The sequence below is a fragment of the Streptomyces hyaluromycini genome (assembly GCF_002217755.1).
Classification (GTDB): domain Bacteria; phylum Actinomycetota; class Actinomycetes; order Streptomycetales; family Streptomycetaceae; genus Streptomyces; species Streptomyces hyaluromycini.
The window spans coordinates 340,935-422,945 of the sequence record NZ_BCFL01000025.1; the positions used below are offsets into that span (position 1 = coordinate 340,935).

The 82,011-nt window shown below is 68.8% G+C and carries 50 protein-coding genes and 3 pseudogenes (1 of these 53 cut by a window edge); 29 read left to right on the forward strand and 24 right to left on the reverse strand.

Annotated features, from left to right (window positions below; genetic code table 11):
- Positions 1-596, forward strand: partial view of an FAD-dependent oxidoreductase gene (locus SSP29_RS33950; protein WP_089104709.1) — the end only. The gene continues 790 nt to the left of window position 1, outside the view; the window shows 596 of its 1,386 coding nt (coding positions 791-1,386); its start codon lies beyond the left edge, outside the window; the stop codon is at positions 594-596.
- A gap of 77 nt (positions 597-673) precedes the next feature.
- On the opposite strand, the gene SSP29_RS33955 is transcribed toward SSP29_RS33950, so the two are convergent.
- Positions 674-982: a hypothetical protein gene (locus SSP29_RS33955; protein WP_089104710.1), complete on the reverse strand. Its 309-nt coding sequence runs from the start codon at positions 980-982 to the stop codon at positions 674-676.
- Positions 983-1,103: 121 nt separating this feature from the next.
- Here SSP29_RS33955 and SSP29_RS33960 point away from each other — a divergent pair, with 121 nt between their 5' ends.
- A complete protein-coding gene (locus SSP29_RS33960; protein ID WP_089104711.1) occupies positions 1,104-1,928 on the forward strand; it encodes a rhomboid family intramembrane serine protease in 825 nt (274 codons plus the stop codon).
- 9 nt (positions 1,929-1,937) lie between these two features.
- Here SSP29_RS33960 and hemE read toward each other — a convergent pair whose 3' ends face one another.
- Positions 1,938-3,005, reverse strand: coding sequence for a uroporphyrinogen decarboxylase (hemE, locus tag SSP29_RS33965; RefSeq protein ID WP_089104712.1), 1,068 nt, complete (start codon positions 3,003-3,005; stop codon positions 1,938-1,940).
- Positions 3,006-3,125: 120 nt separating this feature from the next.
- Here hemE and SSP29_RS33970 point away from each other — a divergent pair, with 120 nt between their 5' ends.
- The 3 genes from SSP29_RS33970 to SSP29_RS33980 all read left to right on the forward strand — a co-directional run bounded on the left by SSP29_RS33970 (position 3,126) and on the right by SSP29_RS33980 (position 6,356).
- Positions 3,126-3,803, forward strand: coding sequence for a DUF3000 domain-containing protein (locus tag SSP29_RS33970; RefSeq protein WP_089104713.1), 678 nt, complete (start codon positions 3,126-3,128; stop codon positions 3,801-3,803).
- 325 nt (positions 3,804-4,128) lie between these two features.
- Positions 4,129-4,788 carry a helix-turn-helix transcriptional regulator gene (locus SSP29_RS33975; RefSeq protein ID WP_089104714.1) on the forward strand — a complete coding sequence of 220 codons (660 nt, stop codon included), beginning with the start codon at positions 4,129-4,131 and terminating at the stop codon, positions 4,786-4,788.
- Positions 4,789-5,075: 287 nt separating this feature from the next.
- Entirely contained in the window at positions 5,076-6,356 is a 1,281-nt protein-coding gene (locus SSP29_RS33980) for a ribonuclease D (protein ID WP_089104715.1), read from the forward strand.
- Between the two features lie 33 nt (positions 6,357-6,389).
- Here SSP29_RS33980 and SSP29_RS33985 read toward each other — a convergent pair whose 3' ends face one another.
- Entirely contained in the window at positions 6,390-7,142 is a 753-nt protein-coding gene (locus SSP29_RS33985) for a TetR family transcriptional regulator (RefSeq protein WP_089104716.1), read from the reverse strand.
- A gap of 827 nt (positions 7,143-7,969) precedes the next feature.
- Here SSP29_RS33985 and SSP29_RS52620 point away from each other — a divergent pair.
- From SSP29_RS52620 to SSP29_RS34000, 3 genes are all read left to right on the forward strand, one after another.
- Positions 7,970-8,983, forward strand: a complete 1,014-nt coding sequence (locus SSP29_RS52620) for a hypothetical protein (RefSeq protein ID WP_089104717.1) — start codon at positions 7,970-7,972, stop codon at positions 8,981-8,983.
- A gap of 416 nt (positions 8,984-9,399) precedes the next feature.
- Positions 9,400-10,617: a thiolase family protein gene (locus SSP29_RS33995; RefSeq protein WP_089104718.1), complete on the forward strand. Its 1,218-nt coding sequence runs from the start codon at positions 9,400-9,402 to the stop codon at positions 10,615-10,617.
- Positions 10,614-12,743, forward strand: a complete 2,130-nt coding sequence (locus SSP29_RS34000) for a 3-hydroxyacyl-CoA dehydrogenase NAD-binding domain-containing protein (protein ID WP_089104719.1) — start codon at positions 10,614-10,616, stop codon at positions 12,741-12,743. The genes SSP29_RS33995 and SSP29_RS34000 overlap by 4 nt, the downstream gene beginning before the upstream one ends.
- Positions 12,744-12,821: 78 nt before the next feature.
- Here SSP29_RS34000 and SSP29_RS34005 read toward each other — a convergent pair whose 3' ends face one another.
- Positions 12,822-13,838, reverse strand: a complete 1,017-nt coding sequence (locus tag SSP29_RS34005; protein WP_089104720.1) for a DUF8189 domain-containing protein — start codon at positions 13,836-13,838, stop codon at positions 12,822-12,824.
- 64 nt (positions 13,839-13,902) lie between these two features.
- Here SSP29_RS34005 and SSP29_RS34010 point away from each other — a divergent pair, with 64 nt between their 5' ends.
- Positions 13,903-14,274, forward strand: a complete 372-nt coding sequence (locus SSP29_RS34010; protein WP_089104721.1) for a PIN domain-containing protein — start codon at positions 13,903-13,905, stop codon at positions 14,272-14,274.
- A 118-nt stretch (positions 14,275-14,392) separates the two neighbouring features.
- Here SSP29_RS34010 and SSP29_RS34015 read toward each other — a convergent pair whose 3' ends face one another.
- The 10 genes from SSP29_RS34015 to ngcE all read right to left on the reverse strand — a co-directional run bounded on the left by SSP29_RS34015 (position 14,393) and on the right by ngcE (position 28,392).
- On the reverse strand, positions 14,393-15,841 hold the full coding sequence (locus SSP29_RS34015; RefSeq protein WP_089104722.1) for an ArnT family glycosyltransferase: 1,449 nt from the start codon (positions 15,839-15,841) through the stop codon (positions 14,393-14,395).
- 72 nt (positions 15,842-15,913) lie between these two features.
- The gene (locus SSP29_RS34020; RefSeq protein WP_089104723.1) at positions 15,914-17,410 is read right to left on the reverse strand and encodes an amino acid permease; all 1,497 of its coding nucleotides are present in this window, start codon (positions 17,408-17,410) and stop codon (positions 15,914-15,916) included.
- Positions 17,411-17,633: 223 nt separating this feature from the next.
- Positions 17,634-19,550 carry a 1-deoxy-D-xylulose-5-phosphate synthase gene (gene dxs, locus SSP29_RS34025; RefSeq protein ID WP_089104724.1) on the reverse strand — a complete coding sequence of 639 codons (1,917 nt, stop codon included), beginning with the start codon at positions 19,548-19,550 and terminating at the stop codon, positions 17,634-17,636.
- Positions 19,551-19,834: 284 nt separating this feature from the next.
- A complete protein-coding gene (locus SSP29_RS34030) occupies positions 19,835-21,190 on the reverse strand; it encodes a sugar ABC transporter permease (RefSeq protein ID WP_089104725.1) in 1,356 nt (451 codons plus the stop codon).
- Positions 21,187-21,978 (reverse strand): ATP-binding cassette domain-containing protein, encoded by a 792-nt coding sequence (locus tag SSP29_RS34035; RefSeq protein WP_089104778.1) that lies wholly within the window; start codon positions 21,976-21,978, stop codon positions 21,187-21,189. The genes SSP29_RS34030 and SSP29_RS34035 overlap by 4 nt, the downstream gene beginning before the upstream one ends.
- A gap of 328 nt (positions 21,979-22,306) precedes the next feature.
- Positions 22,307-23,398 carry a sugar ABC transporter substrate-binding protein gene (locus SSP29_RS34040; protein WP_089104726.1) on the reverse strand — a complete coding sequence of 364 codons (1,092 nt, stop codon included), beginning with the start codon at positions 23,396-23,398 and terminating at the stop codon, positions 22,307-22,309.
- Positions 23,399-23,532: 134 nt separating this feature from the next.
- A complete protein-coding gene (locus SSP29_RS34045; protein WP_089104727.1) occupies positions 23,533-24,732 on the reverse strand; it encodes an ROK family transcriptional regulator in 1,200 nt (399 codons plus the stop codon).
- Between the two features lie 349 nt (positions 24,733-25,081).
- A complete protein-coding gene (locus tag SSP29_RS34050) occupies positions 25,082-25,981 on the reverse strand; it encodes a carbohydrate ABC transporter permease (protein WP_089104728.1) in 900 nt (299 codons plus the stop codon).
- Positions 25,982-25,985: 4 nt separating this feature from the next.
- Positions 25,986-26,912, reverse strand: coding sequence for a carbohydrate ABC transporter permease (locus SSP29_RS34055; RefSeq protein WP_089104729.1), 927 nt, complete (start codon positions 26,910-26,912; stop codon positions 25,986-25,988).
- 28 nt (positions 26,913-26,940) lie between these two features.
- The gene (gene ngcE, locus SSP29_RS34060) at positions 26,941-28,392 is read right to left on the reverse strand and encodes an N-acetylglucosamine/diacetylchitobiose ABC transporter substrate-binding protein (RefSeq protein WP_089104730.1); all 1,452 of its coding nucleotides are present in this window, start codon (positions 28,390-28,392) and stop codon (positions 26,941-26,943) included.
- Between the two features lie 423 nt (positions 28,393-28,815).
- Between ngcE and SSP29_RS34065 the strand changes: the two genes are divergently transcribed.
- Entirely contained in the window at positions 28,816-32,559 is a 3,744-nt protein-coding gene (locus SSP29_RS34065; protein WP_089104779.1) for a GH92 family glycosyl hydrolase, read from the forward strand.
- A gap of 58 nt (positions 32,560-32,617) precedes the next feature.
- Here the strand turns inward: SSP29_RS34065 and SSP29_RS34070 are convergent, their stop codons facing one another.
- From SSP29_RS34070 to SSP29_RS34080, 3 genes are all read right to left on the reverse strand, one after another.
- Entirely contained in the window at positions 32,618-33,022 is a 405-nt protein-coding gene (locus tag SSP29_RS34070; protein WP_089104780.1) for a hypothetical protein, read from the reverse strand.
- A gap of 245 nt (positions 33,023-33,267) precedes the next feature.
- Positions 33,268-36,576: a GH92 family glycosyl hydrolase gene (locus SSP29_RS34075; RefSeq protein ID WP_089104731.1), complete on the reverse strand. Its 3,309-nt coding sequence runs from the start codon at positions 36,574-36,576 to the stop codon at positions 33,268-33,270.
- Between the two features lie 363 nt (positions 36,577-36,939).
- Positions 36,940-38,025 (reverse strand): lytic polysaccharide monooxygenase auxiliary activity family 9 protein, encoded by a 1,086-nt coding sequence (locus SSP29_RS34080; protein ID WP_089104781.1) that lies wholly within the window; start codon positions 38,023-38,025, stop codon positions 36,940-36,942.
- Positions 38,026-38,266: 241 nt separating this feature from the next.
- Here SSP29_RS34080 and SSP29_RS34085 point away from each other — a divergent pair, with 241 nt between their 5' ends.
- Positions 38,267-38,815 (forward strand): hypothetical protein, encoded by a 549-nt coding sequence (locus SSP29_RS34085; protein ID WP_089104732.1) that lies wholly within the window; start codon positions 38,267-38,269, stop codon positions 38,813-38,815.
- Positions 38,816-38,983: 168 nt separating this feature from the next.
- Positions 38,984-41,251, forward strand: coding sequence for an NEW3 domain-containing protein (locus tag SSP29_RS34090; RefSeq protein ID WP_245883352.1), 2,268 nt, complete (start codon positions 38,984-38,986; stop codon positions 41,249-41,251).
- Positions 41,252-41,282: 31 nt separating this feature from the next.
- On the opposite strand, the gene SSP29_RS34095 is transcribed toward SSP29_RS34090, so the two are convergent.
- Together SSP29_RS34095 and SSP29_RS34100 are read right to left on the reverse strand one after the other, a co-directional pair.
- On the reverse strand, positions 41,283-42,794 hold the full coding sequence (locus SSP29_RS34095) for a HAMP domain-containing sensor histidine kinase (RefSeq protein WP_089104734.1): 1,512 nt from the start codon (positions 42,792-42,794) through the stop codon (positions 41,283-41,285).
- Positions 42,791-43,516 carry a response regulator transcription factor gene (locus SSP29_RS34100; protein ID WP_089104735.1) on the reverse strand — a complete coding sequence of 242 codons (726 nt, stop codon included), beginning with the start codon at positions 43,514-43,516 and terminating at the stop codon, positions 42,791-42,793. Before SSP29_RS34100 ends, SSP29_RS34095 begins: the two co-directional genes overlap by 4 nt.
- Positions 43,517-43,806: 290 nt before the next feature.
- Between SSP29_RS34100 and SSP29_RS34105 the strand changes: the two genes are divergently transcribed.
- The 4 genes and pseudogenes from SSP29_RS34105 (at position 43,807) to SSP29_RS61005 (ending at position 50,335) form a co-directional block, all read left to right on the forward strand.
- Positions 43,807-47,490 (forward strand): S8 family serine peptidase, encoded by a 3,684-nt coding sequence (locus tag SSP29_RS34105; protein WP_089104736.1) that lies wholly within the window; start codon positions 43,807-43,809, stop codon positions 47,488-47,490.
- Positions 47,491-47,547: 57 nt separating this feature from the next.
- Entirely contained in the window at positions 47,548-48,549 is a 1,002-nt protein-coding gene (locus tag SSP29_RS34110) for a response regulator transcription factor (protein WP_089104737.1), read from the forward strand.
- A 449-nt stretch (positions 48,550-48,998) separates the two neighbouring features.
- A pseudogene (locus tag SSP29_RS61610) lies at positions 48,999-49,370 on the forward strand (helix-turn-helix domain-containing protein); the annotation flags it as partial.
- A 329-nt stretch (positions 49,371-49,699) separates the two neighbouring features.
- Positions 49,700-50,335, forward strand: coding sequence for a muconolactone Delta-isomerase family protein (locus SSP29_RS61005; RefSeq protein WP_275539776.1), 636 nt, complete (start codon positions 49,700-49,702; stop codon positions 50,333-50,335).
- Between the two features lie 364 nt (positions 50,336-50,699).
- Here SSP29_RS61005 and SSP29_RS34130 read toward each other — a convergent pair whose 3' ends face one another.
- The 5 genes from SSP29_RS34130 to hisD all read right to left on the reverse strand — a co-directional run bounded on the left by SSP29_RS34130 (position 50,700) and on the right by hisD (position 61,752).
- Entirely contained in the window at positions 50,700-51,317 is a 618-nt protein-coding gene (locus SSP29_RS34130) for a TetR/AcrR family transcriptional regulator (protein WP_089104738.1), read from the reverse strand.
- Positions 51,318-51,526: 209 nt separating this feature from the next.
- Positions 51,527-51,760: an MbtH family protein gene (locus tag SSP29_RS34135; RefSeq protein WP_145968980.1), complete on the reverse strand. Its 234-nt coding sequence runs from the start codon at positions 51,758-51,760 to the stop codon at positions 51,527-51,529.
- A gap of 4 nt (positions 51,761-51,764) precedes the next feature.
- Complete coding sequence (locus tag SSP29_RS34140; protein ID WP_245883356.1) at positions 51,765-55,724, reverse strand: non-ribosomal peptide synthetase; 3,960 nt, start codon at positions 55,722-55,724, stop codon at positions 51,765-51,767.
- Positions 55,721-60,346: a non-ribosomal peptide synthetase gene (locus SSP29_RS34145; protein WP_089104740.1), complete on the reverse strand. Its 4,626-nt coding sequence runs from the start codon at positions 60,344-60,346 to the stop codon at positions 55,721-55,723. The genes SSP29_RS34140 and SSP29_RS34145 overlap by 4 nt, the downstream gene beginning before the upstream one ends.
- A 77-nt stretch (positions 60,347-60,423) precedes the next feature.
- A complete protein-coding gene (gene hisD, locus SSP29_RS34150; RefSeq protein WP_089104741.1) occupies positions 60,424-61,752 on the reverse strand; it encodes a histidinol dehydrogenase in 1,329 nt (442 codons plus the stop codon).
- A 331-nt stretch (positions 61,753-62,083) separates the two neighbouring features.
- Between hisD and SSP29_RS34155 the strand changes: the two genes are divergently transcribed.
- The 13 genes and pseudogenes from SSP29_RS34155 to SSP29_RS34215 form a co-directional block, all read left to right on the forward strand.
- Positions 62,084-63,325 carry an MFS transporter gene (locus SSP29_RS34155; RefSeq protein ID WP_145968981.1) on the forward strand — a complete coding sequence of 414 codons (1,242 nt, stop codon included), beginning with the start codon at positions 62,084-62,086 and terminating at the stop codon, positions 63,323-63,325.
- A gap of 89 nt (positions 63,326-63,414) precedes the next feature.
- A complete protein-coding gene (locus SSP29_RS34160; RefSeq protein WP_089104743.1) occupies positions 63,415-66,618 on the forward strand; it encodes a non-ribosomal peptide synthetase in 3,204 nt (1,067 codons plus the stop codon).
- A gap of 30 nt (positions 66,619-66,648) precedes the next feature.
- Positions 66,649-68,556, forward strand: coding sequence for a non-ribosomal peptide synthetase (locus SSP29_RS34165; RefSeq protein ID WP_089104744.1), 1,908 nt, complete (start codon positions 66,649-66,651; stop codon positions 68,554-68,556).
- A gap of 41 nt (positions 68,557-68,597) precedes the next feature.
- Entirely contained in the window at positions 68,598-71,579 is a 2,982-nt protein-coding gene (locus tag SSP29_RS34170; protein ID WP_218036940.1) for a type I polyketide synthase, read from the forward strand.
- A gap of 132 nt (positions 71,580-71,711) precedes the next feature.
- The gene (locus tag SSP29_RS34175) at positions 71,712-72,737 is read left to right on the forward strand and encodes an ABC transporter substrate-binding protein (RefSeq protein ID WP_089104746.1); all 1,026 of its coding nucleotides are present in this window, start codon (positions 71,712-71,714) and stop codon (positions 72,735-72,737) included.
- Positions 72,738-72,854: 117 nt separating this feature from the next.
- Entirely contained in the window at positions 72,855-73,586 is a 732-nt protein-coding gene (locus SSP29_RS34180; protein WP_218036941.1) for an ABC transporter permease, read from the forward strand.
- A 54-nt stretch (positions 73,587-73,640) separates the two neighbouring features.
- Positions 73,641-74,375 (forward strand): ABC transporter ATP-binding protein, encoded by a 735-nt coding sequence (locus SSP29_RS34185; protein WP_245883358.1) that lies wholly within the window; start codon positions 73,641-73,643, stop codon positions 74,373-74,375.
- A gap of 21 nt (positions 74,376-74,396) precedes the next feature.
- Positions 74,397-75,482 (forward strand): phosphotriesterase family protein, encoded by a 1,086-nt coding sequence (locus SSP29_RS34190; RefSeq protein WP_089104749.1) that lies wholly within the window; start codon positions 74,397-74,399, stop codon positions 75,480-75,482.
- A gap of 4 nt (positions 75,483-75,486) precedes the next feature.
- On the forward strand, positions 75,487-78,534 hold the full coding sequence (locus SSP29_RS34195; protein WP_150135440.1) for a non-ribosomal peptide synthetase: 3,048 nt from the start codon (positions 75,487-75,489) through the stop codon (positions 78,532-78,534).
- Positions 78,535-78,817: 283 nt separating this feature from the next.
- Positions 78,818-78,973, forward strand: a pseudogene (locus SSP29_RS34200) (IS256 family transposase); the annotation flags it as partial.
- A gap of 209 nt (positions 78,974-79,182) precedes the next feature.
- Positions 79,183-80,040, forward strand: a complete 858-nt coding sequence (locus SSP29_RS61360) for a transposase (RefSeq protein ID WP_368669273.1) — start codon at positions 79,183-79,185, stop codon at positions 80,038-80,040.
- A complete protein-coding gene (locus SSP29_RS34210) occupies positions 79,922-80,971 on the forward strand; it encodes an integrase core domain-containing protein (RefSeq protein ID WP_368669274.1) in 1,050 nt (349 codons plus the stop codon). Before SSP29_RS61360 ends, SSP29_RS34210 begins: the two co-directional genes overlap by 119 nt.
- A 370-nt stretch (positions 80,972-81,341) precedes the next feature.
- Positions 81,342-82,011: pseudogene (locus SSP29_RS34215) on the forward strand (lysyl oxidase family protein); the annotation flags it as partial.

An 82,011-nucleotide genomic window follows, 5' to 3' on the forward strand; every position in this document is an offset into this window, starting at 1 on the left:
CGGGCCTGCCCGTCGGCGGACACGGCGGCCTGCTCACCGACCTCGCGATGCGGGTGCGCGGGCACGAGGACATCTGGGCGGGCGGCGACTGCGTGGAGGTCCTGAACCTGGTCTCGGGCCAGGAGCAGTACATCCCGCTGGGCACCCACGCCAACAAACACGGCCAGGTCATCGGCACCAACGTGGGCGGCGGTTACGCCACCTTCCCGGGTGTCGTCGGTACGGCGGTGAGCAAGGTCTGCGACCTGGAGATCGCGCGCACCGGCCTGCGCGAGAAGGACGCCCTGCGGGTGGGCCTGCAGTTCGAGACGGTCACCATCGAGTCCACGAGCCGCGCCGGCTACTACCCCGGCGCCAGCCCCATGACGGTCAAGATGCTCGCGGAACGCCGGACGGGCCGCCTGCTCGGCGTCCAGATCGTCGGGCGGGAGGGTGCGGGCAAGCGGGTCGACATCGCGGCCGTGGCCCTGACGGCCAACATGACGGCGGAACAGATGACGGCCCTGGACCTGGGCTACGCGCCACCGTTCTCACCGGTATGGGACCCCGTACTGGTCGCGGCAAGGAAGGCGGCAGCAAAGGTGCGAGCCTTCTAAGGGGCGCCAGGGTCACCAACCCAGGGGCGCGGGGAACTGCGCGACCAGCCCCCACGCACCTGCACCCCGCAACGCTCCTAAGCCGTCCCGCTGATCCGCGGCAGCGAAGTGACCCCCGCCCCTCCCGGCGCAGCCGCAGCCGCAGCCGCGGGCTGCTCCGCTCCCGGCCTGGCATGCGCAGCAACCGGCCGCGTCGACCGCAGCCGGTTGCTGACCGCCTCGTCCAGCGTCACCGGCCGCTGCATCTGCGCGGCAAGCCGCCCCGCCTCCTGGCCGAGCCGTGCCACGTCCTCCCAGGGCAGCCGCACGACAAGGGAGATCTCGGCCTCGCCGTCGGGCATGGCCTGCATGGGAGGGAACGCCTGAGAAGTAACCCGCTCGTTCATCGCCTGTTCCTCACGTCGCCTGAACCTCACGTCGGTCGCAAGGACATACGCACGCGCGCGTGACGACGTTCACCGGGACTCCCCGCGCATCGAGCGCCCCCGCTCTGGGCACTAGTCAGCTGTGGTCATCCCCGTTCATGACGTGAACCCGGTGCGTCGCACGCCGTACGTGACGTACGCGCTGATCGCCGCGAACGTGCTCGTCTTCCTGTTCACTCCCGGCATAGCCGGCTCCGTCGCCGGCGGCAGCGATCTGGCGCAGCTGTGTCATCTGCAGGCCTTCATGGACCACTACGCGGCGGTCCCCAAAGAGCTGATCCACCATCAGATGCCGCAGGTGGTCCCGACCGGCCAGGTGGGCATCGGCCGGAGCGGTCCCGGCTGTGTCGTCGGCCCGCCCGGCTACGACAAGTCGCCGGCGCTGTCGGTCTTCACGGCGATGTTCCTGCACGGCAGCTGGCTGCACCTGCTGGGCAACATGCTGTTCCTGCTGATCTTCGGCAACAACGTCGAGGACCGGATGGGCCACATCCGTTTCTTCCTCTTCTACGTGTTCTGCGGCTACGCGGCCGGCTACGGCTTCGCGCTCCTCAACGCCTCGTCGGGCGACCCGCTGATCGGCGCGTCCGGCGCGATCGCCGGTGTCCTGGGCGCCTATCTGGTCCTCTACCCGACGGCCAGGGTCTGGGTGCTGGTGCCGTTCCTGGTCTTCCTGCCGCTGCGGCTGCCGGCCTGGCTCGTGCTGGGCTTCTGGTTCGTGCTCCAGGCCGTGTACTCGTCCGGCGAGGGCGTCTCCGACGCCGGGACCGTGGCGTACGCCGCGCACATCGTCGGCTTCCTGGTGGGCATGGTGCTCGCCTGGCCGCTCAAGCCGGGCACGCCCCCGCCGCCGGAACCGCGCGGCCTGCTGTTCGGCAGGCGGGCCCGGCCCCGGCACAGCTGGTAGCGGGGCGGGTCAGCGCGCCGTCTCGGTGTGGACGAACTCGGCGAGCCGGGTCAGCGCGTCCGGGTCGGTGGACGGCATCACGCCGTGGCCCAGGTTGAAGACGTGGCCTTCGAGACCGGCGGCCGCGTCGAGCACCTCGCGGGCCTTGGTCTCCACCACGTCCTTGCCGGCGAACAGCACGGTCGGGTCGAGGTTGCCCTGGAGCGCCTTGCCGGGGCCGATCCGGCGGGCGGCCTCGTCCAGCGGGACCCGGTAGTCGACGCCGACGACGTCCGCGCCGGCCTCGCCCATGAGCTTCAGCAGTTCGCCGGTGCCGACCCCGAAGTGGATGCGCGGAACGCCGTAACCGGCGACGGCCTCGAAGATCTTCGCGGAAGCGGGCAGCACCGAGCGGCGGTAGTCGGCGGGGGCCAGCGCCCCGGCCCAGGAGTCGAAGAGCTGGACGGCGGAGGCGCCGGCCTCGATCTGCACCTTGAGGAACGTCGCCGTGATGTCGGCGAGACGGTCGATCAGGTCGGCCCAGAGCTCCGGGGCGCCGTACATCATCGCCTTGGCGTTCTCGTAGGTGCGCGAGGGGCCGCCCTCGACGAGGTAGCTCGCGAGGGTGAACGGGGCGCCGGCGAAGCCGATCAGCGGGGTCGGGCCGAGCTCGGCGGTGAGCAGGCCGATCGCCTCGGTGACGTAGGAGACGTCCTCGGGGGTGAGGTCCCGGAGCTGGGCGAGGTCGGCGCGGGTGCGGATCGGGTGCGCGATGACCGGGCCGACGCCGGGCTTGATGTCGAGGTCGACGCCGATGGCCTTGAGCGGGACGACGATGTCGCTGAAGTAGATCGCCGCGTCCACGTTGTGCCGGCGGACGGGCTGGAGTGTGATCTCGGTGACCAGCTCGGGCCGCGTGCACGACTCCAGCATCGGGATGCCCTCGCGCACCTTGTGGTACTCCGGCAGCGAGCGGCCGGCCTGGCGCATGAACCACACGGGGGTGTGCGGCACGGGTTCACGCCTGCACGCCTTCAGGAAGGCGCTGTCGTACGTCGCTGTCGGCTGCTGGCCCGTGGGGCTTCCGTTCGCACTCACGACGGCAAGTCTCGCACGCCCCCGAAGCCGTCGTGGCCGCACCCTGCGCGGCACCTCGGGTGGGGCCTTAGGTGGTGTCTCTCCCTGCGCGAAGGCGTCGTTCCCCTTACTCTTCCCCGCATGGCTGCGGCTCAGGGACGACTGTCGGACGGCGCTGGCGGGATGGGCGAGGGGAAGGACACCGAGGAGGACGAAGGACATACCGGGAGTACCGCGCCGCCGGCCTTCCGGGCCGCGGTCGACGCGCTGCGCGGTGCCCGGCTGCGGCCGCAGGTCGAGGTGGAGCCGACACCCGCCCCGCAGCGTCTCGCCCCGTTCGCGTACGCCGTGGAGGCGGCGGTCGTCGACGGCGACCAGGATCTCGCCGACGGGCGTCTCGTGCTGCTGCACGACCCGGCCGGGCACGACGCCTGGCGCGGCACGTTCCGGCTGGTCACACTGGTGCGCGCGGAGCTGGAGCCGGAGATGGCGGCCGATCCGCTGCTGCCGGAGGTCTGCTGGGCGTGGCTGACCGGCGCCCTCCAGGCGCGCGGCCTTGTGTACGGCGAGCCGAGCGGGACCGTGACGCGCGCCAGTTCGCACTACTTCGGCGGGCTGTCCGCGCGCCCCGCCGCCTCGCAGATCGAGATCCGGGCCTCCTGGACGCCCCGGGAGGGCCGCACCGGCATCCCGGACACCGCGGCCCATCTGGCCTCCTGGTGCGACCTGTTGGCGCAGGTGGCCGGCCTGCCGCCGGCCGCCCCCGGCGACGCCTCCGTGGTCACGCTGCCGCAGCGCCGCGATCCGCAGGCGCGCTGAACCCTCACCGTCGGTGACCGGAGACCCGTCCACCCGGGTCCCGTCGACTCACCCCTGTCCACCCGAGTCCCGTCGACTCACCCTTCATTGACCATCTCTTTGTCGATACGGCCACTTTCTGTCCCGTACGACAACGGCCCGAACCGATTCGATCTTCGGATGATCGATCGCGTGTCCGAATTGCACGTATTGTTACTCACCAGATCGTGATCATTCTCTAAAGGCGGACGGGTTTGGTGCCGAAGACGACTGTGACCTTGAAAGCACGGTTCGTCCCGGCTTCTTCCCCACAAGCCGGCCCCCGTCCCCCACCCCAGGAGGCCTGGTGTCCGTTCTCCTCGAGCAGCCCGCAAGCCTGGTCGCCTACCGCCCGAACAAGCCCACCGCCATGGTGGTCGTGGCCGACCCGCGCGTCCGCTCCACCGTCACCCGCCACCTGTGGGCGCTCGGCGTGCGCGATGTCATCGAAGCCTCGTCCATCGCGGAGGCTCGTCCCCGCATCGGCAACCCCCGCGACATCTGCGTCGCCGACGTCCACCTCCCCGACGGCTCCGGCCTGACCCTCCTGTCCGAGACCCGCGCGGCGGGCTGGCCCAACGGCCTGGCCCTGTCCGCCGCCGACGACATCGGCGCCGTGCGCAACGCCCTGGCCGGCGGCGTCAAGGGCTACGTCGTCACCGGCACCCGCACCAACATCGGGCTCCCCACCCGACCCGGTGCCGCCCCCATCGGCGCCGCCTCCCGTATGCACCGCCGCCCCCCGGGTGCCCCGAGCCACCCGGGCGGCTACCGCGAGCTCTCCGGCCGCGAGGTCGAGGTGCTCCGACTGGTCGCGGAGGGCCAGTCGAACAAGGCGATCGGCGTCTCGATGGGACTGTCCGCCCTCACCGTCAAGAGCCACCTCGCCCGCATCGCCCGCAAGCTCGGCACGGGCGACCGCGCCGGAATGGTCGCCGTCGCCCTGCGCACCGGCATCATCCACTGACCGGCCGATCACCGGCCACCAGCCACCAGCCACCGATGGCCGATCACCCGTCAACGATCACCGATGGCCGCTCACCGACCGTCGGCCGCACTGATCGTCGGTCACCGACCGGTCGTACGTTCACCGACGTGACCGGACCGGCCGCTGGTCCGTCGTCACGTCGTAACCCGCTGTCCCCCGTTCGTGGAGCTGATCTTTCACCGGCCTGACTGGTTTACGACCCTCCGGCGCCCGTCGACGGAACGTTCCGTCGACGGGCGCCGTCCACACACAGATACCCTTGACATGTGACCGACGCCCAAGACACCGCAGCAGACAGTTCACTGCGCACCACCGGGGGCACCCCTCCGGACGACGCCGGATCTTCTGTGGCGGAGGCGCCGATCCCCTTGCTGGAGCCCCGTGAGGGCATTCCGCCGGTGGTCGTGGACGAGGCCGCGCTGGCCCGGGTGATCGCCGCCTTCGCCGCCGGCTCCGGCCCCGTCGCCGTCGACGCCGAGCGCGCCTCCGGTTACCGCTACGGCCAGCGCGCCTACCTTGTCCAGCTACGCCGCGAGGGCGCCGGCACCGCGCTGATCGACCCCGTCGCCTGCCCCGACCTGTCGGGCCTCGGCGAGGCACTGGCCGGCGTCGAGTGGGTGCTGCACGCGGCCACCCAGGACCTGCCCTGCCTGCGCGAGATAGGCATGACGCCCAGCAGCCTCTTCGACACCGAGCTGGCCGGGCGGCTCGCCGGGTTCCCCCGGGTCGGGCTGGGCGCGATGGTCGAGGGCGTGCTCGGCTTCGTGCTCGAAAAGGGCCACTCCGCCGTCGACTGGTCGACCCGGCCGCTGCCCGAGCCCTGGCTGCGGTACGCGGCGCTGGACGTCGAGCTGCTCGTCGACCTGCGGGACGCGCTTGAGAAGGAGCTGGACCGGCAGGGGAAGCTGGAGTGGGCGCGGCAGGAGTTCGACGCGATCGCGTCGGCGCCGCCCGCCGAGCCGAGAAAGGACCCCTGGCGCCGGACGTCGGGGATGCACAAGGTGCGCCGGCGCCGGCAGCTCGGGGTGGTGCGGGAGCTGTGGGAGACCCGGGACCGGATCGCGCAGAAGCGGGACGTGTCGCCGGGCAAGGTGCTCAGTGACACGGCGATCGTGGAGGCGGCGCTGGCGTTGCCGCCCAATGTGCACGCCCTCGCGGGGCTGAACGGCTACGGCCACCGGATGGGGCGGCGGCAGCTGGAGCAGTGGCAGGCGGCGGTGGACCGCGCCAAGGCGCTGCCGGACGCCGCACTGCCGCAGCCGGGGCAGCCGGTCACGGGGCCGCCGCCGCCCCGGGCGTGGGCGGACAAGGATCCCGCCGCTGCGGCTCGCCTGTCGGCGGCCCGGGCCGCGGTCTCCGCGCTGGCCGAGCAGCTCACCATGCCGCAGGAGAACCTGATCGCGCCGGACACCGTGCGCAGGCTCTGCTGGGAGCCGCCGAAGGTGGTCGACGCGGAGACCGTGGGGACCGCGCTGGTGGGGTACGGCGCGCGACCCTGGCAGGTGGAGCAGGTGACGCCGGTGCTGGTGGCGGCGTTGTCCGCCTAGGCGGACGACGCCGCCGGCGCCCGGCACCCGCACTCACAGCGGGCCTCCTCCGACCGGTTCGTCCTGCGACGGCTCCGGTTCGTCCTGCGACGGGTCCGGCCCGGCCGCATCGACCTGGGCGGCCGGGCCTTCGAGGAACTCGGTGTAGAGATGCCTGCCCCGGTTCACGGAAAAGTCGATCTCGGGCAGGAGGTCCGGGACCGCGATTGCGGTCATCAAATTGCGGTACATGCGCGAGATCCGCGCTTCGACATTCCCCAGGTGCCGGTCGACGGTGTTCGAGATGAGCACCAGTCCGGCCCAGTCGCCCGCGATCTGGTAGGCCTGCTGCTCCACATCGACGAACTGTTTCAGCTCTCCGCGTCGCCGCGCTTCGGTGAGCTGACCCGCATTGAAAGCGATCCAGTCCGGCCACGGGGTTCCATAGGTCTCCGGCGCATTACTGTGGAACGACAGTTTCCAAGCGGCCTGAAGCGCGTTCTCCCGGGAGATCCGGTAAGCGAGGATCATCCCTATGTCGACCACTTCCTGGAGCATGATCCGCTGTTCCCGCAGACCGTCCATGGACAGGGTGTCCTGCATGATGGCCGTCGCCACTTCGATCTTTCCGCCCGGGAAATGCCTGTAGAAGGCCCCTTTGCTGGTCCGTGCGGCAGTGATGAGGTCACCGACCGACGTCCCTTCGTAGCTGTCCATCACAAAAAGCGCGCCGGCGGCGTCGAGGATTCGCTGCCTCGTGTCGATGGCACGCTGTTGCTGACGTCGCGGTCTGCGCGGGTTGCTCATTCGATCTCGCCTTCGAGACCCATTCACGGGTTGACGGATTCACGGATTCACGAATTCACAGCCGAACAGGCTTTGTCCTGGATGACCGCGTACGCGTTAATTCAGCCCCCCGATACTACCCCGACGATCGGACCGGGCGAGGGGTTCAAGGGATTGTTCGCGACCGCACGCGACAGCGGCAACGCGTAAGGGCCCCTGTCGGCTGTCAGTACTGACCGGCCCCGCCATCTGCCACCCGGACACCGCCTGCGACCGAGGCTCGCTTGACGCGACCGGGCCCGAGTTCCAGACTGGGCGCCTGACAGAACAGACCGAGTGGTCCCTTCTGGCATCCGAGCGGGGTGATTTCCACCCGAATCCGGGGAGAATCCCCGTAGTTGAGGGACGAGCGTGCTGTTCTGCCGCAGCAGACGAGGGACGGAGCACAAGAGACCACTCGGTCCGAACAAGACCCGGTGACGCAAGGGCCGCACACACCACCCAGATCACTACCCAGCCAATGCACGGGGGCGCACTGAGCGGGCGTCATGGCTCACGCCTGCTCAAGGACAGTCTCAGCCAGGACCGCGGGGCCGGACCCCGGAGGACTGCCCGGGCTGCCGGCCCCCACCTCACCGAGGGGAGTCCTGTGCACACACGAGGCCGTTCACGGGTGCCCGGCGAACGCCGGGGCGGGCGGACAGCACCACCGCCGGACACGGCGCGGCAGTGCTCTTTCAGACACTTTCAGCGGCCGAGCGGCGAGCCGAACCGTGGCTCCGTCCCCGTCGGCACCCGCTGACCCCGTCCAGCTGCCAGCCACCCCACCCGCACGGGAGCCCGCCGCCATGACCAGCGTCCCCTCCTCCTCCGCCGCCGCGGCCGTGCTACGGGCCGGTCCCGCCGGCGCCGCGGCGGTGGTCGCGCCGTACGACGGCGGGGCCCCGTATCAGCAGGCCTTCGCGCGGCACGGCTGGCGGACCGTGGCCGTCCTCCCGGAGCACCGGCTGCGCCCGCCGGCGTACCGGAACGCGACGCTGCCCGTCGGGTACGGCGACCGGGTCGTGCACCGGGGGCTGCGGCAGACGGTCAAGGCGCTGCGGGCGCTCGGGGTGTCGGCCGTCGTCGCGGGCGGCGCCGGGGGTATCGAGCTGGCCGAGCGGATCGCCTGGCAGCTCGGACTGCCCGGAGCCGATCCGGCGTCCTCGCCGCTGAGGTACGACCGCGGTGCCCAGATGGCCCGGCTGTCGCGACTGGGGATCCCGGCGCTGCGGGGCATCCGCACCGCGCGTCTGGCCGACGCCGTGACCTGGGCACGGTCGCACCCCGCGGCCGGCTACCTGCTTGCCCCGGCGGCCGCCGGAACCCCGGTCGACGCGGTGGAATGCGCGGACGAACGCCAGATCGGCGCGGCCTGGCCGGCCCTGTGGCACGCGGCCGCCCGGCACTGCGGCAGCCCGCACCTGGTGGTCAGCGAGCTGCCCGGTCGCCACCGGTACACGGTCGACACCGTCACCCGCCCGGGCCCGGACGGACGGCCCGAGCACGTCGTCACCGGCCTGCGGGCGGACGTTCATGCCGGTCCGCGCGCGCCGGGCGGACCGCCGGCACCGGCCCTCGCGCGCTGCACGGCCCGGGTGCTCGACGCGCTCGGCGTGGTGTGCGGCCCGGCCACCACACGGCTCGCGTACGGCGACGACGACACGGCCGGCAGCGGGCCGCGGCTGGTCTGCGCGCTCGCGGCGCCCGTCATGACACGGGCCGACGAGGCACCGTGTCCGGCGACCGGCCGTCACCGGGCTTCGGGGGTGCCGGACCCGTGGCCCGCTCCCGCCGTCCCGTTCTTCCGGGACCGTTCATGACCCGACGGCCGTCCGCATGCGTACACCACCACCCGAGAGGAGCCCCCGTGCTCACGTCACCCGCGCCCCGGTCCCGCCCCGCCCGCACCCGGCGACTGCTGACGGGCAACACCCGCATCTTCGAACTGGGCACCCGGCGGACCGAGCCGTCTCCACAGCGTCCATTCGCCGCCCAGGTGATGCGCGCCGTACGAGTCTGCGGGTCCGATGTGGCTGGTCGCGCCCCCGCGGCGGAGCCGCATATCAAGTACAGCCCCGCCCCTGCGGGGGCGCTGCGGTGCAGGCGCCCTGCCATGTGACGTTCGCCGCTCCACCCACCAGGACTGGGCAGCCACGTTACTCATAAGTAGCATGGGGCCTGAGCGCGCGCTCAGCGCATGCAGCAGTGCCATCCCGCACCCTGGAGGAGAGCCATCGTGCCTCGTACCGTCAGGGATGTCGTCTTCGTCGACGGCGTCCGCACCCCGTTCGGCAAGGCGGGCCCGAAGGGCATCTACCATGAGACCCGTGCCGACGACCTCGTCGTGAAGGCGATCCGGGAGCTGCTGCGCCGCAACCCCGGGCTGGACACCAAGAAGATCGACGAGGTCGCCATCGCCGCGACCACGCAGATCGGTGACCAGGGTCTGACCATCGGCCGTACCGCGGGCATCCTCGCGGGCCTGCCGACCTCCGTGCCCGGCTACTCCATCGACCGCATGTGTGCCGGCGCCCTGACCGCCGTCACCACGGTCGCCGGTTCCGTCGCCTTCGGCGCGTACGACGTCGCCATCGCCGGCGGTGTCGAGCACATGGGCCGGCACCCGATGGGCGAGGGCGTGGACCCGAACCCGCGGTTCGTCAGCGAGAAGCTGGTCGACGAGTCGGCGCTGTTCATGGGCATGACCGCGGAGAACCTGCACGACCGCTACCCGACGATCACCAAGCTGCGCGCGGACGAGTACGCGGTGCGCTCGCAGGAGAAGGCCGCCAAGGCGTACGCCAACGGCAAGATCCAGGCCGACCTGGTGCCGATCTCGGTGCGCCGGACGAACCCGGAGGGCGGTGAGACCGGCTGGGGTCTGGTCACCGCCGACGAGCCGATGCGCCCGGGGACCACCCTGGAGAACCTGACCGGTCTGAAGACGCCGTTCCGTGTGCACGGGCGGGTCACCGCCGGTAACGCGGCCGGTCTCAACGACGGCGCGACCGCCTCGCTCATCGCCTCCGAGGACTTCGCCCGCGAGAACAACCTGCCGGTGAAGATGCGTCTCGTGGCGTACTCCTTCGCGGGTGTCGAGCCCGAGGTCATGGGCTACGGCCCGATCCCGGCCACGGAGAAGGCCCTCGCCCAGGCGGGGCTCTCCATCTCCGACATCGGTCTGTTCGAGATCAACGAGGCCTTCGCCGTGCAGGTGCTGGCCTTCCTGGAGCACTACGGCATCGCGGACGACGACGAGCGCGTCAACCAATACGGCGGCGCCATCGCCTTCGGTCACCCGCTGGCCTCCTCGGGCGTGCGTCTGATGACGCAGCTGGCCCGTCAGTTCGAGGAGCAGCCGAACGTCCGCTACGGCCTGACCACCATGTGCGTCGGCTTCGGCATGGGCGCGACGGTCATCTGGGAGAACCCGCACTTCGAGGGGGACAAGTGAGCACCACCGCCGAGCTTCTGAAGCAGGCCTCGGACCTGTTCCCCGACGAGGTCGTCACGTCGGCGCACGTGCGCCACTTCGACCTGCCGTCCGGGGCCGGCCGCTTCGCGCTGATCACCCTGGACAACGGCCTGGACCACACCAAGCCGACCACCTTCGGCCCGGCCTCGCTGGCCAACCTCAACACCGCCATCGACCAGGTGGAGAAGGAGGCGGCCGACGGCACGATCGTCGGTGTCGGCATCACCGGCAAGCCGTTCATCTTCGCGGTCGGCGCCGACCTCAAGGGCGTCGAGCTCCTCAAGGAGCACGAGCACGCGCTCGCCATCGGCAAGGGCGGCCACGAGGTCTTCAAGCGGCTGTCGGGCCTCGCGGTGCCGACCTTCGCGTACTACAACGGTGCCGCCATGGGCGGTGGCGTCGAGGTCGGTCTGCACTGCACGTACCGGACCGTCTCGAAGGCCATCCCGGCGTTCTCGCTGCCCGAGGTCTTCCTCGGTCTGGTCCCGGGCTGGGGCGGCTGCGCGCTGCTGCCGAACCTGATCGGTGCCGACAAGGCCGTCTCGGTCATCATCGAGAACTCCCTGAACCAGAACAAGCAGCTCAAGGGCGAGCAGGTCTTCGACCTGGGCATCGCCGACGCTCTCTTCGAGGGTGCCGACTTCCTTGAGCAGTCGCTGATCTGGACCGCCCAGGTGCTGAAGGGCGACATCGAGGTCGAGCGTCCCGTGATCGACCGCGGCGAGGCCTGGGACCAGGCCGTCGCGCGCGGCCGCTTCATCGCCGACAGCAAGGTGCACGGCGCCGCCCCGGCCGCCTACCGCGCCCTGGACATCATCGCCGCCGCCAAGAACGGCGACCTCCAGCAGGGTTACGACGCCGAGGACCTGGCCCTCGCCGACCTGATCATGGGCGGTGAACTGCGCGCCGGCATCTACGCGTTCAACCTGGTGCAGAAGCGCGGCAAGCGCCCGGCGGGTGCGCCCGACAAGAACCTGGCGCGTCCGGTCACCAAGGTGGGCGTGGTGGGCGCGGGCCTCATGGCCTCGCAGCTCGCGCTGCTCTTCCTGCGCCGCCTGGAAGTGCCGGTCGTGCTGACCGACATCGACCAGGAGCGCGTCGACAAGGGTGTGGGCTACGTCCACGCCGAGATCGACAAGCTGCTCGGCAAGGGCCGTATCAACCAGGACAAGGCCAACCGCCTCAAGGCGCTGGTGACCGGTGTCCTGGACAAGGCCGAGGGCTTCTCCGACGCGGACTTCATCATCGAGGCCGTGTTCGAGGAGATCGGCGTCAAGCAGCAGGTGTTCGCGGAGGTCGAGGCGGTCGCGCCGGCGCACGCGATCCTCGCCACCAACACCTCCTCGCTGTCGGTGACGGAGATGGCGTCGAAGCTCAAGAACCCCGAGCGGGTCGTGGGCTTCCACTTCTTCAACCCGGTCGCGATCCTGCCGCTGCTGGAGATCGTCCGCGGCGAGCAGACCGACGACGCGTCGCTGGCCACCGCGTTCGCCGTCGCCAAGAAGCTGAAGAAGACCGCGGTTCTGGTGAAGGACGCCCCGGCGTTCGTCGTGAACCGCATCCTCACCCGCTTCATGGGCGAGATCCAGAACGTCATCGACGAGGGCACCCCGGTCGAGGTCGCCGAGAAGGCGGTCGAGCCGCTGGGCCTGCCGATGTCCCCGCTGGTCCTCCTGGAGCTGGTCGGTCCCGCCATCGGCCTGCACGTCTCGGAGACCCTCAACCGGGCCTTCCCGGACCGCTTCACGGTCTCCCCGAACCTCGCCGCCGTCGTCAAGGCGGGCAAGCGCGGCTTCTACGTGTACGACAGCGGGAAGCCGGAGCTGGACCCGGAGGTCGCCGCGCTGCTCAAGCAGGGTGACGTGGTCCTCACCGAGGAGCAGGTCCGCGACCGTGTCCTGGACGCCGTCGCCCAGGAGATCGGGCTCATGCTCGACGAGGGTGTCGTCGCCGAGGCGCAGGACATCGACCTCTGCCTGATCACGGGCGCCGGCTGGCCCTTCCACCTGGGCGGCATCACGCCGTACCTGGACCGCGAGGGCGTCTCGGAGCGCGTGAACGGCAAGAAGTTCCTGGCCCCGGGCGTGGCTTCGGTCCCCGCGTAACGGCCACAGCAGAGCGAAGGGGCCCTCCGCGCCACGCGGAGGGCCCCTTTTCGCGTGCCGTCACCGGCGGTACGGACGTCAGACCTCCTGCCAGGCTCGCAACGCCAGCCCCGGCTCGTCCTTGCGGCGGGTGAGGAGGAGCTGGCCGGTGGCCGGGGACAGGCTCGCCGCGGTCACCCGGCCCTCCGCGTCGGTGGCCAGGGCGACGGTCGCGTCCGCGGGCAGCTGCGGGCCGGACTCCGTCCACCAGGCGCCCGCCTGCTCGTCCTCGGTCGGGTAGGCGGCGAAGGCCACCCGGCCGCTCGCCGAGCGCTGGGCGAGCAGAGTGCAGTCGTACCCGTCGAGTTCACAGCGGACCGCGGCGACCGGGCCGGGCCCGGCGGAGGGCAGCAGGGTGTAGGGCTTGCCGCCCGGACGCCAGGCGCAGAGGTCGCCGGACTCGTCGGTGTAGTAGAGGGTGGTGCTCTCCGGCGAGGTGGCGAGGGCGCGCAGGGTACCCGGCCGGACCGGGGTCTCCAGGGCCTCAAGGAGCACGGGGGGCTTCCCGGCCGCCTCCTGGCGCCAGTGCACGATCCCGCCGGGCACGGCCGCGTACACCTCGACCCGCCCCGACTCACCGGTCACCGCCGCGAGCCCGTCCTCGACCAGCCGCCCCTTCAGGTCCCGCCACGGCTCCCAGCCGCCCTTCGCCTTCTGGGCGGCCATGCTCACCCCGCGCCCCCGGTTGCGGACGAAGACATGGGCGCGGCCCTGCGCGTCCACGGCGACGGCCGGGGCACCGGTGACGTCGCCCTTCTTGCTCGGGTGACCGATCGACTGCCAGTCCAGGGCGGCCAGATGCGGCCGGTAGTGCGTGGAGTGGACGAGACCCGACTCGCCCTTCACGGTGGGCCGCCAGGCGACCAGGTGGGCGTATCCGTCGGCCCCCTGCCCAACGGAGAAGCCGGGGTGCAGCCGCTGGTCGCCGCCCGTTTTCCGGGGGGTGCCCCAGGGGCTGCCGGGGCCGCGCTCGGCCCGGCACAGCACCGCGTCGCCCGACGGCAGATAGACACTGAGCCGGCCGTCGCGGCCGCGGAGGAGCCAGTCGCCGTTCACCGCTTCACTCTAAGCGGGGCCGTTCGCCGCAGTGCCGGGGCCCCGGGCGTGCGAGGCTTGGGGCATGGAAGACGAAGCTCCCCTGCTGGTGATCGTCGACGGCGCGAACGTCGTCGGGTCGCGGCCGGACGGCTGGTGGCGGGACCGCAGAGGAGCCGCGGAGCGGCTGCGCGACCGGCTGGCCGAGCAGGGGCTGCCCGGTCGGCCGACGCCCGTGGAGCTGGTGCTCGTCGTCGAGGGCGCGGCCCGCGGGGTGGCCTCGGTGCCCGGGGTACGGGTGGAGTCGGCACCCGGCAGCGGCGACGACCGGATCGTGGAGCTGACCGCCGAGGACTCCGGCCGGCCCCGGCTCGTCGTCACCGCCGACCGTGAACTGCGGCGCCGGGTGACGGAGTTGGGCGCCGAGGTGATCGGGCCGAGCGCCCTGCTGCACTAGGCGCTCCGCTGGATGTGCGGTTCGTCTGCCGCGGGCCGGTGGGGGCTGGTCGCGCCCACGCGGCGGAGCCGCATATCGATACAGACCCGCGCCCCTTGCGGGGCGCTGCCCAACCCGCTCACTCCCCCGGCGCCCGCACGTACAGCACCGCCCCGTCCACCTCGCCCGCCTGTTCGTATCCTGCCGCGAGCAGCCTGCGCAGGCTGGGGACGCGGTCGGGGCCGTACGGCTTGCCCCGGGAGTCGTCGATCACCAGGGCCGGCGCCCGGTCGGCCATTTCCGCGCGGAAGACCGGCCAGGTGCCCGCGACGGCGTACTTCTCGCCGACCTGGGGGCCGTCCCGGCCGCCGCTGAAGTTGGTGAGGAGGCCGGCGGTGAGGTAGCGGGTGGCGGGGGTGCGGTCGGCGAGCCAGTACGTCTCCGGGTGTATGCCCCAGACCAGGACCCGGTCGCCGGGCCCGGTACGGCGGTCGAGGGTGAGCGCCAGCCGCTGGGCGTGCGCGAGTTCGGGCCGGGGGGCCAGAACGCCCCAGGTCAGGAACAGGGCGCAGACGCAGGCCGAGGCGAGGACGGCGGCCGAGGTCCGTTCCCGCGGCAGGATCTGCAGCGCGGCCGTGGCCAACAGCGCGAGGGGCGGGGTGAGTTGCAGGAAGTAGTGGCCGAAGAAGTGGAAGCCGAGCGTGACGGCGACCGCCGACGCGGCCAGCCACAGCCACAGGTCGGCGGCGCCGGTGCGGGCGATGCGCAGGGCCCGCACGATGGGCGGGAGCAGGCCGGCCGAAGCCGCGCCGAGGATCGCGGTGTTGGTCAACGCCCGGGCCAGGACATGCAGTTCGGAGCCGGTGAAGGAGGCGTAGGCGCCGGAGCCGGTGACCGTCCAGAAGGCGAAGCCGGCCGGGTCGGTGGCCAGGGCCACGCCCAGCACGGGCAGGGCGGCGCCGGCCGCCAGTCTGAGCAGGCCCGCGCGCGGGCCGCCGTACCGGTTGAGCAGGTAGAGCACCGGCAGCAGGACCGCCCCGCCGGTCTGCTTGGTGAGGAAGGCGCAGGCGACGGCGGCACCGGCCGCTCCCCAGCGGCGGCGGTCGGCGCACCACATCGCGGCGGCCGTGCAGGGCAGCATGAACACCTCGAAGGTGGCCGCCTGCGCGTCCTCGGGGTTGAGCCCGACCGAGACCAGCAGGTACAGCGCCCCGGCGGTACGGCCCGCGCGGTCGCTCCAGCGCCGCCGGGCGATCGACGCGAGCAGTACGGCGGTGGCCAGCTGGGCCAGCACGGCGAGGACCCGGACCGGGGTGAGCGATCCGGACCCGAAGACCGCGAACGTCCCCTCGTACAGCCACGGCAGCAGCGGCGGCTTGCGGTCCACGACGGTCTCGTACAGCTGCCCGCCGCGCGCCAGCATGCGTGCCTGTACGGCGAGATAGCCCTCGTCCGGGTTCCACAGCGGCCGGACGAACGACGGCACCCGGGTGACGCAGGCCAGGACGGCGAGCAGCGGCAGCAGCCGCACCCAGTACCCCTTGCGTACGACTACGGACCGTGGCGGCGCGAGGGGCACGAGAAGCATGGGGAGCACGCTATCCGGCCCCGCAGTCCCACCCGGACGGGACATACGGGGCCGGAGTGGCGAGCCTGCCGGTCACGGAGCGTCGGCGGGGGCCCGTTCGGCCTGGGCGAGGCGGCTGTGCGAGCGGCCGTAGAGGAAGTAGACGAAGAAACCGATGACCATCCAGATGGCGAACCGCAGCCAGGTCTCGGCGGGCAGGTTGAGCATCAGCCACAGCGAGGCCAGCACGGACACGATCGGCAGCGCCGGCACCCAGGGGGTGCGGAAGGACCGCTCCAGGTCCGGCCGGGTGTTGCGCAGGATGATCACGCTGATCGCGACGACGATGAAGGCGAAGAGCGTGCCGATGTTCACCAGTTCGGCGAGTTCGCTGAGGCTGGTGAAGCCGGCGACGATCGCGATGACGACGCCGAGGAGAATGGTCGGCCGGTACGGGGTGCGGAACTTCGGGTGGGTGTGCGAGAAGAACCGGGGCAGCAGCCCGTCCCGGCTCATCGCGAAGAACACCCGGGACTGGCCGAGCAGCAGGATCATGCAGACGGTGGTCAGGCCGACGGCGGCGCCGAAGCTGATCAGGCCGGCGAACCAGGGGTGCCCCGTGGCCTTGAACGCGTCGGCCAGCGGGGCGTCCACGGACAGCTCGCTGTACTTCTGCATGCCGGTCACCACGACGGCCACGGCGACGTACAGCAAGGTGCAGATGATGAGGGAGCCGATGATGCCGCGCGGCACGTCCCGCTGGGGGTTGCGGGTCTCCTCGGCGGCGGTGGCGACGACGTCGAAGCCGATGAAGGCGAAGAAGACGACCGAGGCGGCGGTGAAGATGCCCATCACGCCGAAGTTGGAGGGCGCCCAGCCGAACATCAGCTGGATCAGCGGGGCCTTGAGGTTGCCGCCCGCCGGTACGGGCTGCTTCGGCGGGACGAAGGGGCTGTAGTTGCCGCTGTGGATGAAGAAGGCGCCGGCGATGATGACGACGAGGACGACGGCCACCTTGATGGCGACGACGACCGAGGTGACCCGGGCGGAGAGCTTCATGCCGACGACGAGGATCGCGGTGAGGACGAGGACCAGGGCGGCGGCGAGGATGTCGAAGCCGAAGCCGTGGGCGCCGTCGCGGCCGCTGAGGTATCCGGGCAGGTGCCAGCCGGCGTTGTCGAGCAGCGAGTGGATGTACCCCGACCAGCCGACGGCGACCACCGCCGTGCCCAGCGCCAGCTCCAGCACCAGGTCCCAGCCGATGATCCACGCGGGGAACTCGCCCAGCGAGGCGTACGAGAAGGTGTACGCCGAACCGGCGACCGGGACGGTGGAGGCGAACTCCGCGTAGCAGAGTGCGGCGAGGCCGCAGACGACGCCGGCCACGACGAAGGACAGGGCCACGGCGGGGCCCGCGGTGTTCTTGGCGGCCGTGCCGGTCAGGACGAAGATGCCGGTGCCGATGATGACACCCACGCCGAAGACCGTGAGGTCCAGGGCCGACAGCGACTTCTTGAGCGCGTGCTCCGGTTCCTCGGTGTCCTTGATGGACTGTTCGACGTTCTTGGTCCTGAAGAGCGTACTGCTCACGTGCCTACCTCCCACGTTTGTCGTCCTCGACATGATCGAGAGGGCCGGGGGGTGCGTATGCCCCGGCAAAGGCAGGTTCACGCAGATGGGTCGGTCTCGCCACTTGGAGGAGTGGGGAGACCGACCCATTGGGGTGGTTCGGGTTTCGTCGGGGGGTGCGGGCCGGATTGGGCTGGTCACGCAGTTCCCCGCGCCCCTTTCGGGGCGCTTCAGCGAGGGAGCTTTAATCCCTCGCCGGTTCCACCGAGCTGACGTCCGCCGGCTGACCGTCCAGCTTCGCCACCAGACCGGTGACCTGGCGGGCGATGTCGGGGGCCGTCAGGCCGATCTCCGCCATGACCTCGGCCCGCGACGCGTGGTCGAGGAAGCGGGGCGGGATGCCGAAGTCGCGGAGGGGGACGTCCACGCCCGCGTCGCGCAGGGCCTGGGCGACGGCGGAGCCCACGCCGCCCACGCGGATGTTGTCCTCCACCGTCACGACCACCCGGTGGCGCTCGGCCAGCGGGGCCATCGCCTCGTCCACCGGCTTGACCCAGCGCGGGTCGACCACGGTCGTCGAGATGCCCTGCTTGTCGAGGAGGCCGGCGATCTCCAGGCACATGGGGGCGAGGGCGCCCACGGAGACCAGGAGCACGTCCGGGGTGTCGGTGCCGGGCTCGCGCAGCACGTCCATGCCGCCGACCTTGCCGACGGCCGCCACGGCGGGGCCGACCGCGCCCTTGGAGAAGCGGACGACCGTGGGGGCGTCGTCGACCTCGACGGCCTCGCGGAGCTGGGCGCGGACCTGGTCGGCGTCGCGCGGGGCGGCGAGCCTGAGGCCGGGGACGACCTGGAGGATCGACATGTCCCACATGCCGTTGTGGGAGGCGCCGTCGGTGCCGGTGACACCGGCCCGGTCCAGGACGAAGGTCACCCCGCACTTGTGCAGGGCCACGTCCATCAGGACCTGGTCGAAGGCGCGGTTGAGGAAGGTGGCGTACACGGCGAAGACGGGGTGCAGGCCGGCCGTGGCGAGGCCCGCCGCGGAGACCGCGCCGTGCTGCTCGGCGATGCCGACGTCGTAGATGCGGTCCGGGAAGGTGTCCGCGAACTTCTTCAGGCCGACCGGCTGGAGCATGGCCGCCGTGATGGCGACGATGTCCTCGCGCTCCCTGCCGAGCTTCACCATCTCGTCGCCGAAGACGGAGGTCCAGTCGGCGCCGGAGGCCTTGACCGGCAGGCCGGTGTCCGGGTGGATGGGGCCGATGCCGTGGAAGCGGTCGGCCTCGTCCTGGAGGGCGGGCTGGTAGCCGCGGCCCTTCTCGGTGAGGCAGTGCACGATCACCGGGCCGCCGAACCGTTTGGCCCGCGCCAGCGCCGACTCCAGGGCCTCCATGTCGTGGCCGTCGATCGGGCCGACGTACTTCAGGCCCAGGTCCTCGAACATGCCCTGCGGGGCGATGAAGTCCTTCAGCCCCTTCTTGGCGCCGTGCAGGGTGTCGTAGAGCGGCCTGCCGACGACCGGCGTGCGCTCCAGCAGGTCCTTGCCGCGGGCCAGGAACCGCTCGTACCCGTCCGTCGTGCGCAGGGTCGCCAGGTGGTTGGCGAGGCCGCCGATGGTGGGGGCGTACGACCGCTCGTTGTCGTTGACGACGATGACCAGCGGGCGGTCCTTGGCGTCGGCGATGTTGTTCAGCGCCTCCCAGGCCATGCCGCCGGTGAGGGCGCCGTCACCGATCACGGCGACGACGTGGCTGTCGCGTTTGCGGAGCTGGTTGCCCTTGGCGATGCCGTCGGCCCAGCCGAGCACCGTGGAGGCGTGGCTGTTCTCGATGACGTCGTGCTCGGACTCGGCCTGCGAGGGGTAGCCGGACAGGCCGCCCTTCTGCTTGAGCCGCGAGAAGTCCTGCCGGCCGGTGAGCAGCTTGTGCACGTAGGACTGGTGGCCGGTGTCCCACAGCACCTTGTCCTTCGGGGAGTCGAAGACGCGGTGCAGGGCGATGGTGAGCTCGACCACGCCCAGGTTGGGACCGAGGTGTCCGCCGGTCTTGGAGACCGCTTCCACGAGGAAGGTCCGGATCTCCTCTGCCAGCTGGACCAGCTCCTCGGGGCTGAGCCGGTCCAGATCGCGCGGTCCCCTGATACGGGTCAGCAGCGGCACCCGTGCCTCCTTGCAGTAGAGCTGATCGAGCTGTTGCCGGGCCTGTCGAGTCTAATGTTCCGCCCGGGCGGCCGACGCGCGGGCTGTACGTCATACGTCACGCGAACGGCCGTACCCAGGGAAAGGGTTCCTGAGACACAGCTGTGGCCCGGTATCTGATGGATACCGGGCCACATGTCCTACCTAAGGGGCGCGGGGCTGTGTTCATTTGCGGCTGCCGCCGCGCGGGCGCGACAAGCCACGACGGCGCGCAAGCCGTCAACGCACCACCTGCCCCGACGGCGCTATCCGCGACCCGCGGCCTTCTGGCTCTTACGGGAGACGGAGTCGATGACGACCGCACCCAGCAGAACACCACCGGTGATCATGTACTGGATCGACGTGTTCATGTTCAGCAGGTCGAGGCCGGTCTGGATGGACTGGATGACCAGCATGCCCAGGAGGGCGGACCAGACGCTGCCGCGGCCGCCGAACAGCGACGTACCACCGATGACGGCCGCCGCGATGGCGAGCATCAGGGTGTTGCCGCCACCGGCGTTGAGCGTCGCGCTCGCCGTCTGACCGGCGAAGAACATACCGCCGATGGCCGCGAAGCCACCGGAGATCGCGAACACGGTGATGCGGACCATCGGCACGCTGATACCGGCACGGCGGGCCGCCTCGATGCCGCCACCGACCGCGAAGACCTTGCGGCCGTACGTCGTACGACGCAGCACGAAGTCGACGATCACCAGCGACGCGAGGAAGATCACCAGCGCGTTGGAGACGCCGGCCGCGTTGTTCAGCACGGCCGCCGCGGCGAAGGACGCGATCGCGAGCAGTGCGACGCGGACCACGATCTCGCTGGTGGGCCGGAACGGCACACCCGCCGCGCGGCGCCGGCGCTGCTCGTTGAACTGGCCCAGGGCCGACAGCACGACACCGAGGCCGGCCAGCAGGTAGGCACCGATGATGGCCTGGTCCATGAAGAAGGAGCTCTGGCCGAGGAGCTTCACCGGGCCGCTGTCGGCCGGGATGTTGATCGTGCCGCTGGAGCCCAGCAGCCACAGCATCAGACCGTTCCAGCCGAGGAAGCCGGCCAGGGTGACCACGAACGCGGGTACGCCGATCTTGGCGAAGAACCAGCCGTGCAGGGCGCCGATGCCGATGCCCGTGATGATCGTGAGGATCAGCGCCAGCCACTGGTTCATCCCGTGGTTGACCACGAAGACGGCGAACACCGTGGAGGCCAGACCGCTCACCGAGCCGACGGACAGGTCGATCTCGCCGAGCAGCAGCACGAACACGAGGCCGATGGCGAGCATGCCGGTGGCCGCGAGGAAGTAGCTGATGTTGGAGAGGTTGGCCGCGCTGAGGAACAGGCTGTTCTTCACCTGGAAGATGGTCCAGATGATGATCAGGCCGGCGACCACCGGCAGCGAGCCCAGCTCGCCGCCCTTCACCCGGCGCTTGAACTCCGTGAGGTAGCCCTTGAGGCCCTCTTCACGGACCAGCAGGCGCGGGTCGACGACCGCGACCGGCGCGCCCGTGGGGTCGTCGGCGGGGGCCACCGTGACCGGGGCCGCGGCCGGCTCGGTCGTGTCGGCCTTCTCGGTCTTGGGCGACTCGTCGCCCTTTACGGTCTTGGACGTCTCGCTCACTTTGCCGCCTCCGGGGTGCGACGCTCCGAACGACGGGTCACGGCGTTGTCCGTGGCACCCGTGATCGCCGCGATGATCTCTTCCTGGCTGGTGCTCTTCACGGGGAAGAAACCATTGTTCTTGCCCAGACGCAGCACCGCGACGGTGTCCGCGACCGCCTTCACATCGGCCATGTTGTGGCTGATGAGGATGACGGCGAGGTTGCGCTCGCGCAGCCGCTCGACCAGGTCGAGGACCTGCGCGGTCTGCTCGACACCGAGGGCGGCGGTGGGCTCGTCGAGGATGACGACCTTGGGGTCGCCGATCAGGGCGCGGGCGATGGCCACGACCTGGCGCTGACCGCCGGAGAGGCTGGCGATCGGGATGCGCACGCTCGGGATGCGGATGGAGAGCGTGCTCAGCAGCTCGCGGGACCGCTTCTCCATCGTCACCTCGTCGATGACGCCGCGGTGCAGCAGCTCACGGCCGAGGAAAAGGTTTCCGACCACGTCGAGGTTGTCGCAGAGAGCGAGGTCCTGGTAGACCGTCGCGACGCCGAGACCTTGGGCGTCGTGCGGCTTGTTGATGTTGACGGGGTTGCCCTCCCACTCGATGACGCCCTCATCGATGGGATGTACACCCGCGATCGTCTTGACCAGGGTCGACTTACCTGCGCCGTTGTCGCCCACCAGGGCGACCACTTCTCCGGCGTGGACCTCCAGTTCGACATCGGTGAGTGCCTGGACCGCACCGAATCGCTTGGAGACTCCGCGCAACGCCAGCACGGGCGTAGCGGACACGTGAACCATCTCCTTCGCCGCCTGACCGGCGGGGATGCCGCGCTTGGTGATCAGGCGCGGAGGGGCGTGCGGCACCTCGGGTTGCCGTCGGTGTACGCACGCGGTTTACAAGATGAACATGCGCGAATCCGCTGCGCTTGGCAACGGGTCCGTCCGACGCCCGCTCCGGCAGCGGGGTATGAAGGCCGGAGCGGGCGTCGGAGGGGTTTCGCGTGACCGTCGGACGACCCCGGGCACCTTGCGGAAGGGCCGGGGTACGTCGGGCGGCCGGGGCCCGGGTGTCGTACTGCGATCACCCGGGCGCTGGCGGCCGGAGCCCTGCGGCTCCGGAGCCGGGCTACTGGAGGCCGGCGGCCTTGCAGGCCTTGGCGAACTCGCTGGTGCAGATGTCGGAGACGGTGTACAGACCGTCCTTGATCACCGTGTCCTTGATGTTGGCCTTGGTGACCGACACCGGGGTCAGCAGCTGCGAGGGCACCTTGTCGCCGGAACCGCTGGTCTGCGTGGTGGTGGCGAGCGAGGAGATGCTCTTGCCGTCCAGCAGGTTCACCGCGATCGTGGCGGCGGCGTCGGCCTCGGGCTTGAACGCCTTGTAGACGGTGGAGGACTGGGTGCCGGCGACGATGCGCTGGATGCCCGCGAGCTCCGCGTCCTGACCGGTCAGCGGGATGCCGCTGATGCCGGCGCCCTTGAGGGTGGTGGCGATACCACCGGCCATGCCGTCGTTGGCGGAGTAGACGCCCGCGATCTTGCTGGCACCGAGCTGCGTGATGGCCGCCTTCACCTTCTGCGCGGCGACCGTGTCCTTCCACAGACCGGACTGCTCGTAGGCGATGTCGACCTTGCCGTCGAGGGCCTCGTGCGCGCCCTTCTTGAACTGGGCGGCGTTCGGGTCGGCGTCGTCACCGTTGATCATGACGATCTTGGACTTGGTGGTCGCCTTGGAGCCGAGGGCGTCCAGCAGGGCCTGGCCCTGGAGCTGGCCGACCTTGACGTTGTCGAAGGAGACGTAGGCCGACACCGGGCCCTGGGCGAGGCGGTCGTACGCGACGACCTTGACACCCTTGTCCACGGCGGCCTGGATGGAGGACTTGATGGCCGCAGAGTCCTGGGCCGAGATCACGATGACCTTGACGCCCTTGGTCACCATGGTGCTGACCTGCTGGGCCTGCTTGGCAGCGTCACCGGCGGCGTTCGCGTAGTCGACCGTGCAGTCGGCACACAGCTTCTTGACCTGCGCCTCGAAGTACGGGTGGTCGAACTTCTCGTAGCGAGCGGTCACGCTGTCGGGGAGCAGCAGGCCGATGGTCTTGCCACCGGAGGAGCTGCTGCTCGACGAGTCGCTCTTCTTGTCATCGCCGGCCTTGCCACAGGCGGCGATGGACAGCGCCATGGAAACCGCGGCGGTGCCGATCACGACTCTACGCATCGTTGCGTTCATTTGGGGGTGCCTCCCTGACAGGGCCGCAACGCTGCGGCCGAGGTGGCTGGAAGTCAACTCGGCCGTGACTTCGACGTCAAGAAGTAAATACTTAACGAGATGGCAACGGCGCCATTCGTTCTCTAAGTGAAGACAGGTGCAACAGCGGGCAACGATCCGTCCAAAAGGGTTGAATCGCCCATCTCGCTGAGCGCGAGAGCGAGCGCGCCGAGCACCTCCGCACGGCCGCCAAGGGCCCCCGGAAGCACCGAGAGTTGGCGCGCCGCGCTGGGGATCGCATAGCGGCTCACGGACTCCCTGATGGGCCCCAGGACCAGCTCTCCGGCCTCGGCGAGATCGCCGCCGAGGACCACCCGGCTCGGGTTCAGCAGGTTGCAGAGATTCGCCACACCACTGCCGATGTGACGGCCGACGTCGCCGATCACCCGGCGACAGCCGGGGTCGCCTTCCCGGGCCAGCCGCACGACGCCCTCCATGGTCAGGTCCGCGCCGTGACCGGGCTGGAGCAGCGGCAGCACGTAGCGGGCCGACGCGAAGGTCTCCAGGCAGCCGCGGTTGCCGCAGCGGCAGACCGGGCCGGACTCATCGAGTGTGATATGTCCGATTTCGCCCGCCGTGCCGCCGGGGCCCCGGTAGATCTTCCCGTTGATCACCAGGCCGGCGCCGACACCGCTGGCGACCTTGATGTAAGCAAGATCACGTACGCCCTTGCCGCTGCCCCAGACCAGCTCACCGAGGGCACCGAGGTTGGCGTCGTTGTCCACGTGCACGGGGACGCCGAGCCGCAGCCGCAGCTCCTCCGCGGGTCTCGCGCCGATCCAGCCGGGCAGGATGGCGCTGGAGCCCAGGGTGCCGGACTCCACGTCGATCGGGCCGGGGACGCCCACGCCCACGCCGGCGATCTTCGATCGGTCCACACCGGTCGCCGCGATCAGGCGGTTGACCAGCTCTTCCGCCCTGTCGAAGCCCTGACTGGACGACGCGTCCACGTCGAGCGGCTCGGACTCCTCGGCCAGCACCTGGTGGGCGAGGTTGCCGATCGCCACGCGCAGGTGGGTGTGGCCGAAGTCGATCCCGATGACGATGCCGGCGTCACCGCTCAGACTCACGCTGCGGGCCCTGCGGCCGCCCGCCGACGTGGGCGTGACCTCGACGGTTCCGCCGTCCTTGAGCTCGCGCACGATGTTGGAGACCGTCGCAGCCGACAGGCCGGTCGTGCGCGCGATCTCCGCCTGCGTGAGCGATCCGGCCAGACGTACGGCCCGTACGACACGTTCCAGGTTGGCTCGGTGCAGCGACGACTGCGACCCCGGAGTCTCCATCGACCCATCCACTCCTGCCATCGGAGGCGGCCACGGTGCCGCCAACGTGACCCAGATCACCTCACTGAGACCGGGCCACTTACAAGTTATGAACTCCAAGCTCTGCTGAACGGGTTACCGCCGTCAAGTCCTTGACAGAAATCGTTGGCGGTTCGGGGGTTGCCTGGGGGACATGCATTCGACATGTCTAGGCCACTGGTCAGCAGGTGGCGGAGGGGGCGGTGGGTGACCGTGGTGGTGCGGGTGCGGCGTCGTTGTGGCTGGTCGCGCAGTTCCCCGCGCCCCTTCGGGGGCGCGGTCGTGGGCGCCGAATTCAAGGGCGCCCTCTTTCGGGTTGCGAACGTTCGGGTTACTTCAGAGCGCCCGCCGTCAGACCCGCCACCACCTGGCGCTGGAAGATGATGTACGCCGCCAGGACCGGGAGCATCGCCATCACCAGGCCGGCGAAGAGGCCGGACCAGTCACCCTTGTAGCCCTGGCTGACCGCCAGCTGGACCAGGCCCTGGGTGAGGACGTGTTTGTCGGGGTCCGTGTTGAGAACCGTCGGGAGCATGTACTGGTTCCACTGGCCGAGGAAGTTGAAGATCCCCACGCTGATCAGGCCGGGCTTCGCCATCGGCAGCATGATCTGGAAGAACGTACGGGTGTGCGAGGCGCCGTCGACGAAGGCCGCCTCGGCCACGGACGTGGGCAGCGTGCGGAAGAACGCCGTGAGGAAGAAGACCGTGAACGGCAGCGAGTACGCGATGTACACCAGGATCAGGCCGTGCAGCGTGTTCAGCAGGCCCATGTTGTTCACGACGTAGAACAGCGGGACCAGCGCCAGCATGATCGGGAAGCTCATGCCGCCGATGAACAGGTAGTAGATGAAGCGGTTGCCCGGGAAGTCGAAGCGGGCCAGGACATAGGCCGCCATCGAGCCGAGGACCAGGGTGCCGATGAGCGAACCGCCCACCACCAGGACGGTGTTCAGGAAGTAGTCGCTCATGTTGGCCTGGGTCCAGGCCCGCGACCAGTTGTCGAAGTGCAGCTTGTCGGGCAGCGCCCAGGGCGAGCCGAAGATCGACCTGTCGTCCTTGAACGACGTCATCACCGCCCAGAGCAGCGGTGTGACCACCATGATCGCCCAGATGACCAGGACGCCGTGGGAGAAGACGTTGAGGACTCCGCCCTCGCGCTGCCGCCGGGGCGGCTTCGGCGCGGGGACGTCGATCTTCGTGACGGTGGTGTCGGTCTCGGTCGTCGTCATCGCTTCAGTACTCCAGCCGCTCGCGACGGCCCAGCCGCATCACGACCGCCGCGAAGGCGAGCGTGACGATCAGCAGAGCGACGCCGATGGTGGTGGCGTAGGCGGCCTGACCGTCCCGGAACGCCTTCTGGTACACGTACAGGACCATCACGGTCGTCGAGTAGTCGGGCCCGCCCGGTCCGGTCGTCATGATCTGTACGACTGCGAACGACTCGGCGCCGAGCGCGAGGATGCCCATGTACACCCAGCCGGACTGCACGGTGTCCCACAGCAGCGGCAGGGTGATGCGGAAGAAGGTCGCCGCGCGGCCGGCGCCGTCGAGGAGCGCGGCCTCGTAAAGGTCCATGGGGATGGACGCCATGCCCGCCGAGAAGAGGACCACGAAGAAACCGACCGTGGACCAGACCAGTACGGCCATCACGCACCACAGGGCGAGGCTCGGGTCGCCCAGCCAGAGCGGCTGGATATTGTCCAGACCAATTCCGCGGAGCAGTGAATTGATCGCGCCGCTGTCGGGGTTGTAGGCGAAGGCGAACAGCAGCGAGACGATCGCGATCGACAGCACCTGCGGGAAGAAGTAGACGATCTTGTAGAAGGAAGAGCCCCGGACCCCCGAGATGACCGGGCCGCCCTTCCTTCTACGGCCGCCCACATTGATCATGAAGGCGAAGAACAGCGCAAGGCTGATCGTCACCAGCGGCAGCACGATCGCGAACATCAAGCTGTGCTGCAAGGACTTCCAGAAGATGTCGTCGTGCAGCATCCTCCGGTAATTGTCCAGGCCGACCATCTTGAATTCGGGGCTCAGGCCGGTCCAGTCCGTGAACGAGTAGTAGATGGACTGGATGAACGGCCACACCACGAAGAGCGCGTACAGTCCGAGGGGCAACGCCAGAAACCCCACGATGAACCGGTACTTGCCGTGCTGCATCGCCACTCCGGTGCCGTGAGGGTGAGTGTTACGGGTGCTTGTAGTGCTTGATCGTGGTGTCCTTGGCGGCCTCGTCGGCGAAGCCCTGGATCTTCTTGACGGCCTCCGCCGGGGTGAGCCGGCCGGCCATCATCTCGCCGAGACCGGCGACTCCGATCTTCTCCTTCTGGAGCTGCACGTACCAGTCCTGGAGCCGCGGGTTGACCACATTCGACCCGGCCAGCTTCAGCGCGGCCACACCCGAGGTGAGGCCCGGGGTGAGGGTGATGCCGTCGGTGCCGCCGTTGTACGCGGTCAGCGACTTCACCTTCGTCGTGAAGTTCTTGGAGGAGGCCTCGCTGAGCATGATGCGCAACTGCTCCATGCCGCCCTGGGCGTTCGCCGCCTTGGCCGGGACGACGAACGGCTCGCCGCCGGAGGCCCAGATGGTGCCGAACGGCATCTTGTCGTTCTTGTCGATGCCGGTGGGCGCGGAGACGGCGAGGTTGAAGTCGGAGGGGATGACGTTCGCCGACTCGTTCTCCACCCAGGAGCCGTTCGGGATGAACAGCGCCTTGCCCTGCGCCCAGGCGGTCTGCGACTGGATGTGGTCCAGGCCCGGGGTGCCCTTGAGGATGTAGCCCTTCTTGTAGAGCTCGTAGTAGGCCTCGAAACACGCCTTGACGGCCGGGTGCTTCCAGGCGTTCGGCTCCAGGTTGTCGATCGCGTTCAGGACCTCGACACCGCCGACCTTGCCGATCATCGGGTAGAGCGAGAAGGGGATGTAGTACGGGTACTTGCCCGCGTAGGTCCAGCCGGCCATGCCCTTCTTCTTGGCCTTCTCGCAGACGGCGATCATCTGGTCCCAGGTCTGCGGGTACTCCGCGTCGAGCGAGTCCAGGGCCTTCTGCGAGTACCAGACGCCGTAGACCGTGTAGGCGTAGTACATGATCCAGACCGGGTTGCCGTCGAACTGGCCCATCTCGACGATGCCGGGGCGCAGCGTGTCGCGGACCTTCTTGTTCGGGTCGTCGTACGACGGCGCGTCGAGCAGCGGGGTGAGGTCGGCCAGCTGCTTCTTGCCGACGAGCACACCCATGTCCATCTGCTCGGCGCCGGAGTTGTCGATGAGGTCCGGCGGGGTGCCCTGGTTGAAGCGCGGCTGGAGGGTGGACTGGATCTTCTGGGTCGCGGAGAACTTGACCTTGGCCTTCGGGAAGTCCTTCTCGTAGATCTTCACCGCGTCCTCGGCGTACTCCTTGCCGAAACCGCCGTCGAAGAGGACGAATTCCATCTGCGCGGTCTCGTTGACACCCAGCGGGTTCTTGGCCGTCTTCTTGCCGGCCTTGTCCTTGGACTGGCCGCCGCCGCCACTGCTGGCACAGGCGGAGAGGAATCCGACGGTGGGTACCGAAATCAGGCCGAGTGCGGCCGAACGCTTGATCAGATCGCGGCGGCCGACACCCTCGGAACCATGGTTCGCTGCGGAAGGGGATCCCATGCTCAAGTCCACGCCTTCTCCAGGACTCAGGCGGTGAACCGGATCCTTCCCGGCACCGCGGTCGGGTAGTGCTGGGTCGTGCAGGAAGTCATGCGGGAAACGCCGACAGGTATAGTCCACTTCCCGCCAGCGGGGCAAGATCGAATGCAAGGTTGGCCATGGGTCTTTTCCTAGTTGAGACCTGTCGGAAATATGAGCGATCTCTGTACGCCTTGCCGGAAAAAGAGCCGACATACACCCCTGAATGCCGCACCCAACACCCTTGACATCACGGGCCACTTGACCACCTACTGGTTCCTGCGCCAGCAGCTGACAACGTTGTCTCATGTGGCAGGGAGGGTACCCGTTGTGATGCAGCGGAGAACGCAGCGAAGAACAGGACACGGATCTGGTACGGCGGTCGTGATCGCGGCCGCCGTAGTCATGACCCTGGGCTCCCAGGGAGCCGCGGTCGCCCTGCCGGCGAAGGCACCGGCCGCCGCGACACAGTTCGCATCCTCGTTCGAGTCTGGCGATCCGTCACCGGACTGGACCGACACCGTGGATACCGACCCGAGCGGCGCCCCGCGCGCCTCCGGGGTGGACGGCGGCTACAGCACCGGCATCCCCGGCAATGTCACCGACCACGTGACCGACGTACGGGCGAGCGGCGAGAACACCGGCGCGGGCGAGGTGAAGGAGAACCTGGTCGACGGCGAGCCTGGCACCAAGTGGCTCACCTTCGAGCCCACCGGCTGGGCCGAGTTCGACTTCGACAAGCCCATCAAGCTGGTGACCTACGCCCTCACCTCGGCGAACGACTACGACGAGCGCGACCCCAAGGACTGGACCCTCCAGGGCTCGACGGACGGCAAGGACTGGAAGACCGTCGACACCCGGACCGGCGAAGCCTTCTCGGAGCGGTTCCAGACCAAGTCGTACGACCTCGCCGCGCCCGCCGAGTACCAGCACTTCCGGCTCGACGTCACGAAGAACAACGGCGCCTCCGACATCCTGCAGATCGCCGACGTGCAGTTCTCCACGGGCGGCAGCGGCGGGCCGGTGCCCCAGGACATGCTCTCGCTGGTCGACCGGGGCCCCAGCGGCTCACCGACGGCGAAGGCGCGAGCCGGCTTCACCGGGACCCACGCGCTTCGGTACGCGGGCCGGCACACGGCGAGCGGGCGGGCGTACTCGTACAACAAGGTCTTCGACGTGAACGTCAAGGTCGGCCGGGACACGCAGCTGGGCTACCGGATCTTCCCGTCCATGGCCGACGGCGACCTCGACTACGACGCCACCAATGTGGCGGTGGACCTGGCCTTCACGGACGGCACCTATCTGAGCGGCCTCGGGGCCGTCGACCAGCACGGGTTCGGGCTGTCGCCGCGCGCGCAGGGCGCGTCGAAGGCGCTGTACGTCAACCAGTGGAACAACGTCTCGTCGGTGATCGGTTCGGTCGCGGCCGGCAAGACCGTCGACCGGATCCTGGTGGGCTACGACTCCCCCGCCGGGCCGGCCAAGTTCCGCGGCTGGATCGACGACGTGTCGCTGAAGCCGGTGGCGCCCGAGAAGCCGAAGGCGCATCTGTCCGACTACGCGCTGACCACCCGCGGAACCAACTCCAGCGGCAGCTTCTCGCGCGGCAACGACTTCCCGGCCACGGCTCTGCCGCACGGCTTCAACTTCTGGACGCCGGTGACCAACGCGTCCTCGGAGAGCTGGCTGTACGAGTACGCGCGCGCGAACAACGACGCCAACCTGCCGACGATCCAGGCGTTCAGCGCGAGTCATGAGCCGAGCCCCTGGATGGGCGACCGGCAGACCTTCCAGATGATGCCGTCGGCCGCCTCCGGCACCCCGGACACCGGCCGGGACGCCCGCGAGCTGGCCTTCCGGCACGAGAACGAGACCGCGCGGCCGTACTACTACGGGGTCACGTTCGAGAACGGCCTCAAGGCCGAGATAACACCGACCGACCACGCGGCCGCGCTGCGCTTCACCTACCCGGGCGACGACGCGAGCGTGATCTTCGACAACGTCACCGAGCAGGCGGGCCTGACCCTCGACAAGGACCACGGCATCGTCACCGGCTACTCCGACGTCAAGTCGGGCCTGTCGACGGGTGCGACCCGCCTCTTCGTCTACGGCGTGTTCGACAAGCCGGTGACGGGCGGCGACTCCAGTGGGGTGAAGGGCTACCTGCGCTTCGACGCGGGCTCCGACCACACCGTCACGCTCCGCCTGGCCACCTCCCTCATCAGCGTCGACCAGGCCAAGGACAACCTGCGCCAGGAGATCCCGGACGGCACCTCCTTCGACACCGTGAAGGCGCAGGCCCGGAAGGTCTGGGACGGGCTGCTCGGCAAGGTGGAGGTGGAGGGCGCCACGGCCGACCAGCTGACCACCCTCTACTCCAGCATGTACCGGCTGTACCTGTACCCCAACTCCGGCTTCGAGAAAGTCGGTTCGACGTACCAGTACGCCTCCCCCTTCTCGCCGATGACCAGCCAGGACACCCCGACACACACCGGCGCGAAGATCGTGGACGGCAAGGTGTACGTCAACAACGGCTTCTGGGACACCTATCGCACGACCTGGCCGGCGTACTCACTGCTGACACCGAGTCAGGCCGGTGAGATGGTCGACGGGTTCGTGCAGCAGTACAAGGACGGCGGCTGGACCTCGCGCTGGTCCTCCCCCGGCTACGCCGACCTGATGACCGGCACCTCCTCGGACGTGGCGTTCGCGGACGCGTACGTCAAGGGCGTGCAGTTCGACGCGAAGTCGGCGTACGACGCGGCCCTGAAGAACGCCACGGTGGTCCCGCCCTCCTCGGGCGTCGGCCGCAAGGGCATGTCCACCTCCCCCTTCCTCGGCTACACCAGCGACGACACCCGCGAGGGCCTGTCCTGGGCGATGGAGGGATACGTCAACGACTACGGCATCGCCGAGATGGGCAAGGCGCTCTACGCGAAGACGGGCGAGAAGCGCTACAAGGAGGAGTCGGACTACTTCCTCAACCGCGCCCAGGACTACGTCGACCTCTTCGACTCCAAGGCCGGCTTCTTCCAGGGCAAGGACGCCCAGGGCGGCTGGCGGGTGGACTCGTCGGCGTACGACCCGCGCGTGTGGGGCTACGACTACACCGAGACCAACGGCTGGGGCTACGCCTTCACCGCCCCGCAGGACAGCCGGGGCCTCGCCAACCTGTACGGCGGCCGCTCCGGCCTCGCGGACAAGCTGGACGAGTTCTTCGCGACGCCCGAGACGGCCTCCCCCGACTTCGTCGGCTCGTACGGCGGGGTCATCCACGAGATGACCGAGGCCCGGGACGTCCGGATGGGCATGTACGGCCACTCCAACCAGGTCGCCCACCACGTCATCTACATGTACGACGCGGCCGGCGAGCCCTGGAAGGCGCAGGCCTACGTCCGTGAGGCGCTCTCCCGGCTCTACCTCGGCAGCGAGATCGGCCAGGGCTACCACGGCGACGAGGACAACGGCGAGCAGTCGGCCTGGTACCTCTTCTCGGCCCTCGGCTTCTACCCGCTGGTGATGGGCAGCGGCGACTACACGATCGGCTCCCCGCTGTTCAAGAAGGCGACGGTCCACCTGGAGAACGGCCACGACCTCGTGATCCGGGCGCCGAGGAACAGCGCGCAGAACGTCTACGTCCAGGGCGTCCGCGTCAACGGCCGTATCTGGACGTCGACTTCGCTGCCCCACTCCCTGATCTCCAAGGGCGGTGTCATCGACTTCACGATGGGCCCGAAGCCGTCGACGTGGGGCACCGGCAAGAACGCCGCCCCCGTCTCGATCACCCAGGACGACAAGGTCCCGACCCCGCGCGCGGACGTCCTGAAGGCCAACGGCGCCCTGTTCGACAACACCTCGGCGACCCAGGAGACGGTGACGTCGGTGGACCTGCCGGTGACCACGTCGGCCAAGGGCATCCAGTACACCCTCACCTCCCCGTCGGACCACACGAAGGCCCCGACGGGCTGGACACTCCAGGCGTCGACGGACGGCACCGACTGGCGGACCGTGGACCGGCGTTCCGGCGAGACCTTCGCCTGGGACCTCCAGACACGGGCGTTCACGATCCACAGCCCCGGGACGTACGCGCACTACCGGCTCGTCCTGGACGGTGAATCGACCCTGGCGGAGGTGGAGTTGCTGGCCTGAGACAGCGGCACGGGAAGGGGTGCGGGCCCGGAGACCACTTCGGGCCCGCCCCTGTTCCTCAGACCTCCGGGATCTCCCCGTCGAGCAGCGGCAGGACCCGCCGCAACGCCGCCGCGTGCTCATGGACCCGCTTCAGCATGGCGCGTCGGGTGGGCGCCGAGATCGGCACGTCCTGTGCCGGTCCGCAGCCGACGGCCACGTACAGGTCGTCGAGGCGGGCACCGCGCCCCCGAGTGCCGTCCGCCCCGACCGGGGTGAGCCGCGTCGACACCTCGGGCTCCCTGCCGCCGAAATAACGGAACTCGACCACCATGTCGGCACGCCGGAACTGCAGTCCGGTGCACCAGAGCAGCCTGTCGTCGACGGTCTCCGGCTCCGAGAAGCCCTCGCTCTGCGTCAGGAACGCGTAGGCGACGCGCGCTTCCGACCGGAAGTCCTCCGGCAGGTTCGGTCGCTTCCCCATAGGGCGATGGTCGCAAGCGTGCGGTGCCCCGGCCAGTGCGGAACCGGCCGGGGCACCGGGAACCCGGGGCCTAGGGCCTGTCTGACAATTCCCGTCGTCGCCCGGAGGGCGGCCTCGCGGCGTCAGGTGCGTGCTCTCGGCGTGCCGGGCGTAGGCCCTCGTACTGGACGTACTTGGGTCTGCGCCCGGTGCGGCGAGAGTGCGTGCATGGCGTCGCGAGGCAGACGGGAATTGTCAGACAGGCCCTAGCCGACCGCGAGGGTGAAGACGTGGAGGTCCGTGTCCTCGGGGAGCTTCACACTGCGCACGGTCTTGCCGTCCGGGGCCGTGAACGGCCTGGTCGCGAAGACGTAGGTCGCCACCGGGTCCTTGTCCGCGCCCGTGACATTGCGGTACGCGGTCCTCGCCACGATCTCGTTGCCGTACTGGACGGTTCCGCCGCCACCGCCGATGGTCCAGTCGGTGAAGGAGAGGTCGATCGTGTCGGTGGTGCCGTCGGTGTAGGTGACGGTCGCCCGGGCGGGCTGGTTGCCGTTGGTGGCGCTGCCGATGAAGGACAACCTGGCTGCGGGAGTGGGGAGTTCGAGGGTCTGGGCGGTGGCCGTCGCGTTGTCGGGGCGGCCTGCCGGGGCGTTCGGCCAGGTGTAGGTGAGGCCGTCGACGGTGCCCTGGCTGCCCGCGGTGAGGCCGGCCGCCGCGAGGGCCTGGCGGGAGTAGCTCCAGCCGCCGCCGTCGAAGTCGGCCTCGTCGTGGTCGCCGGAGTCGTCCGAGACACCGGTGTTGTCGTAGGCGGCGAGGAGGGTGCCCGGCGCGGCGACGGTGAGGGCGACCGGCTGGGCGTAGGAGGCGTTGGCGGAGGTCACCGTGACCCGCGCGTCGTAGTAGCCCTGCGGGGTGTCGGGGGCGGTGGTGAGGGTGATCTGCTGGGAGCCGTCGGTCATGGTGCCCTCGGCGGGGGTGGCCGTGACGCCGTCCGGGGTCTCGACGCGGAAGCGGACCTCCGGGCCGGTGCCGCCCGTCAGGGAGAGCGCACGGATGTCCACCTTCGCGCTGTCGCCGGGGGCGAGCGTCGCGGCCGTGGGACCGACGCCGATCTGGTACGGCTGCTCGCCCTGGCGGAAGGACGGGGGCGCGGAGGAGGTGCCCCAGGTGCGGTTCGGGGTGGTGGAGAGGGTGTAGTCGAGCCGGCCGCCGTCGCGGACGAAAGAGCTGTCGAGCCAAGGGCGGTCGCTGGTACGGCCGTTGACCTTCAGGGACTGGACGTACGGGGCGTTCGCGGCTGCTCCCTGGGCGTGGATCGAGATGTCGTTGCCGCCCGGGCGGTCGATCTCCACCCGCTCGAACAGGGGTGAGGCGAGGACGAGTTCGGCGCGGGAGGGGACCTGCGGGTACATGCCGAGCGCGGAGAAGACGTACCAGGAGGACATGGCGCCGAGGTCGTCGTTGCCGGGGATGCCGCCGGGCTGCGTCGACCAGAGCTGTGTCATCGCGGCGCGGACGGTCTCCTGCGTCTTGTAGGGGGCACCGGCGTAGTCGTACAGGTAGGGCACGTTGAGCGAGGGCTCGTTGTCCAGCTCGGACTTGTCGCCGCCGCTGCCGGTGAAGGCCCAGCCGCCGTCGCTGTCGTGGAAGAAGGCGTCGAGGCGGGCGAGGGCCCGGTCGGTGCCGCCCATCGCGGCGAAGAGCCCGGCCGGGTTGTGCTGGACCATCCAGGTGTACTGGGCGGCGGTGCCCTCCACGAACCCGTTGCCGGTGCCCGGGGTGAACCCGGTGACCCAGCTGCCGTCGGCCTTGCGGTTGGCGATGTAGCCGCCGGTGGGGTCGGCGGCGATGTCGAAGTTGTTCTGCCACCACTGGGAGCGGTCGGCGAAGGTCTCGGCGGTGTTCTTCTCCCCTGCTGCCGCCGCGAGCTGGGAGAGGGAGAAGTCGGCGGTGGACATCTCCAGGGTCTCGGCGGCGCCGCCCCAGGCGTTGGACACGGACGGCATGTAGTGGTCGGCCAGGTACTTGTCCAGGGACGGGCGTTGGCCGAGCGACAGTACCGGTTTGCCGGCCGCCGACAGGTCCTGGGCCGTCGGGACCGTCGCCGCCTTCACCAGGGAGTCCAGCGCCCCCTTCAGGTCGAAGCCGGTGCCGCCGAAGGCACGGATGCCGGCGAGGGCGGTCGGCGACGGGTCGCCGTTCATGACGTGGGTGCCGCTCGCCCCGTGCAGCCAGCGGTCCCAGACCCCGCCGTTCTGCCGGGCGAGTTCGTAGAGCGACTGGGCGACGTCCGAGCCGGTGCGGGGGTCGAGGAGGGTGAGCAGTTGTACCTGGTCGCGGTAGACGTCCCAGCCGGAGAAGGTGCCGTACTGCGCCCGGTGGCCGCGGGCGAGCCGGTGGACCTTGTCGTCGCTGCCCCGGTAGCGGCCGTCGGCGTCGCTGATGACGTTGGGGTGGAAGAGGGAGTGGTAGAGCGCGGTGTAGAAGGTGGTGCGGTCGGCGTCGGTGCCGCCGCCGACGCGGATGGCGTCGAGGCGGTCGCGCCAGGCGCGGTGGGCCGCGTCGCGGACGGCGTCGAAGGAGCGTCGCGGCGGGTTCTCCGCCCTCAAATTGGCCTCGGCGGCGGCCCGGCTGACGTACGAGATACCGACCTTGACGTTCACCGGGCCGGAGCCGGGCGCGAACTGCACGTATCCGCCGGCCCCCTTGCCGGCGACGGGCCGCCCGCCGTTCGCCGAGAAGCCGCCGGTGCCGCCGGAGGCGGTCGTCGATCCCGGGTTCAGCCTGTCGTCCTGCCAGGTGCCGGTGGCGGTGAAGGCGCGGTCGAAGTGGGCGGTGAAGTAGAGGGTGTAGTAGGAGCGTTGGCCCTCGGGGTCGAGATAGCCGCAGAAGTCCCCGGAGGTGACCGAGCCCGAGACCGTGCGGCTCTCCGGGTCGATGGAGACCGTCGAATCGGCGGAGCCCACCTCGGAGTTGGCGGTGCGGATCAGCAGGGAGGCGGGCTTGTCGGCCGGGTAGGTGAAGCGGGCCGAGCCGGTGCGGGTGGTCGCGGTGAGGTCGGCGGTGACGCCGGAGGCGAGGCCCACCTGGTAGTGGCCGGGCTCGGCGGTCTCGTCGGCGTGGCTGAAGTCGGAGGCGTAGACGGCGTCCTTGGTGTCGCCCGCCGGGGACGAGGTGACCTCGCCGGCGTACGGGAAGAACGGGATGTCGCCGCTGCCGCCCGCGCAGCCGGTGCCGGACATGTGGGTCAGGCTGAAGCCGCGGATGCGGGTGGCGTCGTACTGGTAGCCGCCGGGTGCGGCCGTTCTCGTCGCGTCGCCTCTGGTGTTCTCCGGGCTCCAGGAGAGCATGCCGAACGGCACGACGGCGCCCGGGAAGGTGTCGCCGCCGTTCCTGCTGCCGATCAGCGGATCGACGTACGCCGTGGGGTCCTTGACCAGTTCGGGGGGTGTGCTCGCGGTCGCCGCGAGGGCGGGGGATGGGGGTCCCCCCGCGCGAGCGAAGCCGAGCGTGGGGGAGCCGCCGGCCGCGAGTACTGCGGCCAGCAGCAGGGACATGGGTCGGAAACGCATGACGCGGCCCTTCCTCCTCCGGACGGGTCGCGCACCACAGGTCGCACAAGCCGCAGGGACAGTAACGTGCGCCACCGGTACCACGGAAGACCGCGCATGCCTCGGAGGGCACCGGCCGGGTTCACCCGGTCGAGCGACCCGAAATGCCTTGACATCGTTGTCGGTTGAGACGGTAAAGTCATGTACAGACCATGAGACAACGTTGTCGCTCGTCACAGCGCCGACACAAGCCGCACAGCAAGCCGCACAAGAGGCACTTCGAGCAACTCCCACCCGGACAGGCCTACCCACCCCCCCTCGCCTGCCCGGCTCGCGGACCCGGTGCGCACCGGCACCGGGTCCGCCCAGAGCGGAGCGCGTACGTCAACCGACCTGACACGGCAGGCCGGTTGCACTGCCCCCGCCGTCGCCCTGGACGACGTAACCGAACGTCGTGCTCTGCCCGGGACTGAGCGCGCCGTTCCAGTCGGCGTTGTGGACCATCACGTCCTGTCCGCTGTAAGTGGCGTTGCCGTTCCAGAGGCCGGCCACCGACTGGCCGCCGGGAAGCGTCCAGTCGACCATCCAGCCGAGCATCGCCACATCACCGCTGTTGGTGACGGTGACCTGGGACTGGTAGCCGCCGGGCCAGCTGTTGGTCGTGGTCCGGGTGGCGGTGCAGGTGCCGGGCGGGGGTTCGGTGGGGTTGCCCGGGTCGTGGATGCCGGTGACCTCGCCGTTGCCGCCGTCGAAGACGACGTCCGAGCAGGAGTAGAAGGTCTCCGTGCTGTCCGAGCGCTGCCACACCACGTAGATGATGTGCCGCCCGGTCTTGTTCGCCGGAAGCTGTCCGGTCCAGGAGTAGTTGGCCTCGACCGTGCCCGGGGTGCCGTTGAGCGGCGGGTGGTCGACGGTCAGGAACGGCGTGTCCTCCATGTCGTCCCAGGTGAGCGGCTGGGTGGGGTCGTAGCCGTCCTTGGTCACGTAGACGTAGAACCAACCCGGGTGCGCCGCCCAGGCGTTGTAGGAGAAGTCGATGGTGGCGCCGGAGGTCAGATGCGTGACCGGCCAGTCGTCGCGGGGCAGGTCGAAGCCCGTGAAGTTGGGGTTGCCGCCGCTGCACAGCTGCCCGTCGGGCACGAAGCCGCGGGTGCGGCCGGCGCCGTCCGAGCGGAGCACGGAGAACCAGTTGTAGAACGGCGTGGTCCCGCCGACCTGCTGGGCCGCCTTGCAGGCCGGGTTGACGGGCTTGATCTCCCCGGTGTCCGTGAGCGCGTCCTGCCAGCACAGGAAGGTACGGCTGCCGGGCTTCATCGGGGTGCCGTGCGCCTGGGCCGGGGCGCCGGCGGCCAGGATCAGGGCGAGGGCGGGGACGGTGGCGAGCAGGGCGAGGAGAGCGAGGAAGAGGGCCCGGCCCCGGGTGGGGAGGGGTAATCGGGGCGGGCGGTACGGAGAGCGTGTGCTTGTCATGGGCATGACAGATCTACCTCTGTGTGGGGTGAACGGTCGTGCGCGGGTCACGGAGACGAACGCGGGGTGGAAGCAGGCCCGACGCGCCGGCGGGTTCCGGTCCGCCGGTGCATATGGGAGCGCTCCCACCCCACTCCCCTGTGAAGCTAGCGCGGACGGGGGCGGCTGTAAACGGCGGACGGCCGACGAAGTGGGGCCTGCGGCAGGACCGTTCGGAAGCCGAACCTCGTACGATCCCGCCATGATCGCAGCCGCAGTCACGATCGCCCTCGCCTTCGCCGGATACATGGCCACCTACCTCAACGGCCTGCGGCTGGCGCAGCGGCAGGAGCGGCTTGCTCGGGTGAATCGGCAACTCAGCGAGTTCTACGGGCCGCTGTTCGCGCTGACGGAGGCCAACAGCCGTACCTTCGCCGCGTTCCTGGCGCGGCACGCCCGGCCCGGCGGCACCTCGCCCTTCAGCGACACGACTCCGCCCAGCGAGGAGGAACTGGCCGACTGGCGGCTCTGGGTGACGACCGTGTTCCTGCCTGTCCTGCGGGAGATGCGCGGGCTGGTGGTCGGGCGGGCGGATCTGCTTCGGGAACCGGAGATGCCGTCGCTGCTGCTGGAGCTGTGCGCACACACGGCGGGATACGAGATCACCGTGGCGCGCTGGGCACAGGGCGACTTCTCGGACCATCTGTCGCTCGTGCCGTTCCCCAGCGAGGAGCTGGCCGCATACGCCCGCCGGGGCTTCGGCGAACTGAAGCGGGAGCAGGCGCGGCTGCTGGGCAGCCAGCGGCCATAGCAGGCCCACAGCCTTGACTCATTTTTGGCCAACCGCGCTATGTGGTGACTGGCGTTCGGTCATGTTCACTTGACGCGGCCATGGGGTTGGTTCTTGACGGTTTCTGAGTCATCGGCCTTCCGATACCGACCGTCGCGCTGTCAGGGCGCTGCGATGGAGGAAGAACTCATGAGAAGACAGATACGCGGGGCAATGGCCGCGTTCGCCGGAGCGCTGCTGCTCACGATGGGAATCACCGCGGGCGGCGGACAGTCCGCGCAGGCCGATGACAACGGTGTCGGGCTCAAGCCCGTGCTCGGGTGGAGCAGTTGGAGCTTCGTCCGGCGCAATCCGACCGCGCAGACCATCGAGGCACAGGCGAAGGCGCTCAAGACCAGCGGCCTGGCGAAGAACGGTTTCGTCTACGCCAACGTCGACGACTTCTGGTACCAGTGCCCGGGCAGCCAGGGGCCGGACGTCGACCAGTACGGCCGCTGGGTCACCGACCCCGCCAAGTTCCCGCCCCGCGGTGGCGAGAACGGCGTCCAGGTCGTCGCCGACCATGTCCACTCTCTCGGGCTGAAGTTCGGGCTGTATGTCACTCCGGGCATCTCCCAGCAGGCGGTCGCGCAGAACACCGCGATCGAGGGAACCCCGTACCACGCCCGGGACATCGCCACCTCGACGACGGAGAACAACTACAACTGCGGCGGCATGGTGGGCATCGACTACACCAAGCCCGGCGCGCAGGCCTTCATCGACTCCTGGGCCGGTCAGTTCGCCGGCTGGGGCATCGACTATCTGAAGATCGACGGCGTCGGCACCCCCGACCAGCAGGACGTGCAGGCCTGGTCGGACGCTCTGAAGCACACCGGGCGACCCATCCATCTGGAACTGTCCAACAACCTGGACATCAACAACGCGGCCACCTGGTCCAAGCTGTCCAACGGCTGGCGCACCGGCGGCGACATCGAGTGCTACTGCGGGCCGGACGGCAGCAGTTACCCGCTCACCACCTGGGCCTCGGTCGCCTCACGGTTCGACCAGGTCGCCGCGTGGGCCCCGTACGGCGGCCCCGGCGGGTACAACGACTACGACTCCCTGGAGATCGGCAACGGCGACCACAACGGCCTGACCCCGGACGAGCGCAGGACGCAGATGAGCCTGTGGTCGCTGGCCGCCTCCCCGCTGGTCCTCGGCACCGACCTCACCCACCTGGACTCCGCCGACCTCGCCCTGCTGAAGAACACCGACGTGCTCGCGGTCGACCAGGACGGCATCGACGCCGAGCGGATCTCCGCGGACCCGGAGTCCCAGGTGTTCGCCAAGACCGAGCCCGACGGGGACGCCGTGGTCGGCCTGTTCAACACCGGTTCGGCTCCCCGCGAGGTCGCCACGACCGCGGCCGCGCTGGGCCTGCCCGCGGCGCGCGACTACGCCCTGCGGGATCTGTGGAACGACCGGGTGACCGAGTCCGCGGGCCGGATCGCCGCGAACGTCCCGCCGCACGGCGTGGTCCTGTACCGGGTGCACGGCTCCCGCCACACGGTGGCCGGCGCGGCTCCGGACGTCTCGCTGGCGCTGGACTGGGCACCCGCGTCGAGCGACAGCACCACGCGTACCGTGACCGCGGTCCTGTCCGACAACGGGTCGCGGCCGATCACCGACACCGGCCTGACCCTCACCGGGCCGTCCGGCACGAAGATCACCAAGCATTCACCGACGTCGGCCCGGACGATCCGGGGCGGCCACGCGCTGAAGGCCACCTACTCCGTCTCCATCCCGCCCTCGGCGGAGCTCTTCGCCTCCGGCGACTTCCAGGGAACGGCCACCTACCGCTTCCGGTCGGACGGGAGGACCAGGCTCACCGCCGGTGACACCATCACCGTCAACCACCAGGTGACGGCCCCGTACCGGACGTTCGCCTCCACCACGGCGAGCTTCAGCGAGTCCGGCAGCCGGCTCGGCGTCCGCGCCCAGGGCGCCGACCTGTACAACGGCACCAACGAGTACGGCACGGTCTATCTGCCGGGGGCCGAGCACGACGGTTCCGTGACCACCGTGAAGCTCGACTCCCAGTCGAACACGAGCGTCTGGGCGAAGGCCGGGATCATGGTCCGCAACGACATCACCCAGCCCGACACCTCCGCCGGCTATCTGGCCCTGGTCGCGACCCCCGCCAACGGCTACCTCCTCGACTGGGACAGCGACGGCGACGGCAAGCTGGACTCCCAGGACTCCACCGGCTCCGCCACCTACCCGTCGTGGCTGAAGCTGGTCCGTGACGGCACCACGTACAGCGGCTACTACTCCACCGACGACGCCACCTGGAACCTGGTCGGCACCATCACCGTCCCGACCGCCGCGGCCACCCAGGACGTCGGCCTCACCCAGACCTCGCACGCCTCGGGCACCACCGGCGAGGCCGACTTCGACTCGTTCACGACCACTCCCTAGCGATCCGGCCGGCCGCCCGCACGGTGCTCTGCTACACGGGTGCCGTGCGGGCGCTGATCGCCGTTCCGGTCGGCGGGAGTTCGGTGACCGGGAGTTCCAGGGTGAACTCCGTGCGGCCCGGGGCGCTCTCCACGTCGATGCGGCCGCCGTGGGCCGCCGTGATGGCCGAGGCGATCGCGAGGCCCAGGCCCGAGCCGCCCTCCAGGACGCCGGCGCGGGTGCGGGAGGTGTCGGCCCGGGTGAAGCGTTCGAAGACGGTCGGGAGGAGGGCGGGCGGGATGCCGGGGCCGTCGTCGCGGACCCGGATCACGCAGGTGGTCGGGGTGATTTCGACCGAGGCGGTCACGGTGGTGCCGACGGGGGTGTGGACCCGCGCGTTGGCCAGCAGGTTGGCCACCACCTGGTGCAGGCGGGCCTCGTCGCCGAGCACCAGCGACGGGCCGTCGAAGTCGAGTTCGAGCTGCCAGACGTGCCCGGCGCCGGCCGCCCGCGCGTCCCACACGGCCTCAGCGACCAGTGCGGCCATGTCCACCTCGGCGGCCTGCAGCGGGCGGCCCTCGTCGAGACGGGCCAGCAGCAGCAGGTCCTCCACCAGGCTGCGCATCCGCGCCGACTCGGCGTTGACGCGGCGCCAGGCCAGGCCGGGCTCGATACGGTCCGTGCCGCGGTTCATCAGCTCGGCGTACCCGGCGATCGAGGCGAGCGGGGTGCGCAGTTCGTGGCTGGCGTCGGCGAGGAAGCGCCGCATGCGCTCCTCGCTCCGGCGCACCTGTTCCTCGCTGCGCTGGCGTTCCGCCAGGGACGCCTCGACGTGGTCGATCATCCGGTTGAGGGCGGCGCCGACCTGGCCGGCCTCGCTGCCGGGGTCGGTGTCCCGTTCGGGCACCCGGGTCAGGCCGGTCACCTGGCCCCGGCCCAGGGGTGCGCGGGAGACCTCGACGGCGGTGGCGGCGACCCGGCCGAGGGGGCGCAGCTGCCGTCGTATCACCACCGCGCACACGCAGCCCGCGACCGTGAGACCGACGCCGGCGACCACGGTCTCGACCTCCACCAGGCCGCTGATGGTGTCCAGGACGTCGTCCATGGGGAGCCCTGCCAGGACGCGGACACCGCTCGCGTTCAGGGCGGTGACCCGGTAGGTGCCCAGGCCGGGAACCTGGCGGGTGTGGGTGGAGCCGTCCTGTGCGAGGCCCTTGAGGGCGCTGGTCTGGGCGGTGCTGAGGGAACGCGGGGGCGCGTCCTGGCTGACGACGGCCGCGTTGATGATGTCGCCCTCGGCGTCCAGGCGGGCGGCGAGCATGCCGGCCGGGTGGCCGCTCTCGTTGAGGAAGGTCAGGTCGCGGGTGAGGTCCGGGTGCAGGGCGGCGCCGCCGACGCCGCGCTCGGCCGCGTCGCTCACCTGGTTGTCCAGGTTGCCCATCAGATAGGCGCGTTGGGCGAACACCGTGGTCAGGGCCATCGCGGCGCACACGCAGACCAGGACGGCGGTGATGAAGACGAGCAGTCGCGTGCGCAGCGACCGGCTCCGCAGCCGGGCGGTCATCTGCTCTCCTCCACGGGCCGGACGACGTAGCCCATACCGCGCACGGTGTGGATCATCGGCGCCCGGCCCCGGTCGATCTTGCGGCGCAGGCTGGAGATGTAGACCTCGACGAGGTTGCCGCCCCCGTCGAAGGAGGTGCTCCAGACGTGGTCGAGGATCTGGGCCTTGCTGAGCACCTGGCGCGGATGGTCCAGAAGCAGGCTGAGCAGGTCGAACTCCTTGGCGGTGAGCCTGATCGGGGTGCCGGCCCGCTGCACCTCGCGGGACTCGCCGGTGAGCACCAGGTCGCCGAGGACCCGTACCGAGTCGTCGGCGGGCGGCTGTTCGGTGCCGGCCCGGCGCAGGAGTCCGCGCAGCCGCAGCACGACCTCCTCCAGGGAGAAGGGCTTGGTGACGTAGTCGTCGGCCCCGGCCTCCAGGCCGTCGATGCGGTGTTCGATGGCGTCGCGGGCGGTGAGCATCAGGACGGGCAGCCTCGGCATCTCGTAGCGGAGTCTGCGCAGCACCTGAAGGCCGTCGAGGTCGGGCAGCATCCCGTCGAGCACCACCGCGTGCGGGGCGCAGCCGCGGGCCAGCCGCAGGGCGGTCTGTCCGTCGAGCGCGGGGTAGGGGCGCCAGCCCGCGTCGGCGACGGCGGCGGAGAGCAGCTCGGTGAGACCGGGCTCGTCGTCGACGATCAGGACGCGGACTCGGCCGGTTCGGGCCGCTGCGGTTGCAGACATGTAGCAAGTCTGTGCCGGTCTCCTGGGGGAATGCTGTGTTCCCGCTGAGCCGAAGCCGTGGGACAGGACGGGCGCGGGGGCCGGAATGCGGACTCGGCGACCGGGGGCGACCGGCCGCGGCCGGGTCCGCCGGGTGGAGCGTTTGCGCCAACTCTTTTGACCGAAGCGGGCATTGGCACGCTCCGGCCACCGTGTTCCCTTGAGCCGCCGCCGACCCGGCGCCCACTCTGATCTCTGGCTTCCGCTTACCGGGCGGAAGCGTTTCCACGTTCAGGGGAGGACGTCCACCCATGCGAAGACTCCACGCCCTGTGGGCCGTGGCAGGAGCGGCCGGACTGCTCGCGGGGGCTGTCATGCCCGCGACAGCCGCGCCGGGGTCCCCGGTCACCACACCCGTCACACCCCTCACGGGTCCGAGCACCAACGCCCCACCGCAGACCGTCACCCTCATCACCGGCGACACCGTGACCCTAACCGTCGGACCGGACGGCAAGAACGCCGTCGACGTCCGGCGCGGCAAGGGCCGTGAGGCCGCCACCTTCCTGTCGAGCGAGAAGAACGGCGAGATCAGCGTCCTGCCGGCGGACGCCATCCCGCTGATCAAGGCCGGCCGCCTCGACCCGGCTCTGTTCAACGTCTCCCAGCTGGTCGCACAGGGGTACACGGACGCGAGGACCGGCAGCACCCCGGTCATCGCGACGTACACCAAGGGCGCCGAGACCCCCGAGGGCACGCGCCGGACGCTGGCGCTGCCCGGGATCGACGGCGCGGCGCTCAGCGCGCGGAAGTCGACCGCGTTCTGGTCGGACATCGCCCCGCCGCTGGGCACCCGGCCGACCGCGAAGGCCGCGAAGCAGCTCGGTGACGGCATCGACAAGATCTGGCTCGACGCCAAGGTGAAGGCGTCCCTCGACGTGAGCGTGCCGCAGATCGGCGCGCCCGAGGTGTGGCAGGCGGGCTACGACGGCACGGGCGTCAAGGTCGCGGTCCTGGACACCGGCGTGGACCTCGGGCACCCGGACCTGGCCGGGAAGATCGCCGGCTCGGAGAGCTTCGTACCGGACGAGACCGTGCAGGACGGCTTCGGGCACGGCACCCATGTGGCGTCCACGATCGTCGGCTCGGGCGCGGCCTCGGGCGGCCGGTACAAGGGGGTCGCGCCGGGCGCCCAGCTGCTGGTCGGCAAGGTGCTGGACAACACGGGCAGTGGCCAGTCCTCCTGGATCATCGCGGGCATGGAGTGGGCGGCGCACTCCGGTGCGAAGATCGTCTCGATGTCCCTGGGCGGTACGGCGTCCGGCCCCTCGGACGTGCTCAGCGAGACCGTCGACGACCTGTCCGCGGCCACCGGCACGCTGTTCGTGATCGCGGCGGGCAACGCGGGGCCGGGCGAGCAGACCGTGGGCACCCCGGGTATCGCGGACTCCGCGCTGACGGTGGGCGCGGTCGACAAGTCGGACCAGCTGGCCTCGTTCTCCAGCCGGGGTCCACGCCTCGGCGACTTCGCGGTGAAGCCGGAGATCACCGCGCCGGGCGTGAACATCACGGCGGCCCGCGCCGCGGGCACCAGCATGCCTGGTGGTACGCCGGTCGACGACTACTACACGACGGCGAGCGGCACCTCGATGGCGACCCCGCATGTCGCGGGCACGGCGGCGCTGGTCGCCGAGGCGCATCCGGACTGGACGGGCGAGCAGATCAAGGAGGCCCTCGCCAGTACCGCGAAGACGAATCCCGACGACTCCGTGTTCGAGCAGGGCGACGGCCGGGTCGACGCGGTACGGGCCGTCGAGCAGGACGTCTTCGCGACCCCGACACTGAGCTTCGGCAGGTTCGAGGACGGTGACACCGGGGCCGTCAGCAAGGACATCACCTACACCAACACCACCGACAACGCGGTGGAGTTGAAGCTCTCGTCGTCGCTCGCCGACCTCACGCTGGGCGCGGGCACCCTGACCGTGCCCGCGCACGGCACCGCCTCGGTTCCGGTCGGCGTCGACCCAGCGCAGGAAGCCCAGGGCCGGTACTCGGGCCATGTCACGGCGACCGCCGACGGCATCCAGGTCACCACGGGCGTCGGCTTCGAGAAGGCGCCGAAGACGTACAACCTCAAGGTCTCCCTCGTGGACCGCGAGGGGAACCCGTCCACCGGGGCGTCGATCTACACGCTCCAGGAGCTGAACGGCGCCTACCCCGACGAGTACGGCTTCATCGGCACCGGCTGGACCTGGCAGGTACCGGCCGGCACCTACTCCGTCGCGACCTGGATCCCGGACCGGGACGCGGGCGGCCTGGCCGTCGGCACCTCGGTCGTCGGCAACCCCGAGATCAAGGTCGACGGGGACACCGCGGTCGTCCTCGACGCCCGCAAGGCGGTGGAGATCAAACCGAAGACCAAGCAGGACTCCGAGTTCCGGGGCTTCAGCACCAGCTGGCACCGCGCGGGGCCGGGCAGCGCCTGGGGGCTCACCTACAGCCAGGGCTTCTGGACCACGCACGTCTATGTGGCACCGACCCAGCAGGTCACCGTGGGCACCCTGGACTTCTACGCCAAGTTCCGCCTGTACGCGAAGGAGCTGACGGCGAGCGTCACCAGCCCGGAGAAGACCGCGCTGTCCTCGCTCTACTACTCGCAGACGTACAACGACTTCCCGTTGAAGATCAGCGGTGATCACAAGGTCCAGGCGGTGGACGCGGGCGGCGGTACCGAGGCCGACTTCGCGGGGCTCGACGTCAAGGGCAAGGTGGCGTTCGTCGGGCTCGGCGCCACGGAGCGGGCGCAGACCGCCCTGGACAACGCGACCAAGGCCGGGGCGGGTTACCTCATCGCGTACCGCAAGACACCCGGATTCTGGATCGAGGCCGTGGACCGCGCGACCAGCGTCCCGCTGATGATCGCCACCGGCGAGGAGGGCGCCGAGCTCGCCGGCCTGCTGAAGACCGGCAAGAAGGTCACCCTGAAGCTGAGCGGTACGCCGGTCAGTCCGTACGTCTACAACCTGCTCGCCGCGCAGAGCGGCGCCATCACCGCGAACCAGACCTACACCCTGGACAAGTCCGACACCGTGCAGCGGAAGGCCCGTTACTACGGGGCCACGGCCGGCGAGATGGGCGCGGACACCCTGTACACCTTCCGCCCCTGGCAGCTCTTCGGCGTCGAGACCAGCGTCTACACGCAGCTGGGCACGGAACGCGACGAGTACTACTACGTCGACCCCGACACCCGTACCTGGCACGTCGTCTATCCGAAGTGGGACACGCTCAAGGGCGAGTGGAGCCCGCTGCGGACCTTCGGCGAACCGGGCAGGGAGCCCGCCGAGGACTGGCTGCGCCAGGTCGTCCGGCCGGGCAGCAGCGCGGAGTACGGCCTCTCCGTGCGCGACGGAGACAAACTCACCTTCCGGGTGCCGGAGTTGACCGACTCCACGCCGGGCCACTACGGAGCCGTCGACGGCACCGACAACACCGCGAAGGGCAAGCTCTACGCGGACGGGCAGCTGGTCGGCGACTCGACGCTCGGCGGGTACGGCACCTTCGACGTGGCGGCGGACCCGGCCGCGTACCGCTTCGAACTGGACGTGCAGCGCAGGGCGGCCTGGGCCAGGTACTCGACGAGCACGCACACCGAGTGGACCTTCTCCTCGGCGCACACCGACACGAAGACGGCGCTGCCGCTGCTCACGGTCGGTATCGCCCCGAAGCGTCTCGACCTCCTCAACCGGGCCGACAGCGGGCGTGAGGTGGAGGTCCGGCTGCCGGTCGCGAACCAGCTGGGGAGTGTGAAGGCGAGCACTCTGAAGGCCTGGGTCTCCTACGACGACGGCACCTCATGGAAGGAAGTGGAAGTCAAGGGCGGCAAGGCGCGGTTCAAGCCCGCGAAGGGCGCCGAGACGGTGTCGCTGCGGGTACTGGCCACCGACCGGGACGGCAACGGGATCGACCAGACCGTGCTGCGGGCGTTCGGCCTGAAGTGAGCGACGGCCCGAGCCACTGTAAGGATTCTTAACAAAGCACCTCTACCGTGGCGAGCCATGGTGAACACGGCACAAGATCCTGCAAGACAGACCCCTGCCGCGAGCCCCTGGGCCGCGGTGGGGGTCTCCGCCTTCGACGAGATGGTGTACCGGGCGATTCTGCATCAGCCCGACGCCGGCGCGGCCGGCTGGGCGCTGCTGACCAGGGCGACCCCGGCCCAGCTGCGCGAGGCCTGCAACCGGCTGCTCACCCTTGGTCTGCTCCAACCGCCGGACTCCATGGGCGGGTTACGAGCGGTCGACCCGCGGGTGGCGATCCGTGCGCTGATCCGGCGGCGCGAGACGGAGTCCGAACTGCTCGCCGCCACCGCCGAGGAGATGGCCACGGCGTACGAGGCCGGGCTGCTGCGCGAGGAGCCGACCCGGCTGATCGAGGTCGCCTCCGGCGAGGGTGCCATCGCGGCCCGTCTGGAGGAGATGTACGCCCGTGCCGAGCACGAGGTGTGCCTTTTCGACACTCCGCCGTACCTCGCCCCGCCCGCACCGCAGGTGGACCTCCAGGCCGATCTGCTCAAGCGCGGCATCGTCTCACGCGGCGTCTACGGGGCGAGCGGTCTGGAGGATCCGAACACGCTGTCCCGGGCCTGGAAGATGGTCGAACTCGGCGAGCAGGCACGGGTGTTGCCGTCCGTGCCGCTGAAGCTGCTGGTGGTCGACGGACGCCGGGCGATGCTCCCGCTGACCTCGTCCGCGGCGGGCGGCTACTGCGCCGTCGTCGTATGGCACTCGGCGGTCACCGAGGCGCTGCAGAAGCTCTTCGAGCTGGCCTGGCAGCAGGCGACTCCGCTCGGCCGGCCCGAAGGGAACGGCGAACTCTCCGAGGACGAGCAGACGTTGACCCGGCTGCTGGCGGCCGGGATGAAGGACGAGGCGGTGGCCCGTCATCTGGGGGTGAGTCTGCGAACGCTGCGGCGGCGGGTGAGCGACCTGCAGGATCGGCTCGGGGCGGCGAGCCGGTTCCAGCTCGGGCTGCGGGCCGCTCAGCGCGGCTGGCTGTAGCGGAGTGGCGGAACAGTGCGGGGCCGCGCTCCCTCCACCAGGAGCGCGGCCCCGACTGCCGTACCGGAACCGCTACTTGCGGAGCAGGCTGCGCAGCACGTACTGAGACATGCTTCGATTGCCGTTCTTGACCCTATTCACCGCCGCCGTTTGACCTCACTCTCGACCAACCACACAAAACGCCTGGTCATAAGCGTGCCGAGGGATACAAAAAGGCACTGACCCGCAGTTGGTGAAGCACCTCGGTTCACATGCTTCGGTTGCGGTACTTGAGATCGCCACCTCCCCTGAAATCCGACGTTGCGATCGACCCGGTGTCCGAGCCGAGCTTCCGCGCTTGGCACCGGCTTCGTCGGTCATGGGTGGGCATGGCAGCGCTGCTGCGGGCAGGCGAAGACCAGTCGTCCTGAGCGAATCCGACGCGTTCGGCTGACGAGTCGAGAGCGGCGATCGGTGAGGTCGCGGCCCGGTACGGCACCTCGCGCCAGACCCTGCACAGCTGGCGGCGGCGGTTCGAGCAGGAGGGCATGCCCGGTCTGCTGGATCGCTCCCGCCGGCCGCGGAACAGTCCCACGCGCCTGTCCGCCGAGGTTGAGGCCGAGATCTGCGAGCTGCGCCGCCGGCATCCCCGGTGGGGTGCCCGCCGGATCTCCCACGAGCTGTCCTGCCGCGGGCTGGAGTCGGCGCCGTCGCGGGCCACGGTCCACCGGGTGCTGTCCCGCAATGGCCTGGTCCGCGCCCAGGAACAGCAGCATCCACGCAAGTACCGCCGGTGGCAGCGTGAGGCGCCGATGCACCTGTGGCAGATGGACCTGGTCGGAAGGAGGCGACTGTTGGGTTCATCAGCTGCAGCAGGCGACACAGCCGAGAACAGCAGCGATGTACCACGGTCAGTTCGACGCTCGGCACGCACGACCGTGAGCGTAGAGCACGCCGACAATCAGAGCGCCTCGCGAACACGATGGCCGCGCCACCCGGCCTCTCCGGTCGTACTCGAAGACCTCCGGAAGGCGGGAGCCGCCAAGGCCGAGGGCGCGCCTCCTCTGTCACAGGCGCAAGTCGACCGGATCGTCGCCATCCTGCGCCGGGCAGGCCCTCAGGCCAGTGCACGTCGTGGACGCGGAGCGCCACACGGGACGGCTGGGGGGCCATGGGAGCGGTACTCGGCACCGGCGGCACGGGGTGCAGTCACGCTCCTCTCGCGTTCGCGCTCACCCAGTGCCGCAGCGCGAGCCCGCTGGTCTGGTCCTCCCTGATCGCGACCGAGACGGGACTACTGGACCGGGATGGCACCGGCGATGCTGGTGATCGCCCTCGGCTTCGGGACCGGCGTCATCGCCCGGACCAGGCCGCAGTCCATGGAGTGGACCACGACAACCGGAGATCGCCTCGGCGCTGCTCACCTCCGCCCAGCACCTCGGCGTCGCCCCCGGCCTCGCGATCCTGGCGAGCGTCACCGCTGCAGCCAACGCCGCGCCGCGACGGCTGGCGCGAGTACTTCGTCGAGTTCGTCCTGGGCGACGCCGGTGGCCTGGCTCCGGATCAGCTCGCAGACAAGTGGCAGCAGGAGGCAGTGGCTGCCGGCAACGCTGCGTCGGCGGGCCTGCTGCGCCGTCTCTGGCTCCGCCCGGACAGGCTCCCTGCCCTCGGGGTGTGGCAGGCGACCGACCGGGAGACGCTCGACCGGGCGCTCGAGGGTCTCCCCATGGCTCCGTGGCTCATGATGCCGGTCACTCACCTGGATCCACACCCGAGCGACCCCGTCGAGCAGGCGTTCGCGGTGTGACGAGAAAGCCCTCAACGCCCGCGTCCGGCGCCGGCACGGTGGCCTGCCGGCGGCGGGCGAAGGCATGCACCCGCCGAAACGGCGGGAAGTCTGTCGGCAGGTTGACCCCGGCAGCAACGGCCGGATGACCTGCCACTCCGACTCGCTCATATCTGAGCCGTAGCACGAGGTCCGGTCCGTCCGGTCCGCGGCGTTTCCGAACCGGTGCGCGAGACAATCGCACGGCGACACGCGGGAGTTGGACGCGACAGGCGTGGTCAGGCAAGACTGCGACACCGCCGCGATCACCCGATCCAGAACCCAGTTCGACTGACCACGCCCACCGACCGGTATGCGGAAGCCGTTCTAAAGAACGGGGCAAGTTTCACCTATCCGTGCTTCCAGACAGCAGACAGTCGAGTTGCTCGGATGCCGTCGCAATCAGCAACTGCACGGCGCCTTCAACCGTGACGGACGAGTTATTACTGACAATGTGCAGGCCCAGGCCATCCTCCATGGCCAGTAGAGAAGCCGCGATGTCATGCGGGTCTCGGCGGACCCTGAACCCGCCTGCTGCTACACCTGCCTGGATGATGCTTTCGTACAGCATGAGCTCGCGATCCCACAGCGACGCCATCAACGCAGCGTGCGAACGGCTGCGGGCGGCCAGCGCGTGCAGCTCGTAGAGTGCTTTGCAGGTCGGATCGGTTGGGCCCTCAGGCAAGCCAGATTTGAACGCCTGTACGATTTTTTTGGCAGGGTCGACGATCTTCGCGATCGCTCGGAGCCTGGACGCCACGTAGCGATCGACCAAGGTGCGATGAAGCTCATAGACCAGATCGTCGGTCTTGGCGTAGTGGTACAGCACCGACCCGGGCGACACTCCTGCCTCGCTTGCGACGGCGCGGACCGTCAAAGCGGACAGGCCGCTGCGTAGAAGGGCACGCTCGGCTGCTTCAACGAGCTCTTCACGGCGCTTCGCGGAATGACGGCGGGTTGTCATTGGCCCATCATCGCCCACACTTAACACTGCTCATGCATCCCGGCAACCTCGCAGCTCCAGCCCGCTTGAATGCGACGGATCACCACGGAACGCCTCCACACGCCGGCTGCCCCGTTCCCGGGGCAGCCGACAGAATCGCGCGGTGCGATGCAGGGGTCCTGCTCGATGTGTTCTGCGGCACATGAATGATCTTGCACGCCTGCAGGCGGTTACCCACCTGCAGCATCAGCCGCCTGTCCCATTGCCCGAACCAGACTCTTGGGACGCAGATCGGTCCAGTTCTCCTCCACGTAGGCCAGGCATGCCTGACGTGCGTCGGGACCGAAGGCCCGGGTCCATCCTTCAGGTATCGCGGCGAAGACAGGCCACAGGGAGTGCTGTCCTTCGTCGTTGACGACTACAAGATGCTCGATGGTGTCGTCGTCGAACGGGTTGGTGGTCACAGATTCACGCTCCTCGGTTCGTCGCATTACGGGTGCGCAGCCGGGCTGCTATGACAGGGCCGATCCGGGCTATGGCCTGCGGTTTGGTCATGTCGTCATGCCTGCAAGAGACTTCATGGTTCTCGATCTCTCCTGATATGTGGGGACGCCAGACCTCAGCTGTGGGCCAGTCCGGCCCCCGATCTCGCACGGCCGTGAAGAACAGCAGGTCGCCGCGGAAGTGTCCCGGCGAGAACTTCTCAGCGAGTCTGCGGTTATTGGTCACGACGATGCGTAGTGCTTCGGCCTCCTGCTCGTCGAGTTGGCTGAGCAGGCCGCCCTCGCCGCGCACGGCGGCCAGGAAGCAGGCTGCGTCGAGGGTCTCGGCGCCGGGCGGCACCGCGTGGCCGAGCAGTTCCAACAGATCCCGGAAGACAGCGCCTCGTTCGGCGGGCACAGGCGAGTCGAACGCGGCGCTCGGGTAGGCGTCAAGAAGCGCCAGCAGCGCGACCTCTTCGTCCTGCCGCTGCAGCAAGCACGCCACGGTATGGGCGAGCATGCCGCCGAGTGACCAGCCGAGGAGGTGGTAAGGGCCGGATGGTTGCACCCCTCGTATGAGGGCGACGCATTCGAGAGCCGCTTCCGCGATGGAGGTTGGGAGCCCGCTGCCGGTGCGCAGGCCCGGCGACTGGAGGCCGTAGACCGGTCTGTCTGGACCAACATGACGCAGGAGACCTGCATAGGTCCAGCTGAGGCCGAAGACCGGGTGGATGCAGAACAGCGGTGCCGACCGGCCTGCGGAGCGGAGGGGAAGGATGCGGGCGAGAGGATCGGGTGCTTCCTCGCCGAGCGCGTCGGCGAACCGAGTGACCGTCGGGGCCTCGAAGAGATGGCGGATCGAGAGCTGGATCCCGAACGCCTCCCCGATCTGGCCCACGAGGCGGGTGGCCAGGAGGGAGTGGCCGCCAAGTTCGAAGAAGTCCTCGTCGAGCCCCACCCGTGCGACGCCCAGAACCTCCGCGAACAGTTGCCGGACGATCTCCTGCGTGGTGGTGGTCGCAGCCCCGACACCGGACTCGGCCGAGCGGACGGGGGCGGGCAGAGCTTTGCGGTCCAGCTTGCCGTTGGCGGTGAGTGGCAGGCGGGTGAGTGAGACGAAGGCCGAGGGCACCATATATGCGGGGAGACGTTCACGCAGTGCCGCCGTCAAAGCGGCCGGGTCAGCCGATCGGCCGCCGCGGGGCACGACGTAAGCCACCAGTCTCGGGTCACCGGGGCGGTCCCGGCGGAGCACCACCGAGCAGTGGCCCACCTCCTCGCAGTCGCCCAGCACCGCTTCGACTTCGCCGAGTTCGATCCGGAAGCCACGGAGTTTCACCTGCTCGTCCGTCCGGCCGACGAAGTGCAGAGTTCCGTCGACGTCTTGGCGCACCAGGTCGCCGGTTCGGTACATCCGCCCGCCCGGAGGACCGAACGGGTCCGCGACGAAGCGCTCCGCGGTGAGCGCGGGACGACCCAGGTAGCCTCGTGCCAGGCCCACTCCGGACAGATAGAGCGCGCCCGATGTCCCGAACGGGATGGGTTGCAGACTGTCGTCCAGCACCCTCACCGCGATGCCGGCGATCGGCCGGCCGATCGGTGGGTCAGCCGCCTTCGAGACCGCCGGAGCCGATTCGGAGAACCATGCGGTGGCGAAGACCGTCGCCTCGGTAGGGCCGTAGAGGTTCACCAACCGGGCTCGGGGCACGGCCGCGCGCACCTGGGACACCAACCGACCGGGCAGCGCCTCACCGCAGAACGCGAAGGTACCCACACCGACCGGTAGTTGCCCCTGGGCCGCCAGGACCGCCAGCACGGACGGCACTGTGCTCACCAGACTGGGCGCAGGTTCCTCCGACTTGCGGTCCCCGAGCGCGAGAGCGTCACGCAGGAGTTCGACCGATCCTCCGCACAGAAGTGGAGTGAACAATTCGAACACGGACACGTCGAAGTTGAGCGAGGTGGTGGCCGCGACCCGGGCCAGGGCCTCGGGACCGAGGTCCGCAGCTGCAGAGCGGGCCAGGGCAGCGGCACTGCCGTGGGACACAACGACGCCTTTGGACCGCCCCGTGGACCCTGAGGTGTAGATGACGTAGGCAGGATGGGTCGGCAGGAGGCCGGTGGGTGCGGGGCGATCGGGGCAGGCGCTGCGGAGCCGGTCGGACACCTCCGGGCGGTCCAGCACCAGCATCGGTGTTCCTTTGGGCAAGCGCGCGGCCGTCGCGACGGTGGTGAGCACCAGTCCTGGTCGAGCGTCCTCCACCATGAATGCGAGTCGCCGCGTCGGATACTCCGGATCGAGGGGCAGGTACGCGGCGCCGGCCTTGAGTACCGCGAGCAACGCCACGGGAAGCCGCTCGTCCCGGGGCAGCGCGATTCCAATGATGCTCTCGGGTACAGCTCCAGCCTCGATGAGCAGGCCCGACAGGCGATTGGCGGCAGCATCCAGTTCGCGGTAGTTGAGGGTCGTCCCGCCATGATGAACGGCTGGGGAATCGGGAGTCAGACCCACCTGGCGCTCGAACGCCCCGACGAGTGTGTCCAGGGCCTGGTCTGCGCTGGCGGGCTCCGGACGGGCGCCCAAGGGAAGGGCAAGGCGTGCCGACGGCAGATCAGGCCTTGTTGCCAGTTGCTCAAGCACCATTCCCAGTGCCGCCAGTGTCGTTTCAGCCCATTCCCTGGTGAACAGGCCGGCCTGATAGGCGAGCCGGAGCTGGAAGCGGTCACCCGGGACAGCGACGAGGGTGACCGGATAATGCGTCGCGTCGCGTCCACCGAAGCCGACGATGCGCAGCGCGTCCGCCTCCTCGGCGGCGGGTGGCGCCCCTGCCGGATAGTTCTCGAAGATCAGAAGCGTGTCGAAGAGTTCATGGAATCCCGAGGTCCGCTGTATGTCTGCAAGTCCGAGATGGTGGTGGTCGAGCATCTCTGCCTGCTCGGCCTGGACACGTTCGGCCAACTGTTCCAGGGGTTCGCCGGGCCGAACGCCGATACGGATCGGTACGGTGTTGATGAGCAGTCCGATTATGCCCTCGGAACCCCGTAGATCCGTCGGACGACCGGATACCGTCTGCCCGAACACGACGTCCCCTCGACCGGTCAGCCGACTCAGCACCACTGCCCACGCCGTCTGGACCATGGTATTGAGCGTGACGGCGCTCTGTTGGCAGCGTTCACGCAGTCCCCGGGTGACGTGCTCGGGGATTTCCACACTCTGCTGTACGGGCAGGCACGCCCGGTGGCCGGCGCCTTGCGGAGCCAAGCGTGTGGGTTCCGGCAGGTCGGCGAGCATGCGGCGCCACGCCGCGCGTGCGGCTGGGCGATTCTGCCCGTCGAGCCATGCCAGGTAGTCACGATACGGGCGCACCTCCGGGACGACGGTCGGGCCGACCGCCCCACTCGCCCGATAGAGCGCGTCGAGTTCATCGATGAGTATGGGCATCGACCACCCGTCGAGCAGGATGTGGTGTTGGGTCAGCACGAGGCGGTGCCGATCCGGAGCGAGCCGCACCAACCACATCCGGAACAGGGGCGGTGTTCCCAGAGGGAACCCACGTTCCCGGTCCTCATCGAGCAACCGATGCCACTCGGCTTCCCGCTCCGGTTCCGTCAAGTCACCAAGGTCAGTCTCCGACCACGGCAGGGCCACCGTGTGTGGAACGACCTGCACCGGCCGGCCGCCCTTGCGCTGGCGGAAGGCTCCGCGCAGGTTGGGGTGACGGTCCAGCAGGCTCTGGCCTGCCGCCCGTAGCCGTTGCGGGTCGAGGACGCCTGCCAGTTCGAGGGTCAACTGGACGAGGTAGACGTCCTGCCCCTCCATATCGAAACGAGCGTGAAAGAACAGACCTTCTTGGAGGGGGGTCAGCGGCAGCACGTCTGCCAGTGCGCCGCTGGGGTGCCGGGCCGACGGAGTGACGGTGCCACCAACGGCGTCAGTCGATGTCACCTTGTCTCCCAGTCGCTGATCAGGCCGTCTTCGAACGCGTCCAGTTCGTCCTGGGAGAGGAAGCCAAGGGTCACTCCCTCGTGCGCGACACCCTCCGACGTGGCGTGGTCGGAGAAGGCCGTCAGCGCTTCCAGCCACAGCTCAGCGGCCTGCTGCACCTCCTCCCGAGGGAACAGGTCGACCGGCCACGACCACACGGCCCGAAGCCTCGGCCCGTCCCTGGTGTCCCGCACGACCACGTCGATCTCCAAGGCATGGCCGACGGCCAGCTCCGGGTCCGGAGCCCTGGTGAGCGCCTCGCCCTCATCGGCGAGTGTCCAGTCCCCCGTGTCCGGGGCAGCGAACCGTCCCAGGTAGTTGAAGCAGATCTGGGGCCGGGCGACGTCGGCCAGCTCTGCCGCTGTCCTGGAGTCGAGGTAGCGCAACATGCCATGCCCGATGCCGTTGTCCGGAAAGGCCCGCATGCTCTCGGCGACAAGATCGGCTGCGCGGCCCAACGCCGGACCTCCCGCCAGCGCGGCGGCTATGTTCACCGAGTCCAGCTCGAAGCGGACAGGGCGTATGGAGGTGAACCAGCCGACGGTTCGGGAAAGATCGACACCGGCGAGGACGTCCTCTCGCCCGTGACCCTCGACATCCACCAGAACGGACGACTCCCCACGCCACCGCGCGACCGTCAGGGCGAGGCCGGCCAGCAAGAGGTCACCGACTCCGATCTGCAGGCTCTGGGGCACGGTGGACAGGAGCGGGGCGGTCCGCTCGGGCGGCAGCTCCAGGGCGATCGAATCGCAGGTGGCGACCTTGTCGTGGGCCGGGTCGAGCGGACGAACGCCGAAGACCGGCTCGGGCTGAGCCAGCATCTCCCGCCACCGTTCCGCCTCACGCCGCCGGGTGGGTGCAGCCGCCTGCTCACTGAGCAGGCGGCTCCACCCTCTGAAGGATGTGCCCACCGCAGGGAGTTCCGGCGTCCGGCTGGCTTTGACGGCCTGCCACGCGACGGCCAGGTCGGGGAGGAGGATTCGCCAGGAAACCCCGTCCACGACCAGGTGGTGGATCACCAGGACGAGCAGCCCGGCACGGTCGGGTCCGGCGTCGAGCCAGACGGCCTGCACCATCTCTCCTGATCCGGGGTCCAGGAGGCCCTGGGCCTGTTCGCTCGCTTCGACCGCAGCCGCACGGAGCGCGTCGCTTCCGTCCTCCATATGGCTGACGTCCCAACGCTTGAGGTAACGCGATGCGTCGACCGACCCGCGGTGAGGAACCTCGATGACGGGCTGTTCGCCCTCGTCAAGGACCAGGCGGGCGCGGAGCATGTCGTGATGGTCTGTGACAGCGTTCAAGGTCTGTGCCAGGTCTGTGATACCGGCACCGACGGGGGTGCGTAGCACTGCTCCCTGACTGAACCGATCCACGAGCCCGCCGCGGTCGGACATCCACTGCATGACCGGTGTGAGCGGGACGGCGCCGAGCGGTTCATCGTCCAGGAGTGCAGCAGCAGGTTCCGCCCTGTCGGTGGCCACGGTGGCGAGCCGCGTGACGGTCTGCTGCTCGAACACGTCGCGGGGGGTGATCAGGACTCCTTCCTCCCGCGCACGACTCACCAGGCGGATCGAGGAGATGCTGTCACCGCCGAGGGCGAAGAATCCGCTGTCCATACCTACCCGCTCCAGGCCAAGCACCTCGGCGAACAGCTTGCAGAGGGTCTGTTCCGCCCAGGAAACGGGGTGGCGCTCGGTGTCCTCACTGAACGAGGGAACCGGAAGCGCGGCGCGGTCGACCTTTCCGCTACTGTTCACCGGCACTGCGTCCAGCGCTACGAACGCGGCAGGCACCATGTAGTCCGGTAGAGCCGAACCGAGGTGGCTGCGCAAATCCTCAGGTGTGGGGGCCTCCACCTTCGAAGACACGATGTAGCCGACGAGCCTTCGCACGCCGGGTTGGTCCTCCCTCACGGTGACCACGGCCTGGATGACGTCCGGATGCTGTGCCAGGACCGTCTCGATCTCGCCGAGCTCGATCCGGAAACCCCGGACCTTCACTTGCTGATCGGCCCGTCCTCGGTATTCCAACTGGCCGTCGACGGTCCACCGAGCCAGGTCACCAGTCCGGTACATGCGGCTTCCGGCTGTACCGAACGGATCAGCGACGAATCGTTCCCCCGTCAGGCCGGAGCGCCCCGAGTATCCGCGGGCGATTCCAACTCCCGCCAGGTACAGCTCACCGACCACGCCCGGGGGGACCGGCCGCAGGGCTGCGTCCAGGACCTGGGCGCGGGTTCCGGCGACAGGCTTTCCGATGGGCGGTGCCGCGTCTCCGGACAGCGGCCCGGCGATGGTGGCACACACGGTGGACTCGGTGGGGCCGTAGGCATTGAACATGCTCCGGCCGCGCGACCACCGGTCAACCAGCCCAGGCGGGCATGCCTCTCCCCCGACGACCAGTGTGCGCAGGTGGGGATATGACCCGTCAGGCAGCGTCGCCAGCGCGGCGGGCGGAATCAGCGTATGGGTCACGGACCAGCTCAGCAGCGCCTCGGCCAGAGCCTCGCCGACGAGCGGGCCGCTCGACGGCACCACCAGAGTGGCTCCGGCTGCATAAGCCATCAACAGTTCCATCACGGACGCGTCGAAGCCAGGTGAGGAGAACTGTAGAACCCTCGCGTCGGCCGTGATGGCGAACCGGTCCACTTGGGTGGTCGCCAACGCGAAGACACCATGGTGGTCGACGACGACGGCTTTGGGCCGGCCGGTGGAGCCAGACGTGAAGATCAGGTAGGCGGGGTGACCCGGCAGCAGCGGCTGGCATCGGTGCTCGTCGGTGAGGTCGGTGTCGGCGTGGTCGTCCAATTCCAGGAGCAGGTCCGGTTCGCCGAGCAGCAGCGTCGAGTGCGTACCCGGCATACGGGGCGCCACGGCCGCCTCGGTCAACACGAGACTCGGTGCCGCGTCCGCGAGCATGAAGGCGATCCGTTCGACCGGCAGGTCAGGGTCGATCGGCAGGAAAGCGGACCCGGCCTTGACCACGGCGAGGATCGCGACGACACGCTCAGCCGAACGCGGCAGCAACACCGCGACGGTCTGCTCCGGACCGATCCCTCGGCTTGCCAACAAGTGAGCGAACCGGTTGGCGCGGGCGTTCAGCTGGGCGTAGGTCAACTCAGTGTGTTCCGACAGCAGCGCGATCGCCTGTGGGCTGCGGGCGGCTTGCTGCTCGAACAGGTCTGGCATCCGGACGGGCGGATGATGCCAGACGGCGCTGTTCCATGCTTCCAAGCTCAGCCGTTCCTCGTCGGAGAGGAGTTCGACACTGCTGATGCGGCAGTCGGGAGAGGCGCAAACCTCGTTCAGGAGGGCGACCAGGCGCTCTCCGAGTCTGCCTGCTGTTTCGGACTGGAAGAGGTCGCTGCTGTACTCGACAGCACCGTCGATCCCCAATGGGGCTCCGGTGGCATCTCGGCGCTCGGCGAGGTGAAACGCCAGGTCGAACTTGGCCTCCCCGTTGTCCGCCGACTCCAGTACGGTCTCCAGTCCCGGCAGCCGGAGATCCGGCTCGGACGCGTTGTTGAACGCGAGCATGACCTGGAAGAGCGGATGCCGGGACAGAGACCGCTCCGGCCGGATGACATCAACCAGGTACTCAAAGGGCACGTCCTGGTTGGAAAATGCCTGAAGATCGAATTCCCTGACTCGGTGGAGGAGTTGGCGGAAGGTGGGATCACCCGAGGTGTCGGTCCGCAGAACCAGGGTGTTGACGAAACACCCGACCAGATCATCGAGCGCCTCATCCGTCCGCCCGGCCACAACAGTCCCCAGCGGAATGTCCGTCCCCGCCCCCATCCGGGTCAACAGAACCGCCAACGCCGCCTGCACCACCATGAACGGCGTCGCCCCGCACTCACGCGCCAGAACCGACAACCTCCCATGCACCACCGCATCCACCGAGAACGACACCGAACCACCACGATGACTCGCCACCGCCGGCCGCGGCCGATCCACCGGCAACACCAACTCCTCAGGCAGACCGGCCAACACCCCACGCCAAAAAGCCGACTGCCGCGCCAGCACACTCCCCGGATCATCCGCCGACCCCAGCAACTCCCGCTGCCACAACGCGTAATCCGCATACTGAACCGGAAGCTCAACCCACGACGGAGCCACCCCCGCCACACACGCCCCATACGCCACCGCCAGATCCCGCCCCAACGGCTCCAGCGACCAACCATCACAAGCAACGTGATGAACCAACACGATCACCACACACTCAGCCGGCCCCGCAGACAACACCTCCACCCGAACCGGCAACTCACCCGCCAGATCAAACACATACCCACACACCGACGCGACCCCCCGCGCCACCTCCCCCTCCGACACCTCACGCCACACCACACTCGGCACCGCCTCCCCCACCGGCACCACACGCTGGAACGGCTCACCCCCCACCTCCTCAAACACCGTCCGCAAACTCTCATGCCGCCCCACCACATCCGCCACCGCCCGCCCCAACGCCCCCCGATCCAACCCACCACTCACCCGCAACACCAACGGCACGTTGTACGCCGCACCCGCCCCCTCCAACCGACCCACAAACCACAACCGCCGCTGAGCAAACGACAACGGAATCACTGGAACTCCCCCGCTCGTGAAGTCGGTTTCGAGTAGCTATGTCTCAGGTGCTTGGGGACTACGTCCGTGCACAGCGGTCAGCTGCGGACGGTGACCGTGGCCGCGTGCGCCGGGAACCCCTCGTACTCGGCGAGTGCCGTTACCGTCGGGGCCAGCTTCCAGAACGCCGTTTCGTTCAGGCGAGCCACGGCGATCCGGGTCAGATAGGTGGCCGCGGTAATGCCGCTGGACACCCGGGCGAAGCCCGAGGTCGGCAGGGTCGCCGGCGTTCCGATGGCGAAGTTGGAGGCAGCCATGGTGGTCCACTGGCCCAACAGCACCGTGCCCGCGTGCCGGACCGCAGGCAGCCACGCCTCGGGGTCCCGCACTGCCAGTTGCAGGTGTTCGGGGGCGTACGCGTTGGCGATGGCGATCGCCTCGGACGGGCTCTCCGCGTGGAACACTCCGCCGTTGCGATAGATCGAGGCTGTGGCGTACTCCGCCCGGGGCGAGGGCAGCCGCTCGATCTGGTCCGGAACCCGAAGGGCGGCGGCCTCCAGCACGCTCCGGTCGGTGCCGACCAGCACTGCGGAGGAATCCTGTCCGTGTTCCGCCTCGTTGATGAGGTCGGCCGCCAGTAGTTCCGGATCGGCGGAGGCGTCACAGACGATCAGCGAGTCGGACGGGCCGAAGCCCACCTCGACGACGCACCCGAAGCGTTGGACCTCCGTCTGGGCCACCGCGACCGCCGGGCTTCCGGGTCCGACGATCTTGCTGACGCGCGGCACCGTCTCCGTTCCGCAGGCAAGAGCGGCGACACCTGCCGGCCCGTTGCAGCAGTACACCTCACTGATACCGAGTTCCTGAGCGGCAACCAGGACGGCAGGGTCGATCCGGCCGCCCGTCCCGGGCGTCGGTGGCACTACGACGACGATCCGCGCCACCCCGGCGACAATGGCCGGGGTGGCGATCTGGATGAGGACGGAGGGAAAGGACCCCTTGCCCGACGGCACGAACAGACCGACGCTGTCGATGGGCCTGACGATCTCCCCGGTTTCCACGCCGTCGGCCGAGCGGCGCCATGCCCCCCGCTCCAGAACAGCTTCGTTGAATACCCTGACCTGGGCGATGGACATGCGGACCGCATCGACCAGTTCCTTCGACACGACGCTTCTGGCCTCGGCAAACCCTTGGGCGCTGACCCGCAGCTGATCTGGCGCCACCTCCACCGCGTCGAACCGGCGCAGCGCCTCCACCAGAGCCTTGTCTCCGTGCAGGCGGACATCGTCGACCAGGGCTGCGATCGACTGCCGCAACCCGGTGGAGAACGAGTCCGCCGGATTGTCGCTACCTCGCCCGAACACGCGCACCCGTGCTGAGCCTGTCAGCCGGGACCATGTCTGCACCTCAAGCGGCTCAGGCTTCATCGTGGCTCTCCTTCAAATGTAGGCCCGGGGCCCGGGACTACCCCTCCCAGAACTTGCACAAGTGTTCAGACTGACCGAATCACTGTCAACCGCTTCGAGCCCCCGACTGCTATCCATACATGGTTGTCAACCAGCAGCGCCATGGGGAATGATGTGCCCTCGATCAAAGGAAGGGGCCGTCGGCACCTGCGCCCGCACTCCAAAACGGCCCCGTTCTATATGCACAGATGTTCAGACCTGGCACTCGTCCCATCGCCTCACACGATGAGCTCGCCACGAGGACGAAACACACCCGCGCACCGCCCTGCCCTTCGACAGACAGGTGGCCGTCGTGAATCTCGGTCGTTATCGGCGCGTCATCGCCGCACCCAAAGTGGGATGGGTTCTCCTGGTCACCCTTGGGGACCGGCTACCGAAGTACATGGCGGTGCTGGCCCTCACTCTCCACTGTGTGCAGAACCTGCACCGCGGTTACGGTGCCGCCGGCACGCTCATCGCGGTGGTCACCTTGGGCGACATCGTCGCCGCGCCCGTCGTCGGCCGGTTCGTCGATCGATGGGGGGTACGCCCGACGGTGGTGGTCGGAGGTCTCGGGCAGACGGCCTTCTTCCTCAGCGTCCCGTTCCTGGACTACAACTGGCTGCTCGTCGTCGGCTTCATCCGCGCCTTCGCACCGGTACCCACAAACCGGCTCGCCCGCCAGGCCCTGTCGACGCTGGTTCCCAAAGCTGATCTACGCACAGCCCTGGCCATGGACTCCATCGGCATGGAGGTCGCCATGATGATCGGTCCGGCGCTCGCCGTTCTGACGGCGACCCGCGCGAGCAGCTCGCTCCTGTTCTTCGCCGTCGCGGGCGCGCTCTTCGTCTCCGCGGCCGGATGGTTCTGGATCAACCCGTCACTCCAGGCATCGGAGGACAGCGCCTCGGCCTCGGAACGATCCTGGCGCGACTGGCTCAATCCGCACTTGCTCGTGGTCCTCTTCTGCTCGATCGCCGTAGGACTGGTGTTGTCCGGCACCGACGTCGGGATCGTGGCCTCCACGCGTGAACTCGACCAACTCGACTGGGCGGGCGTCGTGATCACCCTCTGGTGCGCCGCGTCACTCCTGGGGGGATTCGCCTATGGCGCGGTCCGCAAGCCTCCGGGGCTGGCTCAACTGGTCTTTCTCCTGAGCCTGTCCACCCTGCTGGCCGGCTGTCTGAGCGCCGTCGTCCCCCAGTGGTGGATGGTCGCCCTGGCTCTCGTCCCGGCGGGACTGTTCTGCGCTCCCAGTCTCACCGCGGCCACGGAGCAGGCCAACGAGGCAGTCCGAGAGTCCGCCCGCGGCCAGGCGATCAGCCTGCAGAACGCCGCTCTGTCCACGGGGATCGTCCTCGGCTCGCCGCTGGCGGGGTTCGCCACCGACCAGGGGGGACAGGCCGCATGGGGGTTTGGTGTCGTCGCCGTCGGCGGGATCCTGGCGGCCGTCGTGACATCGGTCGCGCGTTCGGCGTCGCGAACCGAGGACCTCGCAAAACGGCAGCACAGGGATCCGGAAACCCTGGAGGAACAGACCAGGACCACTGCCTGACTCCGTCGCGTGCCATCGACCGAGGGGACCTACGCAAGACCTGAGCGAAGCTACGACCTTGTCCACGCCATCAGTACGGGGGTTTCACCATGACGGACACAGTCAACGACGATCCCGCGCACCATGAGGAGACCGTCCACCCGTTATCGTCGATGCAACAGCGTATCTGGTTCTTCGAGCAACTCCGCCCAGGCACCGCGCTTTACAACATCTGTGTGCCCGTACGTCTGGACGGGCCACTCGATCTGGAAGTCCTGGGCCAGGCCCTGCGTGACCTCGTCCAACGGCACGAGCCGCTGCGCACCCGGTTCGCCTTGGAGGACGAGGACCCGACCCAGGTAGTCCACGCCGCCACCGGCTGGAAGCTGGACGTCGTCGACCTGAGAGATGTGCCCGAGCCGGGTCGGACAGCGTCCGCAGCGGACCTGGTCGCCGCACAGGCATCCACACCGTTCGACATCGCTCGCGACTTCCTCTTCCGGGCCCTGGCCCTGCGGCTCGGGCCCGACAGTCATGTTCTCGTGCTGACGTCACATCATCTTGTGTCGGACGGCTGGTCCCACACCGTACTCTTCCGCGAACTGACGGAGTTGTACGAGGCATACCTCGCGGGGGAACCGGACCCGCTTCCCCCTCTCTCCAGCCGCTACCAGGACGCCGTCCGGGCGGAGGCCACGGCGTCCGAGAAGCAAGAGCTCACCGAAGAGCTCGACTACTGGCGGGAGAACCTGCGCGAGCCTCGTGCCGTCCTGGAGCTTCCGACCGATCGCCCCAGACCGGCGGAGCGTTCCCACTCCGGCCGCCGACTCAACACCTACCTGGGCAAGGAGCTCACCGACCAGGTCATCGCCATGGGACGCCGTCATCGGGCGTCCCCGTTCATGACGTTCGCGGCGGTCTTCTACACCTTGCTGCACCGCTGGAGCCGGGCGACGGACATCACCGCAGGCACACCGGTGGCAGGCCGCACGGGGGACGGATCCGCCGAACTCGTCGGGCTCTTCGTCAACACTCTCGCCCTACGGGTCGACGTGGGCGGTGATCCCACCTTCCAGACCCTGCTCGAACGGGTCCGCACCGCTCAGCTCGGCGCATATGGCAACCAGTTCGTCCGATTCGAACGCGTGGTCCAGGAGATCCGACCGGAGCGAGTGATCGACCAGAATCCCCTGTTCAACGTGATGTTCAACTACATCAATTTCAGTAGCCCCCCGCCTCGTCTCGGACAGGCCCATGGACAGTTCATCGAACTGGAGTCCTGTGCGCCCCAGTTCGACCTGACCTTGCTGCTTCAACAGGATGGGGAACGGCTCGCCGTCCAGGTCGAGTACGACGAAGACCTCTTCGACCGGAAGCGCATCGAGCTCTTCCTGGAGCACTACGGCAACCTGCTCCGATCGGCGGTACAGGCACCACAGGCCCGCCTCTCCGAGCTCGACCTGATAGGGGACAGCGGCCGGGAGCGAGCGCTCCTTGCCGCGCAAGGTGCCCACGCCGAGGTCCCCGGGACGACCGTCGCGGACATGTTCGAGGCGCAGGTTCAGCGCACCCCCGACTCAGTAGCGGTCGTCTTCGGCGGCGACCAACTCACCTACCGACAGCTCAACATCCGCGCCAACCGCCTCGCCCACCGGCTGATCGACGCCGGAGTAGTGGCCGAGACCTCGGTGGCACTGCTGCTCCCACGCTCGCTCGACATGCTGGTCGCCGTGCTCGCGGTTCTGAAAACGGGCGGCACATATCTCCCCCTGGACCCTGCTCATCCCCGCACCCGGCTCGACTACATGCTCGGACACAGCGGCACGGGCTTGGTGGTGTGCGACGCAAATCTCGGCCCTGAGGCGGTGGATCCACAGCTCAGGCGCATTGCCGTCACCCCGGACCAGGAGACACCGAGACGTTCCCACGACCACGAACCCCTTCGCCGGACAGGCCGGGACGCCCTCGCCTACACGATCTACACCTCAGGCTCCACCGGACGCCCCAAGGGGGTCCAGGTGACACACGGCGCTGTCGTCAATCTCCTCGCCTCGGCGGCGGAGAAGATCGGACTCACCTCACAGGACCGACTGCTCGCCGTCACGACCCTGTCCTTCGACATCGCTGTACTCGAACTGCTGGGACCGCTGATCGTCGGCGCCTGCGTGGTGATCGCGGCGGACGAGGACGTCCGCAACGGCTCCCGTCTGCTCGAAGAGGTGCGTCGGCACGGGGTCAGCGTCATGCAGGCCACCCCCGCCACCTGGCATCTGCTGCTGGAGAGCGGCTGGGAGGGCAAGGGGATTCGGGTGCTCTCGGGTGGCGAACCCCTACCCCTCGATCTGGCCGGTCGGCTGGCAGCATCCTCCGTGGGCCTCACCAATTTCTACGGCCCCACCGAGACCACCATTTGGTCCACCGCCGCTGAGATCGACTCCGCACCGGCGAGCGTGGCGATCGGCCGCCCGCTGTGGAACACCCAGACTTACGTCCTCGACCAAGCACTGCGGCTCGTTCCCGACGGAGTCGTCGGCGAACTGTACATCGCCGGCATGGGACTGGCGCGAGGCTATGCCGGCGCACCCAGGCTGACGGCAGAGCGTTTTGTGGCATGCCCGTTCGGACCCCCCGGTGCACGCATGTACAGGACGGGCGATCTCGTGCACCGTGACAACCACGGTGACTTGCAATTCGTCGGTCGCGGCGATGACCAGGTGAAGATCCGGGGCTTCCGCATCGAGTTGGGGGAGATCGAGGCAGCGCTCACCTCCCATCCACCGGTCGCCCAGGCCGCCGCAGCCGTGCGCGAGGACCGGCCCGGGGACAAGCGTCTGGTCGCCTACGTCATCTCCGGCCCGGATTCCGTCCTCGATACCGAGGCGATCCGCAGGCAGCTCGGAAACGCTCTGCCCTCCTACATGGTGCCCACTGCGATCATCGAACTCGACGAGTTCCCGCTGACCCCCAACGGCAAGCTGGACCGACGCTCGCTGCCGGCTCCCCCGCAGGCGGAGACCCGGTCCGCGCCGGGCACCCCGCAAGAACAGACCCTGTGCACCCTGTTCGCCGATGTCCTGGGCCGAGCCGAGGTAGGGCCTGACGACAACTTCTTCGACCTCGGGGGTCACTCCCTGCTGGCCGTCAAGCTGGTGAACCGGCTTGCCGCGGAACACGGGGCCGAGATCACCCTTCGCACGGTCTTCACATCGCCGACTCCGTCCGCACTCCGGGCCCTTCTTCCGGACCTGGCGACTCCAGGAAATGGGCCTGCCGCCCGGCGCCCGACGCTGCGGCGGATGCCGCGTCCCCAGTAGTCCAACCAGAGACAACGCCGGAGACACACGATGATCCATCAGTATGCGCAGGCCCCCGAGATACCCCGTCACAACGACACACAGCCACCGACAGACCAAACGATCGTTGAACTCTTCGACAGACAGTCGGACCGTACGCCCAAGGCGATCGCGCTGGTCTGTGCGGCTGAGCGACTCACATACGCCGAACTGAACGCTCGCGCCAACCGAGTCGCCCACCACCTGCGTTCCCTCGGCGCGAAACCCGGGGATCTGGTGGGGGTGTGCCTGGAGCGCTCGGCCGACATGGTGGTGGCGGTTCTCGGTGTCCTCAAGAGTGGAGCCGCGTACGTACCTCTGGCCCCCGAGCAGCCGGAGCAACGCCTGGAAACCACCGCTGCTGCCGCGGGTCTGTGCACGGTGGTCACTCGGGAACGCCTGGCCGGGCACTTCACCCGACTCCGCCTCCAGCCGGTCGTGTGGGAGCACGGTTTCGCCGACGCTCCGGCGCACCGGCCACATGGCCTCCCGGCGCCCGCGGATCTCGCCTATGTGATCCACACGTCAGGCTCCACCGGGGCCCCTAAAGGGGTCGCCGTAGAGCACCGCGGCCTGGTCGCCTCGACACTGGCCCGGCAGTCCTGGTACAGGTCGCCGCCCGGAGCCTTCCTGCTTCTGTCCCCCCTGTCCTTCGACTCCTCGGTCGCCGGCGTGTTCTGGACGCTCACGACCGGCGGCAGACTCGTCGTCGCCGAGGAGGGCTTCTGGCAGCGCATCGACGAACTGGTGGGCGCCCTCGGCGAACTGGGCGTCACCCACCTGCTCTGCGTGCCCTCGCTGTACCGGGCGATCCTCGATGCGGCGCCCACCGGCGACCTCCGGTCACTGGATACCGTGATCATTGCCGGTGAGGCCTGCCCGGCACCGCTGATCCAACGGCATCACACGGTCCTGCCCAGCGCCCGCTTGGTCAACGAATACGGTCCGACCGAGAGTACGGTCTGGTCGACGGCCTGCGAGATCGGTCGGGAGTGGGCCGATGGCCCGGTCCCGATCGGCAAACCCGTTGGCCATGTGACGGTGTATCTGGTGGACGAGTTGCTTCAGCTGGTCCCTCAGGGCGTCGTCGGCGAGATTCTGATCGGCGGCAACGGTGTCGCCCGGGGCTACCAGGGCCACACCGCACTGACCGCCGAACGGTTCGTCGCCGACCCCTTCGGAACTCAGCCGGGCGGGCGTCTCTACCGGACTGGTGACCTGGCACGGTACCGGGAGGACGGGGCGCTGGAGTTCCTGGGCCGTGCCGATCACCAGATCAAGGTGAACGGCGTCCGTATCGAGCTGGGCGAGATCGAGGCCGCGCTCACTGGGCATCCAGGTATCCGCGAGGCCGTGGTGCTCGCCTCCGACGGTGCCCGGGAAACGGTCTCTCAGCTGACCGCGTACGCTGCGACGCAAGCTGGCATCGAGGTGACCGTACCCGGTCTGTTGGCCTACCTGACCGCGCGGCTGCCAGACTACATGGTGCCGAACGCATGTGTATTGGTGGCGGACCTGCCGCGCAACGGCAACGGCAAGGTGGACCGGGCGGCACTGCCGCTACTGCAGCGCGCGGACACGCCGGCGGTCGGCACCCACGCGCTGTCCGCCGCTGAACGTGCGATAGCCGAGATCTGGGCGGATGTCCTCGGCCTGCCGCTTTCGTCCATAGGACCGGACCGCAACTTCTTCGACGCAGGAGGCCGGTCGCTTCTCCTCCTCCGCGTCCGCCGACTGATCGAGCAGCGGTTCGGCCGACCAGTGGCGGTGACCAGCCTGCTGGCCCACCCGACTGTCAGCAGCCTGGCCGACCATCTGGCCGGACCTGCCGGTCAGGAGCCGGACCGTGCCACACAGCGAAAGGGCGGGGGCCGGACATCGGCTCGGCCCCGTCGGCGCCAGGAGAGGCGAGCGCGATGACCAGGGAGGACCCCATGAGTGAGAGTCCGTACAGGGGGGAGTTGGCGGCATCGGAGCAGCGCCCGCAGGACATCGCCGTGATCGGCATGGCAGGGCGCTTCCCGGGAGCCGCCGACATCGACGAATTCTGGCGGAACCTCACGAAGGGCGTGGAGAGCATCACGTTCTTCTCGGAGGACGAACTGCTCGCGGCCGGAACCGATCCGTCGCTGCTGGCCGATCCGAACTTCGTGCCCGCCCGGGGCATCATCGATGAGTCCGACAGTTTCGACGCGGCGCTGTTCGACATCACCTCACGTGAGGCAGCGACGATGGATCCGCAGCACCGGGTGTTCCTGGAGTGCGCCTGGACCGCACTCGAACACGCGGGCTGCGACCCGACGCGATTCGCGGGACCGATCGGCGTCTTCGGGAGCGCCGGGGCCAACCGGTACTTGCGAGCCGTCGGCGAGGCTGCCGACCGAGTGGATCCTTTCCAAATCGCGATCGGCAACGAGAAGGACTTCCTCACCACCCGCGTCTCCTACAAGCTCGACCTGCACGGTCCCAGTGTCACCGTACAGACAGCGTGTTCGTCCTCTCTCGTAGCCGTGCACACGGCGGCGGAGTCCTTGCTGAACGGCGAGTGCGACCTCGCCCTCGCCGGCGGGGTGTCGCTGATGTTCCCGCAGGTCTCCGGATACGTCCACGAGGAGGGCGGGATCACCTCGCCCGACGGCCATTGCCGTCCTTTCGATGCCGACGCCCGCGGCACGGTTCCGAGCGAGGGCGTGGGCATCGTGGTGCTCAAGCGTTTGGAGGACGCTCTCGACGACGGTGACGAGATCCACGCGGTGATCAAGGGTTCGGCGATCAACAACGACGGCCGGGCCAAACTCGGATACACCGCACCATCCGAGACAGGCCAGGCGGACGTGGTGGCAGCCGCCCTGGAGGTCGCCGGCTTCATGCCGGAGAGCATCAGCTACATCGAGACTCATGGAACCGCCACACCGCTCGGTGACCCCGTGGAACTCGCGGCTCTGACAAGGGTGTTCGGCAAGTCCGCAGACGGCGTCAAACACTGCACAATCGGCACCGCGAAGTCGAACATCGGCCACCTCGACACCGCCGCGGGCGTCACGGGGCTGATCAAGACCGTGCTCTCGCTCAAGCACGGCCTGCTCCCGCCGACCCTGCACTACGAGCGCCCCAATCCCGAATTGGGTATCGAGTCGGCCCCGTTCTACGTGAACGCCTCGCTGTCATCGTGGCTGGCCCAGGACAGTCCGCGGCGGGCAGGAGTGAGCTCGTTCGGTATCGGCGGGACAAACGCCCACGTCGTGTTGGAGGAAGCCCCCCGCGCCGAGGCAACTGCGTCGTCAACCGAATGGCAGGTGCTACCACTCTCGGCCCGCAGCGATCAGGCCCTGCGCCGGATCACGGCTGATCTCGCCGATCACCTGGACCGGACGCCAGCGGCAGATCTCGCCTCCGTGGCCGCCACCTTGCAGCTCGGCCGCAAACGCCTGGAGCACCGGGACAACGTCGTCACCCGGAGCACCGCTGCCGCGGTTGCAGCACTCCGCCGGCGAGCGTCGGCCGATGCGACGACACGGAACAACTCCCCCTCTCTCCAGGTGGCGTTCATGTTTCCCGGGCAAGGCACACAGCGCCTCGGAATGGCCGCGGGTCTCTACCGTTCCGAGGAGGTCTTCCGCTCGGAGTTCGACCGCTGCGCGGAGCTGCTCCTGCCGGAACTCGGACGGGATCTGAGGGCCCTGGTGTGCGACCCGCCCTCGAAGGGCGACGATGAAACGGCGCTCGATGACACCGGCCTTGCTCAACCAGCCTTGTTTGCAGTCGAGTTCGCTCTAGCCAGAACCTGGACCGCCTATGGGGTCTCGCCCACCGCCATGATCGGACACAGCCTCGGCGAGTACGTCGCCGCGTGCCTGGCCGGCGTCTTCAGCCTGGAGCAGGCTTTGGCGCTGGTCTCCTTGCGTGGCCGACTGATGAGTTCCACCCCGGAAGGCGGCATGCTCGCCCTCCCCCTTGCCGAGGCCGAGGTCAGCACCCTGCTCCAGGGACGGCCTCTCGAAGTCGCCGCGGTCAACACGCCCGCGCTCACCGTGGTCTCCGGGAACCGAGCCGCTCTCGCCACCCTCCGTAACGAACTCAGCGCCGCGGGAACGGCGTTGCGACCACTTCACGTCGAATACGCCTTCCACTCACAGCTGATGGACAGCATCCTGCCCGCGTTCGAGAAGGCCCTGCACGCGCACCAGCTCCAGCCGCCGTCGATTCCGTACCTGTCCAATCTCAGCGGTACGTGGATCACCGACGCACAGGCAACAGACCCTGGTTACTGGACAGCCCACCTGCGCAACCCGGTCCGCTTCAGCGACGGGATGGCACAGCTCCTTCAACTCCCTGATTGCCTGCTGCTGGAGGTCGGACCGGGCCGGACGTTGGCCTCTCTTGCCGCTCAGCACCCGCGCGCGGGCTCCGCGACCGTGATCTCCTCCCTCGGCCCTCATCGGAGCGGTCCGAGCGAAGACGAACACGCCTTTGCCGAGGCACTGGGGGCCTTGTGGAACGCCGGCGCGGATCTGGACTGGACCGCGCGCCGCCGTGCGACACGGCGCAAGGCAGTGCTGCCCACCTATCCCTTCCAACGGCAGCGGTTCTGGCTGGGTACCGACACCAGCATCTCCGTGGCCCAGCCGGCCCTGCCCCCACCAGAACCGCCCGTCCCGCCTGCCCCGCCTGCCGTGACCGCCGTGACCGCCGTGACCGCCGTGACCGCGGAGAACGCTCGGACGACCGTCACCGACATCTGGGAAGAGTTGCTCGGGCTCGACGGCCTCACGCCCGATCTGGACTTCTTCTCCCTCGGCGGCGATTCATGGCTGGCCGTACAGATCATCAGCAGGATCCGGTCGGAGATCGACGTGGTCGTCTCCCTGCGGGACTTCTTCGCCGAGCCGACCATCGCCGGGGTCGCCGAAGCCGTCACCCGCGCCAGGGATTCCTCGGCGTGATTTTCCGGCCGGGCTCCGGTGCGGTTGCTTGATCCGCACTCAGGTCGCTCGACCCTCCTGGCCGGCACACGCGTCCCGCCGACCGTCCATACCACTGGCTTTACGACGACCCCTCATTGGAGCACCCTGCCCATGCCATCCATCAAACTCCTCGTCGGACACACGGCTGTTGTTGTCGCCCTGCTCGCGATGACCGCAGGCTGCGGCAGCACCGCCGACCATTCCGCCTCCGACGGGCCGGTGTCCATCCCCGCCGCCCCCGAGCCCGGAACCTTCCGGATAGGAACACAGCCCTGGATCGGCTACGCGCCTTGGTACATCGCAACGGAGAAGGGTTTCGCCAAAAAGCGCCAAGTCACCTTCAAGCAGGTCAACTTCACCACCGATGACCAACTCAGCGCCGCACTGGCCAGCGGGAAGATAGACGGCGCCAACGTGTCGTCACACACCGCGCTCAATCTGATCGCCTCAGGCGTCGACATCAAGATCGTCATGCTCGAAGACGTCAGCCTCCAGGCCGACGCAATCCTCGCTCGGGCAGACACCCCGGACGTCAAAGCGCTCAAGGGCAAGCGCATCGCATACGAGGAAGGCAGTACCAGCGACATCCTGCTGCGCTACGGCTTGCGTCAGAACGGCATGAGCATCGACGACATCAAGCGTGTTCCCATGTCGGCGATGGACGCCGGCAGTGCCTTCATAGCCGGCCGTGTCGATGCCGCCGTCACCTACGAACCGTACATATCCACCGCGCGCGCGAAGGAACCGAAGATCCGATCGGTGTATACGGCGGCCGAGAAACCGGGGCTGATCTCCGATGTGTTCGTGGTTCGCGGTGACGCCCTGGTCAAGCGACCGGGCCAAGTGGCCACACTGATCAAGACGTGGAACGACGCGATCGGCGAATACGCGGCCCACCCTGCTTCGTCCCAGGCAGTCATCGCCCGAGGCGTCGGCGCAAAGACCGAGGACCTGCGCACAGCATTCGACGGCATCAAGTACTACGGCCGCGCCGAGAACGACGCGGAGCTGACAGGCAAGTACGTCACATCCGTGCTCCCCGAAGTCGCCGCCGTGGCCAAGGAGGCAGGTCTCCTCCAAGGGGACGTCGACCCCAAGTCCGCGGTCGACAACCGCTACCTACAAGGCGGGAAGTGAACCATGACCAACCTTGTGGGCCAAGACCGAGACTCCACCGTCGGGCTCAGCAGGCCGACTCCACGCGTTCCTCGACGCCCTGGGCGGTTTCGTCGGACGGCGTCCACGGCCGCCTCGGTGACGTCGTTCTTCGTGCTGCTCGGCGCCTGGTGGCTGATCACCGAGTTGAAATGGGTCGACAAGCTCTTTCTGCCGAACCCGGCCGCCGTACTGACAAGGCTCGGGGAACTCGCGTCCGGCGGCGAGCTGGGAGAAGACCTGGGCGTATCGGTCTACCGGGTGGGAGTCGGCTTCACCCTGGCCACCGTCCTCGCACTGCCGCTGGGCATCCTGATGGGCCGATATCGGCTCTGGGCAGCCGTTTTCGAACCCGTCATCGACTTCATCCGCTACATGCCAGTCGTCGCCTTCGTACCGTTGACGATCCTGTGGGTGGGCACGGATGACGGCCAGAAGTTCCTCATCATCTTCATCGGGACGTTCTTCCAGCAAGTACTCCTGTTCACCGACAATGTCCGCCACATTCCCCAGGAACTCATCGACGTGGGTCGCACCTTGGGCCTCAGCCACCGCCGGATCCTGCAACGCATCGTCGTGCGAGCCTCCGCGCCAGCGCTCTGGGACTCCCTGCGTGTGAGTCTCGGTTGGGCCTGGACGTGGCTGGTCGTCGCCGAGCTCGTCGCGGCGACTTCGGGCCTGGGTTACCGCATCACCATCGCGCAACGCTACCTGGCCACAGAAACGATCATCGGCTACCTGCTGGTGCTCGGTCTCCTCGGCCTTGCCACCGACCAGATCCTTCGCCGTTTGGGGGCTCTGATGTTCCGTACGGCCACACCCCACAAGTGACAAGGACCAGTCGTGCACCGTGACACCGCTCATCTGCGACTACGGCAGATCTCCGTGACCTTCGGCGACACCACAGCCGTCGCACCGTTCGATCTTGAGGTCGCGCACAACGAGTTCGTCTCCCTCGTCGGTACATCTGGATGCGGCAAATCCACTCTCCTGAATGTCGTAGCCGGGCTGATACCACCGACCAGCGGAACTGTCACCCTGGGAGGCCACCCTGTCGGGGGCCCCGGCCGTGATCGCGGCATGGTCTTCCAGAAGTACACCCTCTTTCCTTGGCTGACCGCCGCGCAGAACGTCGAATTCGCCCTCCGGGACAAGCCGGACCTGCCCCGCAGGGAACGCCGCGCCGAAGCTCTGGACCTGCTGCGCCAAGTAGGACTCGGCGGTCGCGAAGACGCCTATCCGGACCAGCTCTCGGGCGGAATGCAACAAAGGGTCGCCATCGCGCGAGCTCTGTCGTACCGACCCGAGGTGCTCCTCATGGACGAACCCTTCGGCGCGCTCGACGCCCTGACCCGACGTGTGATGCAGGACCTGCTGACCCAGCTGTGGGAACAGCACCGTCTGACCGTTCTGTTCGTGACCCACGACATCGAGGAAGCCGTGTACCTGTCCGACAGGGTGATCGTCATGAGCGGCACACCGGGACAGCTCCGACGTGAGATCCCCATCGCCCTGCCCCGCCCCCGGAATCGCGACCTCGCGTCCGACGAACGATATCGGGAAGCCTGCGCAGAGGCATACGAAGAGATCTTCACCGCCGCAGACACAGCCCTCTCCTGAGCGCGAGGGAGAAGTCTCGACATGCCCCGATGGAAGCCGCGCACTGTGCTGGGTGAGAGCCCTTCAGCGCGCTACGACACCGTGCTCGCCCACGAACACATCTTCCTTGATCTACGGTGCTGGCTGGCAACCGATGATCCGCACTACCCACTGCTCCAGCACCAGCAAGTCGGGAAAGACAACCTGGACTTGGTCCGAGGCAATCCGTTCGCCTGCCCCGACAACCTGGTCCTGGACGACATGGAACTTGCCGTCCGGGAACTCACCCGGCTGACCGCGGTCTCCCCGCTCCCCCTGATCATCGACCTCACTCCGGACACCATCGGCAGGGACACCAAGCGACTGGCCGAGGTGTCGGCACGCACAGGTATTGACATCATCACGGGGTGCGGACCCTACATTGACAGCTCCTGGCCATTGTCGCTGCACGACGCGTCAGCCGAACAACTGGCGGACGCCATGGTGCAGTCCCTGACCGATCCCGACCACCCAGCCGGAGTCATCGGCGAGATCGGCACCAGCAGCCCGATCACACCACGGGAGGTCACGGCACTCACCGCAGCCGCTCAGGCGCACCGGCGCACCGGCGCACCCGTCTTCGTGCACCTGCACCCGTGGAGTCCCGAAGGCGCTGAAGCCCTGGACACACTCGAACGCCACGGCGTCGATCCAGCCCGAGTCAGCCTCTGCCACCTAGATGTCCGCGGCGCGGGAGACACGACGATGCTGACCAGTCTGCTCGACCGCGGCTGCTACGTCGCTTTCGACATTTGGGGCGACGAGTACCAGTACGGCCAGGTCCGCATGCCCAAGGACGCGGAACGCGTTCAAGCCCTGCTCCAGCTTGTGGAACTCGGTTACGCAGATCGCTTGACCCACTCCCACGATGTGTGCACCCGTACTCAACTGACGGAATTCGGAGGAGTCGGCTACGACTATCTCCCCCGCCTTCTACCCGACTGGCTGAGGAACGCAGGTCTCGGTGAAGAGGTTGTGCACCAACAACTCGCCGGCAACGCGACACGACTTCTGGGATTGGACCAACTGACACCAGCGGCCTCAGAAGAATCCGGACGGTCCCACCTCATCACCTGGCAAGGGAGGTAGAGCTTTGCAGTCAAAGAGCCTGCGGACCAGGCAAGTTGACAGCGAGCCCCTGAAGGAGGGGCTGCACGACGGTTTCGCGCGCATTGCTCGCTCGCATCCGAAACGCACAGCACTCATCACAGGGAACCGTCAGGTGTCGTACGGTGAACTGAACAGCAGCGCCGAACACTGGGCCGTTCAGCTTGAGGCGGCCGGTGTCAGTCGCAGCGACCTCGTGCCGATCGTGCTACCGCGGTCGGTGGAGCTGGTCGTGGGATTACTCGCGGTTCTCAAGCTCGGGGCGGCCTATGCGCTCCTCGATCCCCAGTGGCCGCTCACTCGACTCAATGCGGTGATCGACGAGTTGGATCCACCCCTGGTCGTCGGACCGCCGGACATGACGGCAGGACTTGCGGCGCCCCTTTGGTCACCTTCGGCCACCGGCGTCGAGAGACCCAACAGGCGTACGTCGATGAGTGTCCGAGCATCCGACCCGTGCTGTGTCTTCTTCACGTCGGGGACCACAGGGCGGCCCAAGGGCGTGGTGACCCCGCACGGCGCGACGACGCGGCTGTTCCGCACGGATACATTCGCCGATTTCGGCATGGACACGGTTATCCCGCTGGCCGCCGCGACACCGTGGGATGCCTTTTCGCTGGAACTCTGGGGCGCCCTGTACAACGGCGGCACCTCGGTTCTGATCGATGAGCCTTTTCTCACACCCACGGTTCTGCGTGATCTGATCGCGAGTGCGGGGGCAAACACGGTCTGGCTGACCAGCAGTCTGTTCAACCTGATCGTTGATGAGGACCTGGAGGCGATGAGCGGCCTGTCCCAGGTCATGACCGGCGGTGAACGCCTCTCGGTGCAGCACGTTCGGCGGTTTCTCAAGCGGTTCCCCGACACGACCCTCATCAATGGGTATGGCCCGGTGGAGAGCACCGTGTTCACGACCACGCACCGCATCGAGCCCGCTGACTGCGCTCGACCGGGCGGCATTCCACTGGGCCGTGCAGTACCGGGGACGTCCGTCTTCGTGCTCGACGGCAGCCGTATGTGCGCGGTGGGCGAGACCGGGGAGATATGTGTGGCGGGGGACGGACTGGCCCTCGGCTATCTCGGGCAACCAGAGCTCACGGCAGAGAAGTTCACCTACATCACGCTGGACGGCGAACAGGTGAGGGTGTACCGCACAGGGGACCTGGGCGCCTGGCAGACGGAAGGGGTCGTCGAGTTCCAGGGGCGGATCGATCGCCAGGTGAAAGTCCGTGGCAACCGTGTCGAACCGGCCGAGGTCGAGCGGCAGATCGAGGTATTGGCGCCTTCCGTGTCCCACTGCCAAGTGGTGCCCCGCTGGAACGAGACCGCACGCGTCCACGAGTTGATCGCTTTTTGTATTCCGGTGTCTCCAGGTGATGTGCCGTCGGACCTGCAGACCGTGCTCGAACAGCACCTTCCCTCCTACCAGCGTCCCGTCGCGGTGATCTTCCTCGACTCGTTCCCGTTGACCGCACGCGGGAAGCTGGACGAGCAGGCTTTGCTCGCCAGAGTGCCGCAGGCTCCCATGGAGGAATACGGCGCCCCGATCGCTGACGCATGGGTCCGCCTCGTGACCGATTCCTTCGCGTCGGTGCTCGGCGTGACAGGGGTGCCACCGCAGGCGTCCTTCTTCGAACTGGGAGGCTCCTCTCTCACCGCGGCACGCGCCTGCGCGAGGATCGGTAAGCACGTGGGCCGTCCGATTCCGTTGTCGCGGATGTACGAGTACCCAACCGCCGAGCAACTCGGACCCTGGCTGCACGAGACGCAGAGCGACCATGCAATACCACCCCTGGGAGCGGGCATTCCGCTGACACCGATGGAGTTGGTGTTCCTGACGCGGCATCTCGTGGCGCCCGATGACCGATCCGGGTACTGCCAGATGTTCTGGCAGCTCGACGGCGTTCTTGATCAAGAGGTTCTGGAAGGGGCGGTCGCCACCGTTCATGAGCGTCATCAGTCCTTGCGGACCGCTTTCCGAGTCGATCCCCTGCCCTCGGCCTGCGTCAGCGACATCCTTCCCCCCGCCCTGGAACTACAGGAGGAACGGGGGACCCTCGACGACGCCATCGAAGCGCTGGTGGAGCTCTTCTCCGAACCCCTCGAACCTCAGGAGGCGGACCTGTGGCGCACCGCGCTGGTACCAGTGGCGGAGACCGGCGGCTGGCTCTTCGGTCTGGTGGTCCACCACATAGCCTTCGACGGCTGGTCGGAGTCGGTCCTGGCACGAGACTTGTCGAATGCCTACTCGGGACGGAGTCATTCCTCGGTTCCGCCCACGCCGACAGAGCGCGCCCTGCTGTTGTCGGCGAGCGCGGCCGGCGTGGATCTCGACGCCAAGGCGAAACTGGTCTGCACTGAATTCCAGGATGTGCCAGAGATCGGCTGGCCGGAACCACCCGGCCCCGGGGACTCGGGTACAGGGCGCCTCGCATTGTCCCTGCCCGCAGCGATGGTGGAGGCACTGGACGCCCGAGGCAAGACGCTCGGCGCCGGCCGGTTCGCGGTGCTCCTCTCAGCATGGGCGAACACAGTGGCCGAGGTCTGCGACCAGGGCGACTTCGCAGTAGGCATTCCGGTTGCCCAGCGCACCGCGCCCGAACTCAAGCATGCGATCGGATGCTTCATCACCATGGTGCCGCTGCGTCTTCGCGGAAAGGCCCTGCTCGGCGGAGCGGCCGGCGTCCACGAGACCGAGCGTTTGGTCCGGCGAGCCTTCAGCCGCAGTGACGTGCCTTTCCCTACCGTCGCGCAAAAGGTGGGAACGACGACTCCAGGACGCCCTCCGGTCTTCCAGATCCTTTTCGCCATGCAGGACAACGATCCACCGGTGCTCAACTTGGCAGGTATCACCAGCGTGTTCATACGCCAGCCGTATACGGCCCTGCCTCTGGAACTACATCTGGAGATCTGGCCGGAATCGGACGGTGGGCTAAGGGCAGTACTCTCATTTCAGCGGGAGGCAACCACTGAGGCCACCGCGCTGGAACTACTCAAGGGTTTTGACGATCGCCTCGCATCCATCGTCGGATGAGCCTCTTCATGGCCATCGCGCACCTCAACGGGAAACTGTCGAATAGCGACAAGAACAGAACCCCGATCGGCACCCGACAACACTGCTGCAACCCGCTCCTTTGCACCGACCCTGCACAGATGACCACCCCTTGGCCACCCAGCCCCTGGTTGCGTCCAGGGAAGTGATGTACTGGTTCGACGTGATCCGGACGTTTGTTCCGGCATCAGGATGGTGCCCGCTCGTAGATGAACGGCCACCGGCTGATCTTCGAAGTATCGAAGCCTCGAAGGAGATCAGCACGATGACCGCACCTGACAGTCTGCCCCGGCACGCCCTCGCAGAGGACAACCTCGCCGCGACGAGTCCCGATCTGCTGCGCGCGATGGTCAAGACGTTCGCCGACGCGCTCATGTCCGCGGAGGCCGACGCCCTCTGCAACGCCGAGTACGGGCAGGTCAGGAGCAATGCTCAAGACCTGTGAATCAGGCTTGGATTGGCGCGTGAAGGGCGTACCTTCCCGAATGATCCTGTGATGGTCATCGATTAGGCCGACGTTGGCGCGTCGTCGGGAAGGCACGCCCGTGATCACGGTAGTCAACGAAAGACGGAACGACACCACACGGCTCCCCAATTGACGACATCGTCCGCAAGGGCGCACGGCGGATGATGGCCGCCGCGCTGGAGGCGGAAGTCAACGCCTACATAGCTGAGTTGGCCGATCAGCGGGACGAGTCCGGGCGGCGTCTGGTCGTGCGCAACGGCTTCCACCGGCCGAGGAAGGTCACGACAGCGGCCGGGGCGATCGAGGTAAAGGCCCCGCGGGTCAACGACGGGCGCGTCGACCAGTTCACCGGGGAGCGCAGACGGTTCTCCTCGGCGATCCTGCCGCCCTGGGCCCGCAAGTCCCCGAAGATCAGCGAGGTGCTGCCTCTGCTTTACCTGCACGGCCTGTCGTCGGGTGACTTCGTGCCCGCTCTGGAGCAGCTCCTCGGCCGGCCTCTCACCCGCCACGGTCACTCGGCTGACCGGGCAGTGGCAGGCAGATCACCAGGCATTCGGCGAGCGCGACCTGTCGGCCACCGACTACGTCTACGTGTGGGCCGCATCCACCTGCGAATCCGCCTCTCGGAGGCGAAGTCCTGCGTGCTGGTCGTCACGGGCGTGCGTGCGGACGGCGCCAAGGAGCTGATCGCGATGGCCGACGGCGACCGGGGAGTCCGCCGAGTCCTGGGCCGACCTTGCGCCTGCCGAAAAACTCATCCGTCCTGGTGGGGGCTGGTGTACGGGTGGTGTCGAGCGCGGGCGCTCGGGCGGGTGCTCTGGGCACCTGGTGAGTGCCCCGGCAGGATGATCTGTCGTGCTGCTTCGACTTGCCCATCCGGGTGTGGCGAACGTGTTCGCCCTGCTGCGGCTGCTGCCGGTGAGCAACCGGGACAAGGACGCGGAGATCCTCGCGCTGCGTCATCAGATCACCGTGCTGGAACGCCGGCTCGGCCGGGATCGGGGGCGGTTCGCCCCGAGTGACCGGGTGTTCCCGGCCGCGCTACTGCACCGGCTCCCGCGCGGTGTGCTGCGCCGGGCACGGCTGCTGGTGCGCCCGGACACTGTGCTGCACTGGCACCGTGACCTGGTCTCGCGCCGCCACGCGGCCCGTTCCCGGCCGGGGCGTGCGGGTCGGCCGCGTACCGTGCGCTCGATCCGCGTTCTCGTGCTGCGTCTGGCGCGGGAGAATCCCGGCTGGGGCTACCGGCGCATCCACGGCGAGCTGCTGGTTCCGGGCGTGCAGGTGGCCGCCTCCACGGTGTGGGAGATCCTGAAGGAGGCGGGGATCGACCCGGCACCCGAGCGGGGTTCCAGCACCTGGACGGACTTTCTGCGCTCCCAGGCCGATGCCCTGCCGGCATGTGACTTCTTCGAAGCGGTCACCCTGTCCGGGGCGCGTCTGTACGTGTTCGCGGTGATCGGGCACGCCGGCCGGCGCATCCACATCCTGGGCGCGACGGCGCACCCGACCGCCTCCTGGGTGGCACAGGCCGCCAGGAACCTCGGCATGGATCTCGAGGATGCCGGCTGCCTGGCCCGGTTCATAATCCGCGACCACGACGGGAAGTACCCCGCCCCGTTCGACACCGTCCTTGAGGATGCGGGGATCGAGGTCGTACTCAGCGGGATCCGGCTGCCGCGGATGAACGCGCTCTTGGAACGCTGGGTGCAAACCTGCCGACGCGAACTGCTGGACCGCACCCTGGTCCGGAACCAGCGCCACCTGCTCCACGCCCTGCGCGAGTTCGAACAGCACCACAACTCCCACCAGCCCCACCAAGGCATCGCAGACGCCCGCCCGCTGCACCCCCCGCCACCGCCGATCACCGACCCGGACGCCATCGCCCACCTCGACATACGACGACGCGACCGCCTCGGCGGCACCCTCCACGAATACCAGCATGCGACCTGACCTGCACGGACGAGATTCTCGGCAGGGACACCGTCCCCCTCACTCGGTGGCGACTTCAACCGCGGTAGGTCCCGGCTGAGCGGCGTGGCCGACTTCTGCTCGTGCACATGTTGGCGAGTGCTCCCCCGGAGCGATCCGTCGGCGCAGAAGCCCGCGCACCGGTCTGCGTGTTTTCTCCGGCCCGGCCGAGTGGCAGGCGGTCGTCGATCACCGAGTCGACGGCGGCAACGAGCCGACATTCAAGGCGACTTTCGGTTGCCAGGCAACCTGCGTCGACTTCTTACCCTTTTCACAGATGGCACACAAGCACCTCCTCCCGTGCCTGCAAGACGTGCACGACTCGTCCCGACCAGACGCAGAAAGAGCACCCATGACCAGACACCACCCCAATGCCTTACGGCGTTCGGCGGTCATCGCCGCTGCCGCCCTCACCGTCGGCGCCGCCGGAACCCTCGCCGCGCCCGGCGCGGGAGCGGCGACACCGGCGGGCACGCCGAAGCTCGAACTGATCGCCACCACCCCCGCGGTGACCGTCGACCGATGGGAAGGCGAGCCGGGGGTCTATCTGGACCTCGGCACCTACATCACGGTCGACGGGGGACCGTTCGAGCTTCGGGTGACGCGCAAGTCCTACAACGACCCTGTCGTCGCGTCGCAGGTGATCCGCTCCGGCGGCCGGACGGTGACCAAGACCCTGCCGAAGGGCCTGGTGAAGGACTTCTCCGGCCTTCCGGGCTTCCTCAAGGTCAGCATCAGCGACGAGTCGGGCGCGAAGAAGGTCGACACCACGCAGTCGTTCTGCCCGAACAACCGGGCGGGCCGGATCCGGCCTGACGCCCCGGCCACCTCGAAGTACCCCGACGGCTGCTCCGACAACCCGTTCGCGCTCGGAGGGGTGTGGGGAGTCGAGAAGGGCTGGGCGGCCGCCACATCCCAGGGCTTCCGTGGGGACAACGCTATCGACCTGCCGGCCGGCGTCTACACCGCGAAGGTGTCGGTGGCGAAGAAGTACCACGACCTGTTCGGAATACCCGACAAGA

Excerpts from the sequence above, each read along its gene's own strand:
- SSP29_RS61005 (WP_275539776.1), top strand. The coding sequence starts at position 49,700 with ATGGGAGCGGTACTCGGCACCGGCGGCACGGGGTGCAGTCACGCTCCT.
- SSP29_RS33955 (WP_089104710.1), bottom strand. The coding sequence starts at position 982 with ATGAACGAGCGGGTTACTTCTCAGGCGTTCCCTCCCATGCAGGCCATG.
- SSP29_RS34110 (WP_089104737.1), top strand. The coding sequence starts at position 47,548 with ATGGTGAACACGGCACAAGATCCTGCAAGACAGACCCCTGCCGCGAGC.
- SSP29_RS33970 (WP_089104713.1), top strand. The coding sequence starts at position 3,126 with ATGGCTGCGGCTCAGGGACGACTGTCGGACGGCGCTGGCGGGATGGGC.
- SSP29_RS34100 (WP_089104735.1), bottom strand. The coding sequence starts at position 43,516 with ATGTCTGCAACCGCAGCGGCCCGAACCGGCCGAGTCCGCGTCCTGATC.
- ngcE (WP_089104730.1), bottom strand. The coding sequence starts at position 28,392 with ATGGGATCCCCTTCCGCAGCGAACCATGGTTCCGAGGGTGTCGGCCGC.
- SSP29_RS34015 (WP_089104722.1), bottom strand. The coding sequence starts at position 15,841 with ATGCTTCTCGTGCCCCTCGCGCCGCCACGGTCCGTAGTCGTACGCAAG.
- SSP29_RS34160 (WP_089104743.1), top strand. The coding sequence starts at position 63,415 with ATGACGGACACAGTCAACGACGATCCCGCGCACCATGAGGAGACCGTC.
- SSP29_RS34090 (WP_245883352.1), top strand. The coding sequence starts at position 38,984 with ATGAGAAGACAGATACGCGGGGCAATGGCCGCGTTCGCCGGAGCGCTG.
- SSP29_RS33985 (WP_089104716.1), bottom strand. The coding sequence starts at position 7,142 with ATGAGCAACCCGCGCAGACCGCGACGTCAGCAACAGCGTGCCATCGAC.
- hisD (WP_089104741.1), bottom strand. The coding sequence starts at position 61,752 with ATGAAGCCTGAGCCGCTTGAGGTGCAGACATGGTCCCGGCTGACAGGC.
- SSP29_RS52620 (WP_089104717.1), top strand. The coding sequence starts at position 7,970 with ATGACCAGCGTCCCCTCCTCCTCCGCCGCCGCGGCCGTGCTACGGGCC.
- SSP29_RS34175 (WP_089104746.1), top strand. The coding sequence starts at position 71,712 with ATGCCATCCATCAAACTCCTCGTCGGACACACGGCTGTTGTTGTCGCC.
- SSP29_RS34050 (WP_089104728.1), bottom strand. The coding sequence starts at position 25,981 with ATGACGACGACCGAGACCGACACCACCGTCACGAAGATCGACGTCCCC.
- SSP29_RS34055 (WP_089104729.1), bottom strand. The coding sequence starts at position 26,912 with ATGCAGCACGGCAAGTACCGGTTCATCGTGGGGTTTCTGGCGTTGCCC.
- SSP29_RS34080 (WP_089104781.1), bottom strand. The coding sequence starts at position 38,025 with ATGACAAGCACACGCTCTCCGTACCGCCCGCCCCGATTACCCCTCCCC.
- SSP29_RS34035 (WP_089104778.1), bottom strand. The coding sequence starts at position 21,978 with ATGGTTCACGTGTCCGCTACGCCCGTGCTGGCGTTGCGCGGAGTCTCC.
- SSP29_RS34130 (WP_089104738.1), bottom strand. The coding sequence starts at position 51,317 with ATGACAACCCGCCGTCATTCCGCGAAGCGCCGTGAAGAGCTCGTTGAA.
- SSP29_RS34065 (WP_089104779.1), top strand. The coding sequence starts at position 28,816 with ATGACCCTGGGCTCCCAGGGAGCCGCGGTCGCCCTGCCGGCGAAGGCA.
- SSP29_RS34085 (WP_089104732.1), top strand. The coding sequence starts at position 38,267 with ATGATCGCAGCCGCAGTCACGATCGCCCTCGCCTTCGCCGGATACATG.
- SSP29_RS34045 (WP_089104727.1), bottom strand. The coding sequence starts at position 24,732 with ATGGAGACTCCGGGGTCGCAGTCGTCGCTGCACCGAGCCAACCTGGAA.
- SSP29_RS61360 (WP_368669273.1), top strand. The coding sequence starts at position 79,183 with ATGGCCGCCGCGCTGGAGGCGGAAGTCAACGCCTACATAGCTGAGTTG.
- SSP29_RS34010 (WP_089104721.1), top strand. The coding sequence starts at position 13,903 with ATGGAAGACGAAGCTCCCCTGCTGGTGATCGTCGACGGCGCGAACGTC.
- SSP29_RS34095 (WP_089104734.1), bottom strand. The coding sequence starts at position 42,794 with ATGACCGCCCGGCTGCGGAGCCGGTCGCTGCGCACGCGACTGCTCGTC.
- SSP29_RS34190 (WP_089104749.1), top strand. The coding sequence starts at position 74,397 with ATGCCCCGATGGAAGCCGCGCACTGTGCTGGGTGAGAGCCCTTCAGCG.
- SSP29_RS34165 (WP_089104744.1), top strand. The coding sequence starts at position 66,649 with ATGATCCATCAGTATGCGCAGGCCCCCGAGATACCCCGTCACAACGAC.
- SSP29_RS34105 (WP_089104736.1), top strand. The coding sequence starts at position 43,807 with ATGCGAAGACTCCACGCCCTGTGGGCCGTGGCAGGAGCGGCCGGACTG.
- SSP29_RS34070 (WP_089104780.1), bottom strand. The coding sequence starts at position 33,022 with ATGGGGAAGCGACCGAACCTGCCGGAGGACTTCCGGTCGGAAGCGCGC.
- SSP29_RS34075 (WP_089104731.1), bottom strand. The coding sequence starts at position 36,576 with ATGCGTTTCCGACCCATGTCCCTGCTGCTGGCCGCAGTACTCGCGGCC.
- SSP29_RS34040 (WP_089104726.1), bottom strand. The coding sequence starts at position 23,398 with ATGCGTAGAGTCGTGATCGGCACCGCCGCGGTTTCCATGGCGCTGTCC.